Genomic DNA, 115343 nt, shown 5'->3' with positions numbered 1-115343 from the left:
CCGCGCCCGACGGGACGACCTGGACCTACGGCCCGGCCGACGCCACCGACCGGGTGACCGGCCCGGCGCTCGACTTCTGCCTGCTGGTCACCCAGCGCCGGCACCGCGCCGACCTGGCCCTGACGGCCACCGGCCCGGTCGCCGACGAGTGGCTCGACGTGGCGCAGGCGTTCGCCGGCCCACCGGGCACGGGCCGCCCACCGGCCGACGGCCCGACCCCGGACGCCAGCGTCGGGAGCGGAGTGCCGGCATGAGCGAGGTGCTGCGGGTGGGCAACGCCTCCGGTTTCTACGGGGACCGGTTCAGCGCCTGGCGGGAGATGCTCGACGGCGGCGACCTGGACGTGCTGACCGGCGACTACCTGGCCGAGCTGACCATGCTGATCCTCGGCCGGGACCGGCTGCGCGACCCGGCGCTGGGCTACGCCAAGACCTTCCTGCGCCAACTGGAGGGCTGTCTCGGCACCGCGCTGGACCGGGGCGTACGGATCGTGACCAACGCCGGTGGCCTGAACCCGGCCGGGCTGGCCGCCGCGATCGGCGGGCTCGCCGAGCGGCTCGACCTGCCGGTCCGGGTGGGCTACGTCGAGGGCGACGCGCTGGACCGCGCGGACGCGCTCACCGCGAACGCCTACCTCGGCGCGTTCGGCATCGCGGCCTGCCTGGACGGCGGCGCCGACGTGGTGGTCACCGGCCGGGTCACCGACGCGTCCCTGGTGGTGGGCCCGGCGATCGCCCGGTTCGGCTGGGGCCGCGACGACCTCGACGCGCTGGCCGGGGCGACGGTCGCCGGCCACCTGGTGGAGTGCGGCGCCCAGGTGACCGGCGGCAACTTCAGCTTCTTCACCGAACTGCCGGACGGCGGCCACCGCCCCGGCTTCCCGATCGCCGAGCTGCACCCGGACGGCTCCTGCGTGCTCACCAAGCATCCGGGCACCGGCGGCGGGGTCACCGTCGAGACGGTCACCGCCCAGCTGCTCTACGAGGTGGGTGCGCCCGCCTACCCGGGGCCGGACGTGGTGACCCGGCTGGACACGGTGACCCTGCGCGCCGACGGCCCGGACCGGGTCCGGGTCAGCGGGGTGCGCGGTACACCGCCGCCGGACACCCTCAAGGTCGGCGTCAACAACCTCGGCGGCTTCCGCAACTCCATGACGTTCGTGCTGTGCGGGCTCGACATCCCGGCGAAGGCGGCCCTGGTCCGGGGCCAGCTGGCGGAGGCGGTCGGCACGGAGGGGCTGGAGTTCACGCTGGCCCGCACCGACCACCCGGACGCCGCCGACACCGAGGCGGCCAGCGCGCTGCTGCACGTACACCTGCGCGACGGCGACAAGGCGCGGGCCGGGCGGGCCTTCTCGGCGGCCGCGGTGGAGCTGGCGCTGGCCTCCTACCCGGGCTGCACGCTCACCACGCTGCCCGGCGACGCGACGCCCTACGGGGTGTTCACCGCCGACACCGTGCCGCAGGACGCGGTGGCGCACGTCGCGGTGCTCCCGTCCGGCGAGCGGGTGCCGATCCCGCCGCCGACCCGCACGGCCGCCGAGGCCCCGGAACCCGCACCGGCCGAGCCGCCGCCGGTCGCCGGCGGGCCCACCCGGCGCGGGCCGCTCGGCGAGCTGGTCGGCGCGCGCTCCGGCGACAAGGGCGGCGACGCCAACCTCGGCGTCTGGGCCCGCTCCGACCGGGCGTACGACTGGCTGCGCGGCTGGCTCACCGTCGCGCGCCTGGCCGAGCTGCTGCCGGAGACCGCGTCGCTGGCCGTCGAGCGGTACGAGCTGCCGAACCTGCGCGCGGTGAACTTCGTGATCCGCGGCCTGCTCGGTCAGGGGGTGGCCGCGTCCACCCGGTTCGACCCGCAGGCCAAGGCGCTCGGCGAGCTGCTCCGGTCCCGGATCGTCGACCTGCCCGCCGACCTCGCGGCAAGGCCGGCCACCAACACCGGGGAGGACTCGTGACCATCGTCGACACGCCGGAGCGACGGCAGCTGCGCGAGCTGACCCGGTCGCTCGTCACCCGGGAGGTACTGCCGCACCTGGCCGACTGGGAGCGGGCCGGTGAGGTGCCCCGGTCGCTGCACGAGACGGCCGCCAAGATCGGCCTGCTCGGCATCGGCTTCCCCGAGTCGGTCGGCGGCAGCGGCGGTGACCTGCTCGACTCGATAGTGGTCACCGAGGAGATCATCCGCGCCGGCGGGTCGTCCGGGCTGGTCGCGGCGCTCTTCACGCACGGCATCGCCCTGCCGCACATGGTCGCCGCGGCCGGCGGCCGGAGCGGCGGCCTGCTCCGCGGCCGGCTCGCCGCTGGCCAACTCCGGGGTGACGACGACCTGGTCGACCGGTACGTCCGCCCCACCCTCGCCGGGACGATGATCGGCGCCCTGGCGATCACCGAGCCGGACGGCGGCTCGGACGTCGCCGCGATCCGCACCACCGCCCGCCGCGACGGCGACCACTACGTGGTGAACGGGTCGAAGACCTACATCACCAGCGGGGTCCGGGCCGACTTCGTGACCACCGCGGTCTGCACCGACTTCCCCGGCAGCGGCGAGCTCAGCCTGCTGGTGATCGACAAGGGCACGCCCGGGTTCACCGTGGGTCGCCGGCTGGAGAAGCTGGGCTGGCACTGCTCGGACACGGCCGAACTCTCCTTCGTCGACGTCCGGGTGCCGGTGACCAACCGGATCGGCGAGGAGAACACCGGCTTCCTCGCGATCATGCAGCACTTCGCCACCGAGCGGCTCTCGCTGGCCACCCAGGCGTACGCGACCGCGCAGCGCTGCGTCGAGTTGGCCACCCGCTGGTGCCGGGACCGGTCCACGTTCGGCCGCCCGCTGGCCAGCCGGCAGTTGGTCCGGCACCGGCTGGCCGAGATGCATACCCGTGCCGAGGCGGCCCGGGCGTACGTGCACGAGGTGGCCGCCCGGGTGGCCGCCGGCGAGCCGGTGGTGACCGAGGTGGCGATGGCCAAGAACGTCGCGGTGGCCGCCTGCGACCACGTCGTCGACCAGGCGCTGCAACTGCACGGCGGCTTCGGCTACCTGCGCGACGCCGAGGTGGAGCGGCACTACCGGGACGCCCGGATCCTCGGCATCGGCGGCGGCACCACCGAGATCATGAACGAGATCATCGCGAAGGGGATGGGGCTGTGACCGCACTGGACAGCGCTGTCGACCCGTCCGCACCGGGGTTCACGGCCAACCGCGCGGCGCTGCTGGAGCGCCTCGCCGAGCTGGACGCGGCGCTCGACCAGGCCCGCGCCGGGGGCGGCGAGAAGTACGTGACCCGGCACCACGCCCGGGGCAAGCTGCTCCCCCGGGAACGGATCGAGCTGCTGCTCGACCCGGACAGCCCGTTCCTGGAGCTGTCGCCGGTGGCCGCGTACGGCACCGACTTCCCGGTCGGGGCGAGCGTGGTGACCGGCATCGGCGTGGTCGAGGGCGTCGAGTGCCTGGTCATCGCGAACGACCCGACGGTACGCGGCGGCGCGGTCAACCCCTGGTCGCTGGCGAAGACCCGGCGGGCCGGCGAGATCGCGCTGGCCAACCGGCTGCCGATGGTGAACCTGGTCGAGTCGGCCGGCGCCGACCTGCCCACCCAGGCGGAGATCTTCATTCCGGGCGGGCGGGTGTTCCGCGACCTCACCCGGCTCTCCGCCGCGAAGATCCCCACGGTCAGCGTGGTCTTCGGCAACGCCACCGCGGGTGGCGCGTACGTGCCGGGGTTGTCCGACCACGTCATCATGATCCGGGACCGGTCGCAGGTCTACCTGGCCGGGCCGCCGCTGGTGAAGATGGCCACCGGCGAGGTCACCGACGACGAGTCGCTGGGCGGGGCGGCGATGCACGCCGGCACCTCCGGACTGGCCGACTTCCTCGCCGAGGACGAACGGGACGGCATCCGGCTGGCCCGGCAGTGCGTCCGCCGGCTGAACTGGCGCAAGCAGGGCCCGCCGCCGCGCACCGCGTTCCCGCGTCCGCCGAAGTACGACCCGGAGGAGCTGCTCGGCATCACGAGCGCCGACCTCAAGGTGCCGTTCGACCCGCGCGAGGTGCTGGCCCGGATCCTCGACGGCAGCGAGTTCGACGAGTTCAAGCCGGCGTACGGCACGGCCCTGGTCACCGGCTGGGGCGAGCTGCACGGCTACCCGGTTGGCGTGCTGGCCAACGCGCGCGGCGTGCTGTTCAGCGCGGAGGCGCAGAAGGCGGCGCAGTTCATCCAGCTCGCGAACGCGGCCGACACCCCGCTGATCTTCCTCCAGAACACCACCGGCTACATGGTCGGCACCGAGTACGAGCAGCGCGGCATCATCAAGCACGGCGCGCTCATGATCAACGCGGTGTCGAACTCGACGGTGCCGCACCTGACGGTCAACCTCGGCGCCTCGTACGGAGCCGGCAACTACGGCATGTGCGGCCGGGCGTACGAGCCGCGGTTCCTGTTCACCTGGCCGAACGCGAAGTCGGCGGTGATGGGGCCGGCGCAGCTGGCCGGCGTGCTCTCCATCGTGGCCCGGCAGGCCGCCGCCGCCCGGGGCCGGGAGTTCGACGAGGAGTCCGACGCCGCCATGCGGATGATGGTCGAGCAGCAGATCGAGTCCCAGTCCGGCGCGCTCTTCCTCTCCGGCCGGCTCTACGACGACGGGGTGATCGACCCCCGGGACACCCGTACCGTGCTCGGCCTCTGCCTCTCGGCGATCCACAACGCACCGGTGAAGGGCGCCGACGGCTTCGGCGTCTTCCGGATGTGACCGGTGAGCGCGCGGAACGCGGCGCAGCGGAGTCCCGCGGTCGCGAACAAAAGAAGGGCTCAGCGAGGATGATCGAGAGACTGCTGGTCGCCAACCGGGGTGAGATCGCCCGCCGGATCTTCGCCAGCTGCCGGGCGCTCGGCGTGGAGACGGTCGCCGTGCACTCCGACGCGGACGCCGACGCGCCCTTCGTCGCCGAGGCCGACCTGGCCGTACGGCTGCCCGGGAACACGCCCGCCGAGACGTACCTGCGGATCGACCTCGTCCTCGACGCGGCCCGCCGGGCCGGTGCGGACGCCGTGCACCCCGGCTACGGCTTCCTCGCCGAGAGCGCGGAGTTCGCCGCCGCGGTCGCCGACGCCGGACTCACCTGGGTCGGCCCGCCCGCCAAGGCGATCGCCGCGATGGGCGACAAGATGGCCGCGAAGGCGCTGCTCGCCGACGCCGGCGTGCCGATGCTGCCCACCTGGACCGACCCGGACCAGGTGACCGCCTTCCCGGTGCTGGTGAAGGCGTCCGCGGGCGGCGGCGGGCGCGGCATGCGGGTGGTCCGCGACGCCGCCGGGCTGGCCGAGGCCGTCGCCTCCGCGCGCCGCGAGGCGGCCGCCGCGTTCGGCGACGGCACTGTCTTCATCGAGCGGTACGTCGAACGGGGCCGGCACGTCGAGGTGCAGATCTTCGGCGACACCCACGGCACGGTGGTGGCGCTGGGCGAACGCGACTGCTCGATCCAGCGCCGGCACCAGAAGATCGTCGAGGAGGCGCCCGGTGTCCTCCCCGACGAGGTGCGGCAGCGGCTGCGCGAGGCGGCGGTGGCCGCCGGGCGGACTGTCGACTACGTCGGGGCCGGGACCGTCGAGTTCCTGCTCTCCCCCGACGGCGACATCCACTTCCTGGAGATGAACACCCGCCTCCAGGTCGAACACCCGGTCACCGAGCTGACCACCGGGCTGGACCTGGTCCGGCTGCAACTGCTCGTCGCCGAGGGCGAGCCGCTGCCGGTGGCGGCGGCTCCGCCGGCCGCGGGCCACGCGATCGAGGTACGCCTCTGCGCCGAGGACCCGGCCCGGGGCTACCGGCCGGCGACCGGCACCCTGCGGCGGTTCGCGCTGCCCGGCGTGGCCGTCGAGTTCGGGCCGCTGGCCGGACCGGGCCTGCGGCTGGACTCCGGCGTGGTCGACGGCTCGGTGGTGGGCGTCCACTACGACTCGATGCTCGCGAAGGTGATCGCCTGGGCGCCCACCCGCGCCGAGGCGGCCCGCGCCCTGGCCGGCGCGCTGGCCCGGGCCGAGCTGCACGGCGTGGCCACCAACCGGGACCTGCTGGTCCGGATCCTGCGCAGCCCCGAGTTCGCCGCCGTCGACGTCGACACCGGCTTCCTGGACCGGCATCCCGAGGTGTTCGCGCCGCTGCTACCCGCCGACCAGGTTCCGGTGGCCGCGCTGGTGGCGGCCCTCGCCGGGGCCGCCGAACGCCGCGCCGCCGCGCCGGTGCTCGCCGGCCTCCCCTCCGGGTGGCGGAACGTCCCGGCCGTCCCGCAGGTCGTCCGCTACGCCCGGGGAGACGACGAGATCGAGGTCCGCTACCGCTTCGACCGCGGCGGCGCGCTGGCCGAGTGGTCGGTGGCGGTGGTCGACGGCGCCGGGGCGAGGGCCGGCGAACCGGGCGACGGTGCCGCGCGGCCGACCGTGACGCTGGTCGAGGCCACCCCCGGGCGGGTCGTGCTGGACGTGGCCGGGGTGCGGCGGGCGTACCGCGTACACCGGGTGGGGTCGGAGGTCTTCGTGGACGGCCCGGACGGGGCGGCGAGCCTGACCGAGCTGCCCCGCTTCCCGCTGCCCACCGCGGAGCTGGCCGCCGGCTCGCTGGTTGCCCCGCTGCCCGGCACGGTGACCCGGCTGCACGTGGAGGTCGGCCGGCGGGTCGCCGCCGGCGAGCTGCTGCTCACCCTGGAAGCGATGAAGCTCGAACACCCCGTGCTCGCCCCGACCGACGGCGTGGTGGCCGACCTGCCGGTGCCCGCCGGCGGCCAGGTCGACACCGGCGCCGTGCTGGCAGTGGTCGACCCCGATCTGGAGGCCCCGCGATGAACTTCGACCTCACCCCGGAGCAGGAGCAGTTGCGCGACGCCGTCCGGTCGCTCGGCCGGCGGTACGGCCACCGGTACTTCGTGGAGAAGGCCAAGGCCGGCGAGCACACCACCGAGCTGTGGCACGAGGCCGGCCGGCTCGGCTACCTCGGCGTCAACATCCCCACCGAGTACGGCGGTGGCGGCGGCGGCATCACCGAGCTGGCCCTGGTCTGCGAGGAACTGGCCGCGGCCGGCTGCCCGCTGCTGCTGCTGGTGGTCTCGCCCGCCATCGCGGCCACCGTGATCACGCGGCACGGCACCGACGAGCAACGCAAGCGCTACCTGCCCGGCCTCGCCGACGGCTCACAGAAGATCGTCTTCGCGATCACCGAACCGGAGGCCGGCTCCAACTTCCACCGGCTCGGCACGGTGGCCCGCCGGGACGGCGACGACTGGGTGGTCTCCGGCCGCAAGTGCTACATCTCCGGCGTCGACGAGGCCGGGCACGTGCTGGTGGTGGCCCGCACCGAGGACGCGGCGAGCGGGAAGCTCAAGCCAGCGCTGTTCGTCGTGCCGACCGACGCGCCCGGGCTGACCTGGTCCAAGCTGGACATGGAGATCCTCTCCCCGGAGAACCAGTTCCTGCTCTACCTGGACGACGTGCGGCTGCCCGCCGACGCGCTGGTCGGCCAGTCGCTCGACGCCGGCCTGCCGGCGCTCTTCGCCGGGCTGAACCCGGAGCGGATCACGGTCGCCGCGATGGGCGCCGGCACCGGCCGGTACGCCATCGAGCGCGCCTCGGAGTACACCGCCAGCCGCAAGGTCTGGGGCGGCCGGAGCATCGGCTCGCACCAGGGGGTGTCGCACCCGCTGGCGCACGCCGCGGTGCAGGTGGAACTGGCCCGGCTGATGATCTACAAGGCGGCCAGCCTCTACGACGCCGGGCGCGACCTGGAGGCCGGGGTGGCCGGCAACATGGCCAAGTACGCCACCGGCGAGGCCGCCGCGCTGGCCGTGGACACCGCCGTCCAGGTGCACGGCGGCGCCGGCATGACCACCGAGTACGGCGTGGCCACCCTGCTCGGCGCGGTCCGGGCCGGCCGGATCGCCCCGGTCAGCCGGGAGATGATCCTCAACTTCGTCGCCCAGCACGTCCTCGGCCAGGACAAGTCCTACTGAGCGGCCGGCCGGGCGCCGGCGAGGTGAGGCCGGCGAGGTGAGGCCGGCGCTCAGCCCACCGCTCGGCAGGCGGCGTCGATCCGGTGCACCGGACGGACCCGCCGGCCCAGCCCCTCCAGCAGCGAGTCCTCCACGTGGAAGTCGTGGATCCGCAGCCGGTGCCGGGGCAGTTCCTCCTCGCTCGGGCAGAGCACCTGGCCGCGTACCTGGTCGACCGGCACGTACCGGACGCCGCCCTGCTCCTGGAGGATCACCATGTTCACGTCGTCGGTGGTCACCACGTGCCCGCGCACGTCCTCGGTGGCGCCGGACCCGCTGCCGACGGTGGTCACGGTGAGCGGGAGCACCGGCGTGCTGATCACCGGCAGCGCCGCCCAGACCAGCATGGCCAGCACGGCGGCCTGGGTGACCGAGGCGAGCGGCCGGATCACCGCCCCGGGCAGCGGCCCCGCGATGGCGAGCGCGAGCAGCGGCGGTACGACGAGCAGCAGCACCGGCAGCGGTTCGCCCTGACTCCAGGCGTCCCGCAGGGTCGGCAGCAGCAGCCACAGGTAGCCGCCGAACAGGGCCGCGACGATCAGCACGCGCGGGCCGGGCCGCTCGTGCAGCCGTTCGGGGGTGAACTGGAAGGCGGCGGCCGCCGCGGGCACCAGCAGCGGCAGGTAGAGCAGCGGCCAGGTGACCAGGGCGAGCAGGAAGCTCGCCGCGACGAACCAGGCCGGGGTGATCTCCGACCAGCGGGCGAAGAGCGGGCGGCGCCGGCGGCCCGGCGGCAACCGGTCCACGCTGGCCCCCAGCACCGCGCCCAGGGCGAAGACGGCGACCAGGGCGGTGGTGAGCAGCCGGGCCGCGGTGGTGAGGAACCCGGCCAGCAGGTTCACCGGTCCGACGTTCGCCACCAGCAGCAGGGTCGTCTGCAACTCGCCGCCGGCCTCCACCCCGAGCCGGAGCACGGAGAAGACCGCCGGCACGCCGACCACCGCCGTCCAGAACGACTGGCTGGCCCGGGCGCGCCGCTCGGCCTGGTCGGAGCCGGCGGGATCGGGCCGGGCGGGTTCCTTGGCAGGGCGGCCCGGCGGGGTGGCGTCCGGTGGCGCGCCGGACGGGGTGGGATCGCGCGGGGTGGGGACCGGGCCGCCGGCGTCCGGGCCGCCGGTGGCGGTGGCCGGCGCCGCGCTCATCGGCGTGGCGCCTTGTCGTCGAAGTCGACCAGCTTCGGTACGTCGAGCGGCTGCGGTTGCCGCTTCTCCGCCCGCAGCCACGGGCCCAGCGTCCGGTTGTACGCGGTCAGCCACGGGCTGGTCTGCCCGTCCCGCCCCTGCTGGTAGCTCTTGTGCAGGAAGAACGCGACCAGGTCGCGCAGCGCCGGGTCGCCGATCGGCACGCCGATGCCGAGCATCTCGCTGGTGCCGAAGGGCATGTCGACGATCTCGAACTCGGTCGGGAACCGGGCCAGGAAGCCGGCGAGGATGGCCTCGTCGGAGCTGACCGCGTCGTACCGGCCGGCCCGGATGCCCGTGACGCAGTCCCCCACGTCCTTCACCACCAGTGCCTTGACCTGGTGTTTCTCCAACTCCGCCTCGGTGGTGGAGCCGCCGCTGGTACAGACCTTGTACGTCGGGTCGCGGAGGTCCTCGATGGTGCGGATCCGGTCCTTCAGCCGGAGCGGGACCATCACCTCCTGGGTGGTGACGAAGTACGGCCCGGCGAAGCTGACCAGCTTCTTGCGCTCCTCGGTGATGGAGAAGGTGGAGACCACCAGGTCGACCATGCCGCCCTGGAGGGCCGGGATGCGGTCCTCGGTGGAGACCGGGACGAACTCCAGCCGCTGGTCGCCCTCGTAGCCGAGGGAGGCGGCGATGTAGCGGGCGATCTCGACGTCGAAGCCGGTGTACACCCCGTTGCGCAGCTCGCCCATCAGCGGCTCGTTGGTGGCCACCCCGATCCGCAGCTTCGCCTGGCCGTAGATGTGCGTCTCGCGCAGCTTCTCCTGCACCGAGGGCAGGTCCGACTCCTGCCGGCTGTCGCAGCCGGCCGCCGCCGCCAGGGTCAGGGTCAGCGCCACGGCCAGGGTGGTGGCGATCGAGCGGACCCGGGAGCCGGTGACCGGTGCGTTCATCGGAACCTCGCTGCGGAACGGAGCGGGCGGGACACCGAGCGTAGCGACAGCGGTCCACGGTCGACAGACAACGCCCCCGGGTCTCAGCGGGCGGTCAGCGTGCCGACCGCCGGCAGCGGCGGGACCACCGGCGGGAGCCGCTTGGGCTCGCCGCGGCGCGGCGCGACCTGCCCGGCCAGCGCGCTCTTGGTGCGCTCCGCCCGGTCGGTGGCCGGGGGCGCCGGGTCGGCGAACGGCTGCACGTCACCCGTGCAGACCGTGCCCCGGGCCGGCAACGCCCCGGAGATCAGGTACGCGTCGATCGCCCCGGTGGCGCAGGCCGACGTCCCGTACGCGGTGTGGCCCCAGCTGTCGCTGCTCAGCAGGCGACTGTTCGGCAGCAGCCTCGCCGAGCTGACCGCGCCCCGGTAGTTGGTCGCCGGGTCCCAGTAGTTGCCGACCACCAGCACCGGAGCGCCGGTGCGCCGGTCGAACGGCCCGGTGTAGGCGTCCTCGTCGCGCACCGTCCAGGTGTCCCGGGCGCAGGGCGAGGTGGCCCAGGCCCAGAGCCGACCGAAGTACGGGTCGCGCCGGTCGGCCCGGGCCGCCCGGGCCGGCCACGAGTCGGCGTCCGCCGGGTGGTACCCGTCGGTGCAGTCCACCCCGAGGAAGGTCTCCAAGCTGTTGTCGTACGGGAAGTCGAACGCGCGCTGCTGGCGGGCCTGGGCGGCGAGCCGCAGCACCGCGGCGCGGGCCCGCTCCCGGGCGGCCGTGACGGCCTGCGGGTCGGTGAGCACCAGCAGTTCCGCGGTGAGGCCGACCACCTGCGCGTAGCCGGCCGGGTCGTACAGCGCGCCGAGGGTGGCACCGACGAAGTCGGCGTAGCTGACCGTGACCGAGCCGAGGTCGGGGTCCTCGATCACCAGCGGCTTCGCCCGCAGCCGCTGGGCCACCAGCTCGAACGAGGCCATCGGGTCACCGGCGGCCAGCGGGCAGGCGTCCGCGCCGGCCGCGTCGCACCGGGTCATGATCTCGCGCAGCGCCCGGTACGCGCCCTGCGCGCTGCGCAGCCGGTCCTCCTGGACCTCCCCGCGCGCCTTGCCCCGACCGACCCACGCCTGCGGGTCGAGCACCCCGTCGATCACCAGCGCCCGGAACCGGTCGGGGAACATGTTGGCGTAGTACTGCCCGAGTGCGCTGCCGTAGCTGAAGCCCAGGAAGGTGAGCTTGCGGTCGCCGACGGCGCGGCGGAGCACGTCCATGTCGCGGGCGACCTCGGCGGTGGACATCGCCCCGCTCAGCGGCCGGCCGGTGGTGGAGCAGCCCCGGCCCACCGCCTCCGAGGAGGCGACGTACGCCTGCTCCTCGGCCCTCGTCCACGGGAAGGCGACGTTCAGCCCGGCGTACGCCCGGGTCTGGTCCTTGACCGACGGGAAGCAGCGCACCTGCTCGCTGGCGGCCACGCCGCGCGGGTCGACGCCGACCACGTCGAACCGGTCCAGCAGCGAGTCGCTGAGGAAGTACGGCGCGGCGAGCGCGATGTCGGTGCCGGAGCCGCCGGGGCCGCCCGGGTTGAGGAACAGGCTGCCGATCCGGTTCTGCTGGTCGCGCGCCTTCACCCGGAGCAGGGCGACCTCGGTGGTGGCGCCGTTCGGCCGGTCGTAGTCCAGCGGCAGCCGGACGGTGGCGCACTCGGCGTAGTCGTAGCAGGCGTACCAGTCCAGGTCGGGCGTGGGCACGCGGTCGACCCGGCGCGCCTCGGCGGGACTGGTCCGGTCGGTGACGACCGGACGCCCCCAGCCACTGGGGGAGGGTGCGGCGGCGGCCGGGGTGACCGCCGAGCCGGCGAGGAGAACGCCGGCGATTCCTGCTGCGGCCAGAGACCGGGTTCGTCGTGGCATGTGGACGCCTTCCGGTGGACGACGGGACAGGTCGAGCCGGGCTCGACCCCCGCCACTCTAGAGACGTCTGGCTATGAAGTGCGCCCCACGAAACACGGACAAAGCCGACATCACCGGAATCGGGGTAACGAATTCTTCGCGATCGACGCTGTTGTTACCCGCCCTCGACGGGTCGCGCCGCGCCAGCCCGGCTCGGGGGCCTCGCGCGTCGCGTCGCCTCAGCCGAACACCGGTGCGGCCGGAGCCGGTCAGTCGACCTGGGCGAACCAGGCGGGCACCGGCCCGGTCGACGAGCCGTCCGACGGGAAGTCCGGGACGTACGAGTCGACCACCCGCCAGTCGCCGGCGTTGTCGTCCAGCAGCAGGAAGGCGTCGATCTCGCTGAACGGCGCGCCGATCCCGTACACCTCGCCACCGTCCACGGTGGCCTTCGGCAGCGCGCAGACGCCACGCGTACCGGGCTCCACGACAGCGCAGCGGCCGACGTACCGGACGTCCGGGCCGTACCGCTCGGCGACGAACCGGGCGATGGCCTGGTCGATGCTGAGCGGCCCGGCACTCGACGGCGCGGCGTTCGACGGCGTGCCGGCCGGCGCACTGGCGGTCGAGGGCGTCACCGCCGGCGTCGACCCGTCACCACAGGCGGCCAGCAGGCCCACCGCCACCAGCGGTACCGCGACGATCCGGCCCAGTCGGGTCACAGCGCTCCTCAGCGTCGACGGGAAGATCCCCAGTGGATGGTAGCCGCCCTTCCCGCGCCGGCCGGGTGCCGCCATCGGTCGACGGGTGGCGCGGAAGGCGGCGGTGGTTGACAGGCGGCCCGGCGGATACATGCTGGACGGATGAGGGTGCCCGGCCCGGACGCGCGGACGGTGGCGGCGGTCGCCGCGACGGTCGCCGTCGCGCTGCTGGTGACGCTGGTCCTCTGGCGTCGGCAGGATCTCGTCGGGGTGGTGCTGGCGCTGCTCTGCGTCCTGTCCGCCACCGTCGCGGGCGTGTCGCTGACCGCCGTCCGGCAGCGCGACGACGCCGAGTCCGACGCCACGACGGCGGCGGGGCAGCCGGCGGACGGGCTGTACGGCATCGACGCCGACACCCTGGAGACGCTGGACAACCTCGACGCGGTGCGGGCGATGCGGGAGCGGCACCGGGACCGGTTCAGCGACCGGTGAGGGTGGGCGAGGCGAGCGCGTCCAGCCCTCGCCCGGCCAGGCAGCGGTAGGTGCGGTCGGCGTCGGTCCCGGCCGGCGGCAGCACCTCCAGGTTCCACCCGGCCGGCTGGGCGATCCCGCTGGTGAGCCGGAAGGTGGTCTCGTTGCACACCCGGCGGACCGCCGGGTCCGCGCTGATCTCGGCGTACCCGGCGCCGAGCAGGGTGGCCGGCAGGTCGCCCTCGGCGTAGCTCTCCCAGGTGTGCTGGCCGTCGCAGGGCACCCGGTCGGCCGCGGCGCGCTTGCCGCGTACCTGCACCGGGCCGAAGCACTCCAGTTCGGCGCCGCAGCGCGCGCCGTCGGGCAACTCGGCCGCGCCGTCGGCGCACCCGGGCAGCACGGCGGGGGTGGCCGCCACCGTCTCCACCGTCGCGGACGGGGTCGGCGCGGGCGCGCCGCCGGCCACCCAGGCCCCGGCGGTGGCCGAGCCGGCCAGGGCGAGCACCCCGGCGCCGCCGAGGAACCAGCGCCGCCGCCAGCGCCGGCCGGTGGTGGTGGGCACGGTGGGGTGGGCATCGTCGACCGGCCCGCGGGGAGCGGGCCGGCTGAACCGGCCGGCCGGGTGCTGCCCGGTCGGGGTGGGGCCGCCGGCCAGCGGGGCGCCGGCGGCGGGCGCGCCGCCGGGCGGGGCACCGGCGCCCTCCAGCGGCAGGCTGGCGAGCAGGCCGCGCAGTTCGGCCGCGGAGGGCCGGTCGGCCGGGTCGTTGGCCATCCCGGCGCGGAGCACCTCGACCAGCTCGTCGGGCACGCCCGGCAGGCCGGGGATCGGCTGGTGGAACATCTCCAGCACGGTGACCAGGCTCGGGTTCCGCTCGGACTGCCAGCGGGGCGGCCGGCCGTGCATCACCGCGTAGAGGGTGGCGCAGAGGGCGTAGACGTCGACCGCCGGGGACGGCGGGCTGTGGTTGAACATCTCCGGTGGCGCGTACGCCGGGGTGAGCACTTCCAGGGCGACCGAGGCGTCCCGCATCTCACCCAGTACGGCCAGCCCGAAGTCGGCCAGCACCGCCGAGTTGAAGTGCGAGTAGAGGATGTTCGCCGGCTTCACGTCGCGGTGCAGCACGCCCGCCGCGTGCGAGTGGGCGATCGCGTCTGCGATCTTGACCCCGAGGTCGCGGGCCTCCACCGGGCCGAGCGGCGAGGTGCGCATCCGTTCGGCGTACGACCCGTCGCAGAGCTCCATGATCAAATAGGGGTGCTGGTCGACGGTGACCCCGACGTCGAAGAGGTCGACCACGTGCGGGTGCGACGACATCCGGCCGGCGGCGCGCGCCTCGCGCAGGAACCGGGCCTGGTCCCGCTCGCTGTCCAGCGTGCGGTTCTCCACCTTGACCGCCACCTCGCGACCGACCGAGATCTGGGTGGCCCGGTAGACGGTCGCGTAGCCACCCCTGGCAAAGACCCGCAAATCGGTCAGACCGGGCACGATGGGCGTCGGCAGGGCGCCGGGCGGGGTGTCGGTCACGGTCTCGAAAATACCCAACCGGGCGGGGCGCTCAGTGCACCGTGTCCGGGGCGGGCGTGGCCTCGGCCGGCGCGGACGGCTCGGCGGAGCCCGACCGGCGGGCGTCCCACCAGAGCCCGACGGCGGTCGCCACCGCCCCCGCGCCCTCCCAGGCGGCCACCCCGAAGAACCGCGCCGGGGCGATGTCGGCCAGCACGGCGATGCTGAAGACGGTGAAGGTGACCAGCCGGAAGACCACCGTGAACCGGTAGAACGCGCGCCACTCGGTGGCCGTGGCGAGCAGGTAGTAGACCCCCATGTTGAACGAGGCCATCGACGAGGCCATCAGGAAGGTGCCGGTGTGGTCGCCGGCCGCCCGCTGCGCCGGCACCTCGAACCCGAGCATCCGCAGCAGCGCCTCCGGCCAGAGCAGCCCGACCGCGCCCATGAGCAGCGCCAGCACGCCGAAGACCGCGATCGTCCAGCCGGCAACCGAACGCGGCAGCCTCATGACGGCCCTCCCCAAGGCAGGTACGGCCGCCACTGTGGACGCCGCACGGACCTGACAGGCTAGCGGCCGGCCCCGCCGGGCACATCGGCAGAACCGCCACAATCCCGCATCCCACCGGCCCGCCTTCGCGGCGTGTCGAACCCGGCGCGCCGCACCGCCCGACCCGGCCCGCCCGGCGGCCGGTGCGCCGGCGACCGGTCAGCCGGGGCCCAGGCGGGCGAGGAGCGCGTCGGCGGCGGCCCGCTCGCTGCGCTGCTCCGTGGCGTACGCCAGCCGCACCGCCTCCTCGGCGCAGGCCAGCGCCTCCACCGGCCGGCCGCAGGCGGCCAGCGCCTCGGCCAGCACGCTCGCCGCGACCACCTGACTGCGCACGTCCTCCGCCGGGGCGAGGACCGCCCGCCGGGCCCAGTCCAGCGCCTGGTCCCGCTGGCCGTGGGCGAGCAGCGCGGAGGCGTACCGGGCCATCGTCTGGCGGCGCGAGAAGAGCAGCGACGGGCTGTTCGCGGCAGCGGTGGCCACCGGGGCGAGCAGCCCGACGGCGGTGGCCGGGTCGCCGGCCGCCAGCCGGGCCATGGCCAGCAGCACCCGGGGCCCCACCTGGGCGGGCGCCTGCGGGTTGTGCGGCTCGACGGCGGTCAGCACGGCCCGGGCGTCCCGCTCGGCGGCGGGCCCGTCGCCCAGGTCCAGCGCCACGAACCCGCGCAGCGTGCCGGCCATCCCGGTGAGCAGCGGGTGCGACGTCCGGTGGGCGTACGACAGCGCGTCGGTGAGCAGGTCGGCGGCGTGCTCCGGCTCGCCCAGCCCACGGGCCACCACCCCCCGGACGACCAGCGCGAACCCGCGTCCCCAGTCGTCGGAGGCGGCGGCGAACTCCCGGTACGCCCGGCGGGCCTCCCGGTCCGCGTCGGCCAGCTCGCCGAGTTCCGCGGTGGCGAACGCCTCGACCGCGCGGAGGGTCCCGACCGCCCACGCCTCGCCGACCCGCTCGCCGAAGGGCAGGAAGACCCGCGCCAACCGGTCCGCCTCCCGGAGCCGGCCGGCGAGCAGCCGGGCGAACGCGGTGGTGCCGCGCAGCCAGGCCCGCCCGTACGGGTCCTTCAGCTCGGCGAAGAGCCGGGCGGCCCGGCCGAGCACCGCGTCCGCGCCGGCGAAGTCGCCCCGGGTGGTGGTCACCCAGGCCAGGTTCTGCAACGACCAGGCCTGCCCCCGGCGGTCGCCCACCGCCCGGCTGACCTGGTACGAGGCGGCCAGCCGGCTGCTCGCCTGGCCCAGCCGCCCGGCGATGAAGTCGGCCATCCCCAGCCGGCGCATCGCCGACGCGCGCAGCGCGGGCAGGTCGGCGGCGGTGGCCACCTGCAACGCCTCGTGCCAGCAGGACTCCGCCCGCGCCTGGTCGCCCATGGTCTGGTGCGCCTGACCGGCGAGCAGCAGCGCGCTGGCGCGCACCCCCGCCTCGTCGCCGGCGTTCGCGGCGATCTTCTCGGCGAAGGCGAGCGCGTCGGCGGGCCGGCCGACCTGGAGCAGCGCCCGGGCGTGTACCACCCGGTCGGCCGGCGGCACCCCGTCCCGGCCGAGTTCGGCGGCCCGGTCTGCGTACTCGACGGCCAGCGCCGGCTCACCGAGGTGCAGGGACCGGCGGGCGGCCCGGCCGAGCGCGGCCACGCCGAGCGGCACCACCGCGCGGGCCGGCGCGTCCGGCCGCAGCCCGACGGCGTCGGCCAGCGCGGCCGCCCGCTCCACGTGTTCGGCCACGAAGTCGTCCCGGGCCGGCTCGGTGAACCCGCCCGGCGGCGCCGAACCGTCCGCCGGTGCGAGGCTCGCCCAGCGGGCCAGCGCGGCGTGCCGCTCGGCCAGCTCGGCCTTGCTCACCCCGGCGTACGCGGCCTCCCGCATCAGCGGGGTGGCGAAGGCGTAGCCGGTGCGGGTGCGGTGCAGCATCCGCCGTTGCAGCAGCTCCTCGACGGCCCGCTCCAGCTCGACCGCGGCCACCGCCGCGGGCCGGCCGGCCAGCCCGGCGCGCTGTTCGCGCAGCGCCTCCAGCGCGCCCTCCGGCACGGTGTCGCCGACCACCGCGGCGTCCCGCAGCACCGAGCGCGCCTCGGCCGGCAGCGCGTCGATCCGGGCCGCCAGCACGGCGGCCAGGTCGCGGGAGAGCAGCCGGCTGCCCAGCGAGCCGGGCACCAGCCGCCAGCGCCCCGGGCTCGGGGCGCTCCGGTCGGCCACCGCGGTCAGCGCCCCGCGCTCCATCAGCAGGGTGACCAGTTCGGCCAGGTAGAACGGGTTGCCCTGGGCGGTGGCGAGCAGCCGGTCGGCGTCCGCCTGGGGCAGCTTGCCGCCGCCCAGGTAGCTGGTGAGCAGCCGGGCGGCGTCGGCGCCGCGCAGCGGCGGCAGCGCGTGCACCTCGGCGTCGGCCACCCGGGTCAGCGCGCCCGCGGTCCGCACCAGCTCCGGCCGGCCCAGCAGCAGTACCAGCACCGGCCCGGCGAGCCGGGACAGGGTGACCCCGAGGGACCGGATGGTCTCGGCGGTGGCGTCGTGCAGGTCGTCCACGACGATCACCAGCGGCGCCTCCTGGGCGAGCGCGCTGAGCAGGTCGGCGACCGCGTTCGGCACCGCGTCGGCGTCGACGGGCGGCTGGGTGGCGCCCCACTCGCCCTGCTCGCTCGGCCCGCCGGCGGGCAGTTCGGCGTAGCCGAGCAGGGCCAGCAGCTGGTCGCTGGCGATCGGGACCGGTTCGCCGGTGCGGCCGAGCCGCTGCCCGAGCCGACGCAGCCGCTCCTCCACGGCCGGCCGGGTGACCGCGGTGGCGGCGTCGCCGGGCAGGCCGACCGCGGCCCGGACCAGGTCGGCCAGCGGGGCGAGCCGGCGCCGTTCGCCGAACGCGGCACAGCGCACCGAGAGCACCCGGGCGCCGGTGTGCGCGGCGTACCGGCCGGCGCCCACGTCGTAGCCGGCGGCGAGGCGTTCCACCTCGGCGGCGAACCGGGACTTGCCGATCCCCGCCTCGGCGGTCATCAGCAGCACCCGGGGCTCGCCCCGGTCGATCACCTCGGCGAGCCGGCCGGCGACCCGGCCGATCTCGGTCTCCCGGCCCACGAACGGCGCCTCGTCGCCGAGGCCCGACCGGGTGCCCGGAGCGTCCAGGAGACCGAGCAGCTCGTACGCCTCGACCGGCTCCCGCTTGCCCTTGAGCCGCAGCGGACGCAGTGCCCGCCAGGAGGCGACGTGCCGGGTGGCGGCGGAGGTGCGCGCCCCGGCGTAGATCGCGCCCACGGCGGCGGCGTCGGCGAGCCGGGCGGCGGTGTTCACGGTGTCGCCGATGACCGTGTACTCGATGGCGGCCTGGATGCCGGCGATCACGTCGCCGGTGTTGAGGCCGACCCGCAGGCCGAGCGGAGCGCCGCCGCCGCGCTCGTCGTCGAGCACCCGGCGGACCGCGCGCTGCATGGAGAGCGCGGCGCGGACCGCCCGCTCGGCGTCGTCCTCGTGCGCCACCGGCGCGCCGAAGACCGCCATGATCCCGTCACCGGTCAGCTTGTCGACGTGCCCGCCGAAGGTCTTCACCGCGCCGGCCAGCGCGGCCAGCACCCGGTCGGTGACCGCGCCGACCCGCTCGGGGTCGAGGTCCTCCGACCAGGAGGTGAAGTCGGACAGGTCACCGAAGAGCACGGTGACCACCCGGCGCTCGGCCGCCGGCAGCGTCGCGGCGGCCGGCAGGGCGGCCCCGCAGTTGTGGCAGAACCGGGCGCCGGGTACGGCGACGGTTCCGCACACCGGGCAGGTCACGCTTGCTCCAACCCGCTCACCCCGGGGTCGGATTCCCCGGCGTCGACCCCGAGATGTTCCAGCTGGGCGCGGACCGACCACTCGGCGGCCCACCACAGCGACCGGTCCACGTCCGCGTAGACCGCGGCGACCACCTCGGCCGGGGTGCGGGCGCCGGCGTCGACCGCGGCCCGGACCTGGTCGAGCCGGGCGCGGCGGTGGGCGAGGTAGAACTCGGCGGCGGCGCCGCAGTCGGCCAGCGCCGGACCGTGGCCCGGCAGCGCCGGGATCCCCCGGTACGTGCTGAGCAGTTCCAGGCTGGTCAGGTAGTCCCCGAGGTGCCCGTCCGGGTGGGCCACCACGGTGGTGCCCCGGCCCAGGATGGTGTCGCCGGTGAGGACCGCCCGCTCGTCGGCGTGCTCGACCAGGAAGCAGACCGAGTCGCCGGTGTGCCCGGGCGTGGGCAGCAGCCGGATGCCCAGGCCGGCGCCGTCGATCCGGTCGCCCGGCCCGGCCAGCGGCGGCCCGTCGACGGTGTGCGCCGGGTCGGCGGCGCGGACCGGCACCCCGCCGAGCAGCTCGGCCAGCCGGCGGGCGCCCTCGGTGTGGTCGCCGTGCCCGTGCGTGATCAGCACGAACGCGACCGGGCCGTGCGCCGCGATCCGGGACAGGTGCTCCTCGTCGGCCGGGCCCGGGTCGACCACCACCGCCCGGTCCGCCCCGGGCGCGCGCAGCAGCCAGGTGTTGGTGCCGTCGAGCGTCATCGGCCCCGGGTTCGGGGCGCGCAGCAGCGTCACCCAGTCCGGCAGCTCGTCCGCGAGGGCGGCCGCCGGCGCCGTGAAGTGCCCGGTCATGGCTGCGATCGTACGGCCCCGACGGCAACTCCCCGCGATCTTGCGCGATCGGCCCGGGATACCTGCCGCTTCACGGCTTTTGCCCGGCCGGGCGGCGCAGGATCGCGGGGAGTGTGCTGGTCAGGCGACCTCGACGATGACCTCGACCTCGACCGGGGCGTCGAGCGGCAGCTCGGCGACGCCGACCGCGCTGCGGGCGTGCCGGCCGGCCTCGCCGAAGACCGCTCCGAAGAGGTCGGAGGCGCCGTTGATGACCCCCGGCTGGCCGGTGAACCCGGGAGCCGAGGCGACGAAGCCGGTGAGCTTCACGATCTTGACGACGTTCTCCAGGCCGACCAGCGAGTCGATCGCGGCCAGCGCGTTCAGCGCGCAGCGTTGGGCGAGGTCCTTGGCCTGGTCGGCGGAGACCCCGGCGCCCACCTTGCCGGTCGCCAGCAGCTTCCCCTCGGCCATCGGCAACTGGCCGGAGACGTAGACGTGCTGCCCGGACTGCACGGCCGGCACGTAGCTGGCCACCGGGGGCACCACCTCGGGCAGCGTGAGCCCGAGCTCGGCGAGCTTCGCGTGCGGACCGTTGCTCATGCCGGCACTCCGCTCCGCCGAACGGTCCGAGGCCCGGCCGCGTCGGCGTATCCCGCGGCGTCGACACGGCCTCGGCCGGGGATCGGACCGTGAGCAGTGCCGGCATGAGGCACCAGTGCGCTGAGCCCGATGATTCGCTCGCTCCGCTCGCTCATGCCTTCGGCCGCTTCAGGTAGGCGACCAGCTGGTCCGGGTTCGGGCCGGGGATCACGGCGACGAGTTCCCACCCGTCCTCGCCCCAGTTGTCGAGGATCTGCTTGGTCGCGTGGACCAGCAGCGGGACCGTGGCGTATTCCCACTTCTGCATCGGTGGAGGGCTCCCTCGGTGGCATTGACACTTCGAGGGACAGCCTACGGTCCGGCGGCCGGCCGGGGTGCGGGACGCTGCTCCGGGGCGCTCGGCAGGTCGCCGCACGGGCCGCTGTGCTCGTACCGCTGGGGGCACCGGGTGCGGTCGGGCAGCAGCAGGTCGCAGAAGACCCGGTGCCGGTTGTTCTGGTCGTCGGCGGTGGAGACGGTGGTCTCGCCGGCGTCGAGTTCGACGAGGAAGCCGAGCGAGGTGGCGACCGTGCCGGCCAGGGCGGTCGCCGCGGCCAGGTCGGCGACCCGGATCGGCAGGTGGATGACGTAGCCGGGTTCGTCGTCGTCCCGGGTCCGCTCGGCGGGCCGGGCGAGCGTCCGCACCACCTCGACGGGTTCGGCGATCCGCCGGTACGACCGCTCGTTGATCGGCAGGCCCGCGGCGACCCCCTCCCCCTCCCCGGCCGAGCCGGGGCCGGACAGGCGCCCCGTCGGGAACTGGGCTCGGGGGTGGTTGTCCGCGTCGCGCATCGCTGCCTCCGGGCGTCGTACCTGGTCACGTCATCGCCATCCGGTCCGGGCCCGACGCCCGGCCCGGTCCCCCCGCGCAGCTCAGAACGTAGGTCGGCGGCCCGAGTCCCGTAAACAGGACGCGCACGACAGGTGACCGAAAGTCACATATGCGACAGACTGTCGGGTCCGGCCCCGACCGGCCCGCCCCTCCCCCGCGATCCGGCGCGGACCGCTACCCTTCCGGTCGGACGAGCGCGCAGGGCTCGCCCGCCCGCGCCACACACGCTCGTCGCCTCCGGTGACGACGTCGCACCCCGGGGGACGAGATGACCCAGCCACCCAGCGGCGAGCCGGCCGGCCAGCCCCAGGCTCCGAGCCCGGCCGTCCCGCCCGTCCCGCCCGGTGCTCCCACCGCCGACCCGGCCACCAGCCCGCTGCCGCCGGCCGGGTACCCGCCGTACCAGGGCCCGGTGGCCCCGAAGAAGAAGCGCGGCCTGCTGATCGCCGGGATCGCCCTCGCCGCGGTGCTGCTGCTCTGCGTCGTCGGCGGCGCGGCGGCGTTCTTCACCCTGCGCGACACGGAGACGGGCACCGGCGCCAAGGAGCCGGCGGTCGCTGTCGACGAGTTCCTCACCGCCGTCTACAAGGACCGGGACGCGGCCAAGGCGGCCACCCTGGTCTGCTCGGCGGCGCGGGACGACGACCGGATCGCCGCCAAGGTCGCCGAGGTGGAGAAGTACGTCGGCACCCACCAGAACCCGCGGTTCCGGTGGACCAAGCCGACCGTGGACAACCAGACCGGCGACCGGGCCACGGTCAGCACCAAGGTGACCATGACGACCGCGGACGAGAAGGTCGCCGACCAGGAGCTGCGCTTCACGGTGGTGCGGAAGACCGGTTGGTGGGTCTGCGAGGTCGCCTGAGCGCCGTCGCTGGATAGGCTCGACGGGTGCGAGCAGCTGAGCGACCGGCCGACCCGGCCGAGGGATGGCCGGGCCGCCTCCACGTGGTGACCGGCAAGGGCGGCACCGGCAAGACCAGCGTGGCGGCGGCGCTCGCCCTCGGGCTGGCCGCCGGCGGCCGGCGCACCCTGCTGGTCGAGGTCGAGGGGCGGCAGGGCATCGCCCAGCTCTTCGACACCGAGCCACTGCCGTACGAGGAACGGCACCTGGCCGACGTGCCGGGCGGCGGCGAGGTGCGGGCGCTGGCGGTGGACGCCGAGGAGGCGCTGCTCGAGTACCTGGACATGTTCTACAAGCTCGGCGCGGCCGGCCGGGCGCTGCGCAAGTTCGGCGCCATCGACTTCGCCACCACCATCGCCCCCGGCCTGCGCGACGTGCTGCTCACCGGCAAGGTGAAGGAGGCCACCACGCGCACCGCCGGCCAGCGGCGGGTGTACGACGCGGTGGTGCTGGACGCCCCGCCGACCGGCCGGATCGGCCGGTTCCTCAACGTCACCGCCGAGACCGCCCGGCTGGCCAAGGTCGGGCCGATCAAGACGCAGAGCGAGGGGGTCTCCGCGCTGCTGCGCTCGCCGATGACCGCTGTGCACGTGGTCACCCTGCTCGAGGAGATGCCGGTCCAGGAGACGATCGACGCGATCGCCGAGCTGACCTCGTTCGGTTTCCCGGTCGGTCGGGTGATCGTCAACGCCGCCCGGCCCCCGCTGCCGGCCGGCCGGGTGGTGAGCCAGGCCGAGCTGCGCCGGGGGCTGATCGCCGCCGGGCTGCCCGCCGACCGGGACACCGTGGCCGGGCTGTACGCCGAGGCCCAGGACCAGACCATCCGTCGTGAACTGGAGGATTCGCTCCGGGCCGACCTGGTGGAGCTGGGCCTGCCGCTGATCGAGCTGCCGCTGCTGCCCGAGGGCGTGGACCGGGCCGGGCTGGACCGGCTCGCGGAGGCGCTCGTCCGGGCGGATTGACTCACACCTGGCGTCCGCACCGGCACGGGGAGCCAGTCGGCCCGATACGCTCGATTGGTGCCTTCCGAAGACGCGGCGCCGCAGCTGGACGTCGACCAGATCCTCGCCGATCCCGGCGTACGCATCGTGGTCTGCTGCGGGGCGGGCGGGGTGGGTAAGACGACCACCGCCGCCGCGCTCGCGCTCCGGGCCGCCGAGCAGCACGGCCGCCGTACGGTGGTGCTCACCATCGACCCGGCGCGCCGGCTGGCCCAGTCGCTCGGGCTCACCGAGCTGGACAACACCCCGCGCCAGGTGAAGGGGATCGACGTCGAGGCGAGCGGCGGCGAGCTGCACGCCATGATGCTCGACATGAAGCGCACCTTCGACGACGTGGTGCTCCAGCACACCGACCGGGCGAAGGCGGCGGAGATCTTCGCCAACCCCTTCTACCAGGCGATGAGCTCGACCTTCGCCGGTACGCAGGAGTACATGGCGATGGAGAAGCTCGGCCAGTTGCACGCCCGGGGCGAGTGGGACCTGATCGTGGTGGACACCCCGCCGTCCCGGTCGGCGCTGGACTTCCTCGACGCCCCGGCGCGGCTGTCCCGGTTCCTCGACGGACGGATGCTGCGGCTGCTGCTGGCCCCGGCGCGCACCGGCGGGCGGAGCATGTTCAGCCTGGTCACCGCGTCGTTCGGGATGTTCTCCAAGGTCGTGCAGAAGGTGCTCGGCGCGCAGTTGCTGACCGACCTCTCCGGCTTCGTCGCCGCGCTCGACTCGATGTTCGGCGGGTTCCGGCAGCGCGCCGAGCAGACGTACCGCATCCTGCAGGCACGGGAGACGGCGTTCCTGCTGGTCGCGGCGCCCGAGCCGGACGCGGTCCGGGAGGCCGCCTACTTCGCCGGCCGGCTGCGCGCGGAGCGGATGCCGCTGGCCGGCCTGGTGCTCAACCGGGTGCACCGGCCGGCGGCGCCCGACCTGGACGCGGCGGAGAGCCTGGCCGCCGCCGCGCGGCTGGCCGACCTCGGCGGGCACGAGGCCACCGAGGAGGTGCTGCGGGCGCACGCGGCGCTGGTCCAGCAGGCCCGCCGCGAGCAGCGGGTCGCGCAACGGTTCACCGAGGAGTTCCCGGCGGTACCGGCGGTGTCGGTGACGGCGCAGCCCGCCGACGTGCACGACGTCGACGGGCTGCGAACGATCGGCGCGGCGATCAGCCGGGCCTGAGCCGCGGCGGCCACCGGGCCGCACCGCGGCGGGCGGCCCGAGCCGTGGCCACCGGTCGGGCCCGGACCGTTCGCGGTCGGCCGGGCCCGGAGCGTGGTGGTCAGCCGGCGGCGGTGACCAGGATCTTGTCCTTGCCGGCCTTGTCCTTGCTGTTCTTCTTCATCGCGGCCTCGAACATCTTGCGCCAGCTCGTCACCTGCGGGTGACGGCGCAGCAGCGCGCGGCGTTCGCGTTCGGTCATGCCACCCCACACACCGAACTCGATCCGGTTGTCCAGCGCGTCGGCCAGGCACTCGTACCGAACTGGGCAGCTCCGGCAGATCCGCTTCGCCACGTTCTGTTCGGCGCCCTGTACGAACAACGCGTCCGGGTCCCCGTTCTGACATGCCGCCAGCGACGGCCAGTCAGTGATCATGCCCATGTGTACACGTCCCCCCTTGCAGTACCTACCGACGTCGTGCGGACCAGCCGGCAATTCCCCCCGATCGCCCGGGCCTGCCTTCCCCAAGGCGGCACGGACGACATGTGGCGCTGTCGCCGCCCCCATCATGCTCTGTAGTCGCCCGATTACGCAACGTTGTCGGCTAAATCCATCATTCCGGACACTCCCGGCTTCCCGGGCTCTCGACCGGCGCTTACCCCTCCCCAGTACGTGAAAACGCTGCGGCCGTCCCCCGAATGGAGGAGACTCGGCGCCGGGTTCACGCAACCACGCACCAGGGGTCGTGCGTTTAGCACAACGAGGTCGGCGCGCGCAGGAAATGGGGAAAGAACGCCCCAGCGCCCCTCGTTACCTGTTCGCGTACCCTGTCGAGGTGACCTGGATGCGGAAACGTGACCACAATGTGCTGACCAACGCCGCATCGCTGCTGATCTGCGGCCTGTTGGCCGGCGTGGTCGTCGCGGCGGCGGCCTTCCCCGCGGTGGCGATGTCCGGGCTGGCCGCCAAGGCCGGCGCCGAGACGTTCGGCGCGCTGCCCAAGGAGCTGACGGTGGCCCGCGCGCCGCAGATCAGCTACCTCTACGCGGCCGACGGCAAGACGCAGCTCGCCACCATGTACGACGAGAACCGGCGCGACGTGAAGCTCGCCGACATCTCGCCGGTCATGCAGAAGGCCATCATCGCGGCCGAGGACCACGACTTCTACAAGCACAACGGCGTCGACCTCAACGGCGTCGCCCGTGCCTTCGTCAACAACCAGAACGCGGGCGCCGACCGGCAGGGCGCCTCCACGCTGACGATGCAGTACGTCCGGCTGGCCATCGCGTACTCGGCCACCCACCCGGCCGACGTGGTCGCCGCGACCGAGGACACCAGCGCCCGCAAGCTGCGCGAGATGCGCTACGCCCTCCAGATCGACAAGGAGCTCTCCAAGGACGAGATCCTGGAGCGCTACCTCAACATCGCCGCCTTCGGCAACGGCGCGTACGGCGTCTACGCCGCGAGTCAGGTCTACTTCGGCAAGCCGCCGAAGAACCTGAAGATCGAGGAAGCGGCGATGCTGGCCGGCATGGTGAAGGCGCCCAGCTCCTTCGACCCGACCACCAAGAGCGGCTACCCGCTCGCCGTCGACCGGCGCAACTACGTCATCGAGAACATGTTCGAGATCGGCGCGATCACCCGCCAGGAGGCGGACGCCGCCAAGGCGACCAAGCTGGTGGTCAAGGACAAGCGCACCCCGAACGGCTGCGTCGACACCGCCGAGAAGGGCTGGGGCTTCTTCTGCGACTACCTCTACCGCTGGTGGATGCAGCAGGAGACGTTCGGCTCGACCTCGTACGACCGGGAGCGGCGGCTCAAGAGCGGCGGCTACCACATCGTCACCACGCTCGACCCGGACGCGCAGCGCGCGGCCGACAAGGCGGTCCGCAGGGCCAAGAAGGAGACCGCCAAGGAAGCCGCCATGGTCGCGGTGGTCGAGCCGGGCACCGGCCGGGTCCGGGCGCTGGCGGTGAACCGCAACTTCAAGCTGGACGACCCGAAGAAGCCGGCCAACAAGCCGCACAGCGACCCGAAGCAGCGCAAGAAGGGCAAGCGCGGCAACTACCCGAACACCGTCAACCCGCTGCTGACCGGCGGCGACGGCATCACCGGGTACCAGGCCGGCTCGACCTTCAAGATCTTCACCATCGTGGCCGCGCTGGAGAAGGGCATCCCGCTCAGCTACAGCTACAACGCCCCGCAGACGTTCCGGTCCGAGTACATCATCAGCAGCAGCAGCCCGGCCGCCTGCCCGGGCACCAACCTCTACTGCCCGACCAACTCGGGCAAGAAGGCCGGCGGCCCGCAGAACATGTGGACCGCGTTCAGCGCCTCGATCAACACCTACTTCGTGCCGTTGCAGCAGCAGGTCGGCGCGGAGAACGTGGTCGACGTGGCCAAGCGGCTCGGCATCCAGTTCCGGGCCAGCAACGACGCCCGCTTCGCCAGCAACAAGGACTACGCGCACGACTGGGGCGCCTTCACCCTGGGCGTCTCGCAGACCACCCCGCTGGACCTGGCCAACGCGTACGCCACCCTGGCCGCGGACGGCAAGTACTGCGAGCCGATCCCGGTGCAGGAGATCCGGGACCCGGAGGGCAAGAAGCTGGACATCGCCAACCCGCGCTGCGAGAAGCGGATCAGCACCGACGTGGCCCGGGCCGCGGTGGACGCCGCCCGCTGCCCGGTCGGTGACAACCCGGCCAACGGCAGTTGCGGCGGCAGCCGGACGGCGGCCAACGTGAGGGGCATCGTCAAGGCGCCGGTGGCCGGCAAGTCCGGCACCACCGACTCGGAGAAGAGCGCCGCGCTGGTCGCGATGACCAAGCAGTACGCGGTGGCCGGCATCATGGCCGACCCGGACTGGCCGCAGACCAACGTCAAGATGGGGCACAACGTGCCCAACGGCATCAACCCGCCGGTCTACGAGACGCTGCGGGACGCGATGAAGGGCAAGCCCCGGATCGACTTCGAGCCGCCCGGCAAGAAGATCTCCGAGGGTGACCAGCGCTCCATCCCGAACGTCAAGTGCCAGCCGGTCGAGACGGCGAAGAACCGGATCGAGGGCGCCGGCTTCGACGCGGTCGTCTCCGACGTCAAGGTGCCCTCCAGCTGCCCGCCGGGCACCGCCGCCGGCACCAGCCCGGACGGCCGGACCATCAAGGGTGGCGTGGTCACCATCCAGGTCAGCAGCGGCGGCGGTGGCGCCACGACGGGCAACCCCGGTGGCCAGCCGCCCAACCCGGGCCGGCCACCGGGTCGATCCCGAGGCTGATCCCTCGACACGACGACGGGCGGGCACCCCACGCGGGTGCCCGCCCGTTTTCGCGTACGCCGGCCGGAGCCGGCGGGATCAGAGGCCGAGCTGCCGGCGTACCTCGGCGGCGACCCGGCCCCCCTCGGCCCGGCCGGCCACCGCGCCCTGGGCCGCCTTCATGGCCGGGCCCATCTGCGCCTTGCCGGTGAACCCGCCCGCGGCGAGCGCCCCCGCGACCAGCTCGGCCAGCTCCTCATCGGAGAGCTGCTTGGGCAGGTAGCGCTCCAGCACCTCGCCCTCGGCGGTCTCCTTGGCGGCCTGGTCGGTGCGGCCCGCGTCGGCGAAGGCGGTCGCGGCCTCGCGCCGCTTCTTCGCCTCCTTGGTCAGCACCGCGAGCACCTCGTCGTCGGTGAGGTCCCGCTTGGCCTTGCCGGCGACCTCGGCGGTGCCGACGGCCGCCAGGGCCATCCGCAGCGTCGAGGTGGTCAGCTCGTCGCGCGCCTTCAGGGCGGCGCGCATGTCGGCGGTGAGACGGTCCTTCAGCGTGCTCATGGACGGTCAAACTACCCTGAACGCCATGCGAAAGCGCACACTATTCCGGCTCGCGGCCGGAACCGCCGCGGTGGGCGGGGCCGCCCTGGCCTACGCGTCGCTCGTCGAGCGCAACATGTTCACCCTGCGGCGGTACGACGTGCCGGTGCTGCCGGCCGACGCCGAGCCGCTGCGCGTGCTGCACCTGTCGGACCTGCACATGATGCCCGCCCAGGCCCGCAAGCAGCGCTGGGTGGCCTCGCTGGCCGCCCTCGACCCCGACCTGGTGGTGGTGACCGGGGACAACATGGCGCACCCGGATGCCGTGCCGGGGGTGCTCCGGGCGCTGCAACCGCTGCTCGACTACCCGGGCGCCTTCGTCTTCGGCTCCAACGACTACACCGGCCCGGTCTGGAAGAACCCGTTCACCTACTTCCTGTCCGACCGGGAGTACACCGAGGGTGTCGAACTGCCGCACGAGGAACTGCGCGAGGTGCTCGCCGGCGCCGGCTGGGTGGACCTGAACAACGCCCGGACGACGATCAAGGCCGGCGGCCGGGTCGTCGAGCTGGCCGGCGTCGACGATCCGCACATCGAGCGGGACGACTACGCCGCGGTGGCCGGCCCGGTCTCCCCCTCGGCCGACCTGTCGATCGCGCTCAGCCACTCGCCCGAGCCCAGGGTGCTCGACCAGATGGCCGCCGACGGCTTCGGGCTGCTGCTCGCCGGGCACACCCACGGCGGCCAGGTCTGCGTGCCGGGCTTCGGCGCGCTGGTGACCAACTGCGGGCTGCCCCGGTCGATGGCCCGGGGCCTGCACCGGTGGCCGGACTCGGACGCCTGGCTGCACGTCTCCGCCGGCCTCGGTACGCACCCCACCGCCCCGGTCCGGTTCGCCTGCCCGCCCGAGGCCAGCGTCCTCACCCTCATCCCCCGCTGACCGCCCGCCCCCGACCCGGGTCGGCCTCGGCGGCCCGGGTCGGCCTCGCGCGCCCGGGTCGGCCTCGCGCGCCCGGGTCGGCCTCGGCGGCCCAAGATCCGCGCAACTTCCGGGACGTAGGGGTGTCCGGGGCCTGGTGAGGCCGCCATATCCGGGAGTTGTGCGGATCTCCACCGTTCCCGAGGCGGCCGGGCGGCGGTGGGGGTACCGAGTTTGACCGTCGGAGCGGGTGGGCTACTATTTGTCGGCACGCCTCGGGGTGTGGCGCAGTTTGGTAGCGCGCTTCGTTCGGGACGAAGAGGTCGTCGGTTCAAATCCGGCCACCCCGACCAGAGGTAACAGCAGGTCAAGGCCCCTCCACGGAGGGGCCTTGATTCGTTTCCGGCGATCACCGCGCATCGTCCGCCTGCGCCCCTCGGCAGAGGTGGGGGGTGTTTCCGCCGCCGTGGCAGGATCTTGCTCTCGATCTTGGAGTACCTGCCGAGGAGACACCGCCGCCCACCGCAGGGGGGAGCCGCTTCGGCGGCGCGGGGCGCCGCCCCGGCGGACCCGTCGGCGGTGACCCCGACGGCACCGGCACCGGAGCGGGCCAAGCAACTGTGACCAGCTGACACCCGGGGACCGCACGTACCGCGTGCGGTCCCCGGCACGCTCCCTCCGCTTCGGGGGCGCGTCGCGCGCGGCACCTGGCCGGTCAGGGCAGCGGGCCGTCGGGTTCCGCGGTCCGGCCGAGGCGGTCCCGGATCAACCCGATCACCGTGTCGGCGGTCCGGTCGAGGTGGCTGCGGCCATCGGGCAGCTTCGCCTCCGGGCTGATGTAGCTGCGGGGGCCGACGTGGGTGGCCGGGTCGAGCCGGTGCACCGTGATCTTCCCGGCGCGCTCGGCCCGGTTCCATCCGCTCCAGCGGAACAGCCGCCACCGCTGCGGAAAGAGCCAGGCGCCGACCCGCTCGATCCGGTCACCGGCACTGGTGAGCTGGCAGAGCCGCTCGGCGTGGGTGATGTCGTTGGCTCCGTTGTGGAACCCGCCGAGCGTGATCAGCCAGAGCGGGCAGCGCAGCTCGGACCAGAGTTCGTTCACCGCGCCGGTGGCGACCTGGGCGCCACCGCTGTAACAGAGCAGCACCACGGGGATGCCGCTGTCCCGCTGGTAACCGGCGAGCCGGAGCTGGGTGGCGATCTGCCCGCCGACGGCGCGGTTGTACAGCGGCCGGTACCGGCGGTCGGCGGCGACGAAGATCTGCACCACGTTGTGCAGGAAGAGCACCAGCCCGATGTGGCGGCGCAGCCATCTCCACACCGGCCGGTCGGCGAGCGGATGCGCCAGCGGAGAGTAGGGCTGCACCTGGCCCAGCACCCGCAGCTCGGGCGCCGCCGCGATCAGGGACTTGACCAGCCGGCCGCCGTCCCGGGTGTCGTGGAAGCGGCGTTTCCCGATGCCGTCCAGATAGACCAGGTAGGCGTCCGGAGGACGGTCCGGGTCCGCGCCCCGGGCGTGGGGCATGCCCCGGGGCAGCGCGGTGGTGGGCGTCCGCCAGCCCGCGGCGTAGGCCAGCACCTCGTAGCGGGCGAGCAGGGCCTCGGCGATCAGGACCGGTCCGATCCCGCCGAGCAGCAGCAGGAGCGCGAACTCGATCATGTGAGGGGCTCCGGGGCTCGTCTCGTGTTCAGCCGCACGACCAGGCGTCGGACGCCCTCGACGGCGGTACCCAACGCGACTCCCGCGAGAGCCACGCAGCCGGCCGCGTCCCACCAGCCGAGCCCGGTCGTCGTGGCGAGCGCGGCGGCGAGGCCGGTGCCCACGCCCACCATGAGCAGCAGGTGCAGCAGCGGGCCGAGCAGTGGGAACGCGAGTACGGCGGCGAGCAGCAGCGGGGCGGCCAGGCCCGGGGTCCAGACCAGCGCCGACTCGTCGGACGGTGCGGGCGCCAGCGCCAACTCGGCCAGGGTCCAGGCGGACAGCGGCCAGAGCGCGAACACCGCGCCGTCGACGACGGCGCCGGCCAGCATCAACCCGACCACCCGGACGCGGGACGCGCCGGGCAGGCGGGCCACCACGGGCAGGAGCCGTCCGGCGGCCTCGGACAGGCCGGCGAGCAGCAGCAGTACGGCGACGGCGGGGGTCACGGTCAGTCCTGTGCCGGCTGGTCGGCGGGGACCGGCCGGCTGCCCGCGCCGGCCCGCCGGGCGTAGCGCTCGAGCTCGTCGGCGGCGCGGGCGTAGCCACCCGCCTCCCGCTGGGCGGTCCGCAGGGTGCGCGCTGCCGCCCGGAACCGGGGCTCGTCGAGCAGACGCTGGGCCAGCGTGCGCACGACCTCCGGGTCGACCTCCTCGGTGCGTACCGAGAGGCCGGCGTCGAGCTCGACCAGGCGGGATGCCACCAACGACTGGTCCGCGCCCTGCGGGACCACCAGCATCGGTACGCCGGCGTACAGGGCCTCGTTGACGCTGTTCACCCCGCCGTGGGTGATGAACAGCGCCGCGCGGGCCAGCACCTCCGGCTGCGGTACGGAGCGCTGGGCGATCACGTTGGCCGGCAGCGCACCGAGCGCGTCCGGCTCGGTCTGCCCGGTGGAGACGACCACTGTGCCGCCGAGCGGGGCGAGCGCGGTGGCGAGGCTGCGCAGCAGTTGTGGATCGGCCTTGAACACCGTGCCCAGCGAGGCGTACAGCACCGGGTCACGCAGCCGGTCGGCCGGGAACGACGAGTCGGCCGGGCGGGCCCCGACGCTCGGCCCGACGAACCGGTAGGACTGGTCGAAGCTGTCGGCCCCGGGGTGGAACGCCCGCGAGGTGTAGACCAGGTTGAGCGGCTGACGGATGTTCGCCAGGTCGACCAGGGGCACGCCGCGGGTGTCGTAGCGGCGGCGCAGCTCCCACCGGGACCTCAGGTACCCCCCGGCCTGGCGGGGCAGGGTCGCCGCGGCGGCCAGCAGCGCCCAGGAGCCGCGGGTGGGGCTGGGCACCTGCCGGTTGAACGCGAACGTGGTGAACGACGACGCGGCCGGCACATCGAGTTCCCGGGCGGCCACCGGCCCCCACGGGCAGAGGGAGTCGTGCACGATCAGATCGGGCCGGGTGCCGCGCAGGTCGTCGAGGACGGCGGGCAGCACGCGTACGGCGGTGCGGGCCAGCTGCTCCATCACCGTGACCGGCGTCGGCGGGCCGGAGAGCGGCACGTCGTCCCCGCGGTAGCGGAACACCCGCGCACCGGTGGCCGCGATCTGCTCGGCGTAGCCGGACGGCGCGTGGTAGGTGACGGAATGGCCGCGACGGACGAGCTCGGCCACGACCGGCAGGGTCGGATTGATGTGGCCGTGCATGGCGATGTTGAGGAATGCGATTGCGCTCATCGACCGACCCCGGACAGCCATGGAGTCAGTGCCCGGCAAGATGTCACGATCACGATCCGCCCTTCTCGCTGACAGCGTAGACGCTGCCGGCGGGGGACGTGCCGGGGACCAGGTACTCGCCGGGGCGCGGCGCTGCCGTCGAACAGCACCCCCGCCCGTGGCCGCCCACCGGCGCGTTCGACGCCGGCTCCCCACCGGCTCGAGCAGGCCGCCCTCGTGCGGTTGCGGAACGCCCTGCCGCTCGGCGCGGTCGCGTCGCGCGCCCGCCGCCGTCAGTCGTGGCGCTCGGTGCGCTCGATCTCGGCGAACGCGGCGGTCAGGTAGCCGTCGAGCGGGCGGCCGGTGGCCGCCAGCAGGTCCGCGACGAGCAGCGGCGCGTGCCGGGCGACGGCCGCCGGGTCGGGCGGGTTGTCGTCGTCGCCCGGGTCGTACACGCCGAGCGCACCGGCGAGCAGCACCAGCACCACGTGCGGGTCGACGTCCGGCCGCCAGCCGGCGGCGGACCGGACGCAGCGTTCGAGCACCTGGCGGACGTCGTCGCCGGTCAGACCGTCCGGGTGGGTCTCCTCCAGCAGCAGCCGGACCACCGCGCCGAGCACGAGACCCGACCGCTCGGCCCCGGCCAGCCGCCCGACGGACGTCTCGTAGACCTCCGCGTCGCGGGCCCGGGCGGCGTCGACCGCCTCGGCGGCCGCGACGGCGATCTCACGGGCGGGCGCGGGCAGGTGTCGCCAGGTCACGGTCACCGCGCCAGCATGGCAGAACACCCCGACACCGCCGCCAACCGAGCCGACGCGCCCGGGAGAGCGTGGCGCGCCCGGGCCGAGGGCGACGAGGCGGACGGCGACGGGCCCGGGCCGAGGGCGACGACTCCGGGTCGAGGGCGACGACTCCGGGTCGAACGGCCGGCGGTGCCGGGGCCGAGCCGGCGATTGCCCGGCTCGGCGGGGACCCGATGTCGGCGGCGGCGACGCTGCCCGTGGTCTTGGTCACCTCGGTGGCCGGCCCACGCCCGGGCCCGGGTAAACGGCTCGCCACCTGTCGTACCCGGCGAACAGAATCGCGGCATGCTGCGTCGCGCCCTACCCCGTCGTCCGGAAGCCCGCCGGATCCTCGTCGGCACCCTGCTCTCGGCGATCGGGCGCGGCCTCACCCTGCCGTTCCTGTTCATCTACCTGACCGACGTGCGCGGGCTCACCGACGCCCGGGCCGGCCTGGTGATCGGCTGGTACGGCGCGGTGACCCTGGCGCTATCGCCGGTGGGCGGCACGTTGATCGACCGGTTCGGCGCCCGCCGGGTGGTAATACCCTGCCTGCTGATCGAGGCGGTGGGCACCGGCTCGCTGGCGCTGGTCGACTCGACCGGCTCGGCCTTCCTGGTGATGACGGTGATCGCCGTCGGCAGTTCCGCCATCTGGTCCGGGCAGAACACCATCCTCGCCTCGCTCACCGACGACGGCGAGCGGCAGCGGGTCTTCGGGCTCAACTTCGCCCTGCTCAACCTCGGTATCGGCGTGGGTGGCCTGACCTCCGGCGCGATCGTCGACACCGGCCGCCCGGTCACCTTCCAGCTGATCTACCTGCTCGACGCGTTCACCTACCTGATGCCCGCGCTGATCCTGCTGACCCTGCCCGGCGTCGGGCACCGGCTCGCCACCCGCACGGCCGAGGGCAAGGCCCCGAGCGGCGGCTACCTGACGGTGCTCCGCGACCGCCCGTTCCGCCGGCTGGTGATCTTCGGCCTGGTCCTCACCACCTGCGGCTACGCCCAGATCGAGGTCGGCTTCACCGCGTACGCCGTCCGGGTGGCCGAGGTGACCCCGCGGGTGGTGGCGTGGGCGCTGGCGGCCAACACGGTGATGATCGTGCTCGCCCAGCTGGTGGTGATCCGCCGGATGGAGGGGCGCAGCCGTACCGGTGGCCTCGCCGTGGTGGGCGCGGTCTTCGCGACCGCCTGGCTGGTCCTCGGCTTCGCCGGGGTGATCGGTACGGGCAACGCGCTGCTCGCGGCGCTCTGCGTGATGGCCTGCTCGGCGATCTTCGGCTTCGGCGAGACCATGCTCTCGCCGGTGATGCCCGCGCTGACCAACGCGCTGGCCACCGACGAGCTGCGCGGCCGCTACAACGCGATGAGCTCGATGATCTTCGGGATCAGCGGGGTGATCGGCCCGGTGACCGCCGGTCCGCTGATCGGCGCGGCCGACGGCCGGATCTGGGTCGCCTTCGTGGTCGGTGGCTGCCTGGTCGCGTCGCTGCTCGCGCTCTCCCTGCGCCGGCTGCTCACCCCCGCCCAGGACGGCCGCACGCCGGCTCCCGCCGCCACCCTGGAGCCCGCCGCGGCGGCCGCCTGACCGTCCCTCCCCCCGCCCGCCACCGGCCACCGGCCGGCCGCGCGGGAAGATCGTGCTACATCCCGGATGTAGTGGCCTCGAATCGACCCGGATGCCACCACATCCAGGAACCAGCGCGATCTTCGCGCCCGCAGCCGCGATCTTCGCGCCCGCAGTCGTGATCCGCGCGGACGGCGCTCCTCCCCGAGGTCGGGCCGTCGGCGTGGACGGGTCGGGCCCCGGAGCATGTCGCTCCGGGGCCCGACCTGTGTGAGTGCTGCCGTCAGGCGGCGGCGACCTCCGCGGTGGTGCGGATGCGGTCCAGCGCCGGGGCCGAGACCGGGGACTCCGCGGTCAGGTAGGCCACGAAGGCGTCCAGGTCGATCATGCCGGTGACCAGGTTCGTGCCGCCGGTGAGGACGCTGAAGCCGTCACCGCCGCCGGCCAGGAAGTTGTTCACCGTGACCCGGTACGTGGCGGCGGTGTCGACCGCCACCCCGCCGAAGGTCAGGCTGCCGCGGACCACCCGGCTGCCGGCGCACGGGTCCGTGCTGGGGGCGGTGACGCCGTTCAGGTCGACGACGTAGCGCACGGTCGACGACGGGTAGAGGATGCGACCGGTGACGAACTGCTGTTCGAGCAGGCAGTACAGCTGCGCGCCGGTGAGGTCGAGGGTCGCCAGGTTGTTGGCGAACGGCTGCACCGTGAACGCCTCCTCGTAGGTGACCGGGCCGGCGTCCAGGTCGGCGCGGACGCCACCCGGGTTCATGAACGCGGCGACCGCGCCCTGCTCGTCGTCGGTGGCGGCGAGCTGCGCGTCCGCGATCAGGTTGCCCAAGGGGGACTCACCGCAGCTGGCGGGGACCCGCGAGTCGCACGTGGCGAGCAGGTTCTCCTGGGTCTTGGTGATCGCCGTGGTGGTCTCACCGACGACCCGACCGGCCACCGGGCCGAGGACCGTCTTGTACCGGTCGATCAGGTCGGTCTGCGCCCGGTCCTTGTCGACGTCCCGGGTGACCACCACGTTCTCGGCGGTGGCGGTGAGCACGTCACCGGTACGCCGGTCGATCTTCAGGTCGATGTCGGTGATCAGGCGACCGAACGAGCTGGCGCTGGTGACCAGCTTGTCGTTGATGTTGCAGTTGTACGCCTGGTGGGTGTGCCCGCTGACCACCACGTCGATCGACGGGTCCATCCGGTTGGCGATGTCGACGATCGGGCCGGTCATCCCGACGCAGTCGTTGATGCCACCGGTCGCGGCCTGGGCGCCACCCTCGTGCAGCAGCACCACGATCGCCTCGACGCCCTTGCGGCGCAGCTCGCGGGCGTACCGGTTGGCGGTGTCCGCCTCGTCGGCGAAGCTCAGCCCGGCGACACCCTCCTGGCTGACGATCTGCGGGGTGCCCTCCAGCGTCATGCCGATGAAGCCGACCTTGACGCCCTGCACCTTGTGGATCGCGTACGGGGGCAGCAGCGGCCGGCCGGTCGCGGTCTTGAACGCGTTGGCCGACAGGTACTGGAAGCCGGCGCCCTCGTACGGGGTGCCGTCGGCGCAGCCGTCGACCGGGTGGCAACCGCCGTTCTGGATACGCAGCAGCTCGTCGGCGCCCTCGTCGAACTCGTGGTTGCCGACGCTGGCGTAGTCCAGCCCGGCCATCGACAGCGCCTCGATGGTCGGCTCGTCGTGGAACGCCGCGGAGAGCAGCGGGGACGCACCGATCAGGTCGCCGGCGGCGACCGTGATGGTGTTCTTCTTCTTGGCGGCCGCGCGCAGTTCGGCCAGGTGGGTGGCGAGGTACTCGACGCCGCCCGCCGGCTGCCCGGCGATGACGCCGTCTCTGGAGCCGCTCGGCGGTTCGAGGTTGCCGTGGAAGTCGTTCAGCGCGAGCAGGGTGACGTCGACCGGCTTCGGCCCGGCGTCCGCCTGGTCGGGGGTCGTGGCGACCGCGCCGAACGCGGTCACGGCGAGCGCGGTCAGGCCGATGGCGGCCCGACGCATCCCGGGGATGGACATGGAACTCCTCATGGGATTCCGGCGCGGCGGGTGCCCGGTCGGTGGTTCGCGTCGGGCCCCGGCCCCGCCGTCGGCAGGGTTCGATCGCGGGTGGCAGCGGTGGGGGCCGCCGCCCCGCCGGGGACAGCCTCTCATCCGAGCCGCCAGCGGTCGACCTGAGCAGCGCACCAGAGCTGCGACAATCGCCGGTGACCCGGCCGGGACGACCGGGCGATTAGGACATGACGGTCAGGTGGCGGGCGCTGCGCCGGACCGTCGGTGGGCCTGGTCCGGAAATAGGACCGGACGGCGGACGAGAGCGAGGACATCCCGATGAGCGACGCCAACCAGGCGGTGGAGACGGTGCGGTCGGCCGACGGCACCCCGATCGCGCACGAACGGTTCGGCGACGGTCCGCCGATCATCCTGATCGGTGGTGCCTTCAACGACCGGTCGACCATCCGGGCGCTGGCCGAGGCGTTGGCGGCGGCGGGCTTCACCGCGTTCGCCTACGACCGGCGCGGCCGGGGCGACAGTGGCGACACCCCGCCGTACCAGGTGCGCCGCGAGATCGAGGACGTGGCGGCACTGGTCGAGGCGGCCGGCGGCAAGGCGCACCTCTACGGGCTCTCCTCGGGCGCGATCCTGGCCGCGTACGCCACCGCGCACGGGCTGCCGGTGAGCGGGCTGGTCATGTTCGAGCCGCCGTTCCAGGTCGGGCCGCACGCCGGCTCCCGGCCGGACATCTCGGCCCGCACCGCCGAGCTGATCGCCGCGGGCGACCGCGCCGGGGCGGTCGAGCATTTCATGGTCACCGCCGTGGGACTGCCCGCCGAGGCGGTCGCCGGGATGCGCGCCGAGCCGATGTGGCCGTTCCTGGAGTCGATGGCGCACACCCTCCCGTACGACGGGTTGATCAGCGGCGACGGCTCGCTCCCGGTCGACCGGCTGGCCGGCATCGGCGTCCCGACGCTGGTGGTGGAGAGCACGGCCAGCCCGCAGTGGCTGCGCGACGGCGCCCGGGCCACGGCGGAGGCGATCCCCGGCGCCCGGCACGTCGGCCTGCCGGGTGGCTTCCACGAGGTGCCGGCCGACACCCTCGCCGCCGAGATCCGCCGCTTCCTCCTCGGCTGACCGGTGGGCCCCGGCCCGCCGGGCCCACCGCCACCGGCGGCCACCGCTGGCCGGGCCGGCCCGACCGGACCGCCTCGGCACGCCGATCCGTCCCGGGCCGGGCACTCCGGGCGATCCGGCTACCCGGGCGCTGGCAGCCGTTCCGCGACCAGGGCGGCGACCGCCGCCGGGTCCCAGGTGCCGGCGACGCCGGGCCGGGTCGCCAGGTAGTCGGCGATCCGGTCGGCGTCCCAGCCGTGCGCCTCGCGCAGGCCGCTGGCGATCATGCCGAGGTAGACAGCGGCTGGGGCGCGCCACTCGACGTCGGCGGCGCGCTCCGGCGCGGTGAAGGTGAGCAACGGCAGGCCGTCGAGGCGGCCCGGGCAGAGCAGCGTCTCGTAGCGTCCCGGCCCGAGGGTGGCCCGTCCGGTGTCCACCGCCGCCCGGATCAGCTCCGGATCGGATCCCGGCGCCCGGTACATCTCCTGCGCGGCCACGTCGGCGAACTGCCCGACGTCGAGCAGGTACGCCCGGGCCGCGGCGGTGCCGGGCAACTCCGGGTCGTAGAAGGCCATGCCGCCGGTCCACGCCCCGGACTCGCCGGCGAAGTAGATGCCACCGGGCAGCGACACCGGCACCGTACGCCTGGGCGGCCGGGGATTCCGGCAGCCCGGATAGGTCCGCCGACCGCCCGGCGGGCAGCCGCCGGTCAGGTACCACCGCAGCCGGGCGGCGTGCATGTTCGACCCGTACGCGACGTACCAGACCAGCTCGGCAGCGCGGGCCGCCTCGTCGCACTCCGGGGAGGCTGCCGGTGAGGTGTCCGGCGCCCCCGACCCGGCCGCGTCCTTGCCCGCCCGGGTCATGATGCTGGGCCTGGGACGCCGGGCCATGCCCGGCGGAGAGGGGGCACCCCGATGCGCTGGTTCATCGTTCTCCTGCTGGTCGTGCTGGTGGCCGTGGCGGTGCTGACCTGGGCGCGGGCCCGCGGCCGGCGACTGGACGAGGGGCAGGTCCGTGACCTGCGGGAGTCGGCGGCCGCCCGGAAGCGGCTCGACGAGCACCGCAACCCGACCGAGGGCAGCGCGGGCAGCGGCAGCGGCGGCGGCTGGGTCTGAGCCGGTCACCGGCACCAGCGGGCGATCACGGCGTACGCCGGCACGCACCGGAGCGTCAGTAGGTGCAGGTCAGGCCGGCGGCGTGGCTGACCTCGACGGTGTGCGTCACGCAGCCGCCGTCGACCACCCGGTGCAGCAGGAAACCGGTCGGCTCGGCGACCCAGCCGATCGGCTCGTCCGGGCTCATGGTGAGCGACGCCTGCCGCCAGGTGCTGGGCGCGGTGGTCAGCACGGTGCCCGCGAAGGCGGCCGTGACCGGCCGGTGCAGGTGGCCGGCGAGCACCCGGACCACGTGCGGGTGCCGGCTGATCACCTCGGCGAGGGCGTCGCCGTCGGCGAGCCGGACCGCGTCGGCGGCGGGCAGCCCGACGTCGATCGGCGGGTGGTGCAGGCAGACCAGGGCGGGCACGTCGGTCCGGCCGGCGAGCACCCCCTCCAGCCAACCGAGTTGCTCCTCGCCCAGCCGCCCGCCGCCCGATCCCGGCACCAGCGAGTCCAGCACCACCATTGTCACGTCGGGGTGGTCGACGTGGTAGTAGGCGGAGAAGCCGCCGCCCAGCAGGGGCGTGCCACCGAAGGTGTCGAGCAGCGACTCCCGGTCGTCGTGGTTGCCGGCGACCAGGTGCACCGGCAGTGGGAAGCGCCCGATCACCTCGCGCAGGGTGACGTACTCGTCGGTGCGGCCGTGGTCGACGAGGTCTCCGGTGATCACCACGCAGTCCGGCCGGGGGCGCAGTGCCAGCACCCGGCCGAGCGCGCGGTGCAGCCCGGCGGCCGGCTCGGCACCGAGCACACCGGTGGTCAGGTGCGGATCACTGAGCTGGGCGATGAGCATCGTGCCTCCACTCGACCGGTACCCCCACGCTATCGTCGCGGCCCGCGCCGCGCGGGCCACCGGCCCACAGCCGGCGTCCACAGCCTGTGGATAGCACATGTGTACGAAGCCGTCCGCCCAGCTCAGCAAGGGCGGATCGGCGGCGCGCTGAGTACCCTTGATCGCGCCCTCCCGGCTCCGCGCCGCGCACCCCTACCTGGAACGACGTGCGAATGGATCACCAGCGAGTCATCCGTGACGTCACGGTCCGCCTCCCCATGGCGTCGACCGCCGCCGAGGCGTGCCAGTGGACCGTCACCGCGCTGGCCCGCTACGCGCCGGCCACCATCTCGGTGCTGTTGCAGGTGCACGACCGGCTCCGCTGCGTGGCGGCCACCGGCTCCTGGCAGGTCTTCTCGACCGTCCCGCCGGGGACCGGGATCGTCGGCCGGGTGTACGACTCCGGCGTGACCGCCGTCGTCCCGGACGTCACCGCGGACCCCGACTACCTTCCGGTACGCCCCGACGTCACGGCCGAGGTGTGCGTACCGGTGCTGGACCCGGCGGGCCGCCCGATCGGCGTGCTCGACCTCCAGTGGTGCGACCCGGTGGACGTCGCTCCGTGGCGGGAGACCGCCGAGCGGCTGGCCGCCCGGCTCGGCGCCCGGATCGTGGCGCTCGGCGGGCCGCCGGCGGAGAGCCGCAGCGAGAAGCTGCTCCGGCACGCCGCCGCGCTGACCTCGGCACCGACCGAGTGGGACGTGCTGAGCGCCGCCGTCACCGCGGCCCGGGACGTGTCGTCCCTGCCCGCCGCGGTGCTGGTGCTGGCCGGTCCCGCGGGGCACCGACTCGACCCGCCGCCCGGCAGCCCGGGCGAGTTGGAGGCGCGGATCCGGGCCGAACTGGCCGAGGCCGGACCGGCGGCGCTGGGCCGGATGGTCGGCCGCGCCCACCGCTACGGCGCCGGCTACACCCTGGGCGAGCCGGGCCACCCGCCGGTCGCCGACCACGAACCCCTGGTCCGGGCGGGCGTACGCACCCTGATCGTGGTGCCGGTCGGCCCGCCCGGCGAGGGCGGCGCGCTGCTGGTCGCCGACGAGCGGCTGCGCCGCCCCGACCCGACCACGGTGAACCTGGTGGAACTGCTCGCCGGGCAGGCGTGGAGCTGCCTGGACCGGCTGCGCACCCTGGCCCGGCTGCGCGAGCAGGCCAGCTCCGACCCGCTCACCGGGTTGCGGCACACCGGGCCGTTCGGCCAGCGGATCGCGGCGGCCACGCCGGGGCGGACCGCGCTGCTGGCCATCGACGTGGACGGCTTCAAGACGGTCAACGACACGTACGGGCACCAGGCGGGTGACCGGGTGCTGGTCGGCCTGGCCCGGGCGCTGGAGGGGGCGCTGCGGCAGGGCGACGAGCTGTACCGGATCGGCGGCGACGAGTTCGTCGCGGTGATCGAGGTGAACCGGCCCGAGGAGGCGGTCCGGATCGCCGAGCGGCTCACCGAGGCGGCCCGGCGTACCGGGCGGACGATCAGCATCGGCGTCGCCCTGCCCCGCCCCGGCGAGTCCCCGGAACTCACCCTCCGCCGCGCCGACCAGGCCCTCTACGCCGTCAAACGCCACGGCCGCGACGGCGTCCACCTCGCCGCCGCCTAACCCCACCCCACCCCGGCGATCTTGCAGTTTGTGCCCTCGATATGCACCCTTCGCCCCTTTCGCCGGGGCGGAAAGTGCAAGATCGCGGGCAGGAAACGGGGGAGAGCGGGGCGGGCGCGGGCGGGTCCGCGGTGAGGTCAGCGGGTGAGTTCGGTGGCGAGGAGTTCGGCGATCTGGGCGGTGTTGAGGGCAGCGCCCTTGCGGAGGTTGTCGCCGGTGACGAAGAAGTCCAGGGCGCGGGGGTCGTCGACGGCGCGGCGGATGCGGCCGACCCAGGACGGGTCGGTGCCCACCGCGTCGATCGGCATCGGGAACTCGCCGGAAGCCGGGTCGTCGACCAGGATCACGCCGGGTGCGTTGCGCAGCACCTCGCGGGCGCCCTCGGCGTCGACCTCGGTGGCGAAGACCGCGTGCACCGCCACCGAGTGGCCGGTCACCACCGGCACCCGGACGCAGGTGGCCGAGACCTTGAGGTCGGGCAGCCCGAGGATCTTGCGCGACTCGTTGCGCAGCTTCAGCTCCTCGGACGACCAACCGGCGTCGGCCGGCGAGCCGGCCCAGGGCACCACGTTCAGTGCCAGCGGCGCCGGGAACGGGCCGAGTTCGTCGCCGACGGCCTGGCGTACGTCGCCGGGGCGGGAGCCGAGCCCCCGGTCGCCGGCGATCTTGCCGAGCTGGGCGTGCAGCGTGTCCACGCCGGCCTGACCGGCGCCGGAGACCGCCTGGTACGAGGCGAGCACCAGTTCGCGCAGGCCGTACTCGCGGTGCAGCGGGGCGACCGCGACGATCATCGTCAGGGTGGTGCAGTTGGCGTTGGCGATGATCCCCTTCGGCCGGTTGCGCACCTGCTCGGGGTTGATCTCGGGGACCACCAGCGGGACGTCGCGGTCCATCCGGAAGGCACCGGAGTTGTCCACCGCGACCGCGCCGCGGCTCACCGCGATCGGGGCCCAGTGCGCCGAGACGTCGTCCGGCACGTCGAACATCGCCACGTCGACCCCGTCGAACGCCTCCGGGGTGACCGCCTGGACGGTGAGGTCCTCGCCCCGGCAGCGGACGACCTTGCCGGCGGAGCGTTCGGAGGCGAGCAGCCGGATCTCGCCCCAGACGTTCTTGCGCCCGGTGAGCAGTTCGCACATCACCGTGCCGACGGCCCCGGTCGCGCCGACCACGGCGAGGGTGGGCAGCGGCGCCACGGGCGCTACCGTCCCGTCCCCGCGTAGACCACGGCTTCGGTGTCGCCGCCCAGGTCGAAGGCGTCGTGGATGGCGCGCACGGCGGCGTCGAGGTCGGTGTCGCGGCAGACCACGGAGACCCGGATCTCGGAGGTGGAGATCATCTCGATGTTCACGCCGGCCTGGCCGAGGGCGGCGAAGAAGCCCGCCGCCACGCCCGGGTGCGACCGCATGCCGGCGCCGATCAGCGACACCTTGCCCACGTGGTCGTCGTAGAGCAGGCCCTTGAACTTGACCGGCTCCTGGATCTTGCTGAGCGCGGCCATCGCGGTGGGGCCGTCGGTCTTGGGCAGGGTGAAGGAGATGTCGGTGCGCCCGGTGCCCTCGGTGGAGACGTTCTGCACGATCATGTCAATGTTGATCTCGGCGCCGGCCACCGTGTCGAAGATCCGCGCGGCGGCGCCCGGCTCGTCCGGCACCCCCACAATGGTGATCTTGGCTTCGCTGCGGTCGTGGGCGACCCCGGTGATCAGTGCTTGCTCCACAGGAAGGTCCTCCATCGATCCGGTGACCATCGTGCCGGTGTTGGTCGAGTATGACGAACGGACGTGGATCGGCAACCCCGCCCGGCGGGCGTACTCCACGCTACGCAGGTGCAGCACCTTCGCGCCGCAGGCGGCGAGTTCGAGCATCTCCTCGTAGGTGATCTGCTTGATGTGCCGAGCGTTCGGGACGATCCGCGGGTCGGCGCTGAACACGCCGTCGACGTCGGTGTAGATCTCGCAGACGTCCGCGTTCAGCGCGGCGGCGAGCGCCACGGCGGTGGTGTCCGAACCGCCCCGGCCGAGTGTGGTGACGTCCTTGGTGTCCTGCGAGACGCCCTGGAAGCCGGCCACGATGACCACCGCGCCCTCGTCGATCGCGCCCTTGAGCCGACCGGGGGTGACGTCGATGATCCGGGCCCGGCCGTGCACCGAGGTGGTGATCACGCCGGCCTGCGAACCGGTGAACGAGCGGGCCTCGTAGCCCAGGTTGTGGATCGCCATGGCGAGCAGCGCCATCGAGATGCGCTCGCCGGCGGTGAGCAGCATGTCCAGCTCGCGGCCCGGGGGCAGCGGGCTGACCTGGTTGGCCAGGTCGAGCAGCTCGTCGGTGGTGTCGCCCATGGCGGAGACCACCACCACCACGTCGTCGCCGGCCTTGCGGGCCGCGACGATGCGCTCGGCCACCCGCTTGATCCGCTCGGCGTTGGCGACGGAGGACCCGCCGTACTTCTGCACCACGAGTGCCACGACGGTGCGCTCCCTCCAGTGACCCTGAGCGTGCCGACGCCGCCGGCACCGGGGCCGGCGGCGCGTGTCAAACGCCCTCAGCGTATCGGGCGGCCCGCGCCGCCGGGTCAGGTGATCCCACGATCCGGCCGGCGGACACCCCGTGACGTGGCGCGCGACACGCCGGGCGCGGCACCGCCACACGGGTCCCCACGGCGCCGCCGGGCGGCCCAGAATGGCCGGGTGCACGCCCACCTCCGCCCGGCCCGACGCCTGGCCGGCCCGCTCGCCCTGGCCCTGCCGGCCGTCCTCGCCGCCTGCACCGCCGACCAGCCGGCCGCCCCGCCGCCCACCCCGTCCAGCGCCCCCGCCCCCGCCGAGCGGGACGCGGCCCGGGACGAGCTGGCCGCGCTGGCCGCCGCGGCCCAGGACCGGCACCTGGTCGCCAGCTACACCCTGCGCGCGCCGGACGCCCCGGACCGCACGATCGTGGTGACCAGCGCGAACGACGGCACCTGGCGGGTGGACGTGCCGGGCGGGGCGCTCGGCGGCACCGCCGACGTGTCGATCGCCGCCACCGCCGACGGGCTCTTCCAGTGCGCCCTGCCGTCGGCCAGCCGGCCCGAGCCGCCGAGCTGCGTACGTCTCGGCGACCCGGACGACGGGCTGCCCCGCCGGCTGGACCCGCGGGTGCAGCACCCGTTCACCGACTGGCTGGCCGTACTCACCGACCGGCGCGCCCCGCTGGCGGTCTCCCCGGCCACCCCGCCGCCCGGCGCCACCGGCTCCTGTTACGCGGTGGAGAGCACCTCGGCCTCGATCAACCCGCCGCTGGACGTCGGCATCTACTGCTACGACCAGGACGGCACCCCCACCGCCGTGCGGACGGAGTCCGGGACCCTCGTCCTGGCCGGGGCGCCCGCCCCCGCGCCGGCCACCGTGCAGCTGGCCGGGCCGGTGGTGGACGCCGAGCCGCTCGGCACCGCCGCGCCGCCACCGCCCGAGCCGACCGGCAGCCCGAGCGCGGGAACGCCCTGACCCCGCATCCCGTTACGGGTGCGATTGCCCACATTTGAGCACCCCGTTCCGGCGGGCGAAACGCCCATAGGGGACGCTCTGTCCCATGGCCGACCTCACCCCGCTGCTCGCGATCCGCTGGAGTCCCCGCTCGTTCGACCCGACCGCGGAGCTGACCCCGGCCGAGGCGTCCTCGCTGCTGGAGGCGGCCCGCTGGGCACCATCGGCGGACAACGCCCAGCCGTGGCGGTTCGCGCTCGGCCACCGGCAGGACGAGACCTGGAAGCGGATCCTGGTCGGGCTGCCCGACGACGACCAGGGCTGGGCCCGGCACGCCGCCGCCCTGCTGCTCGGCGCGCACGCCGGCAGCGACCCCGAGCAGACCGCGTACGACCTGGGACAGGCCGTCGCCCACGTCACCGTGCAGGCCACCGCGCTCGGCCTGCACGTACGCCAGCTCAGGCGCCTGGACCGGCCCCGCCTCGCGGCCGAGCTGGAGCTGCCCGGCGACATCCGCCCGCTGGTGGTCGCCGCCGTCGGCCGCCTCGGCGACCCGGCCGTCCTCCCGCCGGACCTCTACGTCCGGGAGACCGCACTGCGGCGCCGCCGGCCGATGCCCGCTCTACTGCTCCGCTGAGCGGACGCGGTCGGCTCAGGTGCCGCGAGCGGCCCGGAGCAGGGCAGCGCCGGCCTTCGTGTTGCGGTAGAGCACGTGCCGCCCCGATCGGGACCGGGCGACCAACCCGGCGGCATGTAGTGCGAAGAGGTGCTGGGAGACGTTCCCGGCCGACATCCCGGTCCGCCGGGCCAGGTCGGTGGTCGTCGTCGCCGTGTCGAGCAGGTGCAGCAACGCGGCCCGGCCGGCGCCGACCACCCGAGCCAACGGGTCGCCGGGCGGGGTCGAGACCCGCTCCCAGAGCGTCCCGACCGCCCGGACCGGGTACACGCCGACGGGCAACGACTCCTCCAGCAGGGTCCACAGCACCCGTCGATCGGTGAAAATCCCGGGGTTGAGCGCCAGCCCCCGTCCACGGAGGTCGAAGTCGCGCTCGAACGGGTCGTCACTGACCACCCGGTCGCCGAGCCAGCGCAGGCTCGGGTGGATCTGCTCGAACAGCCGCCCGGCACCGCCCTCGGCGAGCTGGGCGGCGCGGTACGCCACGTCGGCGTCGAGCAGCGCCCGCATCCGCGGCCAGTCCGGGGCGATCGCCTCGTCGTACCAGACCCGCACCGCCTCGACGAGCTGCGGCAACAGCCCGCGAGGATCGGCGAGCAACGCCTGCCCGAACGGGCCCGGCGGCCGGCGCGACGCGGTCGACAGCAGGTCCCGGACCACGACGTCCGGCGGCGTGGCGGCGATCTGGTCGAGCTGGTCGGCCAGGTCGGTGCTCAGCTGGGCCGCCGGGGTGAGGAAATCGGGCAGCCAGCGACGTGGCCCGGCCAGCTCCACCAGCGGGCGGACCCGGTCGGCCACCTCCGGGCGGCGCAGCGCCGCCCGAGCCCGGTCGATCCAGGGCAGGTGCAAGCTGTAGCGGATCGGATCGTTCAGCGCCCACATGCTCATGACCGTCTCGTTGGCCGGCGAGACGGCGAACCGCACGCCGGCGACATCGGCCAGGCTGAACCGCAACTCGGACACGGCCCCTCCAGAGGCAGGATTCGGCTCAGCCTAAAAGCTTCGACCGGAGCATGAGAAACCGCTTGGCTCACCGCCATGAGCGTCAGAGCAAGCATTCGCACCGCCGTCCAGCACGTCGTACCACCTGCCGGGTTGACCCGTGCCCTGGCCGCGCAGGCCCTGGTGTACAACGTGGGTCACGGCCTCTTCCAGGCCGGCAGCGCGGTCTTCTTCACGCAGGCACTCGGGCTCAGCGCCGCCCAGGTGGGGTTGGGCCTGTCGATCGCCGCAGGCGTGTCGCTGCTGGGCACGGTGCCGCTGGGCGGGCTCACCGACCGGTACGGACCGCGGCGGATCTGGATCGCCGGGATGGTGCTGGAGGCGGCGCTCTTCGCGTCGTACCCGTTCGTGGGCGGGTTCGCCGGGTTCCTCGCGGTGGTGGTGGCGCTGGCTGCCGTGGACGCGGCGACCGGCGTGGCCCGACAGGTCTACTCGATCAACGCGCTGCCCCCGGCGGAGCGGGTCACCGCCATGGCGTACCAGCGGTCGTCGCTGAACGTCGGCTTCGGGTTGGGCGCGGCGATCAGCGGCCTGGTGCTGGCGGCGGACACGATCGCGGCGTACCGGGGGATGGTCTGGTTCATCGCGGTGGTGCTCCTGGTGACGGCGGTCTTCGTGCGGCGGCTCCCCCGGCTGCCCGAGGTGGCCCGGCCGGCGCAGCCGATGAGCCGGCTCGCCGTGTTGCGGGACCGCCCGTTCATGACGGTGTCCCTGCTCTCCGGGCTGCTCACCGCGCACCAGACGCTCTACCTGATGGTCATGCCGCTGTGGATCCTCACCCACACCGACGCGCCGAAGACGGTGATCGCCGGCCTGGTGTTGCTGAACACGGCCCTGGTCGTGCTGCTCCAGGTACGCCTCAGCCGGGGTGCCGACACCGCGCCGGACGCGGCCCGGGCGTCCCGCCGGGGCGCCCTGCTGATCGCCCTGTTCTGCCTGGTCCTTCCGCTCTCCGGAGCGACCCGCGGCACGCTGACCGTGGTGGTGCTGGTGGCCGCCGCGATGCTGTTGATCGTGGCCGAGCTGGTCGAGTCGGCGGGCGCCTGGGGGCTCACCGCCACGCTGCCACCGGCCGCCCAGCGCGGCGCGTACGTGGGGGCGTTCCAGTTCGGCACGCGGGTGCAGTCCCTGATCGCTCCGGCGGGGCTCACGGCGCTGGCGGTGACCACCGGCGGCTGGGGCTGGTACCCGGCCGCCGCTGTCTTCGCGCTGATCGGGCTGGCGATCGTGCCGGTGGTGGCCTGGGCCGGACGGACGCCACGGCTCGGCGCGACGGCTCCGGAGACCCCGGTGACCCCGGTGACCCTGGTCCCATAATCCGGACCTGCCTTCCCAGCCCCCGTCCCGCCACGTAGGGTTACGCCGTCATGTGGCGGGCGTACCTCCTCCTTGGTCGCCGCGACGAGGCCTGAAGGCCGGCACCTCGTCGCGGAGTCGAACCGCGCCGTCCAGCACATCCGAACCTCCCATCGGCACCGCACGGGCACCGTCGCCCGGCGCCTCGCCGACACCTTCCGATTGCTGACGCCACATGTTCCAAGGGGAGCACTCCGTCATGGCTCAACCCGTCACCGACGCCGAAACCGATCCGATCGCCCGGCAGCGCCCCAGCCGGATGCCCTTCCAGCGCTACCTGCCCTACCAGCAGCAGTTCCGGCTCGACCTGCCGGACCGCACCTGGCCCACCCGGCACGTCGAGGCCGCGCCCCGCTGGTGCGCGGTGGACCTGCGCGACGGCAACCAGGCACTGATCGACCCGATGTCGCCGGAGCGCAAGCGCCGGATGTTCCAGCTCCTGGTGCAGATGGGCTACAAGGAGATCGAGGTCGGCTTCCCCTCGGCCAGCCAGACCGACTACGACTTCGTCCGGCAGCTGATCGAGCAGGACCTGATCCCGGACGACGTGACCATCCAGGTGCTGACCCAGTGCCGGGAGCACCTGATCGACCGCACCTTCGAGTCGCTGCGCGGCGCGAAACGGGCGATCGTGCACTTCTACAACTCGACCTCCACCCTCCAGCGCCGGGTGGTCTTCGGTCTGGACCGGGACGGCATCACCGACATCGCCACCACCGGCGCCCGGCTGTGCCAGAAGTACGCCGAGATCCACACCCCGGACACCGACATCCACTACGAGTACTCGCCGGAGTCGTACACCGGCACCGAGCTGGAGTACGCGCTGGAGGTGTGCAGCAAGGTCATCGAGGTGATCGACCCGACCCCGGACCGGAAGCTGATCATCAACCTGCCGGCGACGGTCGAGATGGCGATGCCGAACGTCTACGCCGACTCGATCGAGTGGATGCACCGGCACCTGCCGCGCCGGGACAGCCTGGTGCTGAGCCTGCACCCGCACAACGACCGGGGCACCGGGGTGGCCGCCGCCGAGCTGGGCCTGCTGGCCGGCGCCGACCGGATCGAGGGCTGCCTGTTCGGCAACGGCGAGCGCACCGGCAACGTCGACCTGGTCACCCTGGGGCTGAACCTGTTCTCCCAGGGCATCGACCCGATGATCGACTTCTCCAACATCGACGAGATCAAGCGGGCCGTCGAGTACTGCAACCAACTGCCGGTGCACGAGCGCCACCCGTACGCGGGCGACCTGGTCTACACCGCCTTCTCCGGCTCGCACCAGGACGCGATCAAGAAGGGCTTCGACGCCCTGGCCGCGGACGCCGCGGCGGCCGGGGTGCCGGTCGACCAGCACCCGTGGGCGGTGCCCTACCTGCCGATCGACCCGAAGGACCTGGGCCGCACCTACGAGGCGGTCATCCGGGTCAACTCGCAGTCCGGCAAGGGCGGCGTCGCGTACATCATGAAGACCGAGCACCAGCTCGACCTGCCGCGCCGGCTCCAGATCGAGTTCTCCGGCGTGGTCCAGCAGGTCACCGACCACTCCGGCGGCGAGGTGGACCCGGGCGCGATGTGGCAGATCTTCGCCGAGAACTACCTGGTCGACCACCAGCGCGACCCGGCGGTCACCCTGGCCGGCTACACCATCGGCACCGCCGACGGCAAGGTCGAGATCGAGGCCCAGGTGGGTCTCGGCGGCGAGCGGCGGTCGCTGACCGCGGTCGGCAACGGCCCCATCGACGCGTACGTCAACGCGCTCCGGTCCGTCGGCGTGGCGGTACGGGTGCTCGACTACCACGAGCACGCGCTCTCCTCCGGTGGGGACGCGCAGGCCGCCGCGTACGTCGAGTGCGAGGTGGACGGGCGGACGGTCTGGGGCGTCGGCACCGACGCCAACATCGTCACCGCGTCGATCAAGGCGGTCACCAGCGCGGTCAACCGCTCCCGCGACTGACCCGGCAACCCGTCGGGGCACGCCGCGTCGGGGTGTCGGAGTCCTTCCGGCACCCCGACGTCGGCGACGCCGAGGCCGACGCCCGCCTCCGGGACGCGGAAGTGCTCCCGTGGCAGGTCGGCCGAAGGGCACCGCCCGCGCGAGCCAGGGATCGACCCGCGCGGGCGGCGGCGGAACTAGGCGGTGGCCCCTCCGTCGAGCACCAGGTCGACGGGCGTGGGCCGAGGTTCGAGGCGACGTCGACGATGACGCCGCCGCCGTGGGCCCGCATGTGGGCGATCTCGTGCTTCATGGACACCTGCTTCACTCCCCGGGCCGCCGCTGCGGGGTGCCGTCCCGCCGCTCGGGCGGGGTGGACACCGGCAGGGTGTGGCAGGGCTGGGCTGGCGGCGCCGACCGGGGCGGCCGGTGGATCAGCACGCCGGCCAGCACCGCGCCGGCCACCAGCAGCCCGGCGCACCAGAGCAGCGCGCCCCGGTACGCGCCGGTCAGCTCGCCGCGCTGCTCGTAGCCGCTGCCGGAGAGCCCGACCAGCAGCGGCAACGCGGCCACCGCGAGCAGGCCGCCGGCGCGGGCGGCCGCGTTGTTGAAGCCGCTGGCCACGCCGGCGAACCGGTCCGCCACCGCGGCCAGTACCGACGCGGTCAGTGGCGCCACCACCAGGGTCAGCCCCGCCCCGAAGAGCACCACCCCGGGCAGCACGTCCCGCCAGTACGACGCGCCCGGGCCGACCCCGCGCAGCAGCAGCAGGCCGGCCGCGGCGACCAGCGGCCCGACCAGCAGTGGCAGCCGCGGGCCGATCCGGGCGGACAGCGCTCCGGCCCGGGCGCTGCCGGCCATCAGCAGCAGGGTCATCGGCAGCAGCGCGATCCCGGTGCGGAACGCCGACCACTCGACCACGTTCTGCAGGAAGACCGAGAAGAAGAAGGTGAAGCCGCCGAGCGCGGCGTAGACCACCACGGTGAAGACGTTCAGCACCGAGAAGAGCCGGCTGCCGAACAGCCCGGTGGGCAGCATGGCGGTGTCCCCGCGGCGCCGCTCGACCAGCACGAACACCACCGTGCCGAGGACCCCCAGCAGCGCCGCGACCAGCACCGGCGGGGAGTCCAGGCCGCGCCCCGGCGCGTCGATCAGGGCGTACGTGACACCGGCCAGGGCGAGCGCGCCGAGCAGCGCGCCCAGCACGTCGAAGCGCCGGCGCCGCCGGCCGGGGCCCTCGGTGCGGGAGGCGTCCTCGTCCCGGCTCTCCGGCACCCAGCGCAGCGCGGCCAGCACCACCAGCACGGCCACCGGCGCGTTCAGGAAGAAGATCCACCGCCAGGAGAGCGCGTCGATCAGCCAGCCGCCGACGAACGGGCCGAGCGCTGTCGACACGCCGGAGAGCCCGGACCAGGCGCCGATCGCCCGGCCCCGGTCGTCGGGGTGGAAGCTGGCCTGGAGCACCGACAGCGAGCCCGGAGTGAGCAGGGCGCCCCCGGCACCCTGGAGGAACCGGGCCGCCACCAACCACGCCGTCTCCTGGGCCAGCCCGCAGAGCACCGACGCCACGGTGAACCAGGCCACCCCGAGCAGGAAGACCCGCCGCCGCCCGAACCGGTCGCCCAGCGCCCCGCCGAGCAGCACGAACGCGGCGAGCGTGAGCAGGTAGCCGTTGACCGTCCACTGCAGACCGGCCACCGTGGCGTCGAGGTCGGCGCCGAGCCGGGGCAGCGCCACGTTGACCACCGTGCTGTCGAGGAAGACCATGCCGGAGGCGAGCACCGCCGCGAGCAGGGTGCCCCGGCCGGCCGCCGTGCGGAGGCGGAGCGCGGGAGCGGTTTCGGTCATCCGACCAATCTGCCTCGCGCCATTCTCCAGACGCCACGAAACGCCGAAACCCGGTCCGGGTACTGTGCGGGATCGCCGGAAGCCCGCAAGCTGGAGAGGTGTCGTCTGTGCGTACCAGATCAGGACCGCGCGCCGGGGTGACGGCCGTGCTCGCCGCGGCGCTGGCGCTCGGCGCGACCGGCTGCGTGCCCGTCGACGAGCCGGACCAGCCCCCGTCCCCGACCGCCGGTGGCAACCCGGCGCAGCTGCTGGGCCAGTTGACGGTGGCCGGCGCCGGCTCGATGAAGGGCTACAGCCGCAACCGCTTCCCGCACTGGCGGGACACCGGCAAGAACTGCGACGTCCGGGACAACGTGCTCAAGCGGGACGGCGAGGACATCAAGCTCTCCGGCTGCAACGTGGTCGGCGGCCGGTGGGAGAGCGCGTACGACGGCCGGGCCCTCACCGATCCGTCCGACGTGGACATCGACCACATGGTGCCGCTGGCCAACGCCTGGCGCTCCGGAGCCGACGAGTGGGACGACGCGAAACGCGGCGACTTCGCCAACGACCTGGACCGGCCGCAGCTGATAGCGGTTTCCGCGACCTCCAACCGGGCAAAGGGTGACCAGGACCCGTCGCAGTGGAAGCCGGCGAACCGGTCGTACTGGTGCCAGTACGCCGCGGACTGGGTGCGGGTCAAGCACCACTGGGGGCTCACGGTGACCAGCGCCGAGAAGGCCGCCCTGACCGACATGTTGGAGGACTGCACATGGGCGAGCAACCCGTGACCGGTGACCAGGCGACCACGGCCGGCATGGCCGCCGACGGCGCGACCGCCCCGGCGGTGCCGGGCGCCGGGATGAGCGCGGACAGCCCGGACACGCCGTCCGCGGCCGCGCCGGGCGCGGGCATGGCCGCCGACGCGAACGCGGTGAGCACCGCCGCCCAGCAGCGGACGGCCGATGTCGTGCCCGGACCGGGCGGGGTGATGACCGACGAGGTCGGCGTGGTCACCGGCGAGCTGACCCTGCGCACCGAGTACGCCGACGGCCAGGTGACGCTGCGGGTGCAGTACAAGGACGCCGACGAGTGGTACGTGGTGACCGGCGGCCGGACGCCGCTGGCCGACCCGGCCGGCCTGGACGCCGTGCACGCGATCGCTGTCGCCCTGCTCAACCGCCCGGAGGGCTGACGCTCCGGGCGGTCGAGCCACCCCTGGTCGGGGTGTCAGACGTACGAACCGGGCTCGCTGGGGGCGGAGACCACGCCCGGTGCCTCGCCCTCGTCCTCGGGGCGGACGATCTGGACCTCCACCTTGTGCGGGCGCAGTTCCCCGCTGGCGATCTGCTCGGCAAAGTGGCAGGCCACCCGGCTGCCGCCGATCTCCCGCAGCGCCGGGCGCTCGTCGGCACAGCGGGTCGGCTGCGCCCACGGGCACCGGGTGTGGAACCTGCAGCCCGACGGCGGGTTGGCCGGCGAGGGCAGGTCGCCGGCGAGCAGGATCCGCTCCCGCCGGTCCTCCACGTCCGGGTCCGGCACCGGCACCGCCGACATCAGCGCCCGGGTGTACGGGTGCAGCGGCTCGGTGTAGAGCCGGTCGCTCGGCGCCTCCTCGACCAGCGCGCCCAGGTACATGACGCCGACCGTGTCGGAGATGTGCCGCACCACCGCCAGGTCGTGCGCGATCACCAGGTAGGTCAGGCCGAGGCTGTCCTGGAGTTCGTCGAGCAGGTTCACCACCTGGGCCTGGATCGAGACGTCCAGCGCGGAGACCGGCTCGTCGGCGACGATCAGCTCGGGCCCGAGCACCAGCGCCCGGGCGATGCCGATGCGCTGGCGCTGGCCGCCGGAGAACTCGTGCGGGTAGCGGGAGAGCGCCCAGCGGGGCAGCCCGACCTTGTCCAGCGTCTCGCTGATGATCTTGCGGCGCTCGTCCCGGTTGGCGCCGATCCCGTGGGTCTGCAGGCCCTCGGTGAGGATCGACTCGACGTTCTGCCGCGGGTCCAGGCTGGACATCGGGTCCTGGAAGATCATCTGCATCCGCCGGCGCATCGACCGCAGCTTGCCCGCCGGCAACGTGGTCAGCTCCACGCCGTCGAACGCGACCTCGCCGTGGGTGGGCGGGGTGAGCTGGAGCAGCGCCCGGCCGAGCGTCGACTTGCCGCAGCCGGACTCGCCGACCAGGCCGTACGTCTTCCCGCGCGGGATGCGCAGGTCGACCCCGTCGACCGCCTTCACGTGGCCGACCGTCCGGTCGAAGATCACCCCCCGCTTGATCGGGAAGTGCACCTTCAGGTCGCGTACCTCGACGAGGATGTCGCTGTCGGTCACGGCTTCTCCTCCTCCCGCGGGGCGGGGCCGAAGCCCTGCACCGCCGGCGGGTCGTTCGGGACGGCCTGCGCCGGCACGGAGCCGGGCTGGGCCTCCGTGGGCACCGCGCCGCGGACCTCCTGGCCCGGTTCGACGCCGGGCAACGGCGCCGGGTTGACGCACCGGTAGCTGCGGCCGTCGTGGGCGAGCACCAGCTCCGGCGGCTCGCCGACGCAGGCGTCGATCCGCCGCGAGCAGCGCGGCGCAAAGGCGCAGCCGTCCGGCCAGGGCAGCACGTCGCGGACCGAGCCGGGGATCGGGTTCAGCCGCTCGCCGCGCCCGGCGTCCAGCCGGGGCACCGAGCCGAGCAGACCCACCGTGTACGGGTGCCGCGGCTCGCGGAACAGCGGACGGCGGCGGGCCGTCTCCACCACCCGGCCGGCGTAGAGCACGTTGATGGTGTCGCACATGCCGGCGACCACGCCCAGGTCGTGCGTGATCATCACCAGCGCGGTGCCGGAGTCCCGGACCAGCTCCTTGAGCAGTTCCAGGATCTGCGCCTGGATCGTGACGTCCAGCGCGGTGGTCGGCTCGTCGGCGATCAGCAGCCGGGGCTTGCAGGCCACCGCCATGGCGATCAGCGCCCGCTGGCGCATCCCGCCGGAGAGCTGGTGCGGGTACTCCTTCAGCCGCCGCTTCGGGTCGGGGATGCCGACCCGGTCCAGCAGCGCCGCCGCCTCCTTGGCCGCCGCGTCGCCCTTCATCCCGCGGTGCCGGGCGAGCACCTCGGTCACCTGCAACCCGATCGGGACGACCGGGTTCAGCGAGCTGAGCGGGTCCTGGAAGATCATCGCGATGTCCCGGCCGCGGATGTCCCGCCGGGAGCGGTCGTCGAGCTGGAGCAGGTCGGTGCCGTCGAAGACCGCCTTGCCGCCGACCCGCAGGCCGGGCTGCTTGGGCAGCAGACCCATGATGGCCAGCGAGGTGACGCTCTTGCCGCAGCCGGACTCGCCGACCAGGCCGACCACCTCACCGGCGTCGACCGAGAAGGAGACCCCGTCCACGGCGTGCACGGTGCGCTGACCGCGCCGGGCGAAGGTGACGGAGAGGTCGTCCACTTCGAGCAGAGACATGCTGACCTACTTCCGCAGCTTCGGGTCGAGGGCCTCGCGCATCGCCTCACCGAGCAGGGTGAAGCCGAGCGCGGTGATGATGATCGCGACCGCCGGGTAGATCGCCAGCGCCGGCCGGATACCGAGGTACGGCTGCGCGTCGGCGAGCATCACGCCCCACTCCGGTACGGCCGTGTCGGGGTTGCCGAGGCCGAGGAAGGAGAGCGCGGCGGCCTCGATGATCGCGGTGGCCAGGGTCAGCGTGGCCTGCACGATCACCGGGGCGAGCGAGTTCGGCACCACGTGGGTGATCGCGATCTTCGACTTCTTCACGCCCAGCGAGGTGGCCGCCAGCACGTAGTCGCTGTGCGACTGGGAGATCATCGAGCCGCGCAGCAGCCGGGCGAAGACCGGCACGGAGACCACGCCGACCGCGATCATCACGGTGACCAGGCTCGCCCCGAGCAGGGCGGCGATGCTCACCGCGAGCAGCAGGCTGGGCAGCGCCAGCATCATGTCGATGACCCGCATCAGCGCGGTGTCGATGGCCCGGCCCCACCGGCCGCCCAGCCCGGCCGCGGCGCCGGCGACCCCGCCGATCAGCGCGCCGATGGCCAGACCGATCAGCGTGGAGACCACGCCGACCAGCAGGGTCTGCCGGGCGCCGACGATCATCCGGCTGAACACGTCACGGCCCTGGTGGTCGTAGCCGAGCCAGTGCTCGCCCGAGGAGCCCGGGATGATGCCCTGCCCCGACTTGACCACGCCGTCGCGGATGCCGATCGCGTCGGTCGGCCCGTACGGGACGAAGAACGGCCCGACCACCGCGACCAGCACGAAGAGCACCAGGATCACCGCGCCGATGATGGCGGCGGGGTTGCGCCGCAGCCGGCGGAACGCCTCCTGCCAGAGGCTGACGCCCCGCTCGTCGTCCCGGGCCGCCAGTTCGGCGAGCCGGTCGATCTTTTCCTTCTTGCCGGTAGTGATCGTCATCGGACCCTCACCCTCGGGTCGATCAGGCTGTAGGAGAGGTCCACGATGAGGTTCACCAGCACGTACACCACCGCGATGATCAGGATGAAGCCCATCAGCACCGGATAGTCGCGCTGGCCGATGGCGTCGTAGATGAACGCGCCGATGCCGCTGAAGGCGAAGACGGTCTCGGTCAGCACCGCGCCGGAGAGCAGGCCGCCGGTGAGCAGGCCGATCGAGGTGACCACCGGCAGCATGGCGTTGCGCAGCACGTGCCGGCGGCGGACGGTGCGTTCGGTCAGGCCCTTGGCCTCGGCGGTGCGGACGAAGTCCTCGTTGAGCACCTCCAGCACGCTGGCCCGGGTGATCCGGACGATGATCGCCAGCGGGATGCTGGCCAGCGCGATGCCGGGAAGCACCAGATGCCAGAGCGCGTCGGCGGCCGCGTCCCACTCCCGGGTCATCAGGCCGTCGAGGACGAAGAAGTTGGTGATCCGGGTGGCCCCGATGGTCGGGTCCTGCCGGCCGCTGGACGGGAACCAGCCGAGGTTCTCCGAGAAGATGGCCTTGAGCACGTAGGCCAGGAAGAAGACCGGGATGCAGATGCCGATCAGCGAGCCGCCGACCGAGGCGTGGTCGAGCAGCCGGCCGCGGCGGCGGGCGGCCAGGTAGCCCAGCGGGATACCGAGCCCGATGGCGATCGCCAGCGCCATCACGGTCAGCTCGACGGTGCCCGGAAAGCGCTCCAGGAACTCGGTGGTGACCGCCCGCTTGGTGGAGGTCGAGGTGCCCAGGTCCAGGCGGATCAGCCGCCGTACGAACCGGCCGTACTGCACCAGGATCGGCTCGTCGAGGCCCATGTTGCGGCGGATGGCGGCCCGCATCTCGGGCGTGCCGCGCTCACCGAGGATGGCGGTCTCGGGACCACCGGGCAGCCGGCGGAGCCAGATGAACAGCAGGAGGGAGAGCCCGAACAGCGTCGGTATCAGCTGGAGCAGGCGTCTGACGATGAACCGGAACACGGTGGCCTCGAAAGGGGTGTGCGGAGGGTCGCGGGCGGGCGCTGAAGGATCCAGCGCCCGCCCGCGTTCCTTGCGTCAGGTCAGGACTTGAACTCGGCGTTGGCGTACCGCTCGTCGGTGAGCGGGCTCGCCTTGACCCCGGTCACGTCCTTGCCGAACACGATCGCCGGCGGCGAGTGCGACACCGGGACACCCGGCAGGAAGTCCATGATGGCCTTGTTCAGGGCCTTGTACTTCTCGGTCCGGGCCGCGATGTCGGCCGTGGTGTCGGCGTCCTTGAACTGGTCGAACAGGGCCTTGTTGTTGAAGCCCCACTCGTCCTTCGGCCGGTCGAAGAAGGTGCCGATGAAGTTGTAGCCGTCGCCGTAGTCACCGGTCCAGCCGAGGAAGTGGATGTCGTGCTTGTTGCCGGAGGTGGTGGCGTTCAGGTAGTCCGGGCTCCACTTCAGCGGGATGCCCTGGACGTTGATGCCGACCGCCTTCAGGTCCGCCGACAGCAGCTCGAAGATGTCCTTCGGGTTCGGCATGTACGGCCGGGTGACCTCGGTCGGGTAGTGGAACCGCAGGGTCAGGTTCGTCGCGCCGGCCTCGGCCAGCAACTGCTTGGCCTTCTCCGGGTTGTAGTCGTACTTGGTGACGTCGCCGTTCCAGCCCTCGACGGTGTCCGGCATGAAGTTCTCGGCGACCTTGGCGCCCGGGGGCAGCTTCGAGTCGACCAGCGCCTGCCGGTTCAGGGCGTGCGCGATGGCCTGCCGGACCTTGATGTCGGCCAGCTTCGGGTTCCCCTTCTGGTTGATCGCCAGGTAGAGGATGTTGAACGCCGGGCGGGTCAGGACGTTGAAGCCCTCGTTCTTCAGCGGCTCGACGTCGGCCGGGCCGACCAGGTCGTACCCCTGGATGTCGCCGGAGCGCAGCGCCTGCTTGCGCGCGTTCTCGTCGGAGATGGTCTTGAAGATCAGGGTCTTCAGCTTGGCCTTGCTGCCGGCGTAGTCGTCGTTCCGCTCCAGGGTCAGCGTCTTGTTGGCGACGTCCCAGGACTTGAACTTGAACGGACCGGTGCCGGTCGGGTGCTCCATCGCGTACGACGGGTACTTGATGTCCTCGGCGGTGCCGGTGACGTTGCTGGCGTCGTACTTCTCCAGGGCCGTCGGGCTGTGGATGGAGAACGACGGCAGCATCAGCGCGGCCGGGATCTTGCTGGACACCCGGGTGAAGGCCAGGTCGACGGTGGTGGCGTCCTTGGCGGTGCAGGACTTGAAGAGGCTCGGCGGCAGCTCCGGGTCCTCGTTCTTGGCGAAGCCGCCCATGACGTCCTGCCAGTACGCGGTCACGTCCGGGCTCTGCATGAGGCCCTTGGCGTTGTACCAGCGGTCGAAGTTCTTGCAGACGGCCTCAGCGTTGAAGTCGGTGCCGTCGTGGAACTTCACCCCGGAGCGGAGCTTGAAGGTCCACGTCGTGCCGGCGGCGTCCGGGGTCCAGGACTCGGCGAGCCCGGGCGAGACCTTGGTGCCACCCTCCTCGGGACGGACCAGCGTCTCGAAGACCTGACGCGCGACGCGCAGCGACTCGCCGTCGCTGGCCATGCTCGGGTCGAGCACCTTCGGGTCTCCGGCTACGCCGAAGACGAGGGTGTCCTTCTTGCTACCGCCGGAACTGTCGTCACGGTCACTCTCGGCGCAGCCTGCTACCGCGAGGGCCGCCACCGCGACGGCCGCTATCGCGGCCTTCGGCCTGGATGCACGCATGGTGCTTCACCTCGTCCTTGGGGGTACGGACAACGTGGTGACAGGGGTCACCGATGGCGGTGACCTTAGCTTCCGTCCGGGACTGCGGGAAACTCTTGACGAAGCGGTTGGTACCGGATCGTGTCTTAACCGATGCGCCCCGCGCCGGAGGGCGTGCCGGACCGCCATCAAAGGGGCGCTTTGTCCGGGTTCAGCGATGCAAATTTGTTACATCGATCGTCGCCGCGTTCGCCCACATGTCAGAACACACAGTGGACCGGACGGTCGGGTACGCCGGGTACGCCGATGGCCGGCACCGGCTTCCCGGCACCGGCCATCGTGGGGCTTCAGACGGCCCGGCGGCCCTCGAAGGCCCGGCCCAGGGTGATCTCGTCGGCGTACTCCAGGTCGCCGCCGACCGGCAGGCCGCTGGCGAGCCGGGTCACCGCGATGCCCATCGGCTTGACCATCAGCGCGAGGTACGTCGCGGTCGCCTCGCCCTCGGTGTTCGGGTCGGTGGCGAGGATCAGCTCGCGCACCGCGCCACCGCCGAGCCGGGTCATCAGCTCCCGGATGCGCAGGTTGTCGGGCCCGATCCCCTCCAGCGGGTTGATCGCCCCGCCGAGCACGTGGTAGCGGCCGCGGAACTCACCGGTCCGCTCGATCGCCACCACGTCCTTGGGCTCCTCGACCACGCAGAGCACCTCGTCGCTGCGGCGCGGGTCGCGGCAGATCCGGCACTGCTCGCTCTCGGCGACGTTGTAGCAGGTGGTGCAGAACCGCACCAGCTCCTTGACCTTGCGCAACGCGCCGGCCAGCCGGTTGACGTCGGCCGGATCGGCGGACAGGACGTGGAAGGCGATCCGCTGGGCGCTCTTCGGGCCGACGCCCGGCAGCCGGCCCAGTTCGTCGATCAGGTCCTGGATGGCACCTTCGTACATCTGCCGGCTCAGAACCCGGGCAGGCCGAGGCCGCCCATGCCGCCCGCGACCGGGCCCATCTTCTTCTCGGTCAGCTCGCGGGCCGCCTCGGCGGCGTTGTGCAGGGCCGCGACGACCAGGTCCTCCAGGGTCTCCACGTCCTCCGGGTCGACCGCCTTCGGGTCGATCTTGATGCTCTTGACCTCGCCGGTGCCGGCCACCGTCGCGGTCACCAGCCCGCCGCCGGCGGTGCCGGTCAGCTCGGCCTCGGCGAGCTCGGCCTGCGCCTTGGCGATCTGCTGCTGCATCTTCTGCGCCTGCTTCAGCATCTGCTGCATGTTCGGCTGTCCACCTGGGCGCACGGGATGGCTCCTTCTCGCACTCGTCTGCTCGGCCGCCGCCCAGCCTAGTCGCCGGGTGTGACCAGCCCCGCCCCGCGCGCCCCTTCCGCCGGCGGCGGGTCCCGGCGCACGGTCACGGCGCCGGTCCCGGGACGGTCCGGCCCGCCCGGAACGGCCGCCCCCACCCGGCCGCCCGCCGCCGCGACCAGTTGGTCCGGGGCGCCGGGCCCGTGTTTCCGGCCGGCTAGCGGGCGTCGAACTCGTCGATCTTCTCGGCCCCGAACGCCTCGCGGAGCAGCCGGACCGCCTGCTCCTCGCTCGACTCCCGGGCGGTCTTCTCGTCGATGACCTCGTCCAGCGGCTCGTCCCCCGGGTCGAACCCCTCGTAGACCGGGGTCGCCGGAGCCGCCGGCCGGGCCGCACCGGGCCGCACCGGCCCGTCGTAGTCCGGGTCGTAGGGCGGCTCGCCCGCCCAGTCGGCGTCCGCGGTCTGCCGGGCCCCCTTGTCGGTACGCGGACCGCGCCCGGCCGCCGCCGCCCGGGCCGCCGCGATGGCGCTGCTCACCGGGGCGCCGCCGCCGTTCGCCGGCTGCCCGGCGGTGGGCTGCCGGGGCGCGCTCGCCGGGCCCGCGGCGGTCGACGGGACCGCGGCAGCGGACCCGCCGGACGGGGCGCCACCGGGGCCGGCCGGAGACCCGCCGCCGGACGAGGCACCGCCGGGGCGGGCCGCCTCGGGCCAGTCGTCCTCACGCTCGGCATTCCGCACGGCCGGTGTCGCGCCGGACCCGCCGGGTCGGGCCGGCTCGGGCCACTCCTCGTCGTCGCCCGACGCGCTCGGGGCGGCACCCGCACCGCCGGACCGTCCGCCGCCGGCACCCGACCGGGGAACCGCCGGCGGCGCGCTCGGCTGGGCGGCCGGCCTGGCCGGGTCGGGCGCGGAAGCGGGTGGCGGCGCGGCGCGCGGACCGGAGAGCGACACGCCGCCCCGCTCGCCGGCCACCTCGCAGCGGATCTGCCAGCGCCCGCCCAGTTCCTCGTAGAGCGCGTCGGTGAGCACCGCCGCGTGGTCGGACATCATCTTGGCCAGCACCGCCGACTTCACGGTCAGCACCAGCGTGTCGTCGTCGAGGTCGCGCACCACCGCGTCGCGCATCAGCGCCGCGATCCGCTTGTTGGTCCGGTTGACCTTGCCGACCACCTCGGGCCAGACCCGGCGCACCGCGACCGCGTCGAGCGCGCCGGGCGCCGACGCGCCGGGGCGCGGCGGGGCGGGGGTGGCCGGGTCGGGCATCACCGCCTCCGGGCGCACCGCCCGCCGGGGAGCGGCGGGCGGGGTCGCGGCGTCGACCGGCGCGTCGGCGGGCTGCCTCACCGCCGGACCGGGGACCGGGGGGCCGGCCGCGCCGGCACCGGGAACCGGGTGCGGGGCGGTCGCCGAGGTTTCCGGGGCGGCAGCCGCCGGCGTGCCGGCGGTCCCCGGGTGCGGCGCGGCGCCAGCCGCGGACGGGGCGGAGGGCGCCGGGCGTACGGCCGGGGGGTCGGTGACCGGCGCGGCGCTGGCGGCCGGCGCGGCGCTGGTGGCGGCCGGGGGCAGGTCGGCGCCGCCGAGGGTGAGCCGGCGCTCCATCCGCTCCAGGCGCTGGAGCAGGCCGCCGGTCGAGTCGTCGGCGCCGGGCAGCAGCATCCGGGCGCAGATCAGCTCCAGCAGCAGCCGGGGCGCGGTGGTGCCGCGCATCTCCACCAGCCCGTTGTGCACGATGTCGGCGCAGCGCGACAGCGTGCCCGGGCCGAGCCGCTGGGCCTGCGCGGTCATCCGCTCGATCTGGTCGGCCGGGCCGTCGATCAGCCCCTTGGCGGCGGCGTCCGGCACCTGCTGGAGCACGATCAGGTCGCGCAGCCGCTCCAGCAGGTCGGAGGCGAAGCGGCGCAGGTCGTGGCCGGCCTCGGCGACCCGGTCGACGGTGGCGTACGCGGCGGCGCCGTCACCGGCGGCGAGCGCGTCGCACATCTCGTCGATCAACGCCGAGTCGGTGACGCCCAGCAGCGCGGCGGCCCGGGAGTAGGTGACGCCCTCCGGACCGGCGCCCGCGATGAGCTGGTCGAGCACGGAGAGGCTGTCCCGCATGCTGCCGCCACCGGCGCGCACCACCAGGGGGAAGACCGCCGGCTCGACCGTGACGCCCTCGGCCTCGGTGAGCTGTTCGAGGTACGGCCGGAGCACCTTCGGCGGGAACAGCCGGAACGGATAGTGGTGGGTCCGCGACTTGATCGTGCCGAGGACCTTCTCCGGCTCGGTGGTGGCGAAGATGAACTTGACGTACTCCGGTGGCTCCTCGACCAGCTTGAGCAGGGCGTTGAAGCCGGCCGACGAGACCATGTGCGCCTCGTCGATGATATAGATCTTGAAGCGGCTGCGGGCCGGCGCGAAGAACGCCTTCTCGCGCAGCTCGCGGGCGTCGTCGACGCCGCCGTGGCTGGCCGCGTCGATCTCGATGACGTCGATCGTCCCGCCGCCGTCGGGGGCCAGCCCCCGGCAGGACTCGCACTGCCCGCACGGCTCGGGGGTGGGGCCCTGCTCACAGTTGAGCGAGCGGGCCAGGATCCGGGCGCTGGAGGTCTTGCCGCAGCCCCGCGGGCCGGAGAAGAGGTAGGCGTGGTTGAGCCGGCCGCTGCGCAGCGCCTGCGACAGCGGCTCGGTGACCTGCTCCTGGCCGATCATCTCGGCGAAGGTGCGCGGCCGGTACTTGCGGTAGAGCGCCAGTGCCACCCGTCCCGCCTCCTCTCGACCGAGCCATTCTGCGCCGGTCCGTCCCGGCTGACCACCCACCCCGCCGGGCGCGGGGACCGCCGTCGCGGCTTGATCGACACGATGTCGGGGACATGGCGGTTTCGCAGCGCCCGGGACACCGCCAGATCGCCGACGCGGCGAGGGTAGCGGGGCCGGCAGACAGAAAGGCCCCCCGTGCACCCGTCAGAGCCCGCTTATCCTTGCTGCCTTCCGGCCCTGGGGAGGTTCACGAGATGCACGCCGCACGGGGGGTGCGTCCAGCGTACCCGACCGCGGGGCGGTGCACCGGGGGTGGTGGGGTGGGCGATCCGGCCGGGACCTGTATCCTGTTCGGCGGAGGATTCGCCTAGAGGCCTAGGGCGCACGCTTGGAAAGCGTGTTGGGTTAACACCCTCACGAGTTCGAATCTCGTATCCTCCGCTCGCCAGAGCAGCACGAAGGGCCGGTCCCGCGCGGGGCCGGCCCTTCGTCGTCTCCCGGGTCACGCTCCGGGCCCACCGTCCCGTTGGCGCTCGGCTGTGCCCGGTCGTCGCCCGTCCTGCCCGTTCGCCCGGTTCCCGCGATCGACCCGCGCCTCTACGGTGTCGGGGCATCCATCACGAGCGGGGGTTCTGGTGCGACGAAGCATCGCGAGCGTGTCCGTGCTGGCCGTTCTGGCCGGTCTGCCATTCGGTGTCCCGGCGCGCGCCGCGGAGGACATCCGGACCATCACCCGGGACGGCTTCGACCTCCTACACCACCGGGTGGCGAAGCCGACCACCCCGATGCGGGGGTTCGGCGGCACCCGATCCGACTTCGACGGCGACGGCGTCGACGACGTGGCGGCAATGAGTGACCCGCTCAACTACAACCTGGCCGACAGCCCGACAGGTATTGTCTCCGTGCGCTACTCGTCCGCACCGCAGGTCGACTACCTGATCGGCATCGTGCCGTTGACCGAAGGTGGCTGCGTCTGCTTCGGCCAGGCCCTGGTGGCGGGGGACTTCGACGGCGACCGCTACGACGACCTGGCGATCGGCGTCCCGGAGGAGGTGGACCGCGGGAACAGGGCCCACGCCGGCGGGGTCTGGGTCATCCCGGGCAGCAGGGCCGGCCTGGTGGTGGACTCGGCGATCCACATCAACCAGAGTTCGCCGGGGATTCCCGACACCGCGGAGAACTACGACTGGTTCGGTGCCGCGCTGGCGGCCGGTGACATCAACGGCGACGCCCGCGACGACCTCGCGATCGGCGCGTACGGGGAGTCGGTCGGGAGCAAGGCGTACGCCGGCGCGGTCACCATCCTCTTCGGCGGATCGACCGGCCTCGCGGCCACCGGCGCCCAGCACCTCCAGCAGGACCTGGCCGCGGTGCCCGGCGCGGCCGAGAGCAACGACTACTTCGGCTACTCGCTGGCGATCGGGAAGGTGGACGGCAACCGGTACCAGGACCTGGTCATCGGCGCCCCCCTGGAGAACAACGGCGCGTCCTGGGACGGCACCGGCATGGTCACCCTGATGTGGGGCGGGCCGGCAGGGGTGTCGTCCACCGGCGCCACCTCGGTCACCGGTGCGGCCGCCGGCCCCGCGACCGGCGACAGCGACGTCATCCCCTGGCTCCTGGGCGAGGTGCTCGCGATCGGCGACGTGAACGGCGACGGGCTGGGCGAGGTCGTCGCCGGGGCACCGGGCGCCCAGACCCCGCACCTCAACGGCGGGCTCGTCGCGGTCTTCACCGGCCGCACCGGGGGCCTGTCGGCCGGCGCGGTGCGGATCATCACCCAGCGCACGGCCGGAGTGCCGGGCGACCCCGAGAACGACGACCGCTTCGGTGGGTCGCTCGCGATCGGCGACGTGACCCGCGACGGCAAGGCGGACGTGCTGATCGGCGCCCCCGGCGAGAGCATCGGCTCGCAGGCGGAGGCGGGCATGGTCACCCTGCTCAAGGGCTCCGCCACCGGGCTGACCGGGACCGGGGCGCAGGGGTTCGACCAGAACCACGCCGTCGTGCCGGACACCGCCGAGCGCGGCGACCGGTTCGGCTCCTCCGTCGCCCTGCTGAACCTCGACGGCACCGGCGGGCTCGACGCCCTCGTCGGGTCCGTCGGCGAGGAGGTGAGCGGCGACTTCCCGGGATACGAGGCCGGGTCCCTCGTCCCGTTCCACGGCGTCCCGCTCCCCGGCTCGCCCGGCGCGCTCACTCCGGAGAACACCTCGTGGAGCGGCCAGACCATGCGCACCGAGTTCACCTGGCACATGCGGTACGGGCTCCGGATCGCCGGGCCGCAGAGCGGCGGCCCACTGTTCTGACTGTGAGGCTGGCCGGGTCGCGTCCGGGCCCCGGCCGGCGCGCCGCACCAGCCGCAGCGGGCGCCGGAACGTCGCCGAAGGGCCGGTCCCCCTCGCATGGGGACCGGCCCTTCGGCGCGGTACGGGCTGCTTCGCCGCAGCCGGAGCGGCAGTCTAAGTGCGCCTGCCGGATCCCGCCGGCTGGAGACGGCGAGCTGCGGGACCGGTTGCCGGGCGATCAGACGGGCTGCGGCGCCCGGGACTCCTGGACCTGTTCGACGGAGATGTGCGCGGAGAGGGCGCGGAGGAAGTCGGGCGCGTCGAAGATCTCGCCGGCGGAGGCGACGCCGCTCGTCCGCGTCCGGCCGTCGAGGATGCGCTGGACCGCCTCGACCGCCAGCGGCGCGCTGATCGCGTAGATGTCCTGCCCGCTGGCGACCACCCGGCGACGCGTGTCGCCGGAGCGCACCACGACGTCGACGGTGAACGTCTGCGCCGAGCGGCCGAGGTCGTCGACAGCGGTCGGTGCGGACGCGTCCGGGGCGGCCAGGTCCGCGGCCGCGCCGGTGGTCATGTACGTGGTCACCTCGGGGATGGCCAGGTGGCTGGGGACGGTGACGACGTCGGCCATGGTGAACTCGCCGAGGACGCTCCGGCGGCCCAGCGGAGCGGGGAACTCCCACTCCAGGGTCGGCAGGTCGCTCTCGGCGACGTAGTACTCCAGCCGCCCACCGGTGTAGCGGACCCGTCGGCCGTCGCGCCGGTCGCGCGAGACCGTGCCGGAGGCGACGGTCCCGGCCGTCGGGTGCCAGCTGCTCAGGCCGTACGCGACGTGCGCCTCGTCGGCCGCCGTCCAGTCACCCATCGCCGTGGTGACCAGCAGGTCGCCGAGCCCGCCGTAGAACGCCATCGCCGGGATCACCGCGACGCCAGCGGCCCGGGCCCGGTCGGCGAAGTGCGTGAAGGTGTCGACGTTGGCCTCGATCTCGGCCGCCACGTCCACGTACGGGATCCGGGCGCGCAGCGCGGCCTCGATCACGGGGCCCGCGGTGGAGGCGAACGGGCCGGCGCAGTTGACGACCGCTGCCGCGCCGGTCAACGCCCGGTCGAGCGAGGCCGGATCGTCGACCGAGGCCACCCGGTATTCGAGCCCGGACGCCACCGCCTGGAGCTTGTCCGCGTCGCGGCCGAGGAGGAGCGGGACGAACCCGCGGTCGCGCAACTCCGACACCACGAAGCGCCCGGTGTGCCCGTACGCCCCGAACACCGCCACGGTCTGACCCGTACCCATGAGCTGTTTCCTCTCCGAAGATCGAATGAGGAGAGCCTCTCAGCGGCGGCCGACCCCGACCAGTGTCTGGAACGCCATGCCCCGTACAGTTTCGGACATGACCACTGTCGCGCTCGCCGCCACCGACGGGATGCTGCACTTCGAGCTCGCCATGGCGTGCGAGGTCTTCGTCCGCGACCCCTCGGGCCTGGCCGACCCGTGGTACGAGCTGGTGGTGTGCGGTCCGGGCCCGGTCCGGATCGGCAGGTTCCGGATGGAACCCGACGACGGGTTGGACCGGCTCGCCCGCGCCGACACCGTGATCGTCCCGTCGATCGCGGACATCGACGCGGACCTACCACCCGGCCTGGTCGACGCCGTCCGCGCGGCCCACCGGGCGGGCGCCCGGCTGGTCTCGCTGTGCACGGGCGCGTTCGTGCTGGCCGCCGCCGGGGTGCTGGACGGGCTGCGGGCGACCACGCACTGGGCCCACACCGAGGCACTGGCCGCCCGCTATCCCCGGGTGCGGGTCGACCCGGACGTGCTCTACGTGGACAACGGCAACGTGCTCGCCTCGGCCGGCAAGGCCGCCGCGATCGACCTGTGCCTGCACCTGATCCGCCGCGACCACGGCTCGACGGTCGCCAACGCCGTCGCCCGCCGCCTGGTCGTGCCACCGCACCGCGCCGGCGGTCAGGCCCAGTTCGTCACCACCCCGGTGCCCGCCCGCGACGACCATCCCCTGGCCAACCTCCTCCCCTGGGCGATGGAACGGTTGAACCTGCCGCTGACGGTGGAGGACCTGGCCCGCCAGGCGAACATGAGTTCGCGCAACCTGGCCCGGCACTTCCGGTCGGCAACCGGCACCACCCCGCTGCAGTGGCTGGCGACGCAGCGGATCCGCCGGGCCCAGGAGCTGCTGGAGAACACCGAGGACAGCATCGACGCCATCGCCGAGGCGGCTGGCATGGGCACCGCCACGACCCTGCGCCGGCACTTCAACCGCACGGTCGGCGTACCGCCGGACGCCTACCGCCGCACCTTCCGCAACACCGGGCCCGCGGCAGGGTCGTGATCGCCATCCGGCCGCCGGTTACGCGTCGGCGGACCGCCGGGTCGATGATGTCCCGAGGCACCGACACGTCGCCGGCCCGCGCTGCGCGCCCGGGTGCGGATCCGTCGTACACATGTTCCATCCACAGCCTGTGGATGCCGGAGGATGCGGATGAGTTACCAGCTCAGCGCCGTGGTGGCGGACGCGGCGTTGCTCGGTGAGCAGACCGCCGAGCTGGACCACGCGGTCCTCGGCGAGTTGCGCCAGGACTTCGCGCTGCTGCCGGTCACGCCGCAACTGGTGGAGGAACTGACCGGCGCGCTGCCGGACTTCTCGGTCGCCGAACGCGACGCCGAGCACCCCTTCCAGCTGGTGCTCTCGCCGGCGCTGCGGGAGGTGCTGGCGCGCTGGTCGCGGCAGGGGCCGGTGGCCTACCTGGAGGCGGAGTTCGCCGGGGGCGCCGGTTACCAGTCGGCGGCGGTCTGGCTCGGTGGCACGCTGAGCTGGGGTCCGCGGGTCGACACCGTCTTCGACGGGCCCCGCGCGCAGTGGCCGCTCAACGCGGCGCTGGCCCGGCTGGGCGCGGAGCCCGGCGCGTGGATCGACCCGTTCGCCGAACTGGGGCTGCACGTGGAGCGGAGCACCGAGGGTTGGCTGGCGCACGGGCGCCGCCGGCTGAGCGCCGACTACTGGGACGAGCTGGCCGAGGAGTGGGAGGAGCGGCAATCTTCCGGATAGCAGCAACCTGAACGCCCCGGGCCCGTTGGAGACCCGGGGGATTCCATGAAATTGCGACAATTCGCCTTTATCGCGGCGCTGATGACGGCTGCCTCCGTGGCGGGCAGCGGCGTCCATCCACATGCGCCGGTCACCGGGCGGCCGGCGGGCACGCTGCAGGTCGTCGGCTTGGACGGGTTGCCCGACATCGAGTTCGGCGACACCGAGAGCGAGCTGACCCGGCGGGGCATCCTGCGTACCGATGTGGTGGCCTGCGGCCCGACGCTGGCCGGGCACGAGACGGTCAGCCCGGTGTTCGTCGAGGACCGGCTGGTGCTGCTCTGGCTCGGCGACCCGGTACGCACCCCCGACGGCATCACCGTCGGCACCCCGGTCGAGCGGGTCCGGGCCCACTACCCGGCGGCCACCCGGCTGCGCGCTCCACAGGGGACGTACCGGTTCGACGGGCTGCTCGCCCGCCGCGGCGACCGCGCGTACCTCTTCCTGCACGACGGCCGGACGGTCCGCAAGATAATCACCGGCTACGCCGACTGGGCCCAACGCCTCTTCACCGAAGGCCACGCCCCCTGCTGACCCACCCACCCACCCACCCACCCGCCCTCTGGGCCACGCGGGTTGATCATGAGGTTGACGGCGGTCGAAGAGATCGACATCGCCGCCAACCTCATGATCACCATTGTGTGGCCGGCCGGCGGACGGTAGAGACGACGCATGCGTGGGGTGAGCAGGGTTGTCCTGTCGGTGATCTGCCTGGCGTTGGTGGGGGTCGTCACCAATGTCGCTACCGGGGCGTTGCCGGAGGGGTGGTCGCCGTACCTGTGGCTGGCCTGGCCCCTGCTCATCCTCCTGGTGCTGGTCCTGGTCGCGGTGGAGGTCCTCGGGGCGCGCGAGCCGCGCGGGGCGGCGCCGGCCGGGGCCGCGCGGGCCCGCCGGGTGCTGCTGGAACGGGTACGGCGCTACTGGGTGACCAGCGTGCTGGACCGGTCGCTGCACGAGGAGATCCGGATCGAGCTGGGCGTCACCGCGACCGCCGACGACCGCCGACACCCGTGGACGGTACGGGCCAGCCACCGGAACGGGTTCGACGGCGTCCTCGACGCGCGGACGTCCATGGCGGCGCTCTTCGACCGGCTCGACCGGGCGGTTGTGATCCTCGGCGCGCCGGGCGCCGGCAAGACGACGACGCTGCTGGAACTCGCCCGGGACCTGCTGGACCGGGCCGAGGCCGACCCGGAGGCGCCGATCCCGGTGGTGCTCAACCTCGCCTCCTGGGCCACCCACCGCCGGCCGCTCGCCCGCTGGCTGGTCGAACAGCTCACCGAGCGGTACGGCATCCCACCCGAGCAGGGGTCGGCCTGGGTCGACGCCGGTGAGATCCTGCCCCTGCTCGACGGCCTGGACGAGGTGACCGGGGAGCACCGGGACGCGTGCGCCCGGGCCATCGCCGACTTCCACGCCGGCCAGCCGCTCACCCCGCTGGCCGTCTGCTGCCGCAGCGCCGAGTACGACCGGCTCGGCACCCCGCTGCCGGTCTACGGCACGGTCACCATCCAGCCGCTGGACCGGGCGCAGATCGAGCGGTACGTCGAGGCGACCGAGCTGGCCGGGCTGCGGGCCGCGCTCGCCGCCGACCCGGAGCTGTGGGACCTGGCGGACTCGCCGCTGCTGCTCAGCATCATGGCTCTCGCGTACGCCGACGGCGCGGCGTCCCTACCGGACGCGCCCGGCTCCGGACGACAACGGCTCTTCGCCCGGTACGTCGAGACGATGCTGCACCGGCGGCCGCACCCGCACTACCCGCCCGCGCGGATCACCGCCTGGCTGACCACCCTCGCCCGCGAACTGCGGGACCGCGGGCAGACCGTCTTCGTGCTCGACCTGATCGACGAGACCTGGTCGCCGCGGCGCGGCCGGGTCGCCGTCGCGTCGCTGCTCGCCCGGTTCGCCAACCTCGTCGTGGTGGGCGCGGTGCTGGGCGTCATCGCGTGGTGGCTGTCCGACCCACCGGGCCGGTTCGCCGCCGGCGGCATGGTGGTCCTGGCGGTAATCCTGTACGCCACGCACTACCTGGACCTGCGACTGCTGGTCTACGCGCTGCGCCGGGAGCGCGAGGACCTGGGCGGTTTCAGCTGGTTGGTGGGTTCGATGCTGAGCATTGTTTACGCGGTGCGCTTCGAACGATCCACCGTGGCCACCATCGCAGGGCTCTCCACCGCCGTCGGGGTCCTCTCCGCCGTGGCCGGCGATCCGGATGCCCCCTGGACCGCGGGCATCGGCTACGGCAGCGGCTTCTTCCTCGCCGCCTTCGTCACCTTCGTCGCCATGGACAGCGCCGAGATGCTGCTCTTCGAGCGCCGGCCCTCGCTCGCCGCGGACCGGCACGAGGTGCCCAGCCCACTGCTGCGCCACCGGCTCCGCTTCGTCCTCCGTCGACTGCTGCCACTCGGGGCGACCACCGGCGCTCTCGTCGCGGCCGCCGTCACCATGCCGGGCGGCGGCGTCGCCGACGCGTTCCGGTTCGGGGCGCTGCTCGGCGTCGGCGTGATGCTGGTGGTGCTGTCGCTGGTGGCGCTGACCCCGATCGCGGAGCAGTGGCTGGTCCGCCGGCGACTGCACCGGCGACAGGTGGTGCCGTACCCGGTGCTGCCCTTCCTCGGCCACGCGGTGCAGTGCCTTTTCCTGCGCCAGGTCGGCGACGGCTACATCTTCGTGCACCGGGAACTGCTGGAGCACTTCGCGACCGGGCCGGAGCCGGTCCCCCACCAGGCGGCGACCGAGCCGGCGGGCCGGCCTGATGCCGCGGCGACCGAGCCGGTGGGCCCGACGACCGAGCCGGTCGCGGAGGGCAGGACGACCGGCTGAAACGCCTGCGCTACCCGGATGACCGACGGATTGCCGAAGATCATCCTCCGTGGAATCATCTCCACGCCCGCGCAGCCGTCGCGTGGCATTTCATGGGGGAGTTTGGCTTGAGAGCAACCCTGCCCGCCTGCCCGGACGACCGAACCGGCAGGAGAATCCCACGGCTCGCGCTGGTCGCCACGGCCGTGCTGACCGTCCCGGCGTTCCTGGTCGGGCCGTCCGCCGCGAGTCCCGGCGGGACGACACCGGCCGCGACCACCGCCACGTCGTCCATCGGAACCGCGTCCACCGGAGCCGGGTCACCGGCCGCCAGCAGCGCCGTCGCTCCGGCGCCGACCGCGTCGAGCCCGGCCGCCGCCCCGACGCCCACGCCGGCCCCGGCCGTCGAGCCGACGGCGGAGCCGACCCGTACCCGGACGGCCAAGGTGAGCCAGCGACCGTGGAACAGCCGCGCCGCCACCTGCGGTGGCGAGCTGGCCTTCGGCGAGGTCGAGACCTGCCCGTCGATCGTCGACCAGCAGGAACACCGCTGGCGGGTCACCACCACCGCCGACCAGGACGTGCTGCTCACCCAGCTCGGCCGCAGCACCGCCGGCCCGGACCACGTGAACGCGCGGGTCACCGACGCCGCCGGCCGCGACGTCTGCCGGTTCGGGATCGATGCGGGCAGCTGCCAGCTCGGCGCCGCCGGCACGTACACGATCGCACTGACCCTGTCGTATCCCACCGGGCGCGGCGACTACACCATCGCCGTCGAGTCGACCCGCACCCCGTCGACCTGCGAGCGCCTCCCGGCGGAGCTGTTCCACTTCGGATCGCCGGGGGTCACCCGGACGCTCCCCGCCGGCGCCGCGGCGCAGTGCCACGAGTTCGACCAGCCGCTGAACGCGCTGGTGCGGATGGCCGTACCCGGCGGGCCCACCGACATCCGCGGCCGGATCCTGGACGGCCAGCACCAGCCCATCTGCGAGTTCCCGTACGGCGGCGGTGACTGCCGGCTCGGCCGGCCCGGGCCGTACCGGCTGCTGACCTGGGAGACCTACGGCACGGAGAGCACCTACCCGATCAGGATGCGGCGGTTGTCGGACCCGGCCGGCTGTACGGCCCTGCCGCTGGCGCCGTTCGGCGACCCCGGCGCCGCGGTCGGCAGTGGCTCGATGCAGCCGGACGACATCACCTGCCACACCCTGACCACCGGCACGCCCCGGCCGGTCCTGGTACGCGCCGCGAGCCTCGACGGGACGTTCGGGTGGACGATGCTCGACAACACCGGACAGGAAATCTGCTCCACGTCCGACGAGCGATACTGCACCCTGCCCGCCGCCGGCGCGTACACCCTGGTGGTCGGTAACCCGCTGGGCGGCGAGTTGAACTACGAGGTGGCGGTCACCCCGCTCGACCGGCTCGACGGATGCGCACCGGCCAGCGACAACCTCGCCTGGGACCAGCCGGTCCAGCAGGTGCGGCAGACCTCGCCGGTGCAGACCAACTGCCAGCCGTTCCAGGGCAGAGCCGGGGACCGCATCCTGGCGTCCGTCGCCGGCACGTACTGGCTGGTCGACCAGAGCGGCGCCCGGACGTGCACCAGCTCGTCGAACGAGGTGGGCTGCGTGGTCCCGGCCGACGGCACCTACCGGGTCCTGTCGCACCGGAGCGTATGGAACTCCGGCAACGCCGGCGAGACGTACCCGATGACTCTGCGCCGGATCTCCGACCCGGTCGGCTGCCCGACGGTCCGCCCCGGGGCGTACAACGCGCCGCCCTCCGGAGCCCCGAGCACCATCCCGTGCCGGATCCTGGACATCCCGTCCACCGGTGAGTACCGGGTGAAGGCGCTGCACGGGGAGAACCTGCGGTCGTACGCCCGGGTTCTCGACACCGCCGGCCGCACCCTCTGCGCCGAGATCCGGTGTCAGCTGCCCACGGGCCGGTACACGCTGCTCGCCACCGACGCGCTGGTGGCCGTCGACGTCGAGATCGAGGTCTCGCTGCTGCCGCTCCGACCGGCCGGATGCACGCCGATCGGCGACACCGGCTGGCGGGACGCGCCGCACCGCGGCCGGATCCAGACCTCCGGTCAGGTCAACTGCCTCCAGTTGCCCACCCCCGCTGGTGCACACCTCGGCCTGCTGCTGCCGGTCGACGCGACCTGGCCGGCCACCCCGGACATCCGGGTGGTGGACGCCAACGGCGAGCCGGAGTGCGACTTCTCCCCGCTGAACCGGTACAACTGCGAACTGACCGGCCCGGCGCCGTACTCCGTGCTGCTCACCGGCCGGGACTGGGTCACCAGCCTGGACTACGTGCTGGGCTTCACCCGCACCGACGGGCCGGCCTGCCCGGTGCTGCCGACAGACGCGACCGGCAGCGTCGTGGCCACCGGGCCGGACCGGTTCGCGGTCTGCTACTCGATCCCGGCCGACCAGCACGCCGCCCGGGAGGCCCTCACCTGGGCCCGCACGTCCGGCAGCGGACGCGCCCGGCTGACGGTCTTCAACAGCGCCGGCTGGTGGGAGTGCGGTGCCGACGCCGCGGCCCAGGGCAGTGTCACGTGCGACCTGCCGGCCGGCCCGCTCACCGTGCTGCTGGAGACTGACGCGAGGGATGCGGCGTACCAGGTGGGCCGGCGGGACGCGGCCGCGGGCGGCTGACCCTCGGGCCGGTGCGGCCCGCCCACCGCGTACACCGGAAGCGCCCGGTCGGTCCGCACGGACCGGCCGGGCGTTCTCGCGTCTCACCACGGGCCCGGTCAGCCCGTCCGGCCGCGCTCGCGCAGCGGGATCGCGTCGTCGTACGCCCCGGACGGGCCCGTGTAGCGCTTCCCGTCGAGGTACGGCCAGGCGTTCGCGGTGCAGCCGTGCAGGCCCAGCGTCTGCTGCTGCATCACCGGCGCCGGCCGGCCGCGACCGGGGCACCGCTCGTGCCCCATGCCGAGCCGGTGCCCGACCTCGTGGTTGACCATGTACTGCCGGTAGCTGGCGAGGCTCGCGCCGTAGCGCGGCACCCCCTTCACCCAGCGGGCCACGTTGAGCACCACCCGGCCGCCGTTGCGGCAGGAGGTGTAGCCGTCCGGCACGTCCCCGCACAGCTCGTCCCGGGTGCCGGGAGTGACCAGGTAGATGGTGAAGTCGGCGGGCTGGCCCCAGCCGACCCGGCGCAGCCGCAGGGCCCCGCCCGCGGTCCACCCCCGCGGGTCGTTCAGCGTGCGGGTCACCTCCCCGGCGAACTCAGCCACCGGGATGCCACGGATGTCCCGCTCCACCGCCACCCGGTAGCGCCGCAGCCGGCCGGTCCCGCCCGGCGCCGGGGTTTCGCCGGCGGCGCCGTACCACCGGTTGCCGCCGTCGGCCGGGTAGCTGACGGCGGCGGCCGTCGGCCGGACGGTCACCGGTGGCGGCGCGGCGGTCCCGGTCTGGACGGCCGGGGCGGGTGGAGCGGCCGGGGCGGGCGGCTGCCCGGCCGCCGGCAGCCCGCAACCGGCCAGCAGCACGCCCAGCAGCAGCGCCGCGCCGGCCGCCCGGGCCCGCCCCGTAGTCTTCGTCGTCATGCGTCTCCCCTCGCCACGCAGCGCCGGTCGCCGGTGGTGCGTAGCGGGGAGGACGGGTGATCGGGCCGGAAAGTTGATCTCGTGCGGACTCAACCTTTCGCCGGCCCCACTCGTCCTGTCCGTCGTGGGATGCGCGAACGGCGGGCGACGCGGGCGGGGCCGGCATGGCGCGGGGTGACGCGGAGTTCGTCGAGTTCGCCCGGTCGGCGTCCGGGCGGCTGGTGCACGCCGCCTTCCTGATCACCGGCGACCACCACCAGGCCGAGGACGCGGCGCAGACCGCCCTGGTGCGCACGTACGCCTCGTGGTCGCGGGTACGGGACCGGGACGCCTACGGGTACGCGCGGACCGTGATGGTCAACCACCTGGTCGACAGCTGGCGCCGGCCGATCCGCGAGTACCCCAGCGCGGACCTGCCGGAGCAGCGTCGGGGCGACGTCGCCGAGGAGGTCGCCACCCGGCGCTGGCTGCTCGCCATCCTCGGCACGCTCAGCCCGCGCGAGCGCGCCATCGTCGTGCTGCGCTACTACTTCGACCTGCCGGAGGCCCAGGTGGCCCACGAACTCGACGTCTCGCTCGGGACGGTGAAGAGCACGAGTTCCCGGGCCCTGGAGAAGCTGCGCAAGGTTGGCACCCCGGCGACCCACGGGGCGGGCCGATGAACGAGGTGGACCAGCTCCGGCAGGCGATGCGGGCGACCGAACGGACCGGGCACGACCCGCTCGACCTGACCACGATCATGCGCGAGGGTCGCCGCCTGCGGCACCGCCGGCGGCTCGCCGGCACCGGCGCGGCGGCGGTGCTGCTCGCGGTGGTCGCGGGCGTCACGGTCACCGTGCGGCAGGCCGCCCCGCCGGAACCCGAGCGGTCGGCCGCGCCGGCCGTCACCGCGCCGGCCGGCCGCCCCTCGACGGAGCCCGCGCCGACCCCGGTGGAGCCGCGACCGGTCCCGCTCGGTGACGTGGTGGACAGCGGGATCCGGTACGGCACCGACGCGCGGGTCTTCTACTTCGTCGCCGTCGACCTGCCCCACGAACCCCGGGTGACGATCGGCCTGGTCGCCGGCCGGCGCGCCGCCGACGGCACGCTGACCTCGGACTTCCTGGCCAACGACGTCGAGGGCAGCGACCGGCGGCCGGGATTCCACCAGATCGGCTATGACTCCTACGGAGCCGGCGCGGACGGTCCCCCGATGCCCACCTTCGGGTACTTCGTCGGGCCGGCGAGCCGGATCGTCGGCACGGTGAAGGGCCGGCAGGTCGACGCCCGGCTGGCGAGGTGGAGCGAGGACCCGCGGGTGGTGATCTTCTGGTTCGACCCGCAGCGGCTGGCCCCCGGCGTACCCCTGGACGGCATCATCGCCCGCGACGCGCAGGGCCGGAAGCTCTGACCGCCGACAAGCGGAACGCCCGGTGCGATCCTCGCGGATCGACCGGGCGTTCTCGCTGTTCACGAGCGGTGGCGGCGGGATTTGAACCCGCGGAGGGCTTGCACCCTCACACGCTTTCGAGGCGTGCTCCTTAGGCCACTCGGACACACCACCGCCGAGTAGGGTACAGGACCCCGGGTTCGGACGCCGAACCGGTATGCCGGCCGGCGGCCTGGCAGGATCTTCGCCATGAGTACGCACATCGGCGCGAAGCCGGGAGAGATCGCCGAGCGGGTCCTGATGCCGGGCGACCCGCTGCGGGCCAAGTGGATCGCGGAGACCTACCTCGAGGACGCCACGTGCTACTCGACGGTCCGGGGCATGCTGGGCTTCACCGGCCGCTGGAACGGCGTGGAGGTGTCCGTCCAGGGCTCCGGCATGGGCATGCCGTCGGCCTCGATCTACGCCCACGAGCTGGTCAACGAGTACGGCGTGAAGACGCTGATCCGGGTCGGCTCGTGCGGCGCGTTGAGCGAGGACCTCCGGCTGCGCGACGTGATCGCGGCGATCGGCTCGTCCACCGACTCGAACATGAACCGGATGCGCTTCGACGGGCTGATCGACTACGCCCCGGTGGCCGACTTCGGGCTGCTGCGTACCTCCGTCGAGGTGGCCGAGCGGCGCGGCATCACCATGCGGGTCGGGCCGATCCTGGCCGCGGACGCCTTCTACACCGACCGGCCGGACCTCTACGACACCCTGGCCGACTACGGCGTGCTCGCGGTGGAGATGGAGTCCGCGGCGCTCTACACGATCGCGGCCCGGTTCAAGGCCCGCGCGCTGACCGTGCTCACGGTCAGCGACCACATCAAGACCGGCGAGAAGACCACCTCCGCCGAGCGCGAGCAGACCTTCAGCGAGATGGTGGAGATCGCCCTCGACACGATCATCGCCTGACGTTTCCGCACCTCCGCCGCCCCGCCGTCGATCGACGGCGGGGCGGCGTCGTTCCCGTGACCACCGTCACCCCAGAAAACTATACGACCGGTCGTGCTTCTTTCGTACGCTGACCGGCATGACAGTCGACGGACGGGTCGCCCGGGGCGACCGGACCCGCACCGCGGCGCTGGACGCGGCAGTGGTGCTGGCCACCGAGGCCGGACTGCACGGGCTCAGCCTGGCCCAGCTCGCCGACACCCTCGGGGTGAGCAAGTCGGGCCTCTTCGCGCACTGGCGGTCGAAGGAGGCGCTCCAGCTCGCCGCCATCGACCGGGCGGTGGAGCAGTGGCGGGAGCGGATCGTGGCCCCCGCGCTGCACGCCCCGCGGGGCGTACGCCGCCTGCTGGCGCTGCACGAGGCCCGGATCGACTTCTACGCCGCCCGGGTGCTCCCCGGCGGCTGCTTCTTCGCCAACACCCAGTTCGAGTACAACGCCCGCCCCGGCCCGGTCCGGGAGCGGCTCGCCGACGCGTTCGCCCGCTGGACCGCGTTCCTCGAAGAGCTCGTCCAGCAGGCGGTCGACGCCGGCGAACTGGCCGCCGACACCGACGTCGCGCAACTGGCGTACGAGATCGACGCGCTCGGGATGAGCGCCGCGATGCACTCCCGGCTGCTCGACCCCGACGCCGCCTACCGGCACGCCCGCCACGGCCTGCTGATCCGCCTGCGGGCCCTGTGCCCCGATCCCACCCTGCTACCGGAAGGCCCGTCATGAGTCACGCCATCGCCGACCAGCCCACCGTCGAGTTCGGTCACGTCGAGCACGTCCCGGTGCACTTCGACGACCTCGACGCCATGGGCATCCTGCACAACGCCCGGTACGCCGTGCTGCTGGAACGGGCGCTCACCCCGTACTGGGCCGAGCGGGGGGTGGCCTACCGGGGTAGCCGGGACACCCCGCCCGACGTCTTCCACGCGGTCCGCGAGTTCACCATCACCTACCGCGCCCCGATCGTCGGCACCGGGCCGGTGGCCGTGCACTTCTGGCTGGAGCACTTCGGCACCACCAGCGCCGAGTACGCGTACCAGTTCCGCTCGGTCGACGGCCACACCCTGCACGCCGAGGGCCGCCGGGCGATCGTCCGGCTCGATCCGGCCACCATGCGCCCGGCCCCGTGGACCGAGGCCGCCCGGGCGGTGGGCGCCACCCTGCTCCGCCCCGCCACCCCGGCCTGACCCACCCGAGGACGGCGCCAGCCCGTCCGGGTGCATCTGTTGTCGCTGGAGCGACAACAGATGCACCCGAAGAGCGGGCACCGCCCGGCAGCCGGGAGGACGGTCAGGCCAGGGCCTCGGTGGGGGCGAGCCGCGCGGCCCGAACGGCCGGGTAGAGCCCGGCGCAGCCGCCGATCACCAGGGTCGCCGCCACGCCGCCGACCATCGCCCAGGCCGGCACCACCGTCGGCCACCCCTGGGAAAGCGCGTACCCGGCGGTGACCAGGATGCCGAGCAGCACCCCGCCCGCCCCGCCGAGCGCGGAGAGCAGCAGCGACTCGGCCAGGAACTGGGTGCGGACCTGCCCCCGGGTGGCGCCCAGCGAGCGGCGCAGCCCGATCTCGGCCCGCCGTTCCAGCACCGAGATGACCATGGTGTTCGCCACCCCGACGCCGCCGACCAGCAGCGCCACCGCGCCGAGACCGAGCAGCAGCCCGGTGAACGCCTCGTCGGTGGCCGCCGCGGCGGCCAGCGCGTCGGACGGCCGGGACACCTCCACCTCGTTCGGCGCCTCCGGGTTCGCGGTCGCGCCGAGCACCGACCGGACCGCCTCCACCGACGCCTCCCGGGACCGGGTGTAGACGGTGGTCGGGTGCCCGTCGAAGCCCAGGTACGCCTCGGCGGCCGGCCAGCCGACCAGCGCCGAGCCGTCCAGCTCGGGGGCGAGCGGGGCCGGCGCCAGGATGCCGACCACTGTGAACCAGCGCCCGCCCAGGTGCACCTGCACGTCCGGGCCGGCCGCCCCGAGGCCCAGCCGGCGGGCCGCGGCGTCGCCGAGCACCACGGCCGGGTACCGCTCGGTCGCCTGGTTCAGCCAGGTACCGCTGCGTACCGTCGCGCCGACGGTGTCGAGCAGCCCGAGCTGGGCGGCCCGGGTGGCGATCCCGCCCGTCTCGCCGGCCGGGATGCGGTCCGAGCGGTAGACCGGGGCGTCCGGCACCTGCCCGGTGGCGGCCACCCCGGTCACCGGCCCGATCCGGCCGATCATGGCGACCGACTCCACCGGCAGCCGGGCCTGGTCGCCGAAGAGCGTGCTGCCCGGGGCCACGGTGAGCAGGTTGGTGCCGAGCCGGTCCAGCGTGCGGGCCAGGTCGGCGCGGGACGACGACGAGATGCCGACCACCGCCACCATCGCCGCGATGCCGATCGCGATGCCCAGCGCGGAGAGGAACGCGCGCAGCGGCCGGGTACGCAGCCCGACCCCGCCGACCCGCAGCACGTCGGCCGGCCGCAGCCGGGCCGGCGCCAGTCGCGGCCGGTCCTCCACCACGGTCAGCCCACGCCGGTCGCGCCGGGTGTCCACCGCCATCAGCGCACCCCCTCGGGTAGCGGCGCCGCCGAGTCGGCCACCACCTGGCCGTCCCGCATCCGCACCTGCCGGGGCAGCCCGTCGGCGATCTCCCGGTCATGGGTGATCACCACGACCGTGGTGCCCGCCGCGTGCAGGTCGCGCAGCAGCGCCAGCACCCCGGCGCCGGCCACCGAGTCGAGGTTGCCGGTCGGCTCGTCGGCGAGCAGCACCGCCGGTTCCCCGACCACCGCGCGGGCCACCGCGACCCGCTGCCGCTCGCCGCCGGAGAGCTGGTGCGGGCGGTGGGTCAGCCGGTGGCCGAGCCCGACCCGGTCGAGCGCCGCCTCGGCGCGCCGCCGCCGCTCCGACCGGGATACGCCGGCGTAGAGCAGCCCGTCCGCCACGTTGTCCAGCACGGGTGTGCCGGCGGCGAGGTGGAACTGCTGGAAGACGAAGCCGATCCGGCGGGCCCGCAGGGCGGCCAGCTGGCGGTCCGGCAGGGCCGCCACGTCGTACCCGTCGATCCGGACCCGGCCGGCGGAGGGGCGGTCCAGCGTGCCGATCAGGTGCAGCATGGTGGACTTGCCCGACCCGGACGGCCCGACGATCGCCAGCAGCTCGCCGTGGCGGATCCGCAGCGACACCTCGCGCAGCGCGGTGACCCCGCCCGGATAGGTCCGGCTCACCCCGTCCAGCACCACGGCGTCGGCGGTCATGCGGGCATCCCCACGGTCATCCCCTCGGCCACGTCCGGGCCGCTGATCTCGACCCGGCCGGCGGCGAAGAGCCCGGTGGTGACCGCGACGATCCGGCTCCGGCCGGCGTCGACCACCTCGATGCCGTAGCCGCCCTCGGCGAGCGCCAGCAGCGCCGCCACCGGCACGGTGAGCACGTCGGGGCGTTCGGCGGCGGTGAAGGTGACCTCCACCGAGGCCTGGTCGTACCCGGCCAGCTTCGCCGGGTCGGTCACCGACACGGTGACCTCGATCTTCGTCTCCGCCTCCGCGGACTGTCCGGGCGCGCCGCCGCTGCCGGCGTCGATCACCGTCTGCACCGTCTCGACCTTCCCGGCGACCGGCGCGCCGTCGGGCAGGCTCACCTCGACCGCGCCGCCCTTCTTGGCCAGCCGCTGGTCGTCCACGTCCAGCTCGACGGTGACCAGCCGACTGGTGCCGGTGTACGTGAGCACCGCCTGGCCCGGCTGCGCCGCGTCCCCGGTCGCCGCCTGGTGGCTCTCCACCCGCACCGCGCCGGGGGCGTAGACGATCCGGCCCGGCTCGACCCGCCCGGTCTCGGCCAGCCCCAGGTCGTCCTGCCACTGACGGACCGCGTCGGCGGTGCTGCCGGTGTACTCGTCGTCGACCGTGAAGCCGTCGTAGCCGAGCGCCCGCAGGTTCCGCTCGAACTGCTTGACGTCGGCCCCCTCCACCCCGGGTTGGAGCACCCGGTACGCGGGCAGCGACCCGTGCAGCAGCACCACGGGATCGTTGTCCACGGCGTAGAGCCGCCCGCCCCGCTTCACCGTCGTACCGGTGTCCGGCAGGGCGGTGATCGTCCCGGCCAGCCGGGCGGTGGCGGTGCGGGTGGTGCCGTAGCCCAGCTCACCGTCGACGGTCTCGGCGTCGGTCAGCGTCTGCCGGGTGACGATGGCGGTGGCCGGCGGGGCGGTGTCGGCGGCGGCGGTGCTCCGGTCGGTCCCGCCGAAGCCGACCGCCGCGGCGACCCCGGCACCCGCCGCGACCACGACGGCGGCGGCCAGCGCGACCGTCCGGACCCGGAGCCGGCGAACGCTCACCGCGCGGCTCCCGCGATCTTCGGCGCGTACTCCCGGCACTTCTCCATCGCGGCCTTCACCTTCGGGTCCTTGACGTTCACCACGTCGAGCCGGAGCTGGATGCCGCCCTCCGCGGACGGGTCCGGGAACTCGGGCACGCCGTTCTCCCGCATGCAGGCGGCGAACTTCCGCAGCCGCTCCACCTGCTCGGGGTCGAGCTTGCGCTTCTCGCCGCCGTTGGGCAGGTGCTGGCGGCACTTCTCCATGGCCGCCTGCACCTTGGCCGGGTCGGTCTTCCCGTCGAACCGGAACAGCCGGCCGCCGCCGGGCTCCGGGTCCGGCACGTCGATCCCGTTCTCCCGCATGCACTCGGTGAACTTCAGCTGCCGTTCCTCGTCGCTCAGCTGGGCGGCGGCGGAGGCGGGCACGGGTGACGCCCCGCCGCCACCGCCCGCCGTGGCCACCGCCGGCTCCTCGCCCGACCCGCCGCAACCGGCGACGGCCAGGGCGAGCAGCAGCGGCACCGCGAGTAGTCCTCGTCGCATGACACGCTTCCTCTCCGGCCCGACGGCGACCGCCGGGCATCCCCCGATCCGCCCGGCGGTCGCCGGGCGTCCCGGTCAGTCGACGCCAAGGGGCGTATCCCGGGCGTAACCGTCGGCGTTAACGCCGGCGTTATCCGGGGCGGGGCACCATTGGCGGGTGAGGGTGCTGGTGGTGGAGGACGAGAGCCTGCTGGCGGAGAGCATCGCCGAGTGGCTGCGCCGGGAGGCGTTCGCGGTGGACGTCGCGTACGACGGCGACGCGGCGCTGGAACGCCTCGGCGTCAACGACTACGACGTGGTCGTCCTCGACCGGGACCTGCCGGTGGTGCACGGCGACGAGGTGTGCCGGGCGATCGTGGACAGCGGCGGCGAGACCCGGGTGCTGATGCTCACCGCGGCGGCGGCCGTACGGGAGCGGGTGGCCGGCCTGGCGCTCGGCGCCGACGACTACCTGACCAAGCCGTTCGCCCTGGTCGAACTCTCCGCCCGGGTGCACGCGCTGAGCCGGCGGGCCCGCCGCGCCGCGCCGCCCACGCTGGCCCGGGCCGGCATCGTGCTCGACCCGGGCCGCCGGGAGGTGCACCGGGACGGCCGGTACGTGCCGCTGTCCCGCAAGGAGTTCGCCGTGCTGGTCGAGCTGCTGCGGGCCGAGGGCGCGGTGGTCTCCGCCGAGGAACTGCTGGAACGGGCCTGGGACGAGCACATCGACCCGTTCACCAACGTGGTCCGGGTCACCGTCATGAAGCTGCGCCGCAAGCTGGGCGAACCGCCGGTGGTCGAGACAGTGCCCGGTGTGGGATACCGGATACCGTGAAGCGCCTCTCCCTCCGCGCCCGGCTGACCCTGATCTACGGCGGCCTCTTCCTGGTGGCCGGGCTGGTCCTGCTCGCGGTCACCTACGTGCTGGTGGAGCAGCGCACGGCCCAGCCGTTCGGGGTGGCGCTGCGCGACGTCAAGCCGGTGGTCCAGGCGACGGAGACCAAGCTCAACGGCGTGCAGGCCGAACAGCTGCGGCTGCTGGTCAACAAGGCCCAGGACGACGCCCGCGACCAGACGCTCTACTCGCTGCTCACCCAGGGCGGGATCGCCCTGGTGCTGGTCTCCGTGGTGGCCATCGCGTTCGGCTGGCTGGTGGCCGGGCGGGCACTGCAACCGCTGCACCAGATCACCGGGACGGCCCGGCGGATCGCCGGCGCCGACGTGGCCGGGCGGGGGCTGCACGAACGCCTCTCGCTCTCCGGGCCCCGGGACGAGGTGCGGGAGCTGGCGGACACCTTCGACGAGATGGTGGAACGGCTGGACCGCTCGTTCGACGGGCAGCGCCGGTTCGTCGCGAACGCCTCCCACGAGCTGCGCACCCCGCTGGCGCTGAACCGCTCGCTGATCGAGCTGGCCGTCACCCGGCCGGGCGCGTCCGAGGACGTCCGCCGGCTGGGGGAGTCGCTGCTCGCGGTGAACGAGCGGCACGAGCGGCTGATCGACGGGCTGCTCACCCTGGCCGACTCGGAGAACGAACTGACCGCCCGCTCCCGGGTGGACCTGGCCGACGTGGTCGACCACGTGGTCGACCTGACCGTCAAGGAGGGCGACGGGCCGGCGGTGGCCCGGGAGCTGGCGCCGGCGCCGGTGCTCGGCGACCCGGTGCTGCTGGAACGGCTCACCACCAACCTGGTGGAGAACGCGGTGCGGCACAACGTGCCGGCCGGCGGCTGGATCGGGGTCGGCACCGGCGTACGGGACGGCCGGGCGACGCTGACCGTCAGCAACACCGGTCCGCTGGTGCCGGGCTACGACGTGGAGACCATCTTCGAGCCGTTCCGCCGGCTCTCCGGGGAGCGGGTGGGCAGCGGGCGCGGGTTCGGGCTGGGGCTGTCGATCGTCCGGGCGGTGGCCCGGGCGCACGGCGGCACGGTGACCGCCCGGCCCCGCGACGGCGGCGGCCTGGACGTCACGGTCGAGCTGCCGGCCACCTGACGCTCGCCGGCCGCCCGATCCTCGCCGGCCGCCCGATCCTCGCCGGCCGCCTGACGCTCGCCGGCCGGCCGGCGCTCAGCGGAAGAAGGCGCGCAGCAGCGCGGCGCTCTCGGTCTCCAGGACCCCGCCGTAGACCTCCGGCCGGTGGTTGAGCCGGCGGTCGCGCAGCACGTCCCAGAGCGAACCGGCCGCGCCGGTCTTCGGCTCCCAGGCCCCAAAGACGACGGTGCCGACCCGGGCCAGCACCAGCGCGCCCGCGCACATGGTGCAGGGTTCCAGGGTGACCACCAGGGTGCAGCCGTCGAGCCGCCAGCGGCCCAACCGCTGTGCGGCCCGGCGCAGCGCCAGCACCTCGGCGTGCCCGGTCGGGTCGCCGGTCAGCTCCCGCTCGTTGCGGCCGATCGCCAGCTCGGTGCCGTCCGGCCCGTAGAGCACCGCGCCGACCGGGATGTCGTCGGCGTCGCCGTCGCCGGTCGAGTCGGGGCCGGTGACCGCCACCTCCAGGGCCCGGCGCATCCACACCTCGTGCCGCTGCCGCCGGCCGGCCCCGTCCGGATCGGCCAGCCCCTCGTCCGCGCCCGGCCCGACCCGCCCGGTGCGACCGGGCGTCGGCTGCCCCGGCCGTACGGTCTCCAGGGCCGGGTCGGTGGCGTCGGACGGCTCGCCGCCGTGCGGCAGGATCGGCTCCCCGCCGCCCGCCGGCACCGGCCACGGCCCGGACGGATCAGACCTCACGCAGTTCCTCGACCTCGTCGGCGCAGCCCAGCACCTGGCACACCTCGGCGGTGACGTCGGCCGGCATCATGCCCTCGTGCGCGCAGAGCGCGAGCAGCTTCTGCGCGGAGATGCCCAGGTCGGCGAGGAGGTCGGCGTCGCCCACCGGGTCGGCCTCCGGGTCGACGGCGGGCTGTTCGGTCTCGTCGTCGCCGCCGGCGGGGCGCGCCTCCTCGGGCTCGTCCAGCCCGGTGACCGACGCCTTCAGGTCCCCCACCAGCAGCGCGCCCAGCCGCGACTCCTCGGCGTAGGCCGAGTCGGAGCCGAAGACCCGCAGGTCCTCCCCCTCGTCCAGGCGCAGGATCACCAGGTAGGTGTCGTCCGCCTCGACGAAGAGCAGCGACAGGTCCGCGTCGGGGTCCACGTCGCGCAGCCGGTCGGCGACCTCCTCGACGTCGGTGACCCCGCGCAGGCTCACCTCTTCGGCCGTCCAGCCACTCTCGTCTCGCACCACGGCCGCAGCGAAGTACGACAACGGTCCCCCCAAGTTGCCTCGGCACAGCACGCCGACTCGTTACGCGTGCACGTTAGCCGGTCGGGTCGGCGGGCGACCGGTCAACGCCCCGACGGGCCGGCCAATCCTCGGAAACTCGGCGTCGGCAGGTCAGCCGGCGACGCGACGGCGGGTGGCGATCAGCTGGCGGAGCTGTTCGGTGCGGGCCCGCTGCGGCCGCTCGCGCTGGCGTACCGCCCGGGCGCCCGCCAACTCGGCGAGCAGCTGGAGGCGACGGCGGCTTCGCTCAGGATCGAGCCGCGGAGTGGTCCAGGCCATAACGCCGAGCGTGCTCCAGTGACGGCGGCCACGTCAAGCCGGGATTCGCTGCGCAGCCGGTCCACGACGCAGCGCAGCCGGCCGGGCGGTCACCACAGCGGCCAGTCACCGGTGGTCGCCCAGCGCACCGCCACGATCGCGGCGGCGATGCTCCACCCGCCGGCGGTGACGATCGCGATGCCGGTGGCCACCCCCCGGTCGCCGAACCGCAGCAGGGCCAGTGCGGTCAGCCAGGCCAGCCCGCCGGCCACCAGGGTCCACCAGGCGTAGCTGCCGACGCTCGTGCCGAGCAGCCCGAACAGCAGCAGCCAGGCGGCCGCCACGGCGCCGCCGGCGGCGACGCCCGCGCCGGTGACCGGGTGCGGTTCGCGGTAGGTGGGCCGGGACGGCGGCCCGGCCGGGAAGAGCCCCGACGGGGTACGCGCCAGCGCGCGGTGCCCGGCGTCCGGGCCGGGCGGGTAGGCGGGTGGAGTCGTCACGACGTACCTCCCCGGCGACGGTTCGTCCTCACCGTACCCACTCTGCCAGGATGACCGGATGTCCTCGTCGACGATCGGGCGCCGCCGGGCGTACGCGGTCCTGCTGCTGCTCGCGCCGGCGCTGGCCGCCGGCTGCGCGACCAGCCGTCCGGTGCCCGGTGGCAGCCCGCCCACCCCCGGTGCCAGCTGGGCCACCGCCGGGCAGCCGGCGGCGCCGTCGGCCAGCGCGGCGCCGACCACTGCCGGGCCGTCGACCGCGCCGACCCGCGCCGGGCTGCGGCACGTCTTCCCGGTACGGGCGAAGAACGTCGCCTACCACCCCACCCACTCCGGTTACCCGGGGACGGACATCTTCGCCGACTGCGGCGAGCCGGTCGTGGCGGTCACCGACGGCACGATCCTGGAGGTCAGCCGGGTGGACCGGTTCGACAGGCGGGGGCCACTCGGGCCGTACAACGGCGGGCTGTCGGTGTCGCTGCTCGGCGACGACGGGGTGCGCTACTACGGCTCGCACCTGAGCGTGGTGGCCGGCGGCATCGACCCGGGGGTGCGGGTCCGCGCCGGCCAGCGCCTCGGCGAGGTGGGCCGCACCGGCAACGCGAACAACGTCTGCCACCTGCACTTCGGCATCTCGCCGCCGTGCACCGGCCGGGACGGCTGGTGGATCCGCCGGGGCGTGGTCTGGCCGGCCCGCTACCTCGACTCGTGGCGGCGCGGCGGCAACCGGGAACCGGCCGCCGAGGTGGCCGCCTGGCACCGCAAGCACGGCTGCCCGAAGGCGCCCGCCGGCCGCTGACCCCCGGGCCGCCGACCGCCCTCGCTGGCCGCGACCGCCTCGCCGCCGCAACCGCCCTCACCGGCTGGCCGGCGGCCCTTGCCGGCTGCCGGGCGCCCCTCGCCGGCTGCCGGGCGCCCTCGCTGGTCGGCGACCGGCGATCGGGCACCCGCCGGATTGGCGGCATCCGTGCGCCATCGGTCGGAAACATTGACGCAAGTCTTGCCGTTCGGTTAACGTCCCGCGTCAAGAGAGCGCTCTCCCAATTACCTTTCTTCACAATTCCGACTCAGCGCCGCGGCCCGGGCCACCGGCGCGGCGCGATGGGAGGCACCGTGACACCTCCTGCGCCACACCGTCCCTGGGCGTTGGCGGCCACCACCGCCCTGGCCCTCGTCGTCGGCGGCCTGGCCGTCGTCGCCACCGGCTCCGCCGAGGCCGCCACCGTCGGCGCCGGCAGCTACACCACCACCCCGGTCGGCCCGCTGCCCGCCGGCTGCGGCCAGCTCGCCACCAACCCCCGGCAGTTCGTCACCGCCGACGCGCCCGCCGGGGCCGTCCCCACCAACGACTGGTGGTCGTCGCTGCTGTTCAAGCGCACCGACTGCGCGTTCAGCGAGCCGCTGCACGCCCACCCGCTGTCGTACGACACGTTCACCGACGGGCTCGGCTTCTCGGCCAACTCCACCCCCGCCATCAGCGGCACCGCCACCGGCGTGGGCGAGTTCCACTACCCCTACGTGCAGGACATCCGGGTCGGGGTGGCCGGGCTCGCCGCGCCGGTGGTCCGGGTCGCCAACTGGTCCGACTGGACGGTCACCCCGTACTGGAGCGACGGCGCCCGGAGCGTGCGGGCCACCATCGGGCACGGCCTGCCGTTCGCCTACTTCCAGGCCAGCGGCGGCGACGCGGTGATCAGCACGACCGGCACCCCGACTGTCTGGTCCAACAGCGGTGCGACCATCGGGTTCACCGTCAACGGGCACGACTATGTCGGCTACGCCCCGACCGGCGCGAGCTGGACGGTCAGCGGCGGCCGGATCTCGTCCACCCTGGCCGGGCGCGGCTACTTCTCGGTGGCCCTGCTGCCCACCACCCCGCAGACCGCCGCGGCGGAGCGCTCCGCGCTCGCCGCCACCTTCGGCGGGTACGCGCACGCCCACGTCACCGGCACCCGCCTGTCGTACGCCTACACCCCGGCGACCAGCACGGTCACCACCACGTACGCGTTCACCACCGCGCCCCGGGAGGGCACCGCCACCCGGACGGTGGTGAGCCTCTACCCGCACCAGTGGAAGTCGCTGACCGGCTCCACCCCGATCGCCCAGAGCTACCCGTCGGCCCGGGGCCGGATGAAGGTGCTGACCGGCGTCGGCGAGTTCCGCACCGCGATGACCTTCCACGGGGTGCTGCCGGAACTGCCGGCCGTCGGCGACGGCAGCGGCGCCGACCTGGAGACGCTGCGCGGCCACCTGGCCGCCGTCCGGGGCAACCCGATGGACCAGCGCGGTGGCGACACCTACTGGACCGGCAAGGGGCTGGGCCGGGCCGCCCGGATCGCCGAGGTCGCCGACCTGGTCGGCGACACCGCCACCCGGGACGCCGCGCTCAACGCCATCCGGAGCACGCTCACCGACTGGTTCACCGCGCCCGCCGGCAAGACCGCGCGGGTCTTCTACTACGACCGGAACTGGGGCACGCTGATCGGCTACCCCGCCTCGTACGGCTCCGACCAGGAGCTCAACGACCACCACTTCCACTACGGCTACTTCATCGCGGCGGCCGCCACGCTGGCCAAGTTCGACCCCCGGTGGGCCGCCGACGACCAGTACGGCGGCATGGTCGACCTGCTCATCCGGGACGCCGACAACTACGACCGGGCCGACACCCGCTTCCCCTACCTGCGGGACTTCGACATCTACGCCGGCCACGACTGGGCCTCCGGGCACGGCTCGTTCGGCGCGGGCAACAACCAGGAGTCGTCGTCGGAGGGGATGAACTTCGCCAACGCGCTGATCCAGTGGGGTCAGGTCACCGGTGACACCGCGGTGCGGGACGCCGGCGTCTTCCTCTGGACCACCCAGGCCGCGGCGATCCAGGAGTACTGGTTCGACGTCAGCGACCAGAACTTCCCGGCCGCCTTCGGGCACTCGACGGTGGGCATGGTCTGGGGCGACGGCGGCGCGTACGCCACCTGGTTCAGCGCCGAGCCGGAGATGATCCAGGGCATCAACCTGCTGCCGGTCACCGGCGGGCACCTCTACCTCGGCCACCACCCGGCCTACGTCCGGGCCAACTACGCCGAGCTGGTGCGCAACAACAACGGGCCGCCGACGGTGTGGCAGGACATCCTCTGGCAGTTCCAGGCGCTCGGCGACGGCGACGCCGCGCTGGCCAACCTGCGGGCCAACCCGGGTTACCCCCCGGAGGAGGGGGAGAGCCGGGCGCACACCTTCCACTGGATCCGCAACCTGGCCGCGCTCGGCACGGTGGACACCTCCGTCCGGGCGAACCACCCGCTGGCCGCCGTCTTCACCCGCAACGGGGCGCGGACGTACGTGGCGGCCAACCCGAGCGCGTCGCCGCTGACCGTGACGTTCTCCACCGGCACCACGCTGGTCGTGCCGGCCGGCCGGACGGCCACCACCGGCGCGCACACCTGGAGCGGCGGCAGCGCCAACGGTGGCGTACCGCCGACCAGCCCGCCGCCGACCACGCCGCCGCCGACGACTCCTCCGCCCGGCACGCCGGACTCACCCGTCCGGTACCTGCTCCCCGGCGGTGGCCTGGCGGCGGCCGGCGCCGCGGCGACCGCCACGGTGGCCAGCGCCAACGGCGCCAACCACGACGGCACGCCGAGCAACCCGCAGGTGTTCACCGCCACCGGCCTCGACCTGACCTACGCCAGCGGGCAGACCGCCTTCGACCTGTTCCTCGACGCGGGCACGGCGGTCGGCAACGGGGTGCAGCTACGGGTCTCCTACGACCTGACCGGCGACGGTGGCTGGGAACGGGTGGAGACGTACCGCTACTTCGCCACCGACCCGGTCCCCGGCTACGAGCGCTACACCCAGCAGGTTGGCCTGCACTCCGCCACCGGCACGCTCGGCAACCTGGTCGACGGCCGGGTACGGGTCGAGGTCTGGTCGGCGATCGGCACCCACCCGAGCACGCTGGGCATCGGCGACCGGTCGGTCGTCCGGCTGCCGTACTCCTGATCCCACCCGCCGCGCCGCCGGTCGTCCCGCGACCGGCGGCGCGCGGGTAGGTTGCACAGAATGAGCGCCCGGGACCCCATCGCCGACCTGCGCCGGATCGCGTTCCTGCTGGAACGGGCGAACGAGGCCACCTACCGGGTGCGCGCCTTCCGCTCGGCCGCCAAGGCGCTCGCCGCGCTGCCCGCCGCCGAGGTGGCCGAGCGGGCCCGGACGGGCAAGCTCACCGAGCTGGCCGGCGTGGGTGACGTGACCGCCCGCTGCGTGGCCGAGTCACTCGCCGGCGAGGAGCCGGTCTACCTGCGCCGGCTGGTCGCCACCGAGGGCAGCGACCTGGACGCGGCGGCGACGGACCTGCGCACCGCGCTGCGCGGCGACTGCCACACCCACTCCGACTGGTCCGACGGCGGCTCGCCGATCGAGGAGATGGCGCTGGCGGCCGTCGAACTGGGCCACGAGTACCTGGTGCTGACCGACCACTCGCCCCGGCTGAAGGTCGCCCGGGGGCTGACCGCGGACCGGCTGCGCCGCCAGCTCGACCACGTCGAGCAGGTGAACGCGGCGCTGCCGGAGGGCTTCCGGATCCTCACCGGCATCGAGGTGGACATCCTCGCCGACGGTTCCCTCGACCAGGACGAGGAGCTGCTGGCCCGGCTCGACGTGGTGGTCGGTTCGGTGCACAGCGGCCTGAACGACGAGCGGTCGAAGATGACCCGGCGGATGCTCACCGCCATCGCCAACCCGCACCTGGACATCCTCGGCCACTGCACCGGCCGGATGGTCTCCTCCCGCCCGGCCGGGGTGACCGGGCCGGGCGACCGCGGGCACCGGGCGCGGACCCGCAAGGAGAGCGACTTCGACGCCGACGCGGTCTTCGCGGCCTGCGCCGAGCACGGCGTCGCGGTCGAGATCAACTCCCGGCCGGAGCGGCAGGACCCGCCGAAGCGGCTGATCCGCCGCGCCCTGGAGGCCGGTTGCGTGTTCGCCGTCAACACCGACGCGCACGCCCCGGGTCAGCTGGACTGGCAGCGGTTCGGCTGCGAGCGGGCGGCCCGGTGCGGCGTGCCCGCCGACCGCGTGGTCAACACCTGGTCGGCGGATGAGCTGGTGGCCTGGGCCGTCGACCGTCCGGCCCGCTGACCGGCCGGTCCGGCCTCAGCGGCGGGCGGCCGGCTCGGCGGCCGGAACCGCCGCCGGGGCGCCGACACCGACCGGCACGGTCGGGCGGCGCCGCCCGACCAGGCCCTGCGACACGGCGACGCCGAGGAGCACGACCAGCGCGCCCACCGGCTGGTGCCAGGTGAGCCGCTCGCCGAGCACCAGGGCGCCGATCAGCACCGCGAAGACCGGGATCAGGTAGGTGACCGTCGAGGCGGTGCTCGCCCCGGCGACCCGGATGTTGCGCATGTTGATGACGAAGGCGATCCCGGTGCCGAGCGCGCCGAGCGCCAGCACGCTCGCCACCACCTCGACGGAGAGGTCGGTCGGCACCGGCGGCGCACCGGCCGCCAGCGGCGCGACCACCGCGAGCTGGGCCACGGCGAGCAGCAGCTGGGCCGCGGAGAGCGACACGCCCGAGTGCGCGGTACCGGCCACGAACTTCTTCTGGTACGGGATGGCCACGCCGTAGCAGGCCGCCGCGCCGAAGCACATCAGCTGCCCGAGGAAGTGCGCCCCGCCGACGCCCTGCCACACGCCGAGCACCACGAGCACCCCGACGAAGCCGAGCGCGAGCCCGACCGCCCGGCGTACGGTCAGCCGCTCGGTGCGGAAGACCAGCACCGCCAGCGGCAGCACGATCAGCGGGGTGGTGGCGTTCCAGATGCCGGCCAGCATCGACTCGACCCGCTGCTCGCCGTAGCCGAACAGGGTGAACGGGATGGCCACGCCGAACGCGGCGACCACGGTGAGGTGCGCCCACACCCGGGGCTCGCGGGGCAGCCGGTCACGCAGCACGGCCAGCACCACCAGCAGGGTCACCGCGCCGGTGGCGACCCGGTAGAGGGTGAGGTGCAGCGGGTGCAGCTCCTCGACCCCGACCTTGATGAACAGGAAGCTGGACCCCCAGATCGCGGCGAGGGCGACGAAACCGGGCAGCCAGCTGCGCAGCGCCGCCCTGTCAGGAGCAAAGTCCGTGGTCACTCCTGACACTCTGCCGCAGGGGTACGACAAAGTCCCGCGACTTTCGGACGTCGTGGCGATGACCACAGCCGCCGGGACGGACGCCGGCCGAGCCGTCGACACCGGGCGCTGTGCGGCTGGTGTCGCAGCCGATTCACCCCGCTGACGGCGCTCCGTCCGGCGGTCCACGTGCCGGCCGACAACCGGCGGCACCGGGCGGACCGGTCGCCCCGGGAACACGGGCAGCAGGCTCGACAACGGCACCGTCCGGTCACGTAGGGTCGAGGCCGTGGGACGAATCGATGACCTCGCGAACCGGTACGTGGCCGACTGGGCGCCGCTGAGCCCGACCGGCGCCACCTACGTCGGCATCTCCGGCTATGACGACAAGCTCGACGACCTGTCGCCCGAGGGCTACGCCGCCCGGGCCGAGCTGACCCGCCGGACGCTGGCCGAGCTGGACGTCACCGAGCCGGACACCGAGGCGGAGCGGACCGCCAAGGAGGCCATGCAGGAGCGGCTCGGCCTCGACCTCGCCCGGTACGAGGCGGGCGAGTCGACCAGCGAGGTCAACGTGATCGCCAGCGGTCTGCACGACGTGCGGATGGTCTTCGACCTCATGCCCACCGAGGGCGAGGACGCCAAGGCCAACATCGCGGCCCGGCTGAACGGCTTCGCCGCGGCGCTGGAGGGCTACAAGACCACCCTGCGCGAGGCGGCCGCCGCCGGGCAGGTCAGCTCCACGGTGCAGCTGGTCGAGGTGGCCAAGCAGTGCGACACCTGGGTCGACCCGAACGGCGACAACTTCTTCCACGGCCTGGTCGAGCGGTTGGGCGCCGACGGCAGCGTCGGCGCCGAGCTGCGCCGGGGCGCGGCGGCGGCCACCGCGGCGACCGCCGAGTTCGGGCAGTTCCTCCGCACCGAGCTGGCCCCGCACGGGCGGGACAAGCAGGCCGCCGGGCGGGAACGCTACGAGCTGGCCTCGCAGTACTTCCTCGGCGCCAAGGTCGACCTGGACGAGACGTACGCCTGGGGCTTCGCCGAGCTGGCCCGGCTGGAGGCCGAGATGCGCGACGTGGCGGCCCGCATCGTCGGCCCCGGCGCGAGCATCGACGACGCCGTACGGGCGCTGGACGCCGACCCGGCCCGCACCATCCAGGGCAAGGAGGCGTTCCGGGACTGGATGCAGGCGCTCGCCGACAAGGCGATCAGCGAGCTGCACGGCACCCACTTCGACATCCCGGAGCAGGTCCGCCGGATCGAGTGCTGCCTCGCCCCGACCAGCGACGGCGCCATCTACTACACCGGGCCGAGCGAGGACTTCTCCCGGCCGGGCCGGATGTGGTGGGCGGTGCCGCAGGGCATCACCGACTTCTCCACCTGGCGCGAGGTGACCACCGTCTACCACGAGGGCGTGCCGGGCCACCACCTCCAGGTCGCCCAGACCGCCGTCCGGGCCGAGCTGCTCAACCGGTGGCAGCGGCTGCTCTGCTGGGTCTCCGGGCACGGCGAGGGCTGGGCGCTCTACTCCGAGCGCCTGATGGACGAACTGGGCTACCTGGAGGACCCGGGCGACAAGCTCGGCATGCTCGACGGGCAGGCGTTCCGCGCGGCCCGGGTGATCGTCGACATCGGCATGCACCTGGAGCTGGAGATCCCCCGGGACAACCCGTTCGGCTTCCACCCCGGCGAGCGCTGGACGCCGGAGCTGGGCTGGGAGTTCATGCGGGCGCACTGCCGGGTGCCGGACGAGAACCTGCGCTTCGAGCTGAACCGGTACCTGGGCTGGCCGGGGCAGGCCCCCTCGTACAAGGTGGGCGAGCGGATCTGGTTGCAGGCCCGGGAGGACGCGAAGGCCCGCAAGGGTGCCGACTTCGACCTCAGGGAGTTCCACCGGCAGGCGCTCGACCTGGGCTCGCTCGGGCTCGACCCGCTGCGCAAGGCGCTCGCCCGGCTCTGAGGTCGGGAGCCGGCGGCACACGAGCGGGTGCCGCCGGCTCCCGGGCCGGTGGTGGGGGAAGGTCAGTCCAGGGTGAGCTTCAACGTCGGCCGCGCGGTCAGCGTGTCGCAGGTGACGAAGGCCAGGTCCATCACCGGTTCGGTGAAGGTGAGCGGGATCGGCGAGGTGATCGGGATGCCGTCGGGCAGCGGCAGGTCCGGGGTGAGCGTCACCTTGATGCCGAGGATCTTCCCGGCGAACCGGGTGGCGTAGAAGGCGACGTCGCCGCGGACGGTCAGCTGGTTGGTGGCGAACCGCATGGTCCGCCCCGCCGGCCCGGGTGAGCGGAGCAGGAAGTCGTCGGTGACTGCCTGCTTCATGCTGAACTTCAGCGCGCGGAGGGTGCCGTCGTCGGTGGGCAGGTCGACGATGCCCTCGAACCGCAGGCCGGTCATGGTCACCTTGGAGCCGGTCAGCTTCGACGGCGTCGCCGCCACCACCGGCTGTCCCGGCTCGGCCGCGATCCGCGGCAGCGGCTTGCCCTCCTCGACCTTGCCGGTGGTGCCCGGCTTCGGCGTCGCGCAACTCCGGCCGGGGGCGGTCGGCCGGGGGGTGGCGCTCGGCCGGGCGGTGGGCGTCGCGGTCGGGCTCGGCGCGGGCTCGTCCTCGTCGTCGTCGCGGCCGCCGAACAGGTCGCCGAGCCCGTCCAGGATGTCGGTGATGATGTTGCCACCGGAGCTCTTCTCCGGGCTGGGTGACGGCGACGCGCCGGACGCGCTCGGGGTCGGCTTCGCCCCGCCCGGCGACCCACTCGGCGCCGGCCGGGTCGGGCAGGCCGGCGAGGGCGCCGGTGCCGCGCCGGCCACCGCGAGCGGCGCCGGGGCGGCCTGGGCCGGCCCGGGCGCGGGCACGGCGAGCGCCGCCGCGGCGGAGAGCCCGAGCAGCACCGGCAGCACCGCGTAGAGGCGGGGGTCTCGCTGTCCCGGCAGCGTCGGGGTGTCGTCGGCCAGCCGGGTCGTCGCGCCGGTCTCGTCGTACGCCGCCGGTCGGGGCCCGGCGTCGCCCGGCACCGGGTCGTCGACCCGGGTCGCCCCGGCCGCACCGCCGTCCGCCGGCACCGCCGTGGTCTCGTCCGCGGGCGCGGCCGGCTGGTCCGCGGGCGGCTCCTCGGCCGCGGGTACGGGCGGGGTGCCGCCGGCCGTGCCCGGTACCCAGGCGAAGCCGAGGGCGGCACCGACCATGCCGAGCAGCAGGCCGACGAAGAAGCCGCCCAGGTTGACCCCGATCAGCGAGAAGACAGCGGTCACCGCGGCCACCACCGCGTAGAAGATCCGCTGCTGCGGGGTGAACCACATCAGCAGGCCACAGGCGACCAGGATGGTGGGGATCAGCCAGGAGAGGAACCCGGTCGGTCCCATCTGGAAGGAGAGACCGCCCAGCGACATCTGGGTGGTGCCGAAGATCTCCAGGCCGGCCAGCACGGTCAGCAGGCCGCCCCAGAACGGTCGGGTCCGCCGCCACCGGCGGAACCGGCGCCACGCCGCGCTGATCCGGCCGGGCCGGGCGTGCTGCGGGTCGGCGGTTGTCACGTACGCCTCCTGCCAGGGCTGAGGGGACGGGGGCAGGGCACGGGCCCGCGGAGGACGCCCTCCGCGGGCCCGGGTTCAGCTCAGAAACATTCCTTGGCGTCCGCGCCCACGTTCACCCGCAGGTCGAGCCCGGTCAGGGTGAAGGTGCCGGCGTGGGTGGAGCGGGCCACCTGCTTGAGGTCCTTGATGACGACGGTGTCGGACTGCTGCCCGAAGGCCTTCTTGTCGCCCCTGGCGCCCTCCGGTCCCCCGGTGAGCGTGGCGGCGTCCTGCCCGATGTTGATGTTCTTGAACTCGGCGTCGCCCTGCAGCGAGTCCATGTCGATGAGCAGCCCGCTGGCCACCGCCGGTTTGCCGCCGCCACCGGCGTTGATGGTGAGCACCACCGGCGCGCCCGGCACCTTCACCGACTGGCAGAGGTCGTAGAGCTTGGCGTTGCGGATGCCGGAGACGGCCACCGGGTGCTTGGTGCCGTCCGACTCCTCGGCGATGCCGCCGTACTGGACGAAGCCCTCGCCGCGCAGTTCCGAGGCGGAGACCTTGAACGTCTGGCCGGAGACGGCGAACGAGGCGGCGATCGCGCCGTTGGCCATGCCGGCGACGATCGCGCCGGCGACGGCCGTCGCGGGCACCATCAGGGCGGCGAAGCGCCGCCACCGGGTACGACCCCGGTTCTCGATCCGATCCTGCACGTGCTCCTCCTCGGGGGGTGTCGCGGCGGTGGCCGGTCGGCGGAGGTGCGGGCCCCGCACCGGGCCCCAGGCTCTGCTACCGGCGGGTAACGAGCGTGCCGATGATGGTGCACCTACGGAGGCGTAGGTCACAAGGCCCCAGCTACCTGCCGGTAACACGGGGGAGACGAACGGCAACGTCGTAGTGACGCAACGTCAACCTGCACCACCGGAGGATCAGTGATTACGACCGCAAAGCCGGCATAGTCCCGGGGCGCGACCACGCTCGGTCATGGACAATCGACCGATTACAATAATGTAACGCTTGTAAAGCGAGGGTCCCGTACCTACGACGGCAGCCACCGCCGGCACCCGGCGTGACCCGGGTTTCGACGGTGGCTGCTCGTCACTTCGTGCCGGATGGCCGCCGCTCACCTACCGCGGCGGGCACCGGCGCTACCGGCGCTCCGGTTCTCCCTGGCCGCGGGTGGCCGCCCCGGAGGTGATCTCCTGCTGCTCGGCGGGCGTCTCCCGCCCGGCGGCCGAGGTGTCGTCGCTGTCGCCCACCCGGTGCCGGGCGGCGGCGGCCCGGCGGCCGGTGAGCACCAGCCAGAGCCCGACGATCAGCGCGAGCGCGCCGACGACCGCCAGCGCGAGCGGGATGGTCCGCCCGATCAGCTTCAGCTTGTCGCTCGTCTCCCCGGCCGACTTCACGCTGTTGGCGATGGTGTCGTCGGTGTAGACGAAGTTGGCGTCCAGCAGCGTGGTGGCCAGGCCCTGGTCCGGAACCAGCATCTTCTTCTGCTGCTCCTGCACCTTGACGAAGTTGCCGCTGACCGGCTCGACCCAGATGGTGCGGGTGTTGCTGTACACCACCTTGCCGCTGGTCGCCTCCGGCGCGAACGCGCCCAGCAGTCCGCTCACCCGGTCCGCCGGCATGCCCAGGTCGGTCTCCTCGATCACCTGCTGGAACCGGTACGCCTCGGTGCCGTTGATCTCCTCGGTGCCGTCGAACCTGATCGGCAGCGCCTTGCGCAGGTCACGGTCGAAGTACTCGTAGTCCTTGCGCTCGGTGTTGAACGGGAACTTGTAGGTCTGTCCGGCGAAGTTGACCTCGGCCGGCCCCTCCGGGCCGTCGGCCTGGAGGAACTGCTTGTCCCAGTCGACCGCCGCGGCGGTCTCCCGGTCCAGCGCCAGCTCCGCGGAGTACTGGCTGATCACCTCGCTGGTCTGGGTCCACTTCACCGTGCCGTACACGGCCCAGACGACCGCGTCGCCCTCCAGGTCGCCGGTCATCTCCGCCTCGGTGACGCCGGCCTGCGGTGCCACCTCCGTGGTGGCCTCCAGGGTGCCGGACTGCACCGTCGGCGGAGCATCCTTCTTCAGCTGCAGGAACTTCGCGTTCTCCGCGACCGCCACGCTCGGCTTCAGGCACCCGTCGGGCTCGCCCTCCGCGTTGCACAACGCCAGGTCGTACGGCAGCTTCGTCACCGTCGGTGCCACGAAGAACGCCGCTCCCGCGGCGAGCACGAGACACAAGACGCCTATCCCGAACAGCACGGCGCCCAGGCGAGCCTTCACTGATCCTCCCAAAAGACAGTCAGCCGGTGTCCGGCGAGCGGTCCTGTCCCTAAACTGGGCCGCACGTTACTCCCGGGTTACATATCCACGCGACCCTCTGGACGGCTGATGTCTGTTCCAATTCCGAATCAAGTCCTCCGGCGGCTCCCCGCGCTCGACGCCGTACGGGTGATCGGGGCGCTCGCCGTCGTCGGGCACCATGTCGGGTTCGCCACCGGCGCGAACACCAACGACTCGGGACTGGGCAGCTGGTTGTCTCGGCTGGACGTGGGGGTGGCGATCTTCTTCGTGCTCTCGGGCTTCCTGCTCTTCCGGCCGTACGCGCACTCGTTGGCCACCTACCAGCCGCGACCCTCCACCGGGCGGTACCTGTGGCGGCGGGCGACCCGCATCCTGCCCGCGTACTGGGTCACCGTGGTGGTCTGCCTGCTGGTGCTGCCACAGAACCGGCCGGCGCCCGCCGGCGACTGGTGGCGGCACCTGACGTTGACCCAGATCTACGAGCCCCGGCAGTTGCGGCACGGGCTCAGCCAGACCTGGAGCCTGGCCACCGAGGCCACCTTCTACCTGCTGCTCCCGTTGCTGGCCGCACTGCTGCTCGGCCGGCGCTGGCGGCCCGGTCGGGCCTCGCTCATCATCGTCGCCGGGGTGGGCATCACCGTCGGCTGGGTGGTGCTGATGGGCCTCGGGGTGCTCGACCTCGGCCTGCACACCATGTGGCTGCCCTCGTACGCCGGCTGGTTCGGGGCCGGCATGGCACTGGCCACCGTTCACGTCTCGCTGCGCACCGGTGACTCCGGGAACCGCTGGCGGTGGCTGGACGACCTGGGTGCCGCGCCGTTGGCGTGCTGGTCGATCGCGCTGGCCGCGCTGGCCGTGGCCACCACGCCGATCCTCGGCCCGCGGGACCTGGCCGAGCCGACGGCCGCCCAGTTCGGCCTGAAGATGCTGCTCTACGCCGTGGTGGCGGTGATGGTGGTGCTCCCGGTGGCGTTCGGGCCGGCCACCCGGACCAAGGCCGTGCTCGGCGGCGTCGTCGGCCGGTGGCTCGGCCGCGTGTCCTACGGCCTGTTCCTCTGGCATCCCTTCGTGCTGGAGGGCATCTACCTCGTCGGCGACCGGCCGACCTTCACCGGTGATCCGGGCGAGATATTCCTGCTCACCGTCGCCGGGGGACTGGTCCTCGCGGCGCTCAGCTACTACGTCGTCGAGCGCCCCTTCCAGCGCTGGAACGGGCCGCCGGTGCGCCGGCGCCGGCGCAGCAGCGAGACCCAGAGCGCCGTTACCGCCGCCACGGCGGCCAACTGAGCGGCCGGGGCGGTGTGCCCACCCACCGTCACCGCGTACCAACCGGCAACGGCGAAGCAGGCGACCGGTAGCCACCGCCCGACCGCCCGGCGCAACCGGTGCAGGCCCCGCCGGTCCGGCGGGTGCAGATGGGGCTCCAGCGCCCGGCCGGCCACCACGGCGGCCGCCGCCAGCACCGCTACCGCCACCGCGGCCAGGCCACCGACCAGCAGCAACGCCGTCCCGCCGAAGACCACGGCGAGCAGCCGGCGCCGGGGCCGGCGCACCAGCGCCACGACCGGCCCGGCGGTACCCCGGGCCGGCAGCACGGCCGCTGCCGTGATCCCGGCCAGCAGCAGCGCGCCGACCCCGAGGGCCACCGCGTACCCGTCGTCCGGGGCGAACCGGAGCACCACCTCGCCCGAGTAGCCGGCCGGCACCAGCCAACCCTGCTGCCAGCCGTCGACCACGAAGGGCGTCAGGCGCTTGCCGTCCGCGACGGCCTCCCATCCGGCGTTCGCGTTCTCCCGCAGGGCCAGCACCCGCTGGCCCGGGTACGGATCCAGGTGCAGCCACCGTCGGGTCGCCGCCCAGCCGTCCACCCGGACCGAGGTCTGGATGGCGGAGGGGGCGCCCGCCGTGCCGGCCGTGCCCGCCGCGCTGCCGTCGGCCGAGCCCGGCACCACCGCGTCCGGCGTGAGGACCAACCGGGTCGGCGTCGCCAACCGGCTGGCCGCCGCCACCACCCGTACCTCACCGCCGGCCAGCGGCAGCGGGTCCTTGGCGCCGGCGCCGCACAGCACGGCGTCGACCTCGCGCAACTGCACGAGGTCCCGCCGGCTGGCGACCAGCGACGTCCGGCGGCGGAGGTCGCCGACCTCGATGGTGGGCCCGGTTCCGCAGGGCAGCGTGATCCGCTCGTCCGGGTCGTTGCGCAGCACGGGACCGTCCGGCAGCACGGTCAACTCGCCCACCCCGACGGGCAGGCTCCGGGACAACCGCCGGTAGGGGTCGAAGGAGTTGGCCGGCACGACATCCGAGATCAACACGGTGATCTCGTCAGTCGTCAGCGGCCGGTCGAAGACCAGGCTGCCGCCGTCGTCGAGGACGCCACCGCGCATCCCGCCGTCTCCGATCACGGTGACCTGCCAGGGTCGCGCAGCCGCCGCGGTCGGCGGCAGGGCCAGCTTGATCCCCGCCATCCTGCGCGCCTTGGGCCAGGTCAACCGCAGCCACGGCTGCTGGTCGGACTCGGCGGCGTACCAGGTGGTGGCCGGGTCACCGTCGACGACCGCACCCGGGCGGGCCGCCGGGTGGGTGACGCCGACGCTGGAGGCGGCGACCGTCGGGCTCACGCCGCGGGCGACCGCCGCGTCGCCACCGCCGTCGAGCAGTGCGTTGAGGGCACCCCCGGCGCGCGGGCGGACCCGCAGCGCCACGTCGTAGCCGGCAGCGATGGGCAGGCTCAGCGTCCGGTCGATCCGATCGCCGTCCTCCGACTCCCGGGTCAGGCCGCCGTCGCAGATCGGCCGGCCCTCGTGGAAGACGCACGGGGAGGCGCCGGGTGCGGCGGTGAGCACGACGGAGGCGGGGGCGGCGGTGTCCGGCGGCGCCGGCACCGCCAGGGTGCGCTCCGCGCGTACGCCGGGGATGGACAGCTCAGCGATGCCGACGCCGCCGAACCCGGCGCGGATGTCGAAGACCTGGTTGACGGAGATCCGGACCCGGCGGGTCGGGTGGCCGGCGGGAAGGGTGACCCGCACGCTCTGGCCGGGATTCTCCACCACCGTCTGCTGGGCGCCGGTGCTGACAGTGATCCGGGTGGGCAGCGAGTCCGCGCCGGTGTCGAAGGTGAGGCTGACCTCGCGGACGACCTGCACCTCGGTCAGCTCCACCTGCAACCACTGCGCGGTGGCGGCCGTTCCGGGCGCCGAGCGCCACGACGTGGCGAGGTTGCCGTCCACCGCCGCGAACGGCTGGTGCGCCGGCCGGCCACCGACCAGCGGTTGGGCGTCGGACCAGGAACTCGACGCGGTGACTGATTCGATGCCCAGGTAGCGCGCCGTGGTCGCCTGGTCGTCGCCCCAGGGCGGCAGGTAGTCCCGGGCCGGCGCGCCGAGCTGGGCCGGGTCGTCCGACGCCATGGTCGCCGAGGCGTTGTCGTGTGGCTGCCCGAAGGCGACCTCCCGTCGGCGCATCCCATCGGTGAGCACCACCGGGCCGCCGGTCAGCCCTTCCGGCCGGTCCCCGGCGAGCACGGTCGGCGCATCGGAGAGTTCGCCGGCGGCGGCGATCTGGAGCAGGGACTCCGGCCCGCCCACCACGGTGGTCAGCCCCTCGGCGTCGTACGCGACCACCTGGCTGACCGGCCGCTCGACCTCGTACACCTCCAGCGCCCGGACCTTGACGTCCAGTCCGTGGTCGACGAAGTTGCCGGGTAGCTGGCCACCGCCGACCTCGGGCCCGAAGGCCCGCACCGGGGTGATGCCGGGTGAGCGGCGCAACGCCTGCCGGACCACCACGGGCTGGGTGGCCCCGGAACGGCCGTAGTCGAGATCGGAGCGCAGCAGCAGGTAGCGCACGCCGGACCGGGCGAGCAGATCGGCCAACCCGGCCGAGCCCTCGCCGTTGGCCAGCGCCGACTCCACCGCGTCGAGCAGCCGGATCGTGCCCGGCGGAGTGAGCGGCACCGAACTGCGCACCGCCCACGGGCTCTCCAGCAGCGGCTGGGTGACCTCGTCGCTCGGGCTGCCCCAGAGGTATCGGGGGAAGCGGGCGGCGGGCACCACCAGCACCCGGTCCTCACCGAGGTTCCGGTCCAGCCAGGAGGTCGCCTCGTGCCAGTAACCCGGCACCTCCCGGAAGCTGCCCTGGGCGGGCAACCCGCCGGCCAGCGCTGGCGTGGCCACCGCGGTGACCGCGACGAGGGCGGTGCCGGTGACCAGGGTGGCGCGCAGCCGAACCGGCTGGAGCAGGCGGGGCAGGCCCGGATTCAGGTCGGGCCGGTCAGCGGCCCGGGCCGCCCGAGCCAGCAGCCCGGCCAGGTGCGCCAGGCCGAGGATGAGCGGCAGCCGCAACACCACGTCGAACTTGTGCACGTTGCGCAGCGGTGCGCCGGCCGCGTCCAGGAAGTCCCGCTGCGTCTGTGCGCCCAGCCCGTCGATCGTCCCGACGTGACCGAGCCCGACCAGGGCCAGCCCGACCAGCAGGCCGGTGATGAGGAAGCGCCGCTGCGGCATACCGCGGCGGGCCAGCCCGGCGAGGCCCAGGCCGGCGACGACCAGGGTGGCCACCACCAGCGGCTGTTCGGTGGCCAGTCGCCAGCCGGCGGACCAGGGCGGCCCGTACGCGCCGTTGAGGTACGCGTGCCAGTGCGAGGCCCCGCGCAGCACCGTCGTCATGTCGGTCGGCGCCGTGGTGACCGGCGCCGTCTCGATGTAGTCGAGGAACGGCGGACTGTACCGGCCGAGCAGCAGCAGCGGCACCAGCCACCAGGCGGTGGCCACGGCCACCGCGAGACCCCAGGCGAGCAACGCCCGGATCCGTAGCCGAGCCCGGTGCAGGCCGAGCAGCCAGAGCCCGGCCAGCGGCACGACGGCCAGCACGGCGGTCGCGTTGACCCCACCGGCGCACGCCACCACCAGCGCGGACCGGGTGACCGCGTGGCGCACCGACCCGCCCCGGGCCAGCCCGACCAGGGGTACCAGCACCCAGGGCGCGAGCGCGCTGGGCCAGGCCTCGACCGAGATCGGCCCCAGCTCGGTGACCAGCCGCGGGGAGAGCGCGAACGCGACCCCGGCGAGCAGCCGGGCCCCGGGCGTGCCGATGTGCAGCCGTTCGGCCAGCCGGACCACGCCGGTGCAGGCCACCGTCAGGACCAGCGCCCACCAGAGCCGCTGCACCACCCAGGCCGGCAGGGCGAGCAGCTTGCCGAGGAGGAAGAACGGGCCCATCGGCCACAGGTAGCCGTACGCCTGATTCTGCAGCTGGCCGAAGGTCCCGTCGGGATCCCAGACGTGCAGCGCCCGGTTCAGCCATCCGGCCGGATCGACCGCCAGGTCCACCTTGGTGTCGATGACGATCATGCCCGGCTCCTGGAGGAACGCCAGAGCCGACAAACCGAGACAGACCGCGACCAAGCGCAGACGCCACACCCGTCTGGATGTGTCGTCCGGCCGGTCGGCCAGCTCCGGGCGGCCCGGCGCCTGCTGCATTTCGCCTCCGATCGGGCATTGCGGGGGGCGTGACGAAGCCCATAGTGTGACGCGACGCGAAGACTACTCGGCAGTAGGAGTAAGTGTGGAAGCACCGGCTGCCGCGAACCGGCACGTACTGTTCCTCAACTGGCGTGACACCCGGAACCCGGAAGGCGGCGGCTCGGAGGTCTACGTCGAGCGGATCGCCGGAGAGCTCGTACGCCGAGGCCACCGGGCCACGCTGCTCTGCGCCACCCACTCCGCCGGCCCGGCCGAGGAGGTTACCGCCGCGGGTGTGCGAGTGCTACGCCGAGGTGGCCGCCACACCGTCTACCTGCGGGCCGCCCTGGTCTACCTGGCCGGCGCGCTGGGTCTCGGGCCGTTGACCCGGCGTCGCGGCGGCCGGCCGGATCTGATCGTGGACGTGGGCAACGGCCTGCCCTTCCTGTCCGCCCTGTACGCCCGCCGACCGGTGATCGCGCTGGTGCACCACGTCCACCGAGAGCAGTGGCCCGTGGTGCTGGGCCGGTGGCTGGCCCGGTTCGGCTGGTGGGTGGAGTCCTGGCTCGCCCCGCGCGTCTACCGCCGCTGCCAGTACGTGACAGTCTCCGCGGCCACCCGGCGCGAGCTGGCCACCCTCGGCATCGACCCGGCCCGGATCGCCATCGTGCACAACGGGACGCCGGACATGAACATCGGACCGGTGCCCCGCACCCCGCACCCGTCCCTGGTGGTGCTCGGCCGGCTGGTGCCACACAAGCAGGTGGAGCTGGCCCTGCGCACGGTCGCCGGGCTGGCCGGCGAGTTGCCCGGGCTCACCCTCGTGGTGGCCGGCCAGGGCTGGTGGGAACCGCAGCTGCGCCAGCTCGCCGCCGAGTTGGGTGTCACCGACCGGGTCCGGTTCACCGGCTTCGTCAGCGACGCGGAGAAGCGCGAACTGTTGGCCAGCGCCTGGGTCGCCCTCACCCCCTCGCTGAAGGAGGGTTGGGGACTGACGATCGTGGAGGCCGGGGCGGTGGGCACGCCGACCGTGGCCTTCCGCGGCGCCGGCGGGGTCGAGGAGGCGCTCGTCGACGGCGAGAGCGGCCTGCTCGCGGACGACCTCGACGATTTCGTCGCCAAGGTACGGCTGCTGCTCACCGACGACGCCCGCCGGGTCGCGATGGGCTCGGCGGCCCGGGCGCACGCGGCCCGCTTCACCTGGCCGGTGTCGGGTGAAAAATTCGCGGCCCTCGTGGCGAGGGCCGCGAACGCTCAGGCTGTGGTGTCGGCGGAGCAGATGGAGCCGGTCGAGCCGTCCTACCTCGTGCCGTAGACCAGCGGCTGGTTGGCGCCGCCGTTGCCGCCGCCCGAACCACTACGTGCGGCCTGCTCGGCCTTCGCGGCCTCGGACGACGAGGTACCGGTGAGGGTGGTGGCCAGCGCCACCGACCCGAAGACGCCGAGGGCGACCGCGATCACCCCGGCGAGAACCAACGAGAGAGCACTGCGCATGCTGCTGACTTCCTCCTCGTGAGCTGCGTGCGCGGGACGTTACCACCAAGTAGCGGTGCTGGGGAGGGCCGCGAGGACGATCGATACCGGCCGGCGGGCGGGGGGCCGACGGCGGTTCACGACACGCCGGAGCCGCCCTTGGCTGGGTTCTCGTACAGGGTCAACTCCTCGCCGGCGTACACCTCGCGGAGCCCGACCAGCACCGCCGGATCCACCCGATGGCCGCCGGCCAGCCGCTGGACCACCACCCAGCGGGCCCCGGTGGCGGTCACCGGGGCGCCGCTGGCCAGCACCCGCCGCACCTCCGCCGCCCGCCGGTTCTCCCCGCTCACCTCGGTCGTCCCGACCCAGAGCGTGTCGTCGACGAGGACGTCGGCGTCGACGTACCGGGGCAGCGGGTCGAGCGCCGTCCGGCCGCCGTTCCACCGGTACGCCCGGTAGGAGCCGAACGGCAACGAGAGCACCTCGCCCGGCTGGCCGTCGAGACGGGCGGCGACGGCGTCCCAGTCCGCCGGATAACTCACCGGGCGCAACCGGCCGGCCACGCCGAACGCCAGGTCCGGCAGGACCACCACGGGAAGCGCCAGCGCCCCCGCGAGCACGGCGCCGGCCCCGACCCGACCCGCCCGCCCAGCGGCCACCGCAGCCAACCGTTCCGCGCCGAGCGCCGCCCCCAGGGCGACCAGCAGGGCGTACGGGACGAGAAACTTCTGCCCGTCGCGCAGGACGCCCGCGCCCGGCACCGCGGCGACCAGCCATTCCAGCAGCGCCCCGGCACCGGGCAGCACACCCAGCGCGGCCGCCAGGAAGCCGCCCGCCGCCAACCCGGCGAGTCGGTCCGCGAACCCGACCGGCCACCGGCGGCGCAGCCTCCGGTAGCCGTACACAGCCAGGGCGAGCACCACGGCGGTGGCCACCGGAGCCAGCGGCGACGACCGGCTCGTCGGCGTGGTCTGCGCGTTCCAGATACCGCCGGTGCCGGCCAGTGCGCCGAGCGCTCCACTCCAGTTCTCCGCCCGGGCCGCGAACGCCGCCACCCCGTCGGGGTCGGTTCGCGCGTCCGCCCGGGTGAGGGCGGCCGCCACCAACCAGGGCGCGTTCAGGAGCAGCACCAGCCCGACCGCGAACGCCGCGACCCGACCGCCGGCCCGGCGCGGCGCCAGCACGGCGGTGGTCGCCAGGGCGATGAGCCCGCCGGTCGGAGTCACCGCGGCGGGTGCGGCGGCGAGCGCGAGCAGCGGCAGGGACCACCGCCCGCCTTCCCGCAGCCGGATCACCGCCGCCACCAGCCAGGGCAGCGACGCGTACGCCAGCAGCAGACCCCAGTGCCCGATGAGCAGTCGCTCCGCCAGATAGGGCGTCCACGCGTACCCGAGGGCGGCCACCAGCCGGGTGGCCGGATGCCGCGCCGGCACCAGCAGCCCGGCCCCGATCGTGGCGAGCAGCAGCACCGCGACCAGCGCCAGCCGCTGCACCAGCCACCCGGGCACCAACTGGCTGGCCAGCGAGACCACGGCGTCCAGCGGGACCGCCCGGGGCAGCGAGTCGGACGGCGCGACGAGTTCGGTACGCCACGGCTGGTGCGGCACGAAGACCATGTCGTAGCTGAGCACGTAGCCCGGCGCCGCCAGCGGAGCCAGCACCAGCAGGGTGACGGCCAGCCCGAGCCCGACGAGCAGTGACCTCTCCCGCAGGGTTGACCTCCTCATTACGCTGACCGGGCGTGGCACCGGCGTGGCGCCACTGTACGCGCGCCCGTGGCACCAGCGGGAGTGCCGGCCACACGGGGCGGTGATGGGAACAGACTCGGACCGACGCGGCCCGATGGCCGGGCTCGGCAGGGCCGGCGTCGCGGTGACCCTGGCCGGTGTCTTCGTCAACGGACTGGCCTACGTGGTTCCGGTCCTCGGCGCGCGGCACCTCGATCCGGCGCAGCTGAGCGCGCTGGCGACGCTGCTGGCGCTCGGCGCGATCGGCGGCGTGGCCAGTACCGGCCTGCAGATCGCGGTCGCCGTGCACCGGGCCAGGTACGGCCGCGCCGCCACCGCCCGGCCGACCCTCCTCACGGTCGCCGTCACCGCCGCGCTGCTCGCCGTGACGCTGCCCGTGGCCGCCGGACTGCTGCGCCTGGACGCCCCGGCGGTGCTGCTGCTCGGCGTGCTCACCCTGGCGGTCGTCGCCGCCGGGCGGTGGCTCGGGGAGTTGCAGGGCGACCAGCGATTCCTCCGGCTGGCCGGCGGCATGGCGCTGCTCGCCGCCGGCCGGTACGGGGGCATGGTGGTCGGCCTCTCGCTCGGCGGCGGGCTCAACGGGTCCCTGCTGGCCGGTGCGGTCACCTCGGTCCTGGTGCTCGCCCTGCTGGTACGTCTCAACCGGGGTGCCGGCATCGACCCGATCGCGCCCTCGCTGGCCACCCGGACCGTGCTCACCGCCAGCGGTGCCACGCTGGCGATGCTCGTCGTCTCGTACGCGGATCTCCTGCTCGCCCGCCGTTTCCTGCCGCCGGACGCATCCGGCGTCTATGCCGTCGGCACGGTGCTGACCAAGGGGGCGCTCTGGGCGCCCCAGGTGGTCACCGTGATCGCGCTACCCCGGCTGGCCAAGGGTGACCGGCGCACCCTGGTCACCGCGCTGGCCCTGGTGGCGTGCGCGGGAGCGGCGCTGGTGCTCGCCTCGGCCGTCGCCGGCGGGCTCGCCTTCCGGCTGGCCGGCGGCCCCGGCTACGCCGCCTCCGGCCGGTACGCCGCCCTCTTCGCCGGCACCGGCGCGCTGTACGCGATCGTCTTCATCCTGGTCAATGCCCGGGTCGCCGGTTCACACCGGTGGCCCGCCGCACCGCTGTGGACGTCGACGGTGGTCTTCGCGGTCGCCGTCGCGACCGTCGTGCCGCGGACCGTCGCCGGGATCGCCGGGGCGGCCCTGGCGACCGCGGCGCTCACCGCCGTCGCCACCGGTCTCCTGACAATGGCCCAGGAGCGGCGCAGCAGGTCGAATCCCACCCGTACGGACCCTACCGTCGCACCGGGAGCACATGTCACAGTGCGGGACGGATAACCAGGAGACGGGGGTTTCTGGTGGGCGTCAGCACGAACCCAGCGCGACGGCGAGACCCCCACCGGCACGCGCGCTGGTTGCTCGTGCTCTACGCCGCCGCCCTGCTGGTCACCCTGGCCGCCGGCGTTCCGCGTCCGGCGCAGGCCACGGGCGGCATGTCGGCCGACCGCCTCACCGCCCTCTTCGAGCACTACGGCGACACCTCCGGCCGATGGAGCGGCGGCGACCGGACGACCTCGGTCCGGCTTCCCGACGGTCGCCTGCTCTGGCTCTTCTCCGACACCTTCCTCGGCCCGGTCAACCCCGACCGCTCCCGGCCCCGTAGCGCGGCGTTCATCAACAACTCCGCCGTGGTGCAGCACGGCGACGAACTGCGGGAGACCGTGCACGGCGGCTCCGCTGAGGAGCCCGCCTCGCTCGTGCCACCACCGGCCGCCGACCAGTTCCACTGGATCGGCGACGCCCAGGTCGCCGGCGACACCCTCCAGGTGCTGGTCAACAGATACCGCCGAACCGGCAGTGGTCCACTCGACCACGCCCTGCTCGGCACCGCGCTGGCGACCTTCACGCTGCCCGAGCTCACGCCGACCGGGATCCGGCCGCTACCGCTGGGGAAGCGGATCTCCTGGGGCTCCACGCTGCTCCGCGACGGCGGGTACACCTGGGTCTACGGCACCGAAGCGTTCGGCCAGACCAAGTTCGCGCACGTGGCCCGGGTCGCGGGGGACGACCTCGCCGGCCGGTGGGAGTTCTGGACGGGCACCGACTGGGTGGCCGACGCCGACCGCTCCGCCCGGATCCTCAGCGGGGTCGGCACGTCGTACGGCGTCCAACGGGTCGGCGGCCGTTACGTCCTGGTCACCCATGAGAACAACCTCGTCTTCAGTGCCGACCTGGTCGCCTACTCGGCCGCCGCGCCGACCGGGCCGTTCGAGGGGCCGGACTACCTGCATCGCGCACCGGAGACCGAGGCGGGGCACCTCGTCTACGACGCCGACCTGCACCCCGACCTGGCGCGCCCGGGGAAGCTGCTGATCTCGTACAACGTCAACAACGTCGACGACGCGGTGACGTACGCGGACGCCAACGTCTACCGGCCTCGTTTCATCGAGGTCGACTGGCCCCGCCCCCGGCCGGACAGGGCCGACGTGCCGCCCGCCCCGGCCGCGCTCACCGCCGACGCGCGCGGCGCCGGTAACGCCGAACTGCGCTGGCGGCCCGTCATCGCCGACGACGACCTGCGCTATCTGGTCCACCGCCGGGACGTGACCGCCGGTCACACCCACTTCGTCCGGATCGGCGAGCCGACCGCCGAACCCCGCTGGTCGGCCGACTTCCTCGTCAACGGCCACGAGTACGAGTTCCGGGTGACCACGGTGGGGCGTCGGGGCGAGAGCCCACCCTCGCCCGTGGCCCGGATGACCGCCACCGTACCGCCGCCCCCGCCGCCGGGCGGCCTGCGCGCGGAGGCCGGGCGGGCCGGCGACGTGACGGTGCGCTGGAACCCGCTGCCGTTCGTTCAGCTGTTCCGGCTCTACCAGCGCGACGTCACGTCGGGGCAGCGGGAACCGGCCCTGATCGGCACGTTCACCGGCACGAGCGCGACCGTCGCCTCGCTGTGGCACGCCCGGACGTACGAGTTCACAGTGGTCGCGGTCGGCGGAGGTGGCGACAGCCCGCCCTCCGCGCCGGTCCGGGCCACCGCGTTCGTCACTCCGCCGGCGGCGCCGACGCGGCTGACCGCTTACCCGGAGGCGGACGGCGACATCCGGCTCACCTGGGCCGGCCTCGGGCCGGGCGTCTCCTACCGGGTCTACCGGCGCGACATCACGGCAGGCCAGACCAGCCTCGGCTCGCCGTCCTTGGACACCCAGGCCAGCCACCGCGCCCGCTACCTGGAGCACGGCCACGAGTACGAGTTCGCGGTCAGCGCCGTGAACAGCGGCGGCGAGGGCCCGATCTCGCCACCGGTGCGGGCCCACGCGCGCTTCACCGCGCCGAGGGTGGTGCCGACCGGGCTGCGGGTGAAGCAGGTCGGGGCGGGCCGGGTGGTGCTGACCTGGCGCTCGGCCAACCCCGGCGGATGGCACCGCGTCTACCGGCGCGATCTCACCGCCAGGGAACGGGAGTTCACCGAGGAGGAGGTGGCCGTGCAGGGCAACGAGGCCGCCGTCCTCCGGCTGCGCAACGGCCACGAGTACGAGTTCGCGGTCGCCGCCGTCAACCAGGCTGGTCCGGGTCGGCTGAGCAGGACCGTCCGGGCCACCCCGCGACTGCCCACGCCGGTCGGGCTGGTGGTGACCGGGAGCGGCACCGGCGAGGCCCGCCTGAGCTGGGCGTCCGCCGGCCCCGGCCTCGGCTACCGGGTCCAGCTGCGGGACGCCACGGCCGGCGGGGCGTGGCGTACCGACCCGTACCCCGTGGCGGGAACCGACTTCACCGCCGTGCTGCTGGCCCGCGGCCACCGGTACGAGTTCCGGGTCGCCGCCACCGACGGCGTCGACACGGGAGCGCCGTCGGCGGCCGTCTCGTTGGTCGTCAGCTGAGGCCGGATCCGGCGGCCAGCCAGGAACCGAGCAGGTGGCGGTCGATCGAGTCGGGCCGGCCGAGCGGCCGCCCCGCGGCCTCCCGCGCCCGCAGCTCCTCCCGGGTGAACCAGCGCGCCTCCACCAGTTCGTCGCCGTCCACCCGCACCGTCTCCGAGGCGGCGGTGGCCCGGAAGCCGACCATCAGCCCGGCCGGGAAGGGCCACGCCTGCGACCCCTGGTACGCCAGGTCGGTCACCGTCACCCCGGCCTCCTCGGCCATCTCCCGCCGGACCGCGTCCTCCAGGCTCTCGCCGACCTCGACGAACCCGGCGAGCGTCGAGTACGCCCCCTCCGGCGCGCCCCGGTGCCGGGCCAGCAGGCAGCGGTCCGGGGCGCCGGGCGCCTCCACCAGCACGATGACCGCCGGCTCGATGCGGGGGAAGAGCAGCCGCCCGCAGCCGGCGCCGGTGCAACAGCGGACGTGTCCACCGTCGCGGGGCGTGGTCGGCGCCCCGCAGCTGCCGCAGTAGCGCTGCTGCCGGTGCCAGTGCAGCAGGCCGCGCGCGTACGCCTGCACGGACGCCTCGGCGGGGCCGAGCCGACCCACCAGCGCCCGTACGTCCATCGCCGCGGCCGCCCCGGCCAGCCGCACGGCCGCCGGCTCCGGGTGCCCGGACAGGTCCACGGCGAAGACGGCGGTGTCGCCGTCCAGGCCGAGGAAGACGGTCTCGTCGGCGGCGGCGAGCGCGGCCGCGGCCCGGTCGGCGGCCAGCCGCACCGGCACCTGTCCGGAGGTGACCAGGCACCGGTCCCGCCACAGCGGCAGCACGGCGGTGCCCGGGTCGGCCAGCAGAGCGGTGATCCGGTGCGGGTCGGCGCGCAGCGGCCCCGCCCGGTCCAGCCAACCGCCGCCGTACGCCAGGACCACGCCGTCCGCTCGCATGCCCCTACCGTGCCACGCCGCGGTTCGGCCCCGGGCGCCGGCCCGCGCCCGGACGACACGCCGGGCGACACGCGGTGTCGGCGGGCGCGGGGCGCAGACTCCCCGACCGCCCGAGCGTTGGCTACCGTAGGTGTCTCCCGGGGCGACGGCCCCCGTGTGGTATGTCCCGATCGAGGTTGCTGTGACGTTGTACGGCGAGAAACTTCCCCCTGCCGACGACCGGCCGACCGTCCAGGTCACCGCGGTCAGCTGGCCCGGCGACGAGCCGGAGGCCGCCGGACCGGCGGGCGGACGGCCGCGACGGCGCCGGGTCCGGGTGCTGCTCGCCGCCGGGGTCACCGCCGCGGTGCTGGCGTCGGTGGGCGGCGTGGGCGCCTACGCGTACGCCGGTGACGTGCCGCGCGGCACCACCGTGCTCGGCGCCGAGCTGGGCGGCCGGAGCCGGGCGGACGCGGCCCGGGAGCTCCGAGCCGAGCTGGACCGCCGCGCGGCCGAGCTGGCCGCCCCGCTCCAGGTACGGGTGGGTGAACGGACCGCCGAGATCAGCCCGGCCGATGTCGGCCTCGCGGTCGACGTGGACGCCACCGTGTCGGCGGCGGTCGAGGCGCGGGCACACGCGGTCGACCGGCTGGTCGGCGAGCGCAGCGTTGCGCCGGTGGTCACTGTCGACGTCACCCGGCTCGACGCCGCGCTCGCCAAGGTCGTCGGCGACCAGGGCCGGAAGATGACCATGCCGGCGATCACCTTCTCCGGCACCACCCCCAAGGCGGTCCACCCGAAGCCGAGCCTGGCGCTCGACCCGGAACGTTCCGCCCAGGCGGTGCGCCAGGGGTGGCTCAGCGGACAGCCGGTCACCGTGCCGCTGGTCGAGTCGCACCCGGCGACCACCGCCGAGGAGGTGGACCGGCTGGTCGCCGAGCTGGCGAAGCCGGCGGTGGCCGCGCCGGTGAAGCTCAGCACCGACAAGGGCTCGGTCACCATCAGCCCGAAGGCGATCGCGAAGAGCCTGCGGTTCACCGCTGACAAGGCCGGCACGCTGACCCCACAGGTGGACGTGAAGCGGCTGCGCGCGGCGCTGGGCAACGACCTGACGAAGATCGAGGTGCCGCCGAAGGACGCCCGGATGACCATCTCCGGCGGCAAGCCGAAGGTGGTCGACAACGGCCGGCCGGGGCAGCAGCTGGACAGCGCGGCGCTGGCCCGCGACCTGCTGGCGGTCCTGCCGAAGGCGGACGGCCGGGAGGTCACCGGCGAGCTGAAGCCCGCCGAGCCGGAGCTGACCGCGGAGAAGGTGGCCAGCCTGGGGATCAAGGAGAAGGTCTCCTCCTTCACCACCCGGTTCACCGGCGGCCTCTCCTCGCCGCGCAGCCAGAACATCGTCACCATCGCCAAGGACGTGGACGGCACGGTGGTGCTGCCGGGCGAGACGTTCTCGCTCAACGGCCACACCGGCGAGCGCGGCTACGCGCAGGGCTACCGGGACGCCCCGGTCATCCTCGACGGCAAGCTGGTGCCCGGCGTGGGCGGCGGCACCTCGCAGTTCACCACCACGCTCTTCAACGCCACCTACTACGCCGGGCTGGAGGACGTCGAGCACAAGCCGCACTCCTACTGGTTCAGCCGGTACCCGCCGGTGATCGAGTCGACGATCTTCTGGCCCGACCTGGACTTCAAGTTCCGCAACAACACCGAGTACGGCGTGCTCATCGACACCTCGTACACGTCCAGCTCGATCACCGTGTCGATCTGGAGCACGAAGATCTACGACAGCGTGAAGACCGAGTACAGCCCGCGGCGCAACATCACCAAGCCGAAGACCATCTACCTGAAGCCGGGTCCGTCCTGCATCCCGGCGAACGGCATCGACGGCTTCACGCAGGACGCGTACCGGGTCATCCGCAAGGACGGCAAGGTGGTCAAGCGGGAGAAGTTCACCTGGCGCTACGACGCGGAGCCCCGTTACATCTGCGGCCCCGAACCGTCCTGACGCCCGCCGGGCGCACGCTGACAACTGCCCCGCCGGCTTGGTCGCCGGCGGGGCAGTGTCATGTCGTACGCGCTCAGGGCCGCGCCTGCGCCAGACCCTGCCGTACGCCGTCCGCGTCCAGGTCGGCGCCGTAGACCGGGGTGCCCGGCTCCTGCCGCCAGCTCTCGTCCAGCGTTCCGCCGTCGACCGGGTCGAAGCCCAGCGCGTCCACCAGCTCCATCACCGTCCGCTTCGCCTCGGCGTCGTCGCCGGCCACCGGCAGCGCGATCCGGCCCGCCTGGCCGGCCGGACGCCCGTTCTCCATCAGGTGCGGCGCCATGATCGTGTTGAAAGCCTTCACCACCCGGGCGCCCTGGAGATGATCGGCGGTCCACCGGCTGGACGAGATGCTCCGGTCCCGCAGTTCGGCGATCTCCCCGTCCCGCTCCGGGTAGTAGTTGTCCGCGTCGACGACCACCTTGCCGGCGAACGCGTCCGTGGGCAGGTCCGGTACGGCCTTCAGCGGCACCGCCACGACCACCACCTCCGAGTCCCGGGCGGCCTGCTCGACGGTGCCGGCGGTCGCCCCGCTCTCCTGGGCCAGTTCGCCGAGGCTCTGCGGGCCGCGCGAGTTGGCGACGGTGACGTCGTGCCCGAGAGAACACAGCCGGCGGGTGAGCGTGCCACCGATGTGTCCGGACCCGATGATGCCGATCTTCATACCCGCTCCCCGTCGACGAGCCTGACCTCGACCCGACGGTACGAGAAGGGCCGTCCGGCCCGCGGTCGATTCGCCGGATCCCGCAGCCTTCCGGCCCGCTTCGTCGGTCCGGCGCCGGGTTGGGTTCGGCCCCCCGCTGTTCGGGGTGGTTGGCGGCCGGTGGGAAGGTGGGGGTGAACGCATTCAGGGCCACCCCCTTGGTCGGGGTGGCCCTGAATGGAAAGGTTGTCCGGCGGTGTCCTACTCTCCCACACCCTCGCGAGTGCAGTACCATCGGCGCTGGAGGGCTTAGCTTCCGGGTTCGGAATGTGACCGGGCGTTTCCCCTCCGCCATGACCGCCGTAACTCTATCGACATATCAAACAACACCACACATCGGGTGTGTTGTTCGTTTGTCGGGAGTTGCACAGTGGACGCGTAGCAGCTTGGTAGTCAAGTCCTCGGCCTATTAGTACCGGTCAACTGAACCCGTTACCGGGCTTACATTTCCGGCCTATCAACCCAGTCGTCTAGCTGGGGGCCTTACCCACCCAAAGGGTGGTGGGATACCTCATCTTGAAGCGAGCTTCCCGCTTAGATGCTTTCAGCGGTTATCCCTTCCGAACGTAGCTAACCAGCCGTGCCCCTGGCGGGACAACTGGCACACCAGAGGTTCGTCCGTCCCGGTCCTCTCGTACTAGGGACAGCCCTTCTCAAGTATCCTACGCGCACGGCGGATAGGGACCGAACTGTCTCACGACGTTCTAAACCCAGCTCGCGTACCGCTTTAATGGGCGAACAGCCCAACCCTTGGGACCTGCTACAGCCCCAGGATGCGACGAGCCGACATCGAGGTGCCAAACCATCCCGTCGATATGGACTCTTGGGGAAGATCAGCCTGTTATCCCCGGGGTACCTTTTATCCGTTGAGCGACACCGCTTCCACACGCAAGTGCCGGATCACTAGTCCCGACTTTCGTCCCTGCTCGACCTGTCAGTCTCACAGTCAAGCTCCCTTGTGTACTTGCACTCAACACCTGATTGCCAACCAGGCTGAGGGAACCTTTGGGCGCCTCCGTTACCCTTTAGGAGGCAACCGCCCCAGTTAAACTACCCACCAGACACTGTCCCTGAACCGGATAACGGTCCGAAGTTAGATACCCAAATCAACCAGAGTGGTATTTCAAGATTGCCTCCACCCATACTGGCGTATGGACTTCACCGGCTCCCACCTATCCTACACAAGCTAATTCGGATACCAATGTCAAGCTATAGTAAAGGTCCCGGGGTCTTTCCGTCCTGCCGCGCGTAACGAGCATCTTTACTCGTACTGCAATTTCGCCGGGCCTGTGGTTGAGACAGTGGGGAAGTCGTTACGCCATTCGTGCAGGTCGGAACTTACCCGACAAGGAATTTCGCTACCTTAGGATGGTTATAGTTACCACCGCCGTTTACTGGCGCTTAAGTTCTCCGCTTCGCCCCGAAGAGCTAACAGGTCCCCTTAACGTTCCAGCACCG

General features: G+C 73.8%; 94 protein-coding genes, 3 tRNA genes, 2 rRNA genes, 1 other RNA gene and 1 pseudogene (2 of these 101 cut by a window edge). 46 read left to right on the top strand and 55 right to left on the bottom strand.

The genetic code is table 11. The annotated features are described in order from the left end of the window. The 6 genes from Q3W71_RS18520 to Q3W71_RS18495 form a co-directional block, all read left to right on the top strand. Positions 1–254, top strand: the 3' portion of a protein-coding gene (locus tag Q3W71_RS18520) for a TIGR03084 family metal-binding protein (RefSeq protein ID WP_302920601.1). The gene continues 568 nt to the left of window position 1, outside the view; the window shows 254 of its 822 coding nt (coding positions 569–822); the start codon falls outside the window, past its left edge; its stop codon occupies positions 252–254. Further along, a complete protein-coding gene (locus Q3W71_RS18515; RefSeq protein WP_302920600.1) occupies positions 251–1954 on the top strand; it encodes an acyclic terpene utilization AtuA family protein in 1704 nt (567 codons plus the stop codon). The genes Q3W71_RS18520 and Q3W71_RS18515 overlap by 4 nt, the downstream gene beginning before the upstream one ends. Continuing rightward, entirely contained in the window at positions 1951–3147 is a 1197-nt protein-coding gene (locus Q3W71_RS18510) for an acyl-CoA dehydrogenase family protein (protein ID WP_302920599.1), read from the top strand. Before Q3W71_RS18515 ends, Q3W71_RS18510 begins: the two co-directional genes overlap by 4 nt. After that, positions 3144–4745: an acyl-CoA carboxylase subunit beta gene (locus Q3W71_RS18505; protein ID WP_302920598.1), complete on the top strand. Its 1602-nt coding sequence runs from the start codon at positions 3144–3146 to the stop codon at positions 4743–4745. The genes Q3W71_RS18510 and Q3W71_RS18505 overlap by 4 nt, the downstream gene beginning before the upstream one ends. A 68-nt stretch (positions 4746–4813) precedes the next feature. After that, positions 4814–6835, top strand: coding sequence for a biotin carboxylase N-terminal domain-containing protein (locus Q3W71_RS18500; RefSeq protein ID WP_302920597.1), 2022 nt, complete (start codon positions 4814–4816; stop codon positions 6833–6835). Beyond that, positions 6832–7995: an acyl-CoA dehydrogenase family protein gene (locus Q3W71_RS18495; protein ID WP_302920596.1), complete on the top strand. Its 1164-nt coding sequence runs from the start codon at positions 6832–6834 to the stop codon at positions 7993–7995. The genes Q3W71_RS18500 and Q3W71_RS18495 overlap by 4 nt, the downstream gene beginning before the upstream one ends. 50 nt (positions 7996–8045) lie before the next feature. Here Q3W71_RS18495 and Q3W71_RS18490 read toward each other — a convergent pair whose 3' ends face one another. From Q3W71_RS18490 to Q3W71_RS18475, 4 genes are all read right to left on the bottom strand, one after another. Continuing rightward, on the bottom strand, positions 8046–9176 hold the full coding sequence (locus Q3W71_RS18490; RefSeq protein WP_302920595.1) for a hypothetical protein: 1131 nt from the start codon (positions 9174–9176) through the stop codon (positions 8046–8048). After that, positions 9173–10114: a transporter substrate-binding domain-containing protein gene (locus Q3W71_RS18485; RefSeq protein ID WP_302920594.1), complete on the bottom strand. Its 942-nt coding sequence runs from the start codon at positions 10112–10114 to the stop codon at positions 9173–9175. Before Q3W71_RS18485 ends, Q3W71_RS18490 begins: the two co-directional genes overlap by 4 nt. Before the next feature lie 83 nt (positions 10115–10197). Beyond that, positions 10198–11994: an alpha/beta hydrolase gene (locus tag Q3W71_RS18480; RefSeq protein WP_302920593.1), complete on the bottom strand. Its 1797-nt coding sequence runs from the start codon at positions 11992–11994 to the stop codon at positions 10198–10200. A 248-nt stretch (positions 11995–12242) separates the two neighbouring features. Then, positions 12243–12695 (bottom strand): hypothetical protein, encoded by a 453-nt coding sequence (locus Q3W71_RS18475; protein WP_302920592.1) that lies wholly within the window; start codon positions 12693–12695, stop codon positions 12243–12245. A 141-nt stretch (positions 12696–12836) separates the two neighbouring features. Here Q3W71_RS18475 and Q3W71_RS18470 point away from each other — a divergent pair, with 141 nt between their 5' ends. Continuing rightward, entirely contained in the window at positions 12837–13166 is a 330-nt protein-coding gene (locus Q3W71_RS18470; RefSeq protein WP_302920591.1) for a hypothetical protein, read from the top strand. On the opposite strand, the gene Q3W71_RS18465 is transcribed toward Q3W71_RS18470, so the two are convergent. From Q3W71_RS18465 to Q3W71_RS18435, 7 genes are all read right to left on the bottom strand, one after another. Next, positions 13153–14670: a serine/threonine-protein kinase gene (locus Q3W71_RS18465; RefSeq protein WP_302920590.1), complete on the bottom strand. Its 1518-nt coding sequence runs from the start codon at positions 14668–14670 to the stop codon at positions 13153–13155. The genes Q3W71_RS18470 and Q3W71_RS18465 overlap by 14 nt on opposite strands. Before the next feature lie 31 nt (positions 14671–14701). After that, a complete protein-coding gene (locus Q3W71_RS18460) occupies positions 14702–15160 on the bottom strand; it encodes a hypothetical protein (RefSeq protein ID WP_302920589.1) in 459 nt (152 codons plus the stop codon). Positions 15161–15358: 198 nt separating this feature from the next. Then, positions 15359–18946 (bottom strand): adenylate/guanylate cyclase domain-containing protein, encoded by a 3588-nt coding sequence (locus tag Q3W71_RS18455; protein WP_302920588.1) that lies wholly within the window; start codon positions 18944–18946, stop codon positions 15359–15361. After that, the gene (locus Q3W71_RS18450; RefSeq protein WP_302920587.1) at positions 18943–19779 is read right to left on the bottom strand and encodes an MBL fold metallo-hydrolase; all 837 of its coding nucleotides are present in this window, start codon (positions 19777–19779) and stop codon (positions 18943–18945) included. Before Q3W71_RS18450 ends, Q3W71_RS18455 begins: the two co-directional genes overlap by 4 nt. 120 nt (positions 19780–19899) lie before the next feature. Further along, a complete protein-coding gene (locus tag Q3W71_RS18445) occupies positions 19900–20361 on the bottom strand; it encodes a RidA family protein (protein ID WP_088996458.1) in 462 nt (153 codons plus the stop codon). Positions 20362–20512: 151 nt separating this feature from the next. After that, the gene (locus Q3W71_RS18440) at positions 20513–20668 is read right to left on the bottom strand and encodes a DUF4177 domain-containing protein (RefSeq protein WP_088996459.1); all 156 of its coding nucleotides are present in this window, start codon (positions 20666–20668) and stop codon (positions 20513–20515) included. Positions 20669–20712: 44 nt separating this feature from the next. Next, a complete protein-coding gene (locus Q3W71_RS18435; protein WP_302920586.1) occupies positions 20713–21192 on the bottom strand; it encodes a hypothetical protein in 480 nt (159 codons plus the stop codon). Between the two features lie 308 nt (positions 21193–21500). Here Q3W71_RS18435 and Q3W71_RS18430 point away from each other — a divergent pair, with 308 nt between their 5' ends. Genes Q3W71_RS18430 through Q3W71_RS18420 form a run of 3 tightly spaced genes read left to right on the top strand, consistent with a single transcriptional unit; the run spans position 21501 to position 24304 of the window. Then, the gene (locus Q3W71_RS18430) at positions 21501–22097 is read left to right on the top strand and encodes a hypothetical protein (RefSeq protein WP_302920585.1); all 597 of its coding nucleotides are present in this window, start codon (positions 21501–21503) and stop codon (positions 22095–22097) included. 26 nt (positions 22098–22123) lie between these two features. Continuing rightward, complete coding sequence (locus tag Q3W71_RS18425) at positions 22124–23098, top strand: ArsA-related P-loop ATPase (protein WP_302920584.1); 975 nt, start codon at positions 22124–22126, stop codon at positions 23096–23098. 54 nt (positions 23099–23152) lie between these two features. Further along, on the top strand, positions 23153–24304 hold the full coding sequence (locus Q3W71_RS18420; protein WP_302920583.1) for an ArsA-related P-loop ATPase: 1152 nt from the start codon (positions 23153–23155) through the stop codon (positions 24302–24304). A 100-nt stretch (positions 24305–24404) separates the two neighbouring features. Here the strand turns inward: Q3W71_RS18420 and Q3W71_RS18415 are convergent, their stop codons facing one another. After that, positions 24405–24725 (bottom strand): WhiB family transcriptional regulator, encoded by a 321-nt coding sequence (locus tag Q3W71_RS18415; protein ID WP_167180147.1) that lies wholly within the window; start codon positions 24723–24725, stop codon positions 24405–24407. A 403-nt stretch (positions 24726–25128) separates the two neighbouring features. Between Q3W71_RS18415 and Q3W71_RS18410 the strand changes: the two genes are divergently transcribed. Next, positions 25129–27561 (top strand): transglycosylase domain-containing protein, encoded by a 2433-nt coding sequence (locus tag Q3W71_RS18410; protein ID WP_302920582.1) that lies wholly within the window; start codon positions 25129–25131, stop codon positions 27559–27561. Between the two features lie 78 nt (positions 27562–27639). On the opposite strand, the gene Q3W71_RS18405 is transcribed toward Q3W71_RS18410, so the two are convergent. Further along, positions 27640–28095 carry a GatB/YqeY domain-containing protein gene (locus Q3W71_RS18405; protein WP_302920581.1) on the bottom strand — a complete coding sequence of 152 codons (456 nt, stop codon included), beginning with the start codon at positions 28093–28095 and terminating at the stop codon, positions 27640–27642. A gap of 25 nt (positions 28096–28120) precedes the next feature. On the opposite strand from Q3W71_RS18405, the gene Q3W71_RS18400 reads away from it, so the two are divergent. Both Q3W71_RS18400 and Q3W71_RS18395 read left to right on the top strand, forming a co-directional pair. After that, complete coding sequence (locus Q3W71_RS18400) at positions 28121–29014, top strand: metallophosphoesterase (RefSeq protein ID WP_302920580.1); 894 nt, start codon at positions 28121–28123, stop codon at positions 29012–29014. A 255-nt stretch (positions 29015–29269) separates the two neighbouring features. Beyond that, a tRNA-Pro gene (locus Q3W71_RS18395) sits at positions 29270–29346 on the top strand. A gap of 362 nt (positions 29347–29708) precedes the next feature. Here Q3W71_RS18395 and Q3W71_RS18390 read toward each other — a convergent pair. The 4 genes from Q3W71_RS18390 to Q3W71_RS18375 form a co-directional block, all read right to left on the bottom strand. After that, positions 29709–30653, bottom strand: a complete 945-nt coding sequence (locus Q3W71_RS18390; RefSeq protein WP_302920579.1) for a hypothetical protein — start codon at positions 30651–30653, stop codon at positions 29709–29711. Further along, the gene (locus tag Q3W71_RS18385) at positions 30650–31141 is read right to left on the bottom strand and encodes a hypothetical protein (protein WP_302920577.1); all 492 of its coding nucleotides are present in this window, start codon (positions 31139–31141) and stop codon (positions 30650–30652) included. The genes Q3W71_RS18390 and Q3W71_RS18385 overlap by 4 nt, the downstream gene beginning before the upstream one ends. A 2-nt stretch (positions 31142–31143) precedes the next feature. Continuing rightward, positions 31144–32367, bottom strand: a complete 1224-nt coding sequence (locus Q3W71_RS18380; protein ID WP_302920576.1) for a macrolide family glycosyltransferase — start codon at positions 32365–32367, stop codon at positions 31144–31146. 272 nt (positions 32368–32639) lie between these two features. Then, a complete protein-coding gene (locus tag Q3W71_RS18375; protein WP_302920575.1) occupies positions 32640–33113 on the bottom strand; it encodes a hypothetical protein in 474 nt (157 codons plus the stop codon). Between the two features lie 321 nt (positions 33114–33434). Between Q3W71_RS18375 and Q3W71_RS18370 the strand changes: the two genes are divergently transcribed. After that, positions 33435–34718, top strand: a complete 1284-nt coding sequence (locus tag Q3W71_RS18370; protein ID WP_302920574.1) for an MFS transporter — start codon at positions 33435–33437, stop codon at positions 34716–34718. 262 nt (positions 34719–34980) lie between these two features. Here Q3W71_RS18370 and Q3W71_RS18365 read toward each other — a convergent pair whose 3' ends face one another. Next, positions 34981–36711: a bifunctional UDP-sugar hydrolase/5'-nucleotidase gene (locus tag Q3W71_RS18365; RefSeq protein WP_302920573.1), complete on the bottom strand. Its 1731-nt coding sequence runs from the start codon at positions 36709–36711 to the stop codon at positions 34981–34983. Between the two features lie 312 nt (positions 36712–37023). Here Q3W71_RS18365 and Q3W71_RS18360 point away from each other — a divergent pair, with 312 nt between their 5' ends. Then, on the top strand, positions 37024–37824 hold the full coding sequence (locus tag Q3W71_RS18360; RefSeq protein WP_302920572.1) for an alpha/beta fold hydrolase: 801 nt from the start codon (positions 37024–37026) through the stop codon (positions 37822–37824). A gap of 119 nt (positions 37825–37943) precedes the next feature. Here Q3W71_RS18360 and Q3W71_RS18355 read toward each other — a convergent pair whose 3' ends face one another. After that, the gene (locus Q3W71_RS18355) at positions 37944–38669 is read right to left on the bottom strand and encodes a histone deacetylase (RefSeq protein WP_302920571.1); all 726 of its coding nucleotides are present in this window, start codon (positions 38667–38669) and stop codon (positions 37944–37946) included. A gap of 51 nt (positions 38670–38720) precedes the next feature. Between Q3W71_RS18355 and Q3W71_RS18350 the strand changes: the two genes are divergently transcribed. Continuing rightward, positions 38721–38921 carry a hypothetical protein gene (locus Q3W71_RS18350; protein ID WP_302920570.1) on the top strand — a complete coding sequence of 67 codons (201 nt, stop codon included), beginning with the start codon at positions 38721–38723 and terminating at the stop codon, positions 38919–38921. Positions 38922–38976: 55 nt separating this feature from the next. On the opposite strand, the gene Q3W71_RS18345 is transcribed toward Q3W71_RS18350, so the two are convergent. Further along, the gene (locus Q3W71_RS18345; protein ID WP_302920569.1) at positions 38977–39756 is read right to left on the bottom strand and encodes a phosphodiesterase; all 780 of its coding nucleotides are present in this window, start codon (positions 39754–39756) and stop codon (positions 38977–38979) included. Positions 39757–39968: 212 nt separating this feature from the next. Here Q3W71_RS18345 and Q3W71_RS18340 point away from each other — a divergent pair, with 212 nt between their 5' ends. Next, the gene (locus Q3W71_RS18340) at positions 39969–41390 is read left to right on the top strand and encodes a diguanylate cyclase (protein WP_302920568.1); all 1422 of its coding nucleotides are present in this window, start codon (positions 39969–39971) and stop codon (positions 41388–41390) included. A gap of 137 nt (positions 41391–41527) precedes the next feature. On the opposite strand, the gene Q3W71_RS18335 is transcribed toward Q3W71_RS18340, so the two are convergent. Together Q3W71_RS18335 and Q3W71_RS18330 are read right to left on the bottom strand one after the other, a co-directional pair. Beyond that, on the bottom strand, positions 41528–42586 hold the full coding sequence (locus Q3W71_RS18335) for an aspartate-semialdehyde dehydrogenase (RefSeq protein ID WP_302920567.1): 1059 nt from the start codon (positions 42584–42586) through the stop codon (positions 41528–41530). A gap of 5 nt (positions 42587–42591) precedes the next feature. Continuing rightward, a complete protein-coding gene (locus Q3W71_RS18330; protein ID WP_302920566.1) occupies positions 42592–43857 on the bottom strand; it encodes an aspartate kinase in 1266 nt (421 codons plus the stop codon). A gap of 222 nt (positions 43858–44079) precedes the next feature. On the opposite strand from Q3W71_RS18330, the gene Q3W71_RS18325 reads away from it, so the two are divergent. Further along, complete coding sequence (locus tag Q3W71_RS18325) at positions 44080–44874, top strand: hypothetical protein (protein WP_302920565.1); 795 nt, start codon at positions 44080–44082, stop codon at positions 44872–44874. An 85-nt stretch (positions 44875–44959) separates the two neighbouring features. Then, complete coding sequence (locus Q3W71_RS18320; RefSeq protein ID WP_302920564.1) at positions 44960–45490, top strand: nitroreductase family protein; 531 nt, start codon at positions 44960–44962, stop codon at positions 45488–45490. Positions 45491–45505: 15 nt separating this feature from the next. Here the strand turns inward: Q3W71_RS18320 and Q3W71_RS18315 are convergent, their stop codons facing one another. Beyond that, positions 45506–46492, bottom strand: a complete 987-nt coding sequence (locus Q3W71_RS18315; RefSeq protein ID WP_302920563.1) for an ArsR family transcriptional regulator — start codon at positions 46490–46492, stop codon at positions 45506–45508. Positions 46493–46567: 75 nt separating this feature from the next. On the opposite strand from Q3W71_RS18315, the gene Q3W71_RS18310 reads away from it, so the two are divergent. Together Q3W71_RS18310 and leuA are read left to right on the top strand one after the other, a co-directional pair. Further along, positions 46568–47848: an MFS transporter gene (locus tag Q3W71_RS18310; RefSeq protein WP_302920562.1), complete on the top strand. Its 1281-nt coding sequence runs from the start codon at positions 46568–46570 to the stop codon at positions 47846–47848. 238 nt (positions 47849–48086) lie between these two features. Then, positions 48087–49838, top strand: coding sequence for a 2-isopropylmalate synthase (gene leuA / locus Q3W71_RS18305; RefSeq protein WP_302920561.1), 1752 nt, complete (start codon positions 48087–48089; stop codon positions 49836–49838). Between the two features lie 303 nt (positions 49839–50141). On the opposite strand, the gene Q3W71_RS18300 is transcribed toward leuA, so the two are convergent. Beyond that, entirely contained in the window at positions 50142–51665 is a 1524-nt protein-coding gene (locus tag Q3W71_RS18300) for an MFS transporter (protein WP_302920560.1), read from the bottom strand. A 107-nt stretch (positions 51666–51772) separates the two neighbouring features. Between Q3W71_RS18300 and Q3W71_RS18295 the strand changes: the two genes are divergently transcribed. Next, positions 51773–52435, top strand: a complete 663-nt coding sequence (locus tag Q3W71_RS18295; RefSeq protein ID WP_302921009.1) for an HNH endonuclease family protein — start codon at positions 51773–51775, stop codon at positions 52433–52435. Further along, positions 52417–52839, top strand: a complete 423-nt coding sequence (locus Q3W71_RS18290; RefSeq protein ID WP_302920559.1) for a hypothetical protein — start codon at positions 52417–52419, stop codon at positions 52837–52839. Before Q3W71_RS18295 ends, Q3W71_RS18290 begins: the two co-directional genes overlap by 19 nt. A gap of 35 nt (positions 52840–52874) precedes the next feature. On the opposite strand, the gene Q3W71_RS18285 is transcribed toward Q3W71_RS18290, so the two are convergent. The 9 genes from Q3W71_RS18285 to ffs form a co-directional block, all read right to left on the bottom strand. Beyond that, positions 52875–53978 (bottom strand): ABC transporter ATP-binding protein, encoded by a 1104-nt coding sequence (locus Q3W71_RS18285; protein ID WP_302920558.1) that lies wholly within the window; start codon positions 53976–53978, stop codon positions 52875–52877. Further along, the gene (locus Q3W71_RS18280) at positions 53975–55090 is read right to left on the bottom strand and encodes an ABC transporter ATP-binding protein (protein ID WP_302920557.1); all 1116 of its coding nucleotides are present in this window, start codon (positions 55088–55090) and stop codon (positions 53975–53977) included. Before Q3W71_RS18280 ends, Q3W71_RS18285 begins: the two co-directional genes overlap by 4 nt. Before the next feature lie 6 nt (positions 55091–55096). Beyond that, positions 55097–56062, bottom strand: coding sequence for an ABC transporter permease (locus Q3W71_RS18275; protein WP_302920556.1), 966 nt, complete (start codon positions 56060–56062; stop codon positions 55097–55099). Further along, positions 56059–57063: an ABC transporter permease gene (locus Q3W71_RS18270; RefSeq protein WP_302920555.1), complete on the bottom strand. Its 1005-nt coding sequence runs from the start codon at positions 57061–57063 to the stop codon at positions 56059–56061. The genes Q3W71_RS18275 and Q3W71_RS18270 overlap by 4 nt, the downstream gene beginning before the upstream one ends. An 80-nt stretch (positions 57064–57143) precedes the next feature. Continuing rightward, on the bottom strand, positions 57144–58808 hold the full coding sequence (locus tag Q3W71_RS18265; protein ID WP_302920554.1) for an ABC transporter substrate-binding protein: 1665 nt from the start codon (positions 58806–58808) through the stop codon (positions 57144–57146). 326 nt (positions 58809–59134) lie between these two features. Continuing rightward, a complete protein-coding gene (gene recR, locus Q3W71_RS18260) occupies positions 59135–59728 on the bottom strand; it encodes a recombination mediator RecR (protein WP_088996491.1) in 594 nt (197 codons plus the stop codon). Positions 59729–59736: 8 nt separating this feature from the next. Further along, complete coding sequence (locus tag Q3W71_RS18255; protein WP_302921008.1) at positions 59737–60045, bottom strand: YbaB/EbfC family nucleoid-associated protein; 309 nt, start codon at positions 60043–60045, stop codon at positions 59737–59739. Positions 60046–60292: 247 nt separating this feature from the next. Beyond that, entirely contained in the window at positions 60293–62815 is a 2523-nt protein-coding gene (locus Q3W71_RS18250; protein ID WP_302920553.1) for a DNA polymerase III subunit gamma and tau, read from the bottom strand. A gap of 184 nt (positions 62816–62999) precedes the next feature. Continuing rightward, positions 63000–63090, bottom strand: an RNA gene (gene ffs / locus Q3W71_RS18245) — signal recognition particle sRNA small type. 81 nt (positions 63091–63171) lie between these two features. On the opposite strand from ffs, the gene Q3W71_RS18240 reads away from it, so the two are divergent. Together Q3W71_RS18240 and Q3W71_RS18235 are read left to right on the top strand one after the other, a co-directional pair. Further along, positions 63172–63256 (top strand) — tRNA-Ser (locus Q3W71_RS18240). 215 nt (positions 63257–63471) lie between these two features. Then, positions 63472–65124, top strand: a complete 1653-nt coding sequence (locus tag Q3W71_RS18235; RefSeq protein ID WP_302920552.1) for a hypothetical protein — start codon at positions 63472–63474, stop codon at positions 65122–65124. A 217-nt stretch (positions 65125–65341) separates the two neighbouring features. Here the strand turns inward: Q3W71_RS18235 and Q3W71_RS18230 are convergent, their stop codons facing one another. Further along, entirely contained in the window at positions 65342–66394 is a 1053-nt protein-coding gene (locus Q3W71_RS18230) for a trans-acting enoyl reductase family protein (protein ID WP_302920551.1), read from the bottom strand. Between the two features lie 97 nt (positions 66395–66491). Here Q3W71_RS18230 and Q3W71_RS18225 point away from each other — a divergent pair, with 97 nt between their 5' ends. The 5 genes from Q3W71_RS18225 to Q3W71_RS18205 all read left to right on the top strand — a co-directional run bounded on the left by Q3W71_RS18225 (position 66492) and on the right by Q3W71_RS18205 (position 73678). After that, on the top strand, positions 66492–67448 hold the full coding sequence (locus tag Q3W71_RS18225) for a helix-turn-helix domain-containing protein (protein WP_302920550.1): 957 nt from the start codon (positions 66492–66494) through the stop codon (positions 67446–67448). Between the two features lie 150 nt (positions 67449–67598). Then, a complete protein-coding gene (locus Q3W71_RS18220) occupies positions 67599–68165 on the top strand; it encodes a hypothetical protein (RefSeq protein WP_302920549.1) in 567 nt (188 codons plus the stop codon). A gap of 81 nt (positions 68166–68246) precedes the next feature. Continuing rightward, entirely contained in the window at positions 68247–68738 is a 492-nt protein-coding gene (locus tag Q3W71_RS18215; RefSeq protein WP_302920548.1) for a hypothetical protein, read from the top strand. 147 nt (positions 68739–68885) lie between these two features. After that, a complete protein-coding gene (locus Q3W71_RS18210; RefSeq protein WP_302920547.1) occupies positions 68886–71027 on the top strand; it encodes an NACHT domain-containing NTPase in 2142 nt (713 codons plus the stop codon). A 107-nt stretch (positions 71028–71134) separates the two neighbouring features. Further along, a complete protein-coding gene (locus Q3W71_RS18205; protein ID WP_302920546.1) occupies positions 71135–73678 on the top strand; it encodes a hypothetical protein in 2544 nt (847 codons plus the stop codon). A 98-nt stretch (positions 73679–73776) separates the two neighbouring features. Here the strand turns inward: Q3W71_RS18205 and Q3W71_RS18200 are convergent, their stop codons facing one another. Beyond that, positions 73777–74574 carry a DUF3152 domain-containing protein gene (locus Q3W71_RS18200; protein WP_302920545.1) on the bottom strand — a complete coding sequence of 266 codons (798 nt, stop codon included), beginning with the start codon at positions 74572–74574 and terminating at the stop codon, positions 73777–73779. A 164-nt stretch (positions 74575–74738) separates the two neighbouring features. On the opposite strand from Q3W71_RS18200, the gene Q3W71_RS18195 reads away from it, so the two are divergent. Continuing rightward, positions 74739–75236 carry a SigE family RNA polymerase sigma factor gene (locus Q3W71_RS18195; protein ID WP_302920544.1) on the top strand — a complete coding sequence of 166 codons (498 nt, stop codon included), beginning with the start codon at positions 74739–74741 and terminating at the stop codon, positions 75234–75236. After that, positions 75233–75964, top strand: coding sequence for a hypothetical protein (locus Q3W71_RS18190; protein WP_302920543.1), 732 nt, complete (start codon positions 75233–75235; stop codon positions 75962–75964). The genes Q3W71_RS18195 and Q3W71_RS18190 overlap by 4 nt, the downstream gene beginning before the upstream one ends. 66 nt (positions 75965–76030) lie before the next feature. On the opposite strand, the gene Q3W71_RS18185 is transcribed toward Q3W71_RS18190, so the two are convergent. After that, a tRNA-Ser gene (locus Q3W71_RS18185) sits at positions 76031–76117 on the bottom strand. A 75-nt stretch (positions 76118–76192) separates the two neighbouring features. Here Q3W71_RS18185 and deoD point away from each other — a divergent pair. From deoD to Q3W71_RS18170, 3 genes are all read left to right on the top strand, one after another. Further along, a complete protein-coding gene (deoD, locus tag Q3W71_RS18180; protein ID WP_109899018.1) occupies positions 76193–76900 on the top strand; it encodes a purine-nucleoside phosphorylase in 708 nt (235 codons plus the stop codon). 118 nt (positions 76901–77018) lie between these two features. After that, on the top strand, positions 77019–77657 hold the full coding sequence (locus tag Q3W71_RS18175) for a TetR/AcrR family transcriptional regulator (protein WP_302920542.1): 639 nt from the start codon (positions 77019–77021) through the stop codon (positions 77655–77657). Next, positions 77654–78118, top strand: coding sequence for a thioesterase family protein (locus tag Q3W71_RS18170; RefSeq protein ID WP_302920541.1), 465 nt, complete (start codon positions 77654–77656; stop codon positions 78116–78118). Before Q3W71_RS18175 ends, Q3W71_RS18170 begins: the two co-directional genes overlap by 4 nt. Before the next feature lie 103 nt (positions 78119–78221). On the opposite strand, the gene Q3W71_RS18165 is transcribed toward Q3W71_RS18170, so the two are convergent. From Q3W71_RS18165 to Q3W71_RS18150, 4 genes are read right to left on the bottom strand one after another with little or no spacing between them, the layout of a single operon-like run. Continuing rightward, the gene (locus Q3W71_RS18165; protein ID WP_302920540.1) at positions 78222–79466 is read right to left on the bottom strand and encodes an ABC transporter permease; all 1245 of its coding nucleotides are present in this window, start codon (positions 79464–79466) and stop codon (positions 78222–78224) included. Then, positions 79466–80164, bottom strand: a complete 699-nt coding sequence (locus Q3W71_RS18160) for an ABC transporter ATP-binding protein (RefSeq protein WP_302920539.1) — start codon at positions 80162–80164, stop codon at positions 79466–79468. Before Q3W71_RS18160 ends, Q3W71_RS18165 begins: the two co-directional genes overlap by 1 nt. Further along, positions 80161–81243: an efflux RND transporter periplasmic adaptor subunit gene (locus Q3W71_RS18155; protein ID WP_302920538.1), complete on the bottom strand. Its 1083-nt coding sequence runs from the start codon at positions 81241–81243 to the stop codon at positions 80161–80163. Before Q3W71_RS18155 ends, Q3W71_RS18160 begins: the two co-directional genes overlap by 4 nt. Next, entirely contained in the window at positions 81240–81767 is a 528-nt protein-coding gene (locus Q3W71_RS18150; protein ID WP_302920537.1) for a hypothetical protein, read from the bottom strand. The genes Q3W71_RS18155 and Q3W71_RS18150 overlap by 4 nt, the downstream gene beginning before the upstream one ends. A 157-nt stretch (positions 81768–81924) precedes the next feature. Here Q3W71_RS18150 and Q3W71_RS18145 point away from each other — a divergent pair, with 157 nt between their 5' ends. Both Q3W71_RS18145 and Q3W71_RS18140 read left to right on the top strand, forming a co-directional pair. Beyond that, on the top strand, positions 81925–82581 hold the full coding sequence (locus Q3W71_RS18145) for a response regulator transcription factor (protein ID WP_302920535.1): 657 nt from the start codon (positions 81925–81927) through the stop codon (positions 82579–82581). After that, positions 82578–83741, top strand: coding sequence for a HAMP domain-containing sensor histidine kinase (locus Q3W71_RS18140; RefSeq protein WP_302920534.1), 1164 nt, complete (start codon positions 82578–82580; stop codon positions 83739–83741). The genes Q3W71_RS18145 and Q3W71_RS18140 overlap by 4 nt, the downstream gene beginning before the upstream one ends. Before the next feature lie 75 nt (positions 83742–83816). Here Q3W71_RS18140 and Q3W71_RS18135 read toward each other — a convergent pair whose 3' ends face one another. The 4 genes from Q3W71_RS18135 to Q3W71_RS18120 all read right to left on the bottom strand — a co-directional run bounded on the left by Q3W71_RS18135 (position 83817) and on the right by Q3W71_RS18120 (position 85715). Then, positions 83817–84305, bottom strand: coding sequence for a nucleoside deaminase (locus Q3W71_RS18135; protein ID WP_368050930.1), 489 nt, complete (start codon positions 84303–84305; stop codon positions 83817–83819). Positions 84306–84465: 160 nt separating this feature from the next. Beyond that, a complete protein-coding gene (locus Q3W71_RS18130; RefSeq protein ID WP_302920533.1) occupies positions 84466–84990 on the bottom strand; it encodes a tRNA adenosine deaminase-associated protein in 525 nt (174 codons plus the stop codon). 129 nt (positions 84991–85119) lie between these two features. Beyond that, positions 85120–85287: a hypothetical protein gene (locus tag Q3W71_RS18125; protein WP_302920532.1), complete on the bottom strand. Its 168-nt coding sequence runs from the start codon at positions 85285–85287 to the stop codon at positions 85120–85122. 89 nt (positions 85288–85376) lie between these two features. After that, on the bottom strand, positions 85377–85715 hold the full coding sequence (locus Q3W71_RS18120) for a hypothetical protein (protein WP_302921006.1): 339 nt from the start codon (positions 85713–85715) through the stop codon (positions 85377–85379). Positions 85716–85824: 109 nt separating this feature from the next. Here Q3W71_RS18120 and Q3W71_RS18115 point away from each other — a divergent pair, with 109 nt between their 5' ends. From Q3W71_RS18115 to Q3W71_RS18105, 3 genes are all read left to right on the top strand, one after another. Then, complete coding sequence (locus tag Q3W71_RS18115; RefSeq protein ID WP_302920531.1) at positions 85825–86562, top strand: M23 family metallopeptidase; 738 nt, start codon at positions 85825–85827, stop codon at positions 86560–86562. A gap of 302 nt (positions 86563–86864) precedes the next feature. Further along, on the top strand, positions 86865–89759 hold the full coding sequence (locus tag Q3W71_RS18110; RefSeq protein WP_302920530.1) for a glycosyl hydrolase: 2895 nt from the start codon (positions 86865–86867) through the stop codon (positions 89757–89759). A 60-nt stretch (positions 89760–89819) separates the two neighbouring features. Continuing rightward, on the top strand, positions 89820–90896 hold the full coding sequence (locus Q3W71_RS18105; protein ID WP_302920529.1) for a PHP domain-containing protein: 1077 nt from the start codon (positions 89820–89822) through the stop codon (positions 90894–90896). A gap of 15 nt (positions 90897–90911) precedes the next feature. Here Q3W71_RS18105 and Q3W71_RS18100 read toward each other — a convergent pair whose 3' ends face one another. Continuing rightward, positions 90912–91898: a DMT family transporter gene (locus Q3W71_RS18100; RefSeq protein ID WP_302920528.1), complete on the bottom strand. Its 987-nt coding sequence runs from the start codon at positions 91896–91898 to the stop codon at positions 90912–90914. Positions 91899–92166: 268 nt separating this feature from the next. Here Q3W71_RS18100 and Q3W71_RS18095 point away from each other — a divergent pair, with 268 nt between their 5' ends. Next, positions 92167–93837 carry a DUF885 domain-containing protein gene (locus Q3W71_RS18095; RefSeq protein WP_302920527.1) on the top strand — a complete coding sequence of 557 codons (1671 nt, stop codon included), beginning with the start codon at positions 92167–92169 and terminating at the stop codon, positions 93835–93837. Positions 93838–93899: 62 nt separating this feature from the next. On the opposite strand, the gene Q3W71_RS18090 is transcribed toward Q3W71_RS18095, so the two are convergent. The 3 genes from Q3W71_RS18090 to Q3W71_RS18080 all read right to left on the bottom strand — a co-directional run bounded on the left by Q3W71_RS18090 (position 93900) and on the right by Q3W71_RS18080 (position 97657). Next, on the bottom strand, positions 93900–95405 hold the full coding sequence (locus Q3W71_RS18090) for a DUF6114 domain-containing protein (protein ID WP_302920526.1): 1506 nt from the start codon (positions 95403–95405) through the stop codon (positions 93900–93902). 80 nt (positions 95406–95485) lie between these two features. Next, on the bottom strand, positions 95486–96097 hold the full coding sequence (locus Q3W71_RS18085; RefSeq protein WP_302920525.1) for a DUF6230 family protein: 612 nt from the start codon (positions 96095–96097) through the stop codon (positions 95486–95488). Between the two features lie 435 nt (positions 96098–96532). Then, positions 96533–97657 carry a DUF3068 domain-containing protein gene (locus Q3W71_RS18080; protein WP_302920524.1) on the bottom strand — a complete coding sequence of 375 codons (1125 nt, stop codon included), beginning with the start codon at positions 97655–97657 and terminating at the stop codon, positions 96533–96535. 108 nt (positions 97658–97765) lie between these two features. On the opposite strand from Q3W71_RS18080, the gene Q3W71_RS18075 reads away from it, so the two are divergent. Beyond that, on the top strand, positions 97766–98965 hold the full coding sequence (locus Q3W71_RS18075; RefSeq protein WP_302920523.1) for an acyltransferase: 1200 nt from the start codon (positions 97766–97768) through the stop codon (positions 98963–98965). On the opposite strand, the gene Q3W71_RS18070 is transcribed toward Q3W71_RS18075, so the two are convergent. Then, positions 98857–103158: an alpha-(1->3)-arabinofuranosyltransferase gene (locus Q3W71_RS18070; RefSeq protein ID WP_302920522.1), complete on the bottom strand. Its 4302-nt coding sequence runs from the start codon at positions 103156–103158 to the stop codon at positions 98857–98859. The two genes, Q3W71_RS18075 and Q3W71_RS18070, sit on opposite strands and share 109 nt — an antisense overlap. A gap of 85 nt (positions 103159–103243) precedes the next feature. On the opposite strand from Q3W71_RS18070, the gene Q3W71_RS18065 reads away from it, so the two are divergent. Beyond that, complete coding sequence (locus tag Q3W71_RS18065; protein ID WP_302920521.1) at positions 103244–104455, top strand: glycosyltransferase family 4 protein; 1212 nt, start codon at positions 103244–103246, stop codon at positions 104453–104455. Here Q3W71_RS18065 and Q3W71_RS18060 read toward each other — a convergent pair. Both Q3W71_RS18060 and Q3W71_RS18055 read right to left on the bottom strand, forming a co-directional pair. Continuing rightward, positions 104440–104634, bottom strand: coding sequence for a hypothetical protein (locus Q3W71_RS18060; protein ID WP_302920520.1), 195 nt, complete (start codon positions 104632–104634; stop codon positions 104440–104442). The two genes, Q3W71_RS18065 and Q3W71_RS18060, sit on opposite strands and share 16 nt — an antisense overlap. 140 nt (positions 104635–104774) lie before the next feature. Beyond that, a pseudogene (locus tag Q3W71_RS18055) lies at positions 104775–106343 on the bottom strand (hypothetical protein); the annotation flags it as partial. A gap of 85 nt (positions 106344–106428) precedes the next feature. Here Q3W71_RS18055 and Q3W71_RS18050 point away from each other — a divergent pair. Continuing rightward, the gene (locus Q3W71_RS18050; protein WP_302920518.1) at positions 106429–107688 is read left to right on the top strand and encodes a polysaccharide biosynthesis protein; all 1260 of its coding nucleotides are present in this window, start codon (positions 106429–106431) and stop codon (positions 107686–107688) included. A gap of 83 nt (positions 107689–107771) precedes the next feature. Continuing rightward, positions 107772–110234 carry a fibronectin type III domain-containing protein gene (locus Q3W71_RS18045; RefSeq protein WP_302921005.1) on the top strand — a complete coding sequence of 821 codons (2463 nt, stop codon included), beginning with the start codon at positions 107772–107774 and terminating at the stop codon, positions 110232–110234. Here the strand turns inward: Q3W71_RS18045 and nudC are convergent. Then, positions 110227–111159 carry an NAD(+) diphosphatase gene (gene nudC, locus Q3W71_RS18040; RefSeq protein ID WP_302920517.1) on the bottom strand — a complete coding sequence of 311 codons (933 nt, stop codon included), beginning with the start codon at positions 111157–111159 and terminating at the stop codon, positions 110227–110229. The genes Q3W71_RS18045 and nudC overlap by 8 nt on opposite strands. 181 nt (positions 111160–111340) lie before the next feature. Here nudC and Q3W71_RS18035 point away from each other — a divergent pair, with 181 nt between their 5' ends. Continuing rightward, entirely contained in the window at positions 111341–113146 is a 1806-nt protein-coding gene (locus Q3W71_RS18035; protein WP_302920516.1) for a VanW family protein, read from the top strand. A gap of 73 nt (positions 113147–113219) precedes the next feature. Here Q3W71_RS18035 and Q3W71_RS18030 read toward each other — a convergent pair whose 3' ends face one another. The 3 genes from Q3W71_RS18030 to Q3W71_RS18020 form a co-directional block, all read right to left on the bottom strand. Next, the gene (locus tag Q3W71_RS18030) at positions 113220–114029 is read right to left on the bottom strand and encodes an NADPH-dependent F420 reductase (protein WP_302920515.1); all 810 of its coding nucleotides are present in this window, start codon (positions 114027–114029) and stop codon (positions 113220–113222) included. A gap of 44 nt (positions 114030–114073) precedes the next feature. Next, positions 114074–114190, bottom strand: a 5S ribosomal RNA gene (rrf, locus tag Q3W71_RS18025). 84 nt (positions 114191–114274) lie between these two features. After that, a 23S ribosomal RNA gene (locus Q3W71_RS18020) occupies positions 114275–115343 on the bottom strand; it runs 2043 nt beyond the window's last position.

The organism is Micromonospora sp. C28SCA-DRY-2, from assembly GCF_030519475.1.
Classification (GTDB): Bacteria; Actinomycetota; Actinomycetes; order Mycobacteriales; family Micromonosporaceae; genus Micromonospora.
This window is presented reverse-complemented; position numbering and strand designations above follow the sequence as displayed.

Excerpts from the sequence above, each read along its gene's own strand:
- Q3W71_RS18150 (WP_302920537.1), bottom strand. The coding sequence starts at position 81,767 with ATGCGACGAGGACTACTCGCGGTGCCGCTGCTGCTCGCCCTGGCCGTC.
- Q3W71_RS18160 (WP_302920539.1), bottom strand. The coding sequence starts at position 80,164 with ATGACCGCCGACGCCGTGGTGCTGGACGGGGTGAGCCGGACCTATCCG.
- Q3W71_RS18280 (WP_302920557.1), bottom strand. The coding sequence starts at position 55,090 with ATGTCTCTGCTCGAAGTGGACGACCTCTCCGTCACCTTCGCCCGGCGC.
- Q3W71_RS18265 (WP_302920554.1), bottom strand. The coding sequence starts at position 58,808 with ATGCGTGCATCCAGGCCGAAGGCCGCGATAGCGGCCGTCGCGGTGGCG.
- Q3W71_RS18340 (WP_302920568.1), top strand. The coding sequence starts at position 39,969 with ATGGATCACCAGCGAGTCATCCGTGACGTCACGGTCCGCCTCCCCATG.
- Q3W71_RS18050 (WP_302920518.1), top strand. The coding sequence starts at position 106,429 with ATGGGAACAGACTCGGACCGACGCGGCCCGATGGCCGGGCTCGGCAGG.
- Q3W71_RS18200 (WP_302920545.1), bottom strand. The coding sequence starts at position 74,574 with ATGACGACGAAGACTACGGGGCGGGCCCGGGCGGCCGGCGCGGCGCTG.
- Q3W71_RS18445 (WP_088996458.1), bottom strand. The coding sequence starts at position 20,361 with ATGAGCAACGGTCCGCACGCGAAGCTCGCCGAGCTCGGGCTCACGCTG.
- recR (WP_088996491.1), bottom strand. The coding sequence starts at position 59,728 with ATGTACGAAGGTGCCATCCAGGACCTGATCGACGAACTGGGCCGGCTG.
- Q3W71_RS18255 (WP_302921008.1), bottom strand. The coding sequence starts at position 60,045 with ATGCAGCAGATGCTGAAGCAGGCGCAGAAGATGCAGCAGCAGATCGCC.
- Q3W71_RS18230 (WP_302920551.1), bottom strand. The coding sequence starts at position 66,394 with ATGGGTACGGGTCAGACCGTGGCGGTGTTCGGGGCGTACGGGCACACC.
- Q3W71_RS18450 (WP_302920587.1), bottom strand. The coding sequence starts at position 19,779 with ATGACCGGGCACTTCACGGCGCCGGCGGCCGCCCTCGCGGACGAGCTG.
- Q3W71_RS18515 (WP_302920600.1), top strand. The coding sequence starts at position 251 with ATGAGCGAGGTGCTGCGGGTGGGCAACGCCTCCGGTTTCTACGGGGAC.
- Q3W71_RS18290 (WP_302920559.1), top strand. The coding sequence starts at position 52,417 with ATGGGCGAGCAACCCGTGACCGGTGACCAGGCGACCACGGCCGGCATG.
- Q3W71_RS18365 (WP_302920573.1), bottom strand. The coding sequence starts at position 36,711 with ATGTCCATCCCCGGGATGCGTCGGGCCGCCATCGGCCTGACCGCGCTC.
- Q3W71_RS18345 (WP_302920569.1), bottom strand. The coding sequence starts at position 39,756 with ATGCTCATCGCCCAGCTCAGTGATCCGCACCTGACCACCGGTGTGCTC.
- Q3W71_RS18070 (WP_302920522.1), bottom strand. The coding sequence starts at position 103,158 with ATGCAGCAGGCGCCGGGCCGCCCGGAGCTGGCCGACCGGCCGGACGAC.
- Q3W71_RS18370 (WP_302920574.1), top strand. The coding sequence starts at position 33,435 with ATGCTGCGTCGCGCCCTACCCCGTCGTCCGGAAGCCCGCCGGATCCTC.
- Q3W71_RS18310 (WP_302920562.1), top strand. The coding sequence starts at position 46,568 with ATGAGCGTCAGAGCAAGCATTCGCACCGCCGTCCAGCACGTCGTACCA.
- Q3W71_RS18400 (WP_302920580.1), top strand. The coding sequence starts at position 28,121 with ATGCGAAAGCGCACACTATTCCGGCTCGCGGCCGGAACCGCCGCGGTG.
- Q3W71_RS18125 (WP_302920532.1), bottom strand. The coding sequence starts at position 85,287 with ATGGCCTGGACCACTCCGCGGCTCGATCCTGAGCGAAGCCGCCGTCGC.
- Q3W71_RS18500 (WP_302920597.1), top strand. The coding sequence starts at position 4,814 with ATGATCGAGAGACTGCTGGTCGCCAACCGGGGTGAGATCGCCCGCCGG.
- Q3W71_RS18115 (WP_302920531.1), top strand. The coding sequence starts at position 85,825 with ATGTCCTCGTCGACGATCGGGCGCCGCCGGGCGTACGCGGTCCTGCTG.
- Q3W71_RS18030 (WP_302920515.1), bottom strand. The coding sequence starts at position 114,029 with ATGCGTTCACCCCCACCTTCCCACCGGCCGCCAACCACCCCGAACAGC.
- Q3W71_RS18410 (WP_302920582.1), top strand. The coding sequence starts at position 25,129 with ATGCGGAAACGTGACCACAATGTGCTGACCAACGCCGCATCGCTGCTG.
- Q3W71_RS18320 (WP_302920564.1), top strand. The coding sequence starts at position 44,960 with ATGGCCGACCTCACCCCGCTGCTCGCGATCCGCTGGAGTCCCCGCTCG.
- Q3W71_RS18170 (WP_302920541.1), top strand. The coding sequence starts at position 77,654 with ATGAGTCACGCCATCGCCGACCAGCCCACCGTCGAGTTCGGTCACGTC.
- Q3W71_RS18215 (WP_302920548.1), top strand. The coding sequence starts at position 68,247 with ATGACGGCTGCCTCCGTGGCGGGCAGCGGCGTCCATCCACATGCGCCG.
- Q3W71_RS18405 (WP_302920581.1), bottom strand. The coding sequence starts at position 28,095 with ATGAGCACGCTGAAGGACCGTCTCACCGCCGACATGCGCGCCGCCCTG.
- Q3W71_RS18415 (WP_167180147.1), bottom strand. The coding sequence starts at position 24,725 with ATGGGCATGATCACTGACTGGCCGTCGCTGGCGGCATGTCAGAACGGG.
- Q3W71_RS18220 (WP_302920549.1), top strand. The coding sequence starts at position 67,599 with ATGAGTTACCAGCTCAGCGCCGTGGTGGCGGACGCGGCGTTGCTCGGT.
- Q3W71_RS18225 (WP_302920550.1), top strand. The coding sequence starts at position 66,492 with ATGACCACTGTCGCGCTCGCCGCCACCGACGGGATGCTGCACTTCGAG.
- Q3W71_RS18075 (WP_302920523.1), top strand. The coding sequence starts at position 97,766 with ATGTCTGTTCCAATTCCGAATCAAGTCCTCCGGCGGCTCCCCGCGCTC.
- leuA (WP_302920561.1), top strand. The coding sequence starts at position 48,087 with ATGGCTCAACCCGTCACCGACGCCGAAACCGATCCGATCGCCCGGCAG.
- deoD (WP_109899018.1), top strand. The coding sequence starts at position 76,193 with ATGAGTACGCACATCGGCGCGAAGCCGGGAGAGATCGCCGAGCGGGTC.
- Q3W71_RS18460 (WP_302920589.1), bottom strand. The coding sequence starts at position 15,160 with ATGAGGCTGCCGCGTTCGGTTGCCGGCTGGACGATCGCGGTCTTCGGC.
- Q3W71_RS18060 (WP_302920520.1), bottom strand. The coding sequence starts at position 104,634 with ATGCGCAGTGCTCTCTCGTTGGTTCTCGCCGGGGTGATCGCGGTCGCC.
- Q3W71_RS18275 (WP_302920556.1), bottom strand. The coding sequence starts at position 56,062 with ATGACGATCACTACCGGCAAGAAGGAAAAGATCGACCGGCTCGCCGAA.
- Q3W71_RS18110 (WP_302920530.1), top strand. The coding sequence starts at position 86,865 with ATGGGAGGCACCGTGACACCTCCTGCGCCACACCGTCCCTGGGCGTTG.
- Q3W71_RS18380 (WP_302920576.1), bottom strand. The coding sequence starts at position 32,367 with ATGAGCGCAATCGCATTCCTCAACATCGCCATGCACGGCCACATCAAT.
- Q3W71_RS18485 (WP_302920594.1), bottom strand. The coding sequence starts at position 10,114 with ATGAACGCACCGGTCACCGGCTCCCGGGTCCGCTCGATCGCCACCACC.
- Q3W71_RS18360 (WP_302920572.1), top strand. The coding sequence starts at position 37,024 with ATGAGCGACGCCAACCAGGCGGTGGAGACGGTGCGGTCGGCCGACGGC.
- Q3W71_RS18175 (WP_302920542.1), top strand. The coding sequence starts at position 77,019 with ATGACAGTCGACGGACGGGTCGCCCGGGGCGACCGGACCCGCACCGCG.
- Q3W71_RS18195 (WP_302920544.1), top strand. The coding sequence starts at position 74,739 with ATGGCGCGGGGTGACGCGGAGTTCGTCGAGTTCGCCCGGTCGGCGTCC.
- Q3W71_RS18430 (WP_302920585.1), top strand. The coding sequence starts at position 21,501 with ATGACCCAGCCACCCAGCGGCGAGCCGGCCGGCCAGCCCCAGGCTCCG.
- Q3W71_RS18105 (WP_302920529.1), top strand. The coding sequence starts at position 89,820 with ATGAGCGCCCGGGACCCCATCGCCGACCTGCGCCGGATCGCGTTCCTG.
- Q3W71_RS18435 (WP_302920586.1), bottom strand. The coding sequence starts at position 21,192 with ATGCGCGACGCGGACAACCACCCCCGAGCCCAGTTCCCGACGGGGCGC.
- Q3W71_RS18490 (WP_302920595.1), bottom strand. The coding sequence starts at position 9,176 with ATGAGCGCGGCGCCGGCCACCGCCACCGGCGGCCCGGACGCCGGCGGC.
- nudC (WP_302920517.1), bottom strand. The coding sequence starts at position 111,159 with ATGCGAGCGGACGGCGTGGTCCTGGCGTACGGCGGCGGTTGGCTGGAC.
- Q3W71_RS18495 (WP_302920596.1), top strand. The coding sequence starts at position 6,832 with ATGAACTTCGACCTCACCCCGGAGCAGGAGCAGTTGCGCGACGCCGTC.
- Q3W71_RS18300 (WP_302920560.1), bottom strand. The coding sequence starts at position 51,665 with ATGACCGAAACCGCTCCCGCGCTCCGCCTCCGCACGGCGGCCGGCCGG.
- Q3W71_RS18355 (WP_302920571.1), bottom strand. The coding sequence starts at position 38,669 with ATGACCCGGGCGGGCAAGGACGCGGCCGGGTCGGGGGCGCCGGACACC.
- Q3W71_RS18390 (WP_302920579.1), bottom strand. The coding sequence starts at position 30,653 with ATGATCGAGTTCGCGCTCCTGCTGCTGCTCGGCGGGATCGGACCGGTC.
- Q3W71_RS18165 (WP_302920540.1), bottom strand. The coding sequence starts at position 79,466 with ATGGCGGTGGACACCCGGCGCGACCGGCGTGGGCTGACCGTGGTGGAG.
- Q3W71_RS18470 (WP_302920591.1), top strand. The coding sequence starts at position 12,837 with ATGAGGGTGCCCGGCCCGGACGCGCGGACGGTGGCGGCGGTCGCCGCG.
- Q3W71_RS18480 (WP_302920593.1), bottom strand. The coding sequence starts at position 11,994 with ATGCCACGACGAACCCGGTCTCTGGCCGCAGCAGGAATCGCCGGCGTT.
- Q3W71_RS18440 (WP_088996459.1), bottom strand. The coding sequence starts at position 20,668 with ATGCAGAAGTGGGAATACGCCACGGTCCCGCTGCTGGTCCACGCGACC.
- Q3W71_RS18350 (WP_302920570.1), top strand. The coding sequence starts at position 38,721 with ATGCGCTGGTTCATCGTTCTCCTGCTGGTCGTGCTGGTGGCCGTGGCG.
- Q3W71_RS18190 (WP_302920543.1), top strand. The coding sequence starts at position 75,233 with ATGAACGAGGTGGACCAGCTCCGGCAGGCGATGCGGGCGACCGAACGG.